Here is a 114,627-nt window from a genome sequence, read left to right as displayed (position 1 = left end):
GCTTTTGCCAAACGGCGCTCGCAACGAAGTTCGGCCGACCAAAAATCTCGTCACACAGAACCTTGAGGTAATGCGCCTCATTGTCGTCGATAGTGATCCACAATGAGCCATCTTCCGAGAGCAACCGGCGGATGATTTCGAGCCGGTCGCGCATCAGGCCAAGCCAGATCGAATGCTCCAGCCCGTCATCATAGTGGGTGAAGGCGCTGCCGGTGTTGTAGGGCGGGTCGATTAAGACGCACTTCACCTTGCCAGCGTAATCCGCCTCCAGCGCTTTCAGCGCGAGCAGATTGTCGCCGTGGATCAGCACATTGTCGAAAATGTCCCCGTCCGAAACCCGTACGGCAGCGTGATAGCTCTTCGCCGGGTCTTCAATCAGGATGCGCGGCTCCAACCGAGGCCGGTTGTCCTTTCCCACCCATGTCAGTTCAAGTTTCTGTTTTCTGGTCATGTTACGTTCGCAATCTGGGGGGCTTTGGAGGCAAGATATTTGAAGAGATCAACTTGATAAGGCTGGCCAACGATGAATTTGGCGCGGAGCGCCTTGATGGCCGGGTCGCCTTTGAGGCCGTATTGCCGTGTCATCAAACGCCGCGTCAGATCAAGCGTTCGATCCTGATTTTTCGCGATTGCCAGAGGACCGGGCCATGAGATCGACTGAATGATATCCCATAGGTGTTGGCGCAGCGTGTCATAGGGCGCGCTTCCGGCCGCCCTCATTTTGGCAACGTCGATTAGGTCGCTGCCGCAAATCGCGGTGCGGAACTGCTTGGCGAAAGCGGATGCCATCGCAAATTCGCTGTGCTTGTACGCCTTGCGCTCTTCATACCAGCAGCCGCGAACCGACGCTGCGACCTGTTCGCGGATATAGCGGTAAACGCGAACCGCGTTGACCAGCCTGATGGAACTGAGCGACTGACTGAAAATCTGCTTGTAGGGCTCGCCATCGGTCTTCTGAAAATCAAGCAGCGACCGTTTCATCCAGACGGGATAGCGAGGATCGAGTTCTAGCATCGCCAATGCCTGGATCGCTTCCGCGACGAGTATGCGGTTCGGGTTCCAGCCGGACACGGGCTCTCCCACGCGATAAACGTATTCGATGTCAAGGTGCTGCAATTCGCGCCTGATGCGCTCTTGCTCTTCGTCCAAGGCAGCGAAGGCGATTTCCTTCACATCATTCTGATGGTTACGCGCGCGGGTCACGTCCTTGCCGAAATCGCCATCCGCATCTGCTTTGATCAACGTGATCATGACCCTTGCTTCGGAAATGTCCGCATCTGGATTATCCGCGACAAAGTTTGCAGTCGAGGCGACAGTTTGAGCGCCGTTGATGACCGAAAAGGCCGTCAGCTCGAAGTCGCGGTATTCCGTACCCTTTCCGCCCTTCGGCGCAATTTCCTCGCACAAGGCGGTGACGCCGTTATTCAGATACTGGAACCGCGCCGGATTCACGGCCAGCGTCTCCATGATCGCCTCGTTTACCGGCGTCTTGTGACCAAGCCAGGTTCGGATATTCTTCTGGTAGAGGGCCTTTCCATGCTTCTTGTGCAGGTCGGCGAGGTCAGAAAGGGCGACAGTTCCGTAGTAGGCGATCTTCGGCGCTGATGCTTCGCCGTAGTTGTCAAGCCGGAGCCGGCAATCGACCTGCTCGACAGCGTTGACGCTGTGCAGGCCGCCGACTGTTTTCGTCGAATCGAAGTTAAGCACGGCATCTTTCAGCCGTGCTTCGCCCCCGGCCTTGTCTGCCAGCAGGTCACTCATGGCTTTCGCGGCATGAACGTGAATGCCTTCGCCAGTGTGAGCGACGACGACTTCGATATGATCGCAGTGATCGAGGTGGTGCCGTATCGACAACTCTTTGCTTAGGACGTTGGCGTTGAATCCATCGAAATCCCCATTCACCAGTTTGCGGATACCTTGCGAAAACGCCAGTGCCTCCTTCTGCGTGAAGGCGGAGGTTTCCTTCAACTTGGCCTGAACGAGATACAGCGTCTTCGTTCTGGCGTGGTAATAGATGGCGTCCAACCCGAAATCGTCGAAATCATCAACGACCGCCCGAGCCGCCTTTTTCGGATCGATCTGGCAGATATGATCGAGCGCGAACGCCGCGAAAGAACGATCGATGTTCTTTGCTAGGTCATCTGCCTCCGACTTGGGTTGCAACAGCTTCGGAAGAAACGGGACGTAAACATGCTGAAGATGTCGCTTGAGGATTGCAAACTGTTCGGGTCTTATCGCCATTGCTTTAACTCGGCCGTTTCAGTGGGTGCAGGCGTCGCGTATCGCCGCTGTTGCGCCAATAGCTGCCGGAATTGGCGTTGCTCGGCCAGCCGTGATCGGGGCACACCAGGGTATCGACCAACACCAGGACTTCCTTGGCGAAACCGATGGCGTCGGTGTCCAGCAGCTCGAACGAGATGGCCTTAAAATGTGCGCCGAACGCATTGCGCACCTGCGCGATCCGCGTCAGCTCATCCAGGGTAGGCTTGAGCGTCACAGTGCTGGATGCGGGAGCGCCAGCGTCAGTTATGCCGTCGCGCAATTCGACTTTCAGGGCATCGCGCAGCTTGCTGCCGATGGCCGGAAGGAGATCACCCAGTGTATAGGCCGCGCCCTGGCGGCGCGGCACCGGGCATTCGTATTTTTGGGTGAGGTAGTCGAGCGCCGCCTCAAGGATCACGCCCGCCTTACTGCACACCGATTGGATGTCCACGGGCGATTCAGCTAGCCGTGACCTCAGCAACTCGACTTCTGGCAAAGAGCTTATGATGCGCATCCCGTCGTCGATCGCCCAGCCGGTCAGTTCGACGAATTGGCAGGGCTGGCCCGGTTTCAGCCAACCCCAACGGTATTTCTCGCGCCAAGGGCGGTAATGCGTGGTGACGATGGTGTGGCGGAAGCTACCGCTCACCTCGTAAATCATGCCGATGACCCGCTCGACATGCGGCTCATCCACGCTGCCCAGCACGTCATCAAGGATCAGGACGGTTTCCGCTGCGCGGTCGCGCGCCGCGAGCGCGAGGAACACACATAGGCCAAGTGTGTCCAAATGCGATTGGCTGAAATAGGCCTGTGGCGGCGCGTCCTGACCCTCGAAAGTGGCGCCGAGATTCAGCGATGCCCGGCGAGCGGGGTCAAGTTCCAGTGCGATCTTGTCCAGCCCCTCGTTGGGATGGACCTTCTCGTAGAGCTTGCCGACCTCCTTGGCGATGTCGCTGATGATGCCATCGGTGAATTTCTGGCGCTCCTCGACGCACTGAGTCAGCGCGGCCTCCAAGCTGGGAATCAAACTCGAAAGTTCGGTCACGCGCGCGGCGTTCGTATCGTAGCGTTCGGCGGCGGATTTCAGTTGCGTGCGGAATTTGCTCTCGCCGCGCCAACCCGCCTCGGCATTGGCCCAGGTTTCGGCAACTGGCTCATTTGTAACGAGCCACGCCGCAAGGATAGCAGGATCGTCCGGCGCGGTAGTCGCCGGAAGCTGCACCTGCGGCTTCCACTGGTGAGCGGCCTGAGCATCGGCGAGCGCTGCAACCGCTTTGGCATAGTCGGTCTTGACCTGCTGCAATCCGCTCTTGGCTGTATTAAGAGCCGACTGCGCCTTTCGCTTCTTCGCATTGGCGTCAGTCAGCGCGCCAAGTTGGGCGAGCGTGTTCTCAACCGCTGTGGCCAAACCAGCGATGTTCTCCTTGCTGTTGCAGAGCGGGCAGGAGTCCGTCTCCGCGTGGGCGTGCAAATAGGCCTTACCGGCTGTCAGCACGCCCTCGCGCTTGGCGGCATCCGCATCCACCGTCGCAAGCGCGTTCATTTGCGCCTGATCGGCATCGGAGGCTGCCGTCTCTGCATCCGCCAAAGCCGCTCGTTTGACGTCGAAGGTGCCGGGAAAGAGTTTCAGGGCGTCAAAAGCGGTGCGCAACTTGCCGATAGCGGAAATATCAGCATCCAGCCCCGTGGTCGGCTCTGCCAATTTTTGCTTGGCCCACTCGACGGGATTGAGACCGGCGGGGCTGCCAGCAGCTTCATAGGAGCTTTGCAGTTCTTCAAGGCTCTGCGCCTCGGATTGCTGCGCCGATGCGAGTTCTCCGCCAAGAGTTTTACCCTGCTGCCGCAAGGCTTCTTCGGATCGCTCGAATGCTTCGATGTCGATGAAGCGTTTGATCGCTTCGTAACGCTTCGCGGGTTGCGTCTCGATTAGCTCCAAGATCTGTCGCTGCCGGAGCAATTCTACGCGCGGAGCCGAGCCGGTGAGAACGGTCACCATGTTTCCGGCCAATTTACCGGTGCATTGACCGTCGCTGGAAGCAAGCTCCACGGCAACGTCGGTCGTTGGCTTTCCAACGGTCCGCCAGAACTTTCTGACGCCCGCGCCAAGACCGCGGCCGTCCAATGAGCCGATATTGTCTTTGGCAAGGAACTCGAAGGCATCACAAATGGTCGTCTTGCCAGTGCCGTTCTCGCCGTAGATCAGCGTGAATTTCTTGCCCTTCTCGAAGTTGAGCGCAAACGTGCCTGCTGAACCGCGAAAGGCGGTGAGAGTGAGCGATTTCAGCGTCGGTGGCGTAGTCACTGGCTGGCCCCCTTCGAAGTTGCGAGGTCGACTTCCAGTTTCCAATCGGCGCCGGACATCGTGCCAGCGGCAATTTTGACGATCAGCGCATCGCGCTTGTCAGCGCGCATCAACCCGGAGGCGATCAGCCGGTCCACTGCCGCTGCGGCCAGCTTGGCCGATGGGGATACTTCGTCGCTCACTGCACCCTCCATCGGATCGTAAAAAGTGGCCTGGTCTCGGCGCTCTGTTCCAATTTGCCTTCGATCTGGGCGATCAGCGCCGCCCGCTGCTCGTCGATCTTGTCCTGCGCGTCGAACAGCGAGCGGCGCTTGTTCGAGCGTTCGGTTTCGAGCGCCTTGACTGCTTTCTGACCCGCCAACTTGTCCTCAAGCGTCTGTGCGAGGGTCGCGGCACGACGAGCTTCCTTGATCTGGCGGTCGAGCTCTTTCAGCTCGCGCTCCAGGCCGACTTTCAAATCGTCCGCCCATCCGTCGAGCTTGTTCGCCTCAATCTCGAAGAATCGGGCATTGCGCTCGGATATGTCGCGCCGGATGTGCGCCTGCTGTTCGGCCAGCGATTGCCCAAGTGCGGCTGCAACTGCATCGGGCTGGGTTGCCGATCCGGTGACGCCGCCGGCGATTGTCATCATCCGGGAAGTCGCCTCGGCGCTAAGTGTTGCGCCGTCGTCGGTCTTTCCGGCGAGCAACAGATGATCCTCGCTCTGTCCCAACGCCTCGACCGACAGCATCGACGCCGCGAGCCAGCCCGATTGACCTTTCAGAAGTTCGATTTGGGAAATGCGACCTTCATGCCCTGAATAATCGAAAGCGATCTCAGCGACGGGCAGGTCGCGCGCTTGCGCGCGAGCAACGATGGCCTGACCGAGCGGATGATTGACGCGGAACAGATGCGCGTCGCCGGTGCGGCGCGGTAATTCATATAGGCCGATGGGAACGCCCTCGCCCGAAAGCCAATGCGGAACGGCATTGAGCCGGAACGATGATGAGTCGATGAAGTCAGCATCACCGTCCAGCTCGTGCTCCGCCAATTTCATCAACTGCCGCTCAAACTGGCTGAGGTGTAAATTCGTGTCGGCATTGCGGATCTTGAGCTTCTCGCGCACCTCGTCATCGAAATTTTCCAGCAGCTTTCGCCGCGCGTGGGTCATCGCCTCATTGATCTCAAGGGTGAGTTCGAGCTGGAGTTCGTCGAAAGCAGACTTGATCTCGTTGGTCTGGCGGCACTGCTGGTAGATACCGGCAATCCGCTTCTCGAAATCGACGCCCGATTCGATAGCCCCTAGCACTTCATCGCTCGCGCCGAACACGCCCTCGAACAGCTCGAATTTCTCGGAAAGCAATTGATAGACGCGCTGGTCGGCTTCATTTTTTCGATTGAGGAAATTGACGACGACGACATCGTGCTTCTGGCCGTATCGATGGCAGCGCCCGATGCGCTGCTCGATACGCTGCGGATTCCAAGGTAGGTCATAGTTCACGACCATCGAACAGAACTGGAGATTGATGCCTTCGGCACCGGCCTCGGTGGCGATCATGATCCGGCCCTGCTCGCGGAAATAATCAACCAGGGCGGAGCGCATATCGGCGGTTCTCGACCCCGTGACGCGGTCCGAACCCTCGTGGCGGGACAGCCATTCACGGTAAATCGCCTTGGACTCGTCATCCGTGTTGGTGCCGTTGAACAGAACTATGCGGTCGGCAAATGCGCTGTCGGCTAGCACCCGCAACAAATAGGATTGGGTCCGGCGCGATTCGGTGAAAATGATCGCCTTTTCATCGGCGCCCAATTCGCACGCCTTGGCAAAACCAACCTCAAGCGCCTTCAAGAGCGCCTTTCCCTTCGCGTTTTGCTCGATCGAAGCCGCAAGAGCAGCAAAATCGCGCAGCTCGGCAATTTCGATTTCGAGGGCGCGCTGATCCGCCTGGGTCAACGGCTTGACATCGTCGTCGGCCCATTCCTCGGCCGTCTCGGCGAGGGTTTCATAGTCCTCGTCGAGTTCATCGGCGAGTGACTGTGACGGACGGGCCTGATCGAGCCGCTTCTGTAGCCGGTTGGAAATCGACTCCAACGCTCCAGCAATCGCGAAAGTGGATGAAGCAAGCAGCTTGCGGAGAACGAGCGTCATCAAGGATCGTTGGCTAGCAGGCAGCGCCTGGAGATTCTCGCGCTGCAAATACTCCGTCACGAGATTGTAGAGTCGATCTTCCGCCTCGTCCGGGCTAAACTCTTCCAAAATCGCATGGCGCTTGGTGTAGGGAACATAGGCCGTAACCTGCCGACGAAGGGTTCGGTGGCAAACCGGTTTCAGGCGTTCGCGCAGAATCTCAAAGGTGCGTTCCTGCGACAGATTAGCGAATTGCTCACGAAAGCTCTTCAAGTCGCCAAACGTATGCTCATCAATGAAGCTGACCAATCCGAACAACTCAAGAAGCGAGTTCTGCAGAGGCGTTGCCGTCAGCAACAGCTTATGGCGCTCGGCAAGAGCAATTTTCAATGTGTTGGCGATCACGTTCGACGGCTTATAGACATTCCGCAGCCGATGGGCTTCGTCGATTACGACCAGATCCCAAGGCGTGGAATGCACGTCGGCGGCTTTGTTGCGGGCAAATTGGTATGAGCAGATCACCACGCTGCCGCTAACGTCAAAGGGTCTGAAATCCCCCGCCTTTGTGGCTGCATTGTAGGATTTTGATTCAAGTATTGTGCAGGGAATGAAGAACTTTTCGTTCAATTCCTGATACCATTGCTTACGCAGATTGGAGGGGGCGATTATCAAAACCCGTCGATTGCCCTCGGCCCAACGCTGAGAGATGACCAAGCCCGCCTCGATAGTCTTTCCTAGGCCGACTTCATCGGCGAGCAATGCTCCTTTTGACAACGGTGAGGCGAAAGCAAAAAGCGCCGCATCAATTTGATGGGGGTTCATGTCGACCTGCGCGCCAGCGACGGCAACGGCAAGCTTGTCGCTGCTATCTGACGACCTACGCCTGACTAGATCGCTAGCGAGATACTTAGAATGATAGTCAGTCAACATGCGGAATCTGCCCTTAGAGTATAGAGCAGCAAAGCAGCAGAGTGAAAAATGACATTCTCAGCATGTTAACAAATACACCCCTGCTTTTGTTGGCCAGGGTGCTTGAAGGCAAGCACGCTCGGCCTGATCGCTCTTCCTACACACTTGGCGACTGCAAAGCAGGGCAAAATTGCCGCTAAAGGCTATTTTCGTTGTTTGCGGCGATGGCCAAATCCCGTCCGGGATACCTACAGCCACCATGACAGACGGTTTTCTGTCATTTCGCGGAAGCGAGCCGTAGCCCGTTTGGTCCACTATGGCTCGCTTTGGCATGATCCACCCCACCGTGCGGCGAGGTATTGGATCATACTAAAGAAGATGGTGCGGGCGGTGGGAATCGAACCCACACTCCTTGCGGAACGGGATTTTGAATCCCGCGCGTCTACCAATTCCACCACGCCCGCGTTGCGAGACGCCTATAGCGCCGCCGCCGGAACACGCAACGGCAAACATCAGCAAGTTGGCTTATGTTGTTGGCATCGCGACCTTCTTTCCGGCGGCGATTTTCGGTGGTTTAGCCTTGCGAACATTGACGGCGGAAGCATCGATGTTGTTCTTCAAATGCCGCCCGTAAAATTTCTCGATCATCTCGACACTGGTGCGGCAGTTCTTGGCGACCTGATAAATGTCCGCCCCTTCGAGCAATCGCAGGCAGATATAGGTATGCCGCAAGCTGTAGCAGGTGCGGATGTGGCCATCGCGGTCGAACTTCAGATTCAGCTCGTCGAGGACCGTGTTCATCAACTCGCGCGGCGACTTCCCGAATATCCGATCGGTCGGTTTGAGCTGCTTGCGTTTGCGCACGCGCTCGAAGGGCAGGATCGCGCCGGGCATCGACTTGCAAAAACCGACTCCGCGCTTGCCGCGCACCTCGATCTCCAGGATGCGTTCGCCCGTCGATTCGTCTTTCACAATCTTGACGTCCCGCAGCTCAAGCCGCGCGGACTCGTCGGGCCGAAGCCCGGTGTTGCCCATGAACAGAACATAATCGTGGAAGGTCTCGCAGACTTCACGCCAGCGCGGCTTGGGCGGGTTCTTCGCCCGCTCGCGTGTGGCCTCATAAAGCATCTTATATTCCGCGGGCGAAAACCACGCGCGATGCTCCACCTTGCCGGACGTCTTGTAGGGCGCGGACATATCCGGGATTGCCGCAATCCAGCCTTTGCGATTGGCGGTCTTCAACACCTGACGAAGCGTGACGATCTCACCGTGCAAGGTCGCGCGGGCAGGCTTCTTCGGCTTGCCAGTTTTGGGATCGACCCGCGATGTCTGACGGTGCGCCCGATACTCCTGCACTTTGCCCGCCGTTATGTCCTCAAGCGCGGTGTCGCCAAAGAAGGGTAACAGGTGAACGCGAATGTGATCTGACTTAGATGCCACATATGCCGCGTTGCGTTCGCCCAGCGTGATTATCTCGAACTCGCTGGTGAAAGCATCTGCGGCGTCCTTGAAACTGGGGCCAGTTGGCGTTCGCCGACGCCGACCATCGGTCGGCGCGCCGGTTCTGGCGATCGGTGGCTGGACGGTGCCGTCCAGCAAGGCGCCACCACCGCGTCGGCGGTGCCGATCCTCGACGCAACGCTCCATATACCAGTCACGCGCGAAATCCTTGGCGGCAGCAAGGCTGACCTCCTTAGTCGTCTGCCGGTGGTTCCGGCTGCCAAGATAGGTCGAGCATTGCCAGTAGCGGCTGTTCTCACGCCGATAGACGTGCAGCGCCCCATCCATCAGCAGATGGCTTTCTTTTGGCATTGCGAGAACTCCAAAATGTGTAAGACATGTGTAAGTCTTTTTGGAGGCCTCGTCCTTGCTCAAACTATTGTTTTTCCGCGGTTTTTGGCTTACTTTTTTAGGCTAAACGCAATTTTGAGTCGAGCGCGTCTACCAATTTCACCACAGGGGCCCGTGGACGGTCGAAGGCTGAATATGATTCCCGCCGACGCCGATGCGGGGAGCCGTTGCCACATAAAGGTGGTTTTAGTCTAGTGGATAAGCGGCTTCGTGCATAAGACGGGCATATGACCGAAAAGACCAAGGCTTCCGCCCCCGCTCCCGCCGCCGCCCGATCGCGTGCGAAGGCCGAACCTGCGCCTGCCTTCGGGCCCGGCCGGATCGCCGGAGCGGCGGTGATCGTTATTGCGATTGTTGCGGTGGCGTGGCTCACGGTCACGCTGACCCGCTTTTTCATGCTGGTCTTTGCCGCCATCGTGCTCGGCGCGGTGTTCGATGCGATCGCGAGCTGGCTGTGCCGCCGGACGCGGATCGAACGCGGCATCGCGCTCGCCCTGTCGGTCGCGGGGATCATCGCGATCTTCGCGGGCGCCTTCATGCTGTTCGGTTCGCAGCTCGCGAACGAGATCGACACCATCCAGCGCCGGATTCCGCAGGCGCTGGCAGGCCTCGAAGCCTTTCTCGACCGCTACGGACTCGGCCAGCGGGTGCGCGAACTCGCCGCAGTCGGCAGCGACGATATTTCGCGCCTATTGTCGGAGGCAGGCGGCTATGCGCTCGCTGCGGGCAGCGGCATCGCCGATTTCGTCCTTGTTCTCGTCGCCGCGATCTTCCTCGCCAGCGACCCTGCGACATATCGGCGCGGGCTGTTGCTGATGATGCCGGCAAAGGCCGAGGAAACCGCCGCGCTCGCACTCGACGATGCCGGCCGCGGTCTCAAGGGCTGGATGGTCGGTCAGGCGGTCTCCTCGCTCGTGGTCGCGGCGCTCACCTGGGCGGGGCTGGCCGCGCTCGGCGTCCCCGCGGCGGGCGGGCTCGGCCTGATCGCCGGGCTGCTCGACGTGATTCCGATGATCGGCCCGATCATTGCCGGCATCCCCGCCGTGCTGCTCGCCTTCACCGTCTCGCCCGCGACCGCGCTGTGGACGCTGATCCTGTTCCTCGCGATCCAGCAATTGCAGGGCAATTTCCTGCAACCGATGATCCAGAAACAGGCGGTCGACGTGCCGCCCGCGGTGCTACTGTTCGCGGTCGTCGCCGCGGGCATATTGTTCGGCTTCCTCGGCGTATTGCTCGCCGCGCCGCTGACCGTCGTCGTCTATGTCCTCGTCCAGCGTGTCTATGTGAAGACGCTACTCGGTAAGGACATCAAGATCGCCGGGAAGGACTGAGCTACTTCTTCAGTTCTTTCGCCAGCGTCTTCGCCGTCGCCTTGCCATAAGGCGGCTTGAAGCCCGCAAGCCCGGCGACGTCGAGTTTCGGCTGGCGATAGACGGCGCGCGCGTGGCTGAAGGTGCGGAAACCGTCGACCCCGTGATAATTGCCCATGCCCGACGGCCCGACGCCGCCGAAGGGCAGATCCTCCATCGCATTGTGGAACAGCACGTCGTTGACCGTCACCCCGCCCGAGATCGTCCGCGTCAGCACGCGGTCCTCTTCGCTCTTGTCCTGCCCGAAATAATAAAGGCCGAGCGGGCGGTCGTTGGCGTTCACATAGTCGATCGCATCGTCGATCGTCTTGTACGTCTTCACCGGCAGGATCGGACCGAAGATTTCCTCCTGCATCACCTTCATGTCGTCGGTCGGATTGCGCACGATATGGAGCGGCATCTTGTGGCCGTTCGAGCTCGCGAAATCCTCCCCGCCGGGATTGACCTCGATCACCTCGGCGCCCTTGTCGCGCGCGTCGGTCAGATAGGATTGCAGGCGGTCGTAATTGCGCGTGTTGACGACCGACGTGTAATCGTCGTTGGCGAGCAGGGTCGGATAGAGCGCCGCGGCGCCTTTCGTCACGCTGTCGATCACCGCGCCTTCCTGATCCTCGGCGACAAGCAGATAGTCGGGCGCGAGGCAGATCTGGCCGGCGTTCATCATCTTGCCGAGTGCGACGCGCTGGCCGACGAGGTCCTTGTTCGCGCTGCGCCCGATGAAGGTCGGCGACTTGCCGCCCAGCTCGAGCGTCACGGGAACGAGGTTATCGGCCGCGGCGCGCATGATATGGCGCCCGACGCTGGTCGCGCCGGTGAAGATCATATGGTCGAAGGCGAGCTTCGAGAAAGCGATGCCGACGTCGGCATCGCCGGTGAACACCGCCATTTCGCTCTCGTCGAAATAATCGGGGACCAGCCGCGCCATCAGCGCCGAGACATTTTCGGTGAACTCGCTCGGCTTGACCATCGCGCGGTTACCGGCGGCAAGGATGCCCGCCATCGGCACGAAGACCATGCCGACGGGGAAATTCCACGGCGCCACGACGCCAACGACGCCCTTGGGCTGATAGACGACCTCGGCCTTCGCGCCGAGCAGGCCGAGCGGAAAGGTCGGCCTCCGCTTCTCGCCTTTCGACCAGGCCGCCATATGCTTTTTGGCATGCTTGAGCGCGCTGACCGACGGCATGATATCGGTCATCAGCGTCTGTTCGCGGCTGCGATGGCCGAAATCCTCGCTCACCGCCTTGGCGAAATCCTCGGCATTGTCGACGAGCAGCGCGATCGCGCGGTCGATACGGTCGCGCCTGACCGCGAGGCTTTCGGGCATCGCCGCGGTGAAGCTGGCTTTCTGCGCCGCGAGCACTTCGTGCATTCGCGCGGTCTCGCCGGCGATATCCTGCTTGATTGCGGTGGCCATGACCCGTCTCCCCATATCTGTTCGCTGCGTTTGATCACGCTGCGCGGCGGGTTGCAAGATGAAACCGGCTCCCCATCTCCTTCCCGCCCCTTTCGCACGTGCAGCATTTCCGCTAAGCGACGCGCCGACGTATCTTTCCCTTACGGAGTCTTGTCCCATGACCGCCACCGATCCCGTCGTCTTCCTCTCCTATGCCCGCACTCCGATGGGCAGCATGCAGGGCAGCCTGTCGGACGCGAGCGCGACCGATCTCGGTGCGACCGCGGTCAAGGCGGCGGTCGAGCGCGCGGGCGTGTCGGGCGACGACATCGAGCGCATCTATATGGGCTGCGTGCTTCCTGCCGGTCTTGGCCAGGCACCGGCGCGGCAGGCCGCGATCAAGGCCGGCCTGCCCAAGTCGGTGCAGGCGACGACCGTGAACAAGGTCTGCGGTTCGGGCATGCAGACCGTCATCATGGGCGCCGAAGCGCTCGCCGCAGGCAGCGTCGACGTCGTCGTCGCGGGCGGCATGGAATCGATGACCAATGCGCCCTACCTGCTCAAGAAGCACCGTTCGGGCGCCCGCATCGGCCACGACACCGCCTATGACCATATGTTCCTCGACGGGCTCGAGGATGCCTATGAAGCCGGGCGCGCGATGGGCACTTTCGCGCAGGACACCGCCGACGCCTATCAGCTCAGCCGTCAGGCGCAGGACGATTATTCGATCGAGTCGCTCAATCGCGCCAAGGCCGCGATTGCCGATGGCGCCTTCGCCAATGAAATCGCACCCGTCACTATTTCGGGCCGCAAGGGCGATGTCGTCGTCGACACCGACGAAGCGCCCGGCAAGGGCATGCCCGACAAGATCCCGACGCTGAAGCCCGCCTTTGCCAAGGACGGTACGATTACCGCGGCGACCAGCTCGTCGATCTCCGACGGCGCCGCCGCCGTGGTGCTGGCGCGCCAGTCGGTTGCCGAAGCCAAGGGCGCGAAGCCGGTGGCGCGGCTCGTCGCGCACGCCGCGCACGCGCAGGAACCCAAGGATTTCACCATCGCGCCCGTCGGCGCGATCAACAAGGTGCTCGCCAAGGCCGGCTGGACGATCGGCGACGTCGAACTCTTCGAGGTCAACGAAGCCTTTGCCTGCGTCGCGATGTTCGCGATGCACGACCTCGGCATCCCGCACGACAAGATCAACGTCCATGGCGGCGCGACCGCGCTCGGCCACCCGATCGGCGCCAGCGGCACGCGCATCATCACCACGCTGATCGCGGCGCTGCAGCGTCACGGCAAGAAGCGCGGCATCGCCAGCCTCTGCATCGGCGGCGGCGAAGCGACCGCGGTGGCGATCGAAATCGTCTGATCGTCGGCATGCCCCGGCCTGTCGTACGGCCGGCCGGGGTTCGCGACATTTTGCGACACTAATGACCTGAAAATAAACGCGGCATTCCGGTTCGGTTCAAACGGGCGCGCCTATTCCATCCTTGTCATCGGGCAGATCCCTCCCCCCTGACCGACTGAAAGGAATGGCACCATGAAGAGCAAATTTCTCACCGCCGGCCTGATCGCCGCGATGATGGTCCCGGCGATGGCGCAGGCCCAGACCCGTGAAATCCGCAACGACCGCAAGGAATTGCGCGAAGAAAAGCGCGATCTCCGCCACGCTCAGCGTTACGGCGACCGCGGCGACGTTCGCGATGCCCGCCACGATGTGCGCGACGCACGCAAGGATTTGCGCGAGAGCCAGCGCGACTGGCGCCGCGACGCGCGATACCAGAATTATCGCGCTCCGTTCCGCTACCAGTCGTTCCGCGTCGGGTCGACGTTGCGGTCGAGCTATTATGCGCCGGCCTATCGTCCCGCCTGGGACAGCCGCTGGGGCGTGCCGCGCGCGAACCGCAACCTGACCTATGTGCGTCATTACAACGACCTGCTGCTAGTCAATGTTCGCAGCGGCAAGGTGATCCGGGTCTATCGCAACCATTTCCGCTGGCGCTGAGCGATACTATCGCTGGAATCCCGACGAGGGTCGATGGGCAACCATCGGCCCTTTTCGTTATGGCGATTGTCGTTGCCGCTCCCTCACGAAAGGCATAGCCTTCGTGCTCCACAGAGGGGGAGAGAAGGACATGAAAAAGCTGATTCTGCTTGCCGCATGCGCGGCGCTGTCGGCCTGTTCGCAAAAGGCTGAAGAGACAAAGGAAGTTGCCGCCGAGCCGGCCGCCGAGGCCGCGCCTGCACCTGCCGCCGACTCGGGAACGCCGCCGGGGACGTACGACGTGAAAATGGCCGATGGCACGATGGCGACCACGACGATCAACGCCGACGGCACCTATGTCGACACAGACGCCAAGGGCAAGCAGGCGAAGGGCCAATATGCGACCCGCGACGGCAAGGACTGCTTCGATCCCGAAGGCGACGAAATGGGCATGTGCTGGGCGGTCTCGAAGCCCGGGGCCGACGGCAGCTTCATCGCGACCGCCGACGACGGGACTGTCGTAACAGTCACCCCCAAGGCGAAATAGTCATCTGCCCATATCCGGGGCGTCAGTCGCCCCAGATATGGTCGGTCTGGATCCAGCCGCGCCGGCCCCTGACGTCGAACAGGCACCAGCCGTTCGCGCAATCGGTGATCTTGCCGACGACGCCGGGTTCGGCGCGATAGGCGATCGCCGACGACAGGCTTGCCGCCTCGCGCAGCGGACGGATTTCTTCGATGACGATCGCGGTGCGCGTCCGGCTGAGCAGCCGCGCCGCCATCCAGCCCTGCGTGCCGTCGGGGTCTTCGATCTTCCGCCAGTTTTCGAAGCGCGCGACGACCTTTACCGGCAAATCCTTGCGCCGATATTCCCAGATGACCGGCACGTCGGGCGACGGCCCCTTGCGCATCCGCGCCTCGTCGACGCTGATCGATGCCCAATAGGGAAGCTGCGGGTCGGATTGCGCGCTCGCCGGTCCCACGACGGCAAGCGACAGCAGAATTACGGCTAAGCGGCGGCTGGTCATGCGTCAGCCTTGTCAAAATCGGCGGGTCTTTTCAACCGGTCGCTGCACTGCAACGAACGATCTCCACAACATCGGCCCGTTTCCTGCCCCTTGACCCCCGCGCGTCGGCGCGCTCTATCGGCGCCCATGACCGATTCATCCCGCCCGAAACGCCCGCGCGTCATCGTCACCCGCCAGTTGATGCCCCATGTCGAAGGGCGCATGGCCGAATTGTTCGACGTCGCGCTGTCCGCGCATGACGAGGCCTTTTCGATCGAGCAACTGAAGGCCGCTGTCGCCAATTGCGATGTCTTCGTGCCGACGGTGACCGACAAGATCGATGCGGAGATTATCGCGGCGGCGGGCGACCGGCTGAAGCTCATCGCCAATTTCGGCGCCGGAGTCGACCATATCGACCTCGCCGCGGCGCGCGCCAAGGGCATCATGGTGTCGAACACCCCCGGCGTGTTCACCGAAGATACCGCCGACATGACGATGGCGCTGATCCTGTCGGTCCCGCGCCGCCTTGCCGAGGGCGAAAAGCTGATGCGCTCGGGCAAATGGGAGGGCTGGGCGCCGAGCACGATGCTAGGCCACCGCGTCGGCGGCAAGCTGCTCGGCATCGTCGGCATGGGGCGCATCGGCCTGGCGGTGGCGCGCCGCGCCCGCGCTTTCGGTCTGTCGATCCATTATCACAACCGCAAACGCCTGCCCGAGGCGATCGAGGAAGAACTGGGCGCGAGCTATCACGCGAGCATCGACACGCTGCTGCGGATCAGCGACATCCTGACCATCCACTGCCCGCACACCAGCGAAACCCACGAACTGGTGAGCGCGAAGCGGATCGCGGCGATGAAGCCGACCGCTTACCTCATCAACACCGCGCGCGGCGAGATCGTCGACGAAAAGGCGCTGGTCGCGGCGCTCCAGGCCGGCCGCATCGCCGGCGCCGGGCTCGACGTCTATACGCACGAACCGGCGGTCGACCCCGCGCTGCTCGCGCTCGACAATGTCGTGCTGCTCCCGCACCTCGGCTCGGCGACGATCGAGGGTCGCGAGGCATCGGGCGAAAAGGTCATCGCCAACATCCGCGCCTGGTGCGACGGCCACCGCCCACCCGATCAGGTGCTGGAGGGGTGGGTTTAGAGCCTCACGGCGCGGCGCAAGGTCACTCTGGATTGCTTCGTCGCTACGCTCCTCGCAATGACGAAGCCTGATAATTCTTCGTCATTGCGAGCGAAGCGAAGCAATCCAGAGTGTTACTCGCTTCCGTTGAGAATATCGGGCCACAAATCCCGCCACAGCGGATTCTCCGCCTCGATCAGCGCAAGCTTCTTCGCTCGGCTGCCCGCTTTGATCTGCTTTTCGCGCGCAATCGCCGTTTCCATGGTTCCATGAATCTCGAACCACACCAGCGTGTTACAATCATGGCGCTTCGAGAAACCGCCCAGCCCCTCGCGATGCTGCCATACGCGCTGCACCAGATTGGAGGTAACACCGGTGTAGATCGTACCGTTGCGCTTGTTTGCGACCATATAGACTGCTGGCAGACGTTCGCGCATGGCCGCTCTGGATTGCTTCGCTACGCTCGCAATGACGGAGTGCTTTAATCCCCCGTCAAAATCCGGTCGACGAGCTGCTTCACCGTCGGGGTGAAGTTGTTCGAATAAAAGGGATCGGTCTTGAAATTGAACGCGGCGTGGCCCGCGAACATCAGATTCTGTTCGGTGTCGCCGCCGTGCGCGATGTCCTGCAGCGTTTTCTGGATGCAGAAGCTGCGCGGATCGGCGAGGTAGCCGGTCGAATAATCGTCATGGTCCTTCCATGCCGAAAAGCCGCAATGCGACAGGCATCCCATGCAGTCGGCCTGATCCTTGCGGATGACGCCCTTGTCGTTCTCCGTCACGAACACCACGGTGTTGTCCGGGGTCTTCAGCGCCTCGGTATAGCCTTCGGCGAACCAGTCGCGCGCCCTTGCCCGGTCATGCGGGGTTACCCAGAAATTCTTGCCCTTCACCCCGACGTCGAGCTGGACGATATGATCGCCCGCTTGCTGCTTCGAATAGGGGATCTGGCGCTCCGAACGCGCTTCGAGATCGCGAAGGAACGGATTGCGCACCGCGCTCGAATAGAAACCCGTCGGTGAGAAACGATGGAGCAGCACATCGCCGTCGTCGAGCGTCCGCAGGCGGTCCTTCCACTGCTGCGGGATCGGGCTTTCCTCGGTCAGCAGCGGGCGGGTGCCGTATTGGAACGCGATCTGGCCGAGTTCGGGATTGCCAATCCAATGCTCCCAGTCGCGCAGATACCAGACGCCGCCCGCCATCACGATCGGCACATCGTCCGCAATGCCCTCGGCACGCATTACGTCGCGCAGCGCCTTGACGCGCGGATAGGGATCCTCCGGAACCAGCGGGTCCTCGGCGTTCGAGAGGCCGTTGTGGCCGCCGGCCAGCCAAGGGTCTTCATAGACCACCGCGCCCATCAGCTCGGACACCTTATGATAGGCGCGCTTCCAAAGCGCGCGGAAGGCGCGGCCCGACGAGATGATCGGCAGGTAATTGACGTTGTGCCGCGCCGCGATCTCGCTGAGCTTGTACGGCATGCCCGCGCCGCAGGTGACGCCGGTGACCAAGCCCTTCGTCTTTTCGAGCACGCCTTCGAGCACCTGCTGCGCGCCGCCCATTTCCCACAGGACGTTGATGTTGATCGCGCCCTTGCCGCTCGCGATGTCATAGGCGCGCTTGACCTGCTCGACCGCGCCGTCGATCGCATATTGGATCAATTCCTCGTGGCGCTCGCGGCGGGTCAGCGCGCGATAGATTTGCGGAATGATCTTGCCCTCGGCGTCATAACTGTCGGCGTTGACCGCCGAGACGGTACCGATACCGCCCGCCGCCGCCCACGCGCCGCTCGACATATGGTTGGTTGCCGACACGCCCTTGCCGCCCTCGACCAACGGCCAGACTTCGCGGCCGCCGTACATGATGGGCTTCAAACCTTTGAACACGTTAAACCTCTTTCTCTCCGCCCGCTTGCTGGTACCGGCGGGGCCCCGATGCGGCTTCCGTAAGCGGAAACCGGCGATGAAAGTCAATGGCGCGCCGCTTCACTTCCCGGTGAACAGGCGGCGTCCTGCAAGTGCCTGACCATAGAGATTTTCATAGGCGGCGACCATGGTTGATTCGTCGAAGCATTCGGTCGCCACGCGCCGGTTCGCGGTACCGACCCGCGCCCGCAGCGTCGCGTCGCGCACCAGTTCCGCCAAGCCCTCTCGAAAACCATCTTCGTCGCCAGCAACGAAGCGCCGGTTTTCTTCGCTCACCATCGCTGCGACATCGCCGACGTCGGGGCTGACGACGGGCAGGCCCGCCGCTATCGCCTCGATCACCGCGATCGGCGCCTGTTCGCTGCGCGACGACAAAGCGAGCAGGTCGAAATGGCCGATCCAGCGCGCCGGCTCGCGCATGAAACCCGGCATCACGAGACGATCCGCGATGCCGGACGCCGCCGCTTCGGCGGCAATCGCATCGCGCTCGGGCCCCTCGCCGACGATCACCAGCCGCACATTCTGCGGCAAGGTCGCCACCGCCCGCACGAGGCGCGGCAGATCCTTGACCTTGCGCAGTCCGGCGACGGTGCCGATCACCACTTCGCCGTCGCGGCGATCCAAGCCAGCGATCGGGAGATCGGGACCGCGAGCGTAGGCGGCAACGTCGATCCCGTTGCGGATCAGCCGGGTACGGCGTCCTGCCCCCCATTCATCTGCGGCGATGCGTTCGAGCACCGTCGACGGCACGACCAGCGCCTCGGCGGTCGGCAGTGCGAGCCGCCGGAACGCATTGCGTTTCCAGTTACGCCGGACGCTCTCGTCCTCGTTGAACCCGTCCTCGTGATGGATCAGCGGCGGCAGCGCGCGAAAGGGCGCGAAAATCCGATGCGCCATCACCCCGTCCATCGACCCCCAATTATAGCTGAGGACGAGATCGAACTGCTGCATGTACCGCGCAAGATCGCGGTAGCGTGCCGGTCCCGGCTTGCCGTGCAGCGGCGGCGCATCGGCGGGAAAGCGGGCGTCGATGCCCGGATCGATCGCGCCCTGCGCGCCGAGCGCGTCGGGAACCGCCGACAGGATGACGTGGCTGGCGCGCGGCCCCATCAGGTTCATCAGCCGCACGGCGCGCGCCTCCTTGCCGCCCAGCGAGAAGCTCGAATGGAGATGCAGTAGCCGCGCCGGGGGAACGGGGGACGTCACGCGCCCGGCAATTCCGCGACCCACGCATCGATCGCCCCACGCGCCTCGGGCTCGTCCATCGTCGGGGCATGGCCAACGCCAGGCACCTCGACAACGCGAGCGCGGGGCAACCTGGCCGCCATCTTTTCGGCCGCGGGCTTGGCCAGAATATCCGAATGCTCGCCGCGCAGGACCAGCACCGGCACATCGCCCAGCGCCTGATACGCCGGCCACAGATCAACCCCGCCGTCGCTGTTCGGGACGCGCAGCGGCGCCGCGATCTGCTTGTCATAATCGGTAACGATGCGGCCTTCGGGGGTCAGGCGGTGGGTGCGCTTGGTCAGGCGCAACCAGTCGTGAATTTCATAACCGGGATAGACCGCGCCATTGAGTTCGGCGACGGCGCGCGCGGCATGCATCCATGTCGGCTGGCTGCCGCCCACGCCGATATAGTCGCGAATGCGTTCCAGCCCGGCCGTTTCGAGCTCTGGCCCGACATCGTTGAGCACCGCCCCTACAAGGCGCCCGGGCAGACTTGCCGCCATCAACATCGAGACGAGCCCGCCGAGCGAGGTGCCGATCGTCGCAACACGTTCGATTTCCAGCTCGTCGAGCAGCGCGACAACATCCTGAACATAGGTCAGCGGTACATAGGTCATCGGATCCTTGGCATAGGCACTCTCGCCGCGGCCGCGAAACTCGACGACGATCACCCTGCGCTGCTGGGCCACATGCGGCGCAACCGCCTCGAAATCGCGGGCATTGCGCGCGAGCCCCGGCAGGCACAGGACCGGCGGCGCATTTTCGCGTCCCGGCGGCGCGGCATAGATTCGCGCATGCAGCCGCACCCCGTCGCCCGACCACCAATAATGGTCCGACCAGTCGCGGCGGCTGTCCTGTTTGACCGAAATGACGCGTCCCCTTTTTTGCCTGCCTGCGTTCGCTGCTCCGCCCGCGTCTATCGCCAACCCCGCGCCCGCGTGCAAGCCATCCGTCGGTTGCCGCCGCCGCCTTTCGCCGATAAGGCATCCGGCATGAGCGAAGAGTTGCTTTCGTACGAGCCCGCCTCCGGCGAAGAATTGTGGCGCGCGCCCGTCAGCAATGTCGATCAAGAGGTTGCCATCGCCAGGGCAGCATGGCCCGAATGGGCCGCAAAGCCCCTGACCTTCCGGAGCGAAACGCTCCGCCGTTTCGCCGATCGGGTGAAAGCCGAAGGCGAAAAGCTGGCCGACCTGATCGCGCGCGAAACCGGCAAGCCGTTGTGGGAGGCGCGCACCGAGGTCGAATCCGTCGCGAACAAGGTCGATATTTCGGTCACCGCCTATGCCGAACGGACGCCGAACCGCCGCATCGAGGGGGCGATGGGGTTACGCAACGCCGTGCGCCACAAGCCGCACGGCGCGCTGGCGGTGCTCGGCCCCTATAACTTCCCCGCGCATCTGCCGAACGGCCACATCGTCCCCGCGTTGCTCGCCGGCAATTCGGTGATCTTCAAACCGTCGGAAAAAACCCCGGCGGTCGGCGCGATGCTGGTCGATCTGTTCCACAGCGCCGGTGTCCCCAAGGAGGTGCTCCGCCTTGTCGTCGGCGGCCCCGATACGGGCAAGGCGCTGGCGGGCCATCCCGACATCGACGGCCTGCTCTTCACCGGTTCGGCGCGCACCGGCCTCGCGCTCAACCGCCAGTTTGCGAACCGTCCCGACAAGATTCTCGCGCTCGAAATGGGCGGCAACAACCCGATCGTCGTCTGGGATACCGCCGACATCCGGACCGCCGCGATCCTCGTCGTCCAGTCGGCGTTCCTCAGCGCCGGACAGCGCTGTACCAATGCGCGGCGGCTGATCGTCAAGGAAGCGCTCGCCGACGGGCTGATCGAGCAGGTGCGCGACCTTGCGAACCGGCTGATCGTCGACCATCCGCACGCCGATCCGGCGCCCTATATGGGTCCGGTGATCGACAATGACGCCGCCGACGGGCTGACCGAAAGCTTCCTGATCCTGATGTCGAACGGCGGTCAGGTCATCCGCCACATGACGCGCCCGGTGCCCGGCCGGCCGTTCCTGACCCCCGGCATCATCGACGTCACCGCGATGCCCGAGCGGCCCGATATCGAACTGTTCGGCCCGCTGTTGCAGGTCATCCGCGTCGAAAGCTTCGAAGCCGCGATCGCCGAGGCGAACAACACCAGCTTCGGCCTGTCGGCGGCGCTGATCGGCGGCTCGCCCAAGCTTTACGATCAGTTCTGGGCCAATGCGCGCGCCGGGGTGATCAACTGGAACCGGCCGACCAACGGCGCCTCGTCGGCCGCCCCGTTCGGCGGCATCGGCCTGTCGGGCAATCACCGGCCGAGCGCCTTTTACGCTGCCGATTATTGCGCCTATCCGGTCGCCAGCTCGGAAAGCGACGCGATGCGCGCGTCGATCGGCGTCGGCCTTCGCGAAACCGACGATGGAAAGCCGAAATTGATCCGCAAGGGCTTTCTTTAACCGACCTCGTCATCCCGGCGAAGGCCGGGATCTCTCCTTATCGCCATACCGCACCGGCGGGATCCCGGCCTTCGCCGGGATGACGAGAAAGGACAGGCGGGGCAATTTTACCTTCACCGTCCGCAACAAAGCCTGCATTGCGAATCCGGGGGCGCAAGATCATCTATGCTGCATGGAAAAGACTCCGATTTCTGCGGGCAAGCTGTGGCTCGTCGGTGCCGGGCCGGGTGATCCCGACCTGCTGACGCTGCGCGCGGCGCGGTTGCTGGCCAGCGCCGACCTCGTCGTGCACGACGGGCTTGTCGGCGATGGCGTGCTGGCGTTGATCCCGGACCATGTCGAGCGGATCAGCGTCGCCAAGCAGCGCAGCCGCCATACGATGAAACAGGAATTGATCAACGAATTGCTCGTGCGCGAGACGCTGGCGGGCAGGCAGGTCGTGCGCCTGAAAGGCGGCGACCCCTTCATTTTCGGTCGCGGCGGCGAGGAACTCGATGCAGCGCGCAAGTCCGGCGTCGCGGTGGAGGTCGTCCCTGGCATCACCGCGGCGGCGGGCTGTGCCGCGCAGGCGGGGCTTCCCCTCACCCACCGCGAAGACGCCAGCGCGGTGAGCTTTGTTGCGGGTCAGTGCAAGGACCTGACCGATCAGGACTGGTCGGGGCTCGCGGGCCATGGCCGTACGCTCGTCATCTACATGGGTCTTGCGACCGCCAACGCCATCGCCGACAAGCTGATCGCCGACGGCGTTTCGCCCGACCTACCGGTCGCGGTGATCGAACGCGGCACGACCGCCGACGCCCGCGTCTTGCGCACATTGCTCACCGATCTCGGCGACCTCGTAGCGCGCGAAAATATCGGCAGTCCAGCGCTGATCATCGTGGGCAAGGTCGCGGCGCGCGCCGATGCGCTCGACTGCCTCGGCGCGCCGGGCGTCGCCGCAAAAATAAGGGACTTCACATGAAACTGCTCACGGGCAACGACCTGAAAACAGGATTTGTCACCTGGTGGACCGGCGCCGACTGGTCGCTGCACATCGAGGACGCCGCCGACGTCGGCGAACAAGGCGAAGCGGTTTTGGCCGCCGAGGAAGGCGCCCGCCGCGTCAACGCCCCCTATATCATCGACGGCGAGCAAACGCCCGAGGGGCCGCGCCCCGCGCATATCAAGGACCGCATCCGTGCCCTCGGCCCGACGGTGCGCCCCGACCTGACATTGAAACCCGCCGATCCTGCGGCCGGCGACTGGGTGATCTGACATGTATAAATATGACGAATATGACCATGCGATGGTCGCCGCGCGTGTCGCCGAGTTCAGCGACCAAGTGCGCCGCCGCCTCGCCGGCGAAATCACCGAGGATCAGTTCAAGCCGCTGCGCCTGATGAACGGTCTCTATCTCCAGCTCCATGCCTATATGCTGCGCGTCGCGGTGCCTTACGGGACGCTCGACAGCCGCCAGATGCGCATGCTCGCGCATATCGCGCGCAAATACGACCGCGATTACGGCCATTTCACCACGCGTCAGAATATCCAGTATAACTGGATCAAGCTGGAGGACGCGCCCGCGATCCTCGAAGACCTCGCGTCGGTCGAAATGCACGCGATCCAGACCAGCGGCAATTGCATCCGCAACATCAGCTCGGACCAGTGGGCGGGCGCCGCCGCCGACGAGATCACCGATCCGCGTCCGTGGGCCGAACTGCTGCGCCAATGGTCGAGCTTCCACCCCGAATTCAGCTATCTGCCGCGCAAGTTCAAGATCGCGGTGATCGCCGCCGACGAAGATCGCGCCGCGATGCGCCTCCACGACATCGGCATCCAGATCGTCGAGCGTGACGGTGTCCACGGCGCCGCCTTCTATGTCGGCGGCGGCATGGGCCGCACCCCGATGATCGCGCCGCTGATCAATGATTTCGTGCCGCTCGAGGATATGCTGAGCTATGCCGAGGCGTGCCTGCGCGTCTACAATCGCTACGGCCGCCGCGACAATATCTACAAGGCGCGGATCAAGATCCTGATCCACGAGCTTGGCGCCGACGAATATCGCCGCCAGGTCGAGGAAGAGTTCGCGCATGTGAAGTCGCTCGGAATCGACCCGCCGAAAGCCGAGTTCGACCGTATCGCGAAGCAGTTCGCGCCGCCCGCGCTCGACGCTTCGGCGCCAGACGCCATCGACCGCAGCGACCCCGACTTCGCGGTCTGGGTTGACCAGAATGTCGCCGCGCACAAGGTGGCGGGCCATGCGATCGTCAACATCAGCCTGAAGCCCGTCGGCGGTATCCCCGGCGACGCCAGCTCGGCGCAGATCGACCTGATGGCCGACCTTGCCGAAAAATACAGCCATGACGAACTGCGCGTCACCCACGCCCAGAACATCGTGCTGCCGCATGTCCGCAAGGCCGATCTTTACGCCATCTGGCAGAAGCTCGACGCGGCGGGGCTCGCGACGCCGAACCTCGACCTGATCAGCGATATCATCGCCTGCCCCGGGCTCGATTATTGCAGCCTCGCCAATGCGCGCTCGATCCCGGTCGCGCAGAAGATCGCCGAGCGCTTCTCGGACCTTGGCCGCCAGAAGGAACTGGGCGAACTGAAGCTCAAGATTTCGGGCTGCATCAACGCCTGCGGACACCATCACGCCGGCCACATCGGCATCCTGGGGGTCGACCGCAAGGGCACGGAAAACTACCAGCTGCTGCTCGGCGGATCCGGCGCGGAGGATGTCTCGCTGGGCACGATCACCGGCCCGGGTTTCAACGAGGACGGCATCGTCGACGCGATCGAACGCGTCACCGACAAATATCTTGCCGAACGCACCGACGGCGAACGCTTCGTCGACACCTTCCGCCGTGTCGGCATGGCCCCCTTCAAGGAGGCGATCTATGGTTGAGCATCTGCATAGCGACGGCGAAGAGCCCTGCGTCACGCTCGACGCCTTCCTGCAGCAGTCGAACGCGACGGCGGTGCGGCTGGAGCCTGACGAGGATGCGCGCGCGCTGATCCCGCACCTCGACCGGCTGGCGCTGATCGAAGTCGCTTTCCCGAAATTCCGCGACGGCCGCGGCTATTCGTCGGCGCGCATCCTGCGCGAGGCGGGCTATAACGGCGAACTGCGCGCGCAGGGCGACGTCCTCGTCGACCAGATCGCTTATATGAAGCGCTGCGGTTTCGACAGCTTCGCGCCCGAAAAGGCGCTCAATCCTGCCGATGTCGAGGCGGCGCTGACCCGCTGGCCCGAACATTATCAGGGCGCCGCCGACGGCGCGGTGCCGATCTGGAAGCTGAGGCATGGTTGACGTGAAGGCCGAGCCCCGCTCCCGCGACCGGATCGACGTGGCGCCGCGTTTCACGCAGGCCGACGTCATCCGCCTCAACAACCTGTTCCGCGGCCAGGATGCCGCAGAAGCGGTCGCCAGCGTCATCGGGGCCGGCCTGCTCGGCGATACCGGCATCGTATCGAGCTTCGGCGCCGAAAGCGCGGTGCTGCTCCATCTCGTGACGCGCGTCGCACCCGATATGCCGGTGCTGTTCCTCGACACCGGCAAGCATTTCCCCGAAACGCTCGCCTATCGCGACGAACTGGCGGCAAAGCTCGGGCTCAACATCGTCAACCTGACCCCCGATCCGGAAGAACTGGCGAAAAAGGACGCGACCGAACTGCGCTGGTCCTACGATCCCGACGGCTGCTGCGAGATCCGCAAGGTCAAGCCGCTCGAAAAGGCGCTCGCCGACTTCGATACCTCGATCACCGGGCGGAAGGGTTTCCAGTCGGCGACGCGGCAGGGCCTCGCCCGCTTCGAACTCGACGGCAATAGCGGCCGCCTGAAATTCAATCCGCTCGCCAACTGGACGCGCGAGATGCTCGACGCCTATTTCGCCGAGCACGATCTGCCGCGCCATCCGCTGGAAGCCGAAGGCTATCCGTCGATCGGCTGCTCGCCCTGCACGTCAAAGGTCAAGCCGGGCGAAGACCCGCGCTCGGGCCGCTGGCGCGGCTGGGACAAGACCGAATGCGGCATCCACGAAGCCGTGACCCCGATCGACGACGATCCGGCGAACGATCCGGCTTTCTAATATGTCCGTCGCCCCAGCGAAAGCTGGGGCCGCCTTGGCCCTGCCGTACCGCCAGCGATCCCAGCTTTCGCTGGGATGACGAGCAAGAAGGGCTGGGATCGCTGGCGCTTTCGCGATAGGCGTCGAGCATGAAGCGAGGCGGCTGGGTCTACATCATGACCAACAAGCGCGGTGGCGTGCTCTACATCGGAGTCACGGCGGACATTGCGGCGCGCGTCTTTCAGCACAAGACAGGACAGGGTTCAGCCTTCTGCCGGAAATATGGGCTAACGATGCTCGTCCTCGCGGAGGAATATCCAACAATCGACGAGGCAATCTCGCGCGAAAAAGCAATGAAAGCTTGGAAACGGCAATGGAAAATCGAGCTGATCGAAGCAAATAATCCCGATTGGGATGATCTGGCCGCCCATATTCCTTGACCGTCGCCCCAGCGAAAGCTGGGGCCGCTATCGTTCATTTGTCCCGCCAGCGATCCCAGCTTTCGCTGGGATGACGGTAGTTTAGTGGTCCTTACTCATAATCCTCATACGCCATGCTGTCGTCGGCGAGATCGCTGAACTTGGTCGTCTTCGCTTCGAAGTGCATGCGGATCTTGCCGGTCGAGCCGTGGCGTGACTTGGCGACGATGACTTCGGCAAGGCCGAAGACGCGTTCCATCTCGGCCGCCCATTCCTCGTGCGCGGCGTGGACCTTGACGTCGTCGCCCTCGATCGGGCGCTTGGGTTCGCGCGCGGCGACGTAATAATCCTCGCGGAACACGAAGAGCACCATGTCGGCGTCCTGTTCGATCGAGCCCGATTCGCGAAGGTCGGAGAGTTGCGGCCGCTTGTCCTCGCGGCTTTCAACCTGGCGGCTGAGCTGCGACAGCGCCATCACCGGCACATTCAGTTCTTTCGCCAAGGTCTTGAGACCGCGGGAAATCTCCGAAATTTCCTGGACGCGATTGTCGCCGCTCTTCGACGAGCCTTGGAGGAGCTGGAGATAGTCGACGATGATGAAGCCGATACCGTGGCGGCGCTGCAGCCGCCGCGCGCGGGTGCGGAGGCCAGCAATCGTCAGGCCGGGCGTATCGTCGATGAACAGCGGCAGCGTTTGCAGGGCCTGCGCCGCGCGCGAGAGCTGCTGGAATTGGTCCTTGCTGATCTTGCCCATGCGCAGCGCTTCGCCCGACACCCCCGACTGCTCGGCGAGGACGCGCGTCGCGAGCTGGTCGGCGGACATTTCGAGGCTGAAGAAAGCGACCTTCGCGCCCATATTCTTCTCGGGCGGGATGCCGTCCTCCTCGTCGCGGCGGAAACGCTCGGCGGCGTTGTAGGCGATGTTGGTGGCGAGCGAGGTCTTGCCCATGCCGGGACGGCCGGCGAGGATCATCAGGTCGCTATTGTGCATGCCGCCGATCTTGGCATTCATGCTGGCGATCCCGGTGGTGATCCCCGACAGATGGCCGCCCGAATTGAGGGCGCGCTCTGCCGCTTGCAGCGCGACGAGGCTCGCGGCGTTGAAGCTTTTGACCGATCCCATCTCGGCCTCGCCGCCCGCGACGCGATAGAGCGCGGTTTCCGCCTCTTCGATCTGCGATTGCGGATCGACGCTTTCGCTGGTGTCGAGCGCGCTGTCGACGAGCGTGCGTCCGACGCCGACCAGCTCGCGCAGCAGCGCAAGGTCGAATATCTGCCGCGCAAAGTCGCGGGCGCCGATCAGCCCCGCGCCGCTGCCGGTCAGTTGCGCGAGGTAGCCGACGCCGCCGACCGCCTTCATCGCTTCGTCGGCTTCGAAATAGGGTTTGAGCGTCACCGGGGTCGCGATGCTGTTGCGCTCGATCAGCGCCATCGCTTGGCTGAAGATGCGGCCGTGCAGCGGCTCGAAGAAATGATCGGGAGTCAGATGGACGGGAAGGTCCTCGACGACTCGGTTGTCGATCAGGATCGCGCCCAGAAACGCGGCCTCCGCCTCGATATTGCGCGGCAATTGGCGTTCGTCCCCGGCAGCCGCCGGGGCAGGAAAGAGAGCGAGTTCAGCCATGATGCGGCACCATGCTACGGGGCGAAACGCCTTGCAACAGCGATTGCCCCGCCCGCACAGTGCCTGTGGATAGTTCCGGCATAAGTCGCCCCCTTGCCCTTCGTGGCGGGCCAAGTAGAAGCACTTGCAGCATGGCCGACGCAGACCCCTCGAAACAGCGCATCATCTCGGTCGAGCTCGACGAGGGCTCGATCGTCTGGCGCAACCCCGATGTCGAGCAGGAACGCCGCGTCGCGATCTTCGACCTGATCGAGGACAACAAGTTCGTCCCGCAGCGCGGCCATGCCGACGGTTACGCCGGTCCCTACCGCCTGATGCTGCGCGTCGAGGAAGGCCGGCTGATCTTCGAAATCAGCCGCGAGGACGGTTCGCCGCTCGAGGCGATCATTCTCGGGCTCGGCCGCTTTCGCCGTCCGATCCGCGATTATTTCGCGATCTGCGACAGCTATTATCAGGCGATCAAGACCGCGACCGCGCAGCAGATCGAAACCGTCGACATGGCGCGCCGCGGCCTCCACAACGAGGCGGCGGAGATGCTGATGGACCGGCTCGACGGCAAGATCGCGGTCGATTTCGACACCGCGCGACGCCTCTTCACGCTGATTTGCGTGCTGCATATCAAGGGTTAGCGAATGGCGACGGGGGCAGCCAGCAGCAGGAACAGAAAGCCGGCGCGGATCGCGGCGGACTGGCGGGGCGTGCTCGCGCGCTGGTTGCGGCGTATCGGCGGCGTGCTGCTGCTGCTCATCCTTGCCGCGGGGCTCGCGATCTGGTGGGCGGCGCGCTGGACGCCGCCGCGCGAACAATATCCGATCCAGGGGGTGACGATCGGCGCCGCCAACGGTGTGGTCCACTGGGGCTCGATCAAGGCCGCAGGCGCCGATTTCGCTTATGTCATGGCGACCGACGGAACCACCGGCCTCGATCCGATGTTCGCGCGCAACATGACCGCCGCGCGCGAGGCCGGGATCCAGACTGGCGCGATCCACCGCTACAGCCTGTGCCAGCTTGCCACCGATCAGGCCGCGAATTTCATTCGTCACGTCCCCCGCCGCGCCGACGCGCTGCCCGCCGTCGTCTGGCTCGACTATGACGACCGCTGCCCCGACCGGCCGACGCGAGCCTTGCTGCTGTCCGAACTCGCGACCTTCCTCGCACAGATCGAGGCGCATATGGGCAAGCGCAGCCTGATCGCCCCCGGCCCCGCTTTCGAGGCCGATTACAAGGTGACCGAGGGCATCGCGCGCACCACCTGGCTGCGCCGCGACTTCTTCGAACCCGATTATGGCGCGCATCCATGGGCGATGTGGCAGGCCAACAACTATGTGCGGCTGTCGGGCGCCGACGGCACCGTCGGCTGGAACGTGTTGCGCGGCGAGGGAGAGGCGCCATGACCGACAACGCGACCCGCGACGCGCTGATCGCTGCGGCGCGCGAGGCGGCAAACCGCGCTTATGCCCCCTATTCGGGATTTCACGTCGGCGCGGCGTTGCTGCTCAAAAATGGCGACGTCGTCACCGGCGCCAATGTCGAAAATGCCAGCTATGGCCTGACGCTGTGCGCCGAAACCGCAGCGATCGCCAAGATCGCCAACGAAGGCTGGATCGGCGAACTTACGGAGATCGCGATTGTCGGCGGCCGCCCGGAGTGCGATGCGCTGCTCGGCAGCGATCCGGTCCACCCGTGCGGCCGCTGTCGCCAGGTCCTCAACGAAGCCGCCGAGCGTTCGAAGACCGATATCCTCGTCCATTGCGCGTCGGGCGACGGCAAGGCCGTGCAGAGTTACAGGCTCAGCGAACTGTTTCCCGCCGCCTTTGGCCCGAAGGACCTCGGGCTGATCCCCGACTGACCGCTTGCGCAAAGCGCGCCGTCCTTACAAGAGACACGCATGGCCATTCTTTCCGACCGCTGGATTCGCGAAGCCGCCCGGACGCAGGGCATGATCGAACCGTTCGTCGAGGCGCAGCGCCGCGACGGGTGCATCAGCTATGGCCTGTCCTCCTATGGTTATGACGCGCGGGTCGCGCCGGAGTTCAAGATTTTCACCAACGTCGACAGCACGATCGTCGACCCCAAGGATTTCGACCCGAAAAATTTCGTCGACCGCGAAACCGACGTCTGCATCATCCCGCCGAACAGCTTCGCGCTCGCCCGCACCGTCGAATATTTCCGTATTCCGCGCGATGTGTTGGTGATCTGCCTCGGCAAGTCGACCTATGCCCGCTGCGGCATCATCGTCAACGTCACCCCGCTCGAACCCGGCTGGGAAGGCCATGTGACGCTGGAATTCTCGAACACCACCCCCCTGCCCGCCAAAATCTATGCAAACGAGGGCGCGTGCCAGTTCCTGTTCCTCCAGGGCAACGAGCCGTGCGAGACGAGCTACGCCGACCGCGCGGGCAAATATATGGGGCAACAGGGCGTGACACTGCCCAAACTTTGACAGTCACTGTCATTGCGAGGAGCGAAGCGACGCGGCAATCTCCCGCTCTCGGCCCTGCGCAAGGCGGATAGCTGGAGATTGCTTCCCCCGGCTTTCGCCGGGGTCGCAATGACGAAGATCGGTTGCGCCCTCTGCAATAATTGATAACGTTCCCATTGGTCGTAAATCGGGGATGAGGTCATGAAATTTGGTTCGATCGCCGCCGCGCTCGCGACGCTGCTTTTACCGGCCGCCGCGCACGCCGAAGGGATGTTGAAGGTCCGCGGCACGCAGATCGTCGACGCCAGCGGCAAGCCCGTCATCCTCCGCGGCATGGGACTAGGCGGCTGGATGTTGCAGGAAGGCTATATGCTGAAACTCGGCGAAGTCGGGCAGCAGCACCGCATTCGCGCCAAGCTGGTCGAACTGGTCGGCGAGGAGCGGACGGCCGAATTCTACCGCGCCTGGCTCAATAACCACACCACCGAAGCCGATATTGCGCAGATGGCGAAATGGGGCTTCAACTCGGTGCGGCTGCCGATCCATTTCGACCAGCTCACCCTCCCCGTCGACAAGGAACCTGTGGCCGGGCAGGACACATGGCTCAAGGAAGGCTTCGAGCGCATCGACCGCCTGCTGGCGTGGAGCAAGGCGAACCGCCTCTACCTGATCCTCGACCTCCATGCTGCGCCCGGTGGACAGGGCAACGACCTTGCCATCTCCGACCGTGACCCGACGAAACCCTCGCTGTGGCAGAGCGAGGAGAACCAGCGCAAGACGGTCGCCCTGTGGACGACGTTGGCGGAGCGATATGCAAACGAGCCGTGGATCGGCGGCTATGACCTGATCAACGAGCCCAACTGGAGTTTCGCGACCCCCGGCAAGGGCAATGGCTGCGACGAGGCCGAAAGCAAGACGGTATGGGACCTGCAAAAGCGGATCACGGCGGCGATCCGCAAGGTCGACAAGCAGCATATCGTGATCGTCGAGGGCAATTGCTGGGGTAATAATTACAAGGGCCTGCCGCCCGCGTGGGACGCCAATATGGTGCTGAGCTTCCACAAATATTGGAATCGCAACGACGAAGCGAGCATCGCCGAGATCAAGGCGCTGCGCACCAGCTATAACCGTCCTATCTGGCTGGGCGAGTCGGGCGAGAACAGCAACGGCTGGTACCGCGACTCGATCGCGCTGGTCGAGGGCGAAGGCATCGGCTGGAATTTCTGGCCGCTCAAGAAAATCGGCTTCAATCAGCCGCTCGAGATCGATCCGGGTCCGGGATGGGCCGCGATTGTCGCATGGATGACGAGCAAGGGCGCGAAGCCGGAACCCGACGCGGCCTTCGCCGCGATGATGCAACTTGCCGAAAACAGCCGCTTCGACCGGAATATCCCCAAACCCGACGTCATCGACGCGATGTTCCGTCAGCCGCACGACCCGGGCTATCGACCCTTCGTCGCCCGCACGCTGGACCGGACGCCGCTGTCTATCGCTGCCGTCGATTATGATCTCGGGCCGCCGGACGTCGCTTATCACGATATGGTCGACGCCAATTATCATGTCGCGACCGGCGGCGAGCGGACGCCGTGGAACAACGGGACGACCTATCGCAACGACGGCGTCGACATCGCGCGCGAAAGCGATGGCACGCCCTATGTCAGCGACTTCGTGACCGGCGAGTTCATGCGCTACAGCGCCGAAGTTGCGAAAGCCGGGCGCTGGACGGTCTCGGCGCGCGCCCGCTCGGCAAAGGGCGGCCGCATCGGTATCGACGAACGCGGCGTCGCCGTTCCGGCCGACACCGCGTGGCAGGTGATCAAGCTTGCCGACGTCGACCTGCCCGCCGGCCCCGGCGCGGCGACGCTGCGCGCGATCGATTGCAGCGATTGCGAGGTCGCCGACCTGACCTTCACCCCGCGCTGACCGGAACCCATCGCCTCTCCGCGCGTCCTGTCTGCACAAGCGGGCGGGCAATAGTGGAGGATGACCCATGTCCATGATCGCCGTCTTCATCGGCCGCCTGTTCATTGCCGTGATTTTCATCGTGTCTGGGATCAACAAGCTGATCCACGTCGCCGATACCAATGCGATGATTTCCGCCGCCGGCCTGCCATCCGGGCTCGCCATCCCGACCGGGCTGTTCGAACTCGTCGCCGGCGTCTGCCTGGCGCTCGGCATCGCGACGCGGCTGTGGGCGATCCTGCTCGCCGGTTTCGTCCTCCTCACCATCCTGTTCTTCCACCGCGAATTCACCGATCCGATGCAGGCGATGATGGCGATGAAGAATCTGGCGATCGCCGGCGGCCTGCTCTGCCTCTTCGGTTATGGCCACACGCGCTGGAGCTATGACGCGCTGCGCGCGCGGCGCCGCGGCGAGATTGCGCAACACGACGCCGAACTTCGCGCCCGCGAGGCCGAATTGCGCGCCGCGCGCGCCGAGGGCCGCGCCGAAGCGGTCGACACGCCGGTGGTCGTCGAAAAGCGTCCCTTCTGGCGGCGCTAACGCTTCGCGCTTGGCATCCTTCCTTGCGTGCGCTAGCCTCAGCTTGACGTTTACGTAAATGGGAGGGTGCCATGGCCGCTGCGCGTGAATTCGATATCATCGTCTATGGCGCGACCGGGTTCACCGGTCGCCTCGTCGCCGAATATCTCGCCGAACATTATGCGGGCCGCGCCGATGCCCCCAAATGGGCGATGGCGGGGCGCAGCGCCGACAAGCTGGCCGAAGTACGCGACCTGATCGGCGCGCCGAAGGATATTCCGCTTGTTGTCGCCGACGCAAGCGATCCCGTCAGCCTCGATGCGATGGCGGCGCGGACGCAGGTCGTCCTGACCACCGTCGGCCCCTATCAACTCTATGGCGAGCCGCTCGTCGCTGCCTGCGTCAAGGCGGGCACCGCCTATGCCGACCTCTGCGGCGAGCCCGGCTGGATGCGCGAGATGATCGACGCGTATCAGGATGCCGCCAAGGCGTCGGGTGCACGCATCACCTTCAGTTGCGGCTTCGACAGCATTCCGTTCGACCTCGGCGTGCTGTTCCTGCAGGCCGAAGCGGTCAAACGCCACGGCCGCCCGGCGCCGCGCGTCAAGGGCCGCGTCCGCAAGATGGCCGGCGGCGCGTCGGGGGGCACGATCGCCAGCCTGACCGAAACGATGAAGGCGATCGCCAAAAAGCCCTCGCTCGCGCTGCTCCTCAAGTCGAGCTTTGCGCTGACCCCGGGCTTCGAGGGGCCCTCGCAGCCCACTGGCCTGATCCCCGAATATGACGCCGCCACGGGCACATGGACCGCACCTTTCGTGATGGCGCCGATCAACACGAAGAATGTCCACCGCACCAATTTCCTGCTCGGCCAGCCCTGGGGCGCGGACCTCGTCTATGACGAGATGCTGATGACGACGATCGGCGATGCCGGCAAGGCGATGGCGGAAGCGATCGCCAAGGCCAATCCGTTCGGTGAATCGAAACTCCAGCCGGGCGAAGGCCCAAGCAAGGAAGAGCGCGAGAACGGGTTTTACGACGTGCTGTTCATCGGCGAATATCCCAACGGCCGGGCGGTCCGTGCCAGTGTCCAGGGCGACCGCGACCCCGGCTATGGATCGACGTCGAAAATGCTGGCCGAAACCGGTATCGCGCTGCTCGCGAACAGGGGCGAGGGCGGCGTGTGGACACCCGGCGCGCTGCTCGGCGACGCACTGATCGCACGGCTGACCGAGCATGCCGGAATGACCTTCCAGATCGAGGAATAGGACAAGAATGACGACCTCCCCCAGCGCGCTCGACGCGCTGCTTTCGACGCTGCGTACCGAAGAGGGTGTGGCGAAGGCGCATATCGACGAAGGATGGATGCAGGGCCGCACCGCCTATGGCGGGATCAGCTCTGCCGTTGCACTGGCGGGCGCGATGGCGCTCCACCCGACCGAGACGCCGCTACGTTACGCGCAGATCAGCTTCGTGGGGCCCGTCGGCGGCGACTGCACCGTCGCAACGCGCGTGCTGCGCCAGTCGAAATCGAGCCTGTTCATCGACGCCGGCGTGTCGAGCGACGCGGGCTTCGGCACCGCCGCCGTTTTTGCCTTTTCGGGCGACCGCGCCAGCCATCTCGACCACAATAGCCTGACCATGCCCGAGGTGCCCGCGCCCGAAACGCTGGCACCGGTCCCCGAACACAAGGTCCGCCCCAGCTTTACCCGCCATTTCGACATGCGCCCGACGACCGGCCCCCGCTTCGACTGGAAACAGGACGTTGGCGAATATCTGACCTGGGTCCGCTTCGTCGAGGAACCCGCCTGCCATCCCGCGGTCGCGCTGCTCGCGATGGGCGACGCCCTGCCCCCCGCGGCGATGGCGCTGTTTACCGAGTTCGGGCCGATCAGTTCGATGAACTGGACCGTCAACATGCTCACCGGCAATCCGCAGACCGAGGATGGCTGGTGGCTCTTGTCGGCGAAGACCGGCTATGCACGCGGCGGCTTTTCGGTGCAGGACATGATGCTGTGGAACCGCGCCGGCGAACCGGTGCTGAGCGGCAGCCAGGGCATCGCAATCTACGCCTGATCCTCCGGCTGACCGATCGGGATGCTGAGCGTGCTCGGGCGCGTGGCGTCGTGATAGAGGCGCACGGTGACCGTGCGCGCATCGGCCATCGTTTCGTCGGCCACCGGCTTGCCGCTGTTGTAATTCTTCTGCCATTTCAGATCGTGATTGGGCTTTACCACCAACCGCAGGCGGCATCCCTTTTTGATCAACCGCGAAATGAAGAAGAAGCCGTCGAAGTCGTAACGTAGCGGCTCCTGCGTTGCGATCAGCCGCTCGGTACGAAGTCCTTCGCGATGGCGCGCGCGCTTGTGCTGCTCGGTCAGGAACAGGCTCGATCCATCGGGGGCGATTTCATAGATCGAGACCATGAAATCGGTGTCCGGCGTATCGATCGCAATCGACGCGTTGAACTTGAAGAAGCCGGTTACTTCGGTGTCCTGCTCGAACGGTTCGCTGTGATAAATCAGCTTGCCGCCCGCGGTGGCGGCGACCAGCGTCTGGCCGGTCGTGTGCCATTCGGTCAGCGAAGCCTCGAGCCGGAGGCCGCTGAGATCGCGCGGGTCGTAGATATAGTGATCGGGCTGCGCCTTTGTTGCGGGCGTGGGCTTCAGCGTCCCCGAAGCATAGACATTGTCGGGGTTGCCCGACGAATGCAGGTGAAACGTTTCATAGCGCGCCGTGGCGTCCTCGATCCTGTCGGCATAGCGCCACTTGTCCGCGACCATCACATAATAAGCGAATTTCTTCTTGAGAAACTCCGGCCGCGGGCCGTCTTCCATCGCAAAGGCGTACCAGTCGCGATGCAGCTTCTTCATGTCGAGCACGCTCGCCTGCCCGACCTTGATGCCATAGAATTCGGCGGTCGGGTTGCGCACCTCGTCATGCCCCCACGGGCCGATCACCAGATAATGATTGGCGTTCGAACCGGCATATTTGAGATGCTGGCGATGGAATTCGAGCGTGCCGAGTTGATCGCCGTCATAAATGCCGCACAGCGACAGCACCGGCATCGTCAGCTCGGCGAATTGTTCGGGCGACGGGTTGAGCCGGTCGTAATATTCGTCCTGCCGGGGATGATCGACCCACTGCTGGAACGGTTTGGACTCAAACCCGAAAAACTCCGGCATCTTGCGGAACGGCAGGCCCGCTTCGAGGAAGCGCAGATATTCGGTGCCCCAGCCTTCATCGGCAAAGACATTGTTTCGCCGGGTGTTGCCCTTGACGAACGTCATCCACTGCCCGCCCGCAAAGTTGAAGAAGATGTTGTAGCGGATCGGGAAATCGAAACCGGCAAAGGCGGGGGCCGAGGGGATGGTCGTGGCGAGCCCCTTCGGATAGCCGCGCACCGTCGCCCATTGCGTATAGCCGACCCACGACAGGCCGCACATGCCGACCTTGCCGTTGAAGAAGGGCTGCTGGATCAGCCATTCGACGATGTCGTGCCCGTCCTCCGGCTCGGTTCCGAAAGGCGCAAACTCGCCATCCGAATCGCCGCGCCCGCGCGTGTCGACCGCCAGAAACGGATAGCCGTTCCGGGAGAAATCGACGCCCTCGGCATGATAGCCGTCGGCCGTATAGGGCGTGAGCGCAAAAATCGTCGGACGCGGCGTCGTCAGGCCACGCGGCAGATAGAGCGTCGCGCCCAGATGAACGCCGTCGTGCATCAGAATGCGCACTTCATATTTCATCTGTGACGAGAATATGGGCTGGACCGCAGCATCGCCGGCCCCCGCCATCGCCGCTTTCGCTCCGGGAGCGGCCGCCAGCGTCAGGATCGACGTTGCGGATAGAAGATATTCCCTGCGATTCATTGCCGCCCATCGTCACCCCGGACTTGATCCGGGGTCCATGACGACGGCGGCGCTATGGATCCCGGATCAAGTCCGGGATGACGAAGGTGGATAAGCAACGTCCGCTGCCCGCCCGAAGTCGATATTCGCAACCGGTGCTGGAAGGCGCCGCAGAAGCCAGCCGCTAGGCCACCGTCGGCAGCACAATCACCGCATCGAGCCCGCCGCCATCGCGATTGGCGAGCGTCAGCGTTCCGCCCTCGCCCTCCGCGATATCGCGGGCAATCGACAGCCCCAGCCCCGCCCCCCCGGTCGCGCGGTTGCGCGACTGCTCGCCGCGCGCGAATGGCTCGACCAGCGTCCGGATTTGTTCCCCGCTCAACCCGGGGCCATCATCCGATACGATCAGACGCACTTGCCCGTCGATCGCCGCCACCGACAGCCGCGCGCGCGCACCATAGGCGAGCGCATTGTCGATCAGGTTGCGCAGCGCGCGCCTGAGCAGCATCGGACGCGCCATGACCGCGGTCTCCGCGAGTTCGCCAACGCCGACGTCCTTGCCCTGTTCGCCATAGTCGGCGGCGAGTTCCCGGGCGAGGCCAGCCGCGTCGAGGCGCTCCTGCACCTCGGTCCCCGCCCCCGACCGCGCAAGCGCCAATATGTCGGCGAGCATCGCGGTCATTTCCTCGATCGACGCGATCATCTTGTCGCGCAGCCGTTCGTCCTCGACCTGCTCGACGCGCACCCGCAGGCTGGCAAGCGGGGTGCGCAGATCATGGCCGACCGCGCCGAGCATCCGGTCCTTGTCGGACAGCATCGTCGCGATCCGCGCGCGATAGGCGTTGAACGCCCCGATCAGGTCGCGCACGTCCGACGGCCCCTCTTCCTCGAGCGGCGTCGTATCGCGCAGCGCCGGGTTCGAGCGCGCCGCGCGCGTCAGGTCGCGCAGCGGCCGCGCCGCGCGCCACGCGATCAGCATGATCGGGACGAGCAGCAGCAGGTAAAGCGTCAGCGTCTGCCAGACCAGAAATCCTTGCAGGCGATCGCCGCCCGCCTGGATACGGCTGCGCACCGCGAAATAGCGACCACCGACCTTGGCCGAGACGACGACGGTCCGGCCGGGGAAATCGGGCCGCTGCGCGCGCGGCCGCGGCGGCAGCACCCACGCATCGACCGCCTCCGCCTTGACGTCGGCCTCGTCCAGCAGGCCGGTGACATAGTCGGCCAATGCGGGCATGCGACGCGCGCCGATGGGCACGGGCGGCAGCGTGTCCGAAATCACCAGCTTCTGGACGCGTTCACGCCGCTCCCTATCGTCGTTACCGCTGCGACCGGGCGCGAAATCGCCACGCCGGTCGCGCTCGATCGCATCGAGTATCCGTCCGACCGCCATGCCGCCGCCGTGCGCAAGAACCTGTTGCTTCTGCCCGCGCGCAAGCAGGGTGAAGTTGATCGCCTGCGCCACGAAAAGCATCAGCGCGACGGCGACGAACAATTGCCCGATCAAACTGCGCGGCCACAGGCGGAGTTTCATGCCGCCGGCCCCAGCCGCTTGACCTCGCAGGCGAGGGTGTAGCCGCCGCCCCACACGGTCTTGACGAGTTGCGGGTGCGCGGGATTTTCCTCAATCTTCTTGCGCAGGCGGCTGATCAGATTGTCGATTGCGCGGTCGAAGATATCGGCTTCGCGCCCGCGCACGAGGTCGAGCAGCCGGTCGCGGCTCATCACTTGGCGCGGATGGCGAACCAGCGCGTGGAGCAGATGATATTCGCCCGACGACAGCGCGACCTCCTGCCCTTCGCTATCGACCAGCACGCGCTCGACCTCGCGCAGTACCCACGGCCCGAAGGCAAAGCTCGTCCCGCCCGGGTCGAGCGCGCGGCCGCCCTGCTGCGTCCGGCGCAGCACGGTCCGGATGCGCGCGACCAGCTCGCGCGGGTTGAAGGGTTTGACGACATAATCGTCGGCGCCGATTTCGAGCCCGATGATCCGTTCGGTATCCTCGGCGCGCGCGGTCAGCAGGATGACCGGAATGCTGCTCGTCTCGCGAAGGTGGCGGGTCAGCGACAGCCCGTCCTCGCCCGGCATCATGATGTCGCTGACGACAAGGTCGACCGACTGCGCGCGAAGCACCGACCGCGCCTCGGCAGCGCTCGCTGCATCGGTCACCGCAAAGCCCTGCGTTTCCAGATATTCGCCTAGCGGCTCACGGATCGACGGCTCGTCGTCGATCAGCAGAATGCGTGGCATGTCGCTATCGGTCATCTATCGTCCGTCACATGGTAGTTCGCCCACCGGTCGCCAGGGACCGGTGGGCGATAGCTGGCAGGGACCGGCGGCAAAGGCAATGCCGGGAGGGGGGGATGGCCTGTCCGTCGACCGCCCGCCCCTGCCAAATGGCTCAGTCGGTGGTCGGGGCAGCCGCGCCGCGCTTCGCGCGCCATTCGGCAGCCTTGGCCTTCCACGCTTCGCGCCGCGCCTGACGTTCCTCGGCGGTCACCTGACCATCCTTGTTCGCGTCGAGGCGGCCGAAACGCGCGAGCGCTGCGGTCTCGAACTCGGCCTGCGTGATCGCCTTGTCGCCATTCGCATCGGCCTTCATCCAGCCGCCGCGACCGCCACGCATTCCGTGTCCGCCGCGCTTGCCGTGATGGCCGCGCATGCCGTCGCGCTGGCCTTCGCCGGCGTCACCGGCGGCCGCGCGCTTTTCCTTGCGCTCGGCGCGCTTCGCGGCGCGATCGGCGCCATGCTGGTCCCATTCGGCCTTGCTGACGCTGCCGTCCGAATTGGCGTCGAGCGCGGCAAAGCGCTTCGCCTGCATTTCGGCGCGGCGCGCGGCGTGGTCGGTGGCGTCGATCTTGCCGTCCTTGTTGGCATCCATCTTGGCAAACCGCTGCACCGCATTGGCCTGCACCTCGGCGCGGGTCAGCACGCCATTGCCATCGGCGTCGCCCATCTTGCCGTCTGGGGCGGCGAGCGCGGGCACGGCGATCAGCGCGGCGCCCAGGGTCAAAAGAGTGATCTTTTTCACGTAACGAACTCCTTGTCAGGGGACATTCAGGGGAGAATTTGTCCCGATGACGCCGTTCTAGGTGCCATTTGTCCCAAGCCGTTGCCGTGTGGACGAAAAATTGTCGCAAAATGTCGCAAAACAGACGCCTCGTTCATCGGCCTGCAAGCGGGTCGATCGTTTCGGACGCCGAAACGAGTAAGCCCCGTCGCATTTCTGCGGCGGGGCTCCCTAGGTTCCGTCCGAAGACAGGAACCAAATTCTACCTTCTCTTTCGATCCGATAGGTATGCGAAACGCGGGGGACGCCCGTTTGGTTCCGCCGCGTCCCGAATTTATGTAATTTTTTTTGCCGCGGCCGATCCGAGGATCAGGAACAACACGACAAGGGCAAGGCCAACGAAGAACAGAATCTTCGCAATCCCGGCTGCCGCACCCGCGACGCCGCCGAAGCCGAGCACTGCAGCAACCAGTGCGATCACGGCGAAGATCAAAGCCCATTTGAACATTGCATTTTCCTTCCATCGTGCGGGAGCGAGGGACGCAACAGTCCGGCATCCGAAGCGGCGTGATTGCGTCCCTTCGGAAGGAAATGCGGCCGGTGACCGATCCTCGTTTTCCCATATATTGAGTGCGCTAGGGTAACGTCGGGCGGCGTCGAAAGTTCCTGCGCTACGCAGATCGAACACAGCGTGACATCGAACCGGCAAGAGAAAGTTCGGAAGGAGGACCTGGAGCGGGTAGCGGGAAACCCGCCTCTAAAGCTATGAATTGAAACGGAAAAAAATTATCCGATTTCGAGCAAAATGGAGCCCCGATCATAGCCCCAAAGCCTATTTTTGGGCCCGGTTCGGTTCCCAATCCGGTTGCTGAGACGTCTTAAACACCAGTGGCTAATTATGGGCAAGCGCAATTTTGCCGACCGCGTTTGGTTACGATGGCCGATTGGAGACCGGCAGCTTTCGGAGCATAATTTCAAGAAGCGGCCATCCGCCAGCGTGAAACCTGCGCAAATAAGAAACCAGCTAGCAGATTTGTGCGCTGCAGCGTAAAGGCGCGATCATGAGGATCGCGATCATCGACACCAGCACGACGCGCGCCGCCATCATCTCCGACGGCCTGCGCGAGGCCGGCCTCGATGATCTCGTGCTCATTGATCCCGCTGGACCGCTCGTCGCACAGATCGAGGCGGCGACCCCCGAGGTCGTCCTCATCAACCTCGAGAACCCGAGCCGCGATCTGCTCGAAGATTTCTTCGCGATGTCGCGCGCGCTGGCGCGGCCGATAGCGATGTTCGTCGATCAGAGTGATACCGAGGCCACTTTCGCAGCGATCGACGCGGGCGTTTCCGCCTACGTCGTCGACGGTCTTTCGCAGCAGCGCATCAAGCCCATACTCGACCTTGCGGTTCGCCGCTTCCACGCCTTCTCGTCGCTGCAACGCGAGCTCGACGATGCCAAGAACGCCCTCGCCGAGCGTGCGGTGATCGACAGGGCCAAGGCGATCCTGATGAAACGGCGTCGGATCGACGAGCCCGAAGCCTATGCGTTGCTCCGCGGGCAGGCGATGAGCACCAACCGCCGCATTGCCGAGATTGCCGAAGCCATCGTGACGAGCGACGCGCTCTTGGGAGATATCGAATGAGCGCCGAGACCTTCCGTATCGGCTTCCTGCCGCTCGTCGATGCAGCCCTGCCGATCCTCGCGCACGAACTGGGCTTTGCCGCACGCGAAGGCATCAACATCGAACTGGTGCGCGACATGACCTGGGCAACGGTGCGAGACCGGCTGCTCTATGGCCACACCGACGCCGCGCACATGATCGCGCCGCTGGCGATCGCGACCGCGCTCGGCCGCGACCGGCCCGCAGTGCCGATGGCGGTGCCCTTTGTGCTGGGACTCAACGGAAACGCGGTGACCTTTTCGACCCAGCTCGCGCAGGATGTCGGACTTGGAGAAACGCTGGGCGACCCGACGGTTATCGGCGCGGCGCTGCAGCGCGTGGCAGCGGAACGGAAAATCGCCGGGAAGCCGCTGCGCTTCGGCGTCGTACATCGCTATTCCAGCCACAATTACATGCTTCGATACTGGCTCGCGGGTGTCGGAATCCGTCCCGATACCCATGTCGACATCGTCGTCACCAGCCCACCCTTCGCCGCCGATGCGCTCGCTGCAGGTGAGGTCGACGGAATCTGTGTCGGTGAACCATGGAATTCGATCGCGGTCGAACGCGGTGTTGGCCATATCGCGCTCGCAACCGCGCAAATCTGGCGCCGCGGCGTCGAAAAGGTGCTAGCGATGCGCGAAGCGGTCGTCGAGGAGCGGCGCGACGCCGTCGAGGCCCTGCTACGCGCGCTCCACGCCGCTGCCGCCCATTTCGTCGAACCCGGCACTGCGGACGAAAGCGCACGGATACTGGAGCGGCCGGAATATTTGGACGCCCCGCGTGACGCGGTTCTGCGCGCGATCACCGATCACATCCGCCTCGTGCCCGGCGGTGAACCGATCCATTATCCCGATTTCATGTTCCAACACCGCGAAGCAGCGAACTTCCCATGGCGCAGCCAGGCGGCGTGGCTCTATTCGCAGATGCTTCGTTGGGACCACATCCCCTATTCCGCCGCCGACGCCGCTACAGCGGCCGCAATGTTCCGTCCCGACATCTATCGCGGGGCGCTGGCGGGATCAGGCGCGCCGCTCCCCGGCGCGAGTTCAAAGCTCGAGGGCGGGATCGACACGCCGCTTGGCGCGGGGTCAGTACAGGGCCGTCTTCTCCTCGGCAGCGACCGCTTTTTTGACGGGCGCGCCTTCGATCCCGACGATATACAGGGCTATCTCTCTGACCTTCCTTAGATTTTAGGCCCAGATAGAATTTATGCTGCACCTGCGAATTAACCGGTTGCGCGGATGTGGCGAATCAGGCAGTTTAATTGCACTCGGCAGGGCTGCCGGGGCAGGATAAAGCGGCGACGGCTCCAACGAGGGGGCTGGCCCGCGCGGCACACGGGGAGCCTTTCTCCGTAATCCAACAGGCAATGAAGCCGTCAGGATGCGCCCGCGTGGCCGCCGTCCTGGCGGCTTTTTTTATTGCCCGTCACAAAAAGGGGACGGACGATGACAACTGCAACCACGGGCGCCTCGGCACCCAAATCGAGTTTCTGGGCGAGCGGTCACTGGCCGACGCTTGTCGCCGCATTTCTCTATTTCGATCTCGCTTTCATGGTGTGGGTCATCCTCGGGCCGCTGGCGCCCGCAATCTCCGAAGACCTCGGGCTGTCCCCCGCGCAGAAAGGGCTGATGGTTGCCGTTCCGACGCTCGCCGGCGCCCTGCTGCGCGTCGTCAACGGGCTGCTCGTCGACCGCATCGGGCCGAAGCGTTCGGGCGCAATCAGCCAGCTGGTCGTGATCGCCGGACTGTTCACGGCCTGGTTTATGGGGGTTTACAGCTTTGCAGGCACGTTGGCGCTGGGGGTCATCCTCGGCTTCGCCGGCGCCAGCTTCGCGATCGCGCTGCCGCTTGCAAGCCGCTGGTATCCGCCCGAGCATCAGGGCAAGGCAATGGGCCTTGCCGGCATGGGCAATTCGGGAACCGTACTCGCGGCGCTCTTCGCGCCCGGTCTTGCCAAGGCGTTCGGCTGGAACGCGGTGCTCGGGCTGGCCTGTATACCGCTGACGATCGTTTTCTTCGTCTATCTCGCGATGGCGAAAGACGCACCGAACGCGCCCGCGCCGAAGAAGCTGGCTCATTATTTCGAGCCGCTCAAGACGGCCGACGCCTGGTGGCTGATGGCCTTTTACTCGGTGACCTTCGGCGGATTTGTCGGGCTCGCGGCTTCGCTGCCGATATATTTCACCGACCAGTTCCACCTCACCCCGGTGATGGCGGGTTATTGCACCGCGGCCTGCGTCTTCGCCGGATCGCTGGTGCGGCCGATGGGCGGCGCGCTTGCCGACTGGATCGGCGGCGTTCGCGCCCTGATGGCAGTATTCGTGGTTGCCGCGTTGGCGCTCGCGGGCGTGCCGCAGGCCGATACGCTGCCTGCTGCGCTCGGCCTTTTCGTCATCGCGATGCTCGCGCTTGGCACCGGTAATGGCTCGGTCTTCCAGCTCGTTCCGCAGCGCTTCTCGGCCGAGATCGGGGTGATGACCGGGCTCGTCGGAATGGCGGGCGGCGTCGGCGGCTTCTACCTCGCCTCCTCGCTCGGCTTCGCGAAACAGTGGAGCGGCAGCTTTGCTCCCGGCTTTTACATCTTTGCGGGACTTGCCGTGGTTGCGCTTGTCGCGCTTATCTTCGTCAAGGGTCAGTGGCGCGCGACCTGGGGTGCGGCTGAAGGCGTGCGGATCTAAAGCCATGACCCGCACCCTCATCATCCTGCTGGCGCTCGCGCCGGCCGGGGTGGCGCACGCCCAGGACGTCACCCTCAAGCCGCTCGGCGAAGCCCGGCTCCGCTACGAGAGCGTCGACCAGGACGGCCTCACCGCCGAGACCGACGCGCTCACCCTGCGCGTCCGTGCCGGGATCGAGGCGAAAGCCGGGCGCTGGTCGGTGCTCGTCGAAGGCCAGGGCAATCTCGCGATCGCCGATGAGTATTTCGACGGGCTCCACGGCGCCGCAACGCGGCCGCTCGTAGCCGATCCCGAAAATATCGCCCTCGCCCGCGCCCAGCTCCGCTACGCCTCGCCCGCCGTTGCAGTCACCGCGGGGAGGCAACGGATCGCGCTCGACGACGAACGCTTTGTCGGCGTGGTGTCGTTCCGCCAGAACGGGCAGAGCTTCGACGCGGTGCGCGCCGAGATCACGCCGATCAAGGGCATCAAGGCAGATGTCGCCTATGCGTGGAGCGTGCGCACCATCTGGGGCATCGACGGCACCGGGGCGCGGCAACAGGCGGTGTCGGGCGACAATGTCTTCGCCAACCTGAGCGCGCAAACCCCGATCGGCAAGTTTTCGACCTTTGCCTATCTGGTCGATCAGGACGAGGCGGCGATGCAGGGCTTCCGCCTGTCGAGCCAGAGCTATGGCGTCCGGCTCGACGGGAGCCAGCCACTCGGCAAGGCGAGGGTCGCCTGGCAGCTGAGCTACGCGCGCCAGTCCGACTGGCACCGCAACCCCAACGACTATTCGGCGGATTACTATCTCGCCGACGTCGCGGTCGATTTTGGAGGCCCCCGGATCGGCGTCGGGTACGAGATACTCGGCGCCGGCGATGGCAGGGCGCTCGCCAGCTTCCAGACGCCGCTCGCCACGGCATTCAAATTTCAAGGCTGGGCCGACAAATTCCTCACCACACCGCCCGACGGCGTGCGCGACCTCTATGCAAGCGCGGCGTGGAGTTGGAAAGCCGTCGGCGCATTTCAGGCGGTGACGCTGCAAGCGATCTATCACGATTATCGCAGCGATCGCGCCTCGCGCTCTTACGGCGACGAGCTCAATCTTCTCGCGAGCGCGAAGCTCGGCAAATTCACAGGCTCGGCGCGCTTCGCGCGCTACCGCGCCGACACCCTCGCCACCGACACCGATAAATATTGGCTACAACTGGATTGGACGCTTTGATGGAACATTGCCCGCTCAAACCCGAGGGCGACACGCGCGACCATCTCGTCGTGATCGGCAACGGCATGGCCGGTTGCCGCGCGGTCGAGGAGCTGCTGGCGCGCGATCCGGCACGTTACCGTGTGACAATCTTTGGCGCCGAACCGCGGGTCAATTACAACCGCATCATGCTCTCCCCCGTGCTCGCGGGCGAAAAATGCTTCGACGATATCGTGATCAACGACGCGGACTGGTATGCGGCGAACGGCATCGCGCTCGTCGCCGGCGACCCGGTAGTCGCGATAGACCGCGCCGCAAAAACGGTGACGACGCGCGGGGGCGTAACCGAAGGCTATGACCGGCTGCTGATCGCAACCGGCTCCGATCCCTTCATCATTCCGGTCCCCGGCAAGGACCTGCCCGGCGTGATCGCATTTCGCGATATGGACGATGTCGACACGATGCTCGCGGCGGCCGACGCCGGCGGTGACGCGGTGGTGATCGGCGGCGGGCTGCTCGGGCTCGAGGCGGCGCACGGCCTTTCGCTCCGCGGCATGAAGGTCACCGTTATCCACCTGATGCCCACGCTGATGGAGCGCCAGCTCGACGAGGCAGCGGGCTGGCTGCTCAAGCAGGCATTGGAAGGCCGCGGCCAGACGATCCTGACCGGCGCCGACACCGCCGAAATCGTCGGCAACGGCAAGGTCGAGGGTGTGAAGCTCAAGGACGGAACGCTGATCCCCGCCAGCCTCGTCGTGATGGCGGTCGGTATCCGCCCCTCGGTCGCGCTTGCCCGCGACGCCGGGCTCGTGGTCGGGCGCGGCATCCAGGTAGACGACCATATGGTCACCAGCGACCCCGCGGTGCTCGCGGTCGGCGAATGCGTCGAGCATGACGGGCAGGTCTACGGCCTTGTTGCGCCGCTGTGGGACATGTGCCGCAGCCTTGCCGACGGGCTCGTCGAACAGCCGACAGGATATCGCGGCTCGGTCACCTCGACCAAGCTCAAGGTGTCGGGGATCGATGTGTTTTCGGCGGGCGATTTTTCGGGCGGAGACGGGTGCGAGGATATCGTGCTGCGCGACGCGAGCCGCGGCGTCTATAAGCGGGTGATCGTCCGAGACGACCGCATCGTCGGCGCGGTGCTCTATGGCGATACCGCGGATGGCAACTGGTATTTCGATCTGCTCAAGAAGCAGGAAGACGTGTCGCAACTGCGCGACCTGCTGATCTTCGGCCAGGCCTTCGCCGCGGGAGGCGGCGCGGCGGACCCTAAGGCGGCCGTTGCGGCGCTTTCCGACGATGCGGAAATCTGCGGCTGCAACGGCGTCACCAAGGGCCAGGTCGTCTCGTGCATCGTCAAGGGCGCACGCAGCCTCGACGCGGTGCGCGGCACGTGCAAGGCGTCGGCGAGTTGTGGGAGCTGTACCGGCGTCGTCGAAAATCTGCTCGCGCTGACACTTGGCGACGATGTCCAGTCGGGCCCGAAGACGATGTGCAAATGCACGAGCTTCGGCCATGACGACGTCCGCCGCGAAATTGTCGCGCAGGCCATGCGCTCTATTCCCGAAGTAATGCAGAAGCTGCACTGGACGACCCCCGACGGCTGCTCGTCGTGTCGCCCGGCGCTCAATTATTATCTGCTCTGCGCGCTGCCCGGCGACTATGTCGACGACCAGCAGAGCCGCTTCGTCAACGAGCGGATGCACGCCAATATCCAGAAGGACGGCACTTACTCTGTCGTCCCCCGCATGTGGGGCGGGCTCACCAACCCGACCGAGCTGCGCGCGATCGCCGATGTCGTCGAGAAGTTCAATGCGCCGATGGTCAAGGTCACCGGCGGCCAGCGGCTCGACATCTTCGGTATCAAGAAGGAGGATTTGCCTGCGGTCTGGGCCGACCTCAATGCCGCCGGGATGGTGTCGGGGCACGCCTATGGCAAGTCGCTGCGCACGGTGAAGACCTGCGTCGGGTCCGAATGGTGCCGCTTCGGCACGCAGGATTCAACGGGTCTGGGCGTCAAGGTCGAGCGGATGAGCTGGGGCAGCTGGATGCCGCACAAGTTCAAGATCGCCGTGTCGGGCTGCCCGCGCAACTGCGCCGAGGCGACGATCAAGGATTTCGGCATCGTCTGCGTCGACAGCGGGTACGAACTCCACGTCGGCGGTAACGGCGGCATCCATGTGCGCGCCACCGACCTGCTCTGCAAGGTCGCGACCGAGCAGGAGGCGATGGATACTTGCGCCGCCTTCATCCAGCTCTACCGCGAGGAGGCGCGCTATCTGGAACGCACCGCGCCGTGGATCGAGCGCGTCGGGGTCGAATATGTGAAGAGGCGGATCGTCGACGACGCAGCGGGCCGCGAGGCGCTCCGCGCACGCTTCCTCTATTCGCAAAGCTTCAGCCAGGACGATCCCTGGGCGCAGCGCGCCGATGGCGCCGAGGCCGAACATCACGCACCGATGGCGCGCTTCATCCCGCAGGAACGTGCATTTTTGGAGGAGATGGGGGCATGACGACCGCTGAATGGCTCGACATTGGCTGGGTTGATCAGATCCCGGTGCGCGGCAGCCGTACCGTGCAGGTCGAAGGCGGCGACGATATCGCGGTGTTCCGCACCGCCGAGGGCAAGGTCTTTGCCCTCCTGGACCGCTGTCCACACAAGCATGGGCGCCTGAGCCAAGGCATCGTTCATGGCGGCGCGGTCGCCTGCCCGCTCCACAACTGGCGGATCAGCCTGTCGACCGGCGAAGCGCTCGGCGAGGACAAGGGCTGCACCCCCACCGTCCCGGTCAAGATCGACGGCGGCCGTGTCCTCATCTGCCGCGCGAGCACGCTGAAGGCGGCCGCCTGATGGCGGACTCGGTCCGCACCACTTGCGCCTATTGCGGCGTCGGCTGCGGCATCCTCGCGACAGTGACAGGTTATCGGGCGGTAGAGATCGCGGGCGATCCCGATCATCCCGCGAACCGCGGAAGGCTGTGCTCGAAGGGCACGCATCTGGGCGAAACCGTCGGTCTCGAAGGCCGCCTGCTGCACCCGATGATCGGCAACAGGCGCGCGAGCTGGGACAAGGCACTAGACCTCGTGGCCAAGCGCTTCAAGGAGACGATCGCGCGTCACGGCCCGAACAGCGTCGCCTTCTATGTTTCGGGCCAGCTACTCACCGAGGATTATTACGTCGCGAACAAGCTGATGAAGGGCTTCATTGGCACCGCGAACATCGACACCAACTCGCGGCTCTGCATGTCGAGCGCCGTCGCGGGGCACACCCGCGCGTTCGGCGAGGATGTCGTTCCCGCGACCTATGACGATCTCGAAGCCGCTGACCTGTTCGTCCTCGTCGGATCGAACACCGCTTGGTGTCATCCGATCGTCTATCAGCACATCCGCGCGCGCTGCGAGGCGGGCGCGAAGCTGGTCGTCATCGACCCGCGGCGGACCGAGACCGCCGAGGAAGCCGATATCCACCTCGCGATCCGCCCCGGCAGCGACGTCGCGCTCATGAACGGCCTGCTTGAGCACTGCCGCGACGCCGGCGTGGTCGACGAGGCCTATCTCGCCGCGCATGTCGCGGTTCCGCAGAATTTCTGGAACGAGCTTGGAGAGGGGAACGACCTGTGGTCGGTGGCACGGACATGTGAAGTGCCGGCTGCCGACCTCAGGCGTTTCTATGAGCTGTTCGCTGCCACGCTGCGCACCGTCACGCTGTTCAGTCAGGGCGTCAATCAGGCGACCGCCGGCACCGATCAGGTCAATGCGATCCTAAACGTCCATCTCGCGACGGGGCGCATCGGCAAGACCGGCGCCGCGCCCTTCTCAATCACCGGCCAGCCCAATGCCATGGGCGGCCGCGAGGTCGGCGGACTCGCCTCGACCCTCGCCGCGCATATGGATTTCGCGCCCGACAACCGCGATCGCGTCCAGCGTTTCTGGGCGTCGCCGACGATGGCGGAGAAACCAGGCCTCAAGGCCGTCGACCTGTTCCGTGGCGTCGGCGAAGGCCGGATCAAGGCCTTGTGGGTGATGGCGACCAACCCCGCCGTATCTATGCCCGACGGCAATGCGGTGCGCGAGGCGCTGAAGTCCTGCCCCTTCGTCGTCGTCAGCGACGTGATCGAAAAGACTGACACCGGCGCCTTCGCGCATGTCCGGCTGCCCGCCGCAGCCTGGGGCGAGAAGGATGGTACCGTGACCAATAGCGATCGCACGATCAGCCGCCAGCGCGCACTCTTCCCTCTCCCCGGCGAGGCGATGCCCGACTGGTGGATCGTCAAGGAGATCGGGCGGCGGATGGGGTGGAAAACCGCCTTCGCCTACGACCGCCCCGCTGACATCTGGCGCGAGCATTGCCGGCTTTCGAATTACGATAACGACGGTGCCCGACTGTTCGCGCTGCCGGGCGCAGCGCTGGGCGGCAACGGCGCCTATGACGCGATGGAGCCGTTTCGCTGGGGCGGCGACCATCCTTTCGCCGACGGGCGTTTTTCGACCGAGGACCACCGCGCGCGCCTCGTCTCCGTCGTGCAAAAGGTCCTTCCCGAACCGCTCGCCAAATGGCCGCTGACGCTCAACACGGGGCGCTACCGCGACCAATGGCACACGATGACGCGCACCGGCTTGGCCCCCAAGCTCGCGCGCCACCGCGAGGAGCCGCTCGTCGAGATCCACCCTGATGATGGCGCGCGTCTGGGACTCGCCGACGGCGACCTCGCACGCGTCGAAACCCCGCAGGGCGACAGCCTCTACCGCGTCGCCTTCCACGCCGGCCAGCGCCCCGGCGAGCTATTCGTACCGATACACTGGTCCGACCGCACGTCGAGCGGCGGGCGAACCGGGCGGCTTCCGCGCCCGCTCGTCGACCCCGTGTCGGGCCAGCCGGGCTTCAAGCGCACCCCGGCGTCGATCGCCGCCGTCACCCCCAAATGGCGCGGCTTCCTGCTCCTGGCCAGCGAGCTTGCCGACACGCCGCGCTGTCTATGGGCGACGCGCGTCGCGGTGCCGTCCGGGGTCCTTTGGGAGCTCGCGGGCAATGGCGACCTCAAAGCCATCGAAGCCCTGCTCCCCAAGGGCGAGCGCATCGAGGCGCAGGATGCGGCCCGGGGCACGCGCCGCGTCGCCATCGTCGCGAACGATCGCCTCACGGGCGCACTCTTCGTCACCGAAAGCGGCGAACTGCCACCGCGCGACTGGCTGATCGCGCAACTGGCTGCACCGACGGTCGCGCCGACGCTGCTCGCAGGCCGAGCGCCCGGCATACAGGCCGACCGCGGCCCGGTCATCTGCGTCTGCTTCGACGTCGGCCTGAAATCGATCACCGCCGCGATCCGCGACCAGAAGCTAGCCGACGTCGCGGCTATCGGCGCGGCGCTGGGCGCAGGTACCAACTGCGGCTCATGCCGCCCTGCGCTCGGGCGGATTCTCAGCGAGGAGACCAGCAATGCAGCCTGACGATTTTGCCCCCGGCACGGTGTGGCTGGTCGGCGCCGGCCCCGGCGATCCCGAACTGCTGGCGATGAAAGCTGTAAGATTGATCGAGCGGGCCGACATCGTCCTTTATGATGCACTGGTCGGCGATGGCGTGCTCGCGCTGATCCCGCCCGGCGTGCAGCGCCAGAGCGTCGGCAAACGCTCGGGCCGCCACTCCAAGGATCAGACGACCATCAACGCGCTGCTCGTCGCCGCCGCGCGCGCGGGCAAGCGCGTCGTGCGCCTCAAGGGCGGCGACCCGGTCCTCTTCGGCCGGGCGACCGAGGAAATCAAGGCCCTGCACGATGCAGGCTTTTCCGTCCGCATCTGCCCAGGCATCACTGCCGCGAGCGCTGCCGCCGCGTCGGCCGGCATGTCGCTCTCACTTCGCGGCGTCGCGCGCGACGTCCGATTTGTGACGGCGCACAGCAAGCGCGGCGCAGCGCTCGACGTCGACTGGACATCGCTCGCGCAGGACGGCTCGACGCTCGCCTTCTACATGGGGCGCGAGGCAGCGGGCGAGATTATGCGCGGCCTTATGCGGGCCGGAATGTCCGGCGACATGCCGGTGATGATCGCGTGCCACGTCAGCGCCCCCGAGGAACGACGACTGGCGACGCGGCTCGATCTGCTCGACCTTGCCGTCAAATCCTTCGCCGCCGATGCGCCGACGCTGATCCTCATTGGCGCGGCCGTTGGCTTGGCGGAGCTCACGCCTGCAGGTGTCGAGAATATGGCGCGGACGGAGCATGACTAAACTCGGCACCCTGACCGATGCCACCGAATGCGCCGCCTCGATCAGCTACGACACGGCGTTGGCGATTCTGGCGGCCCTTGCCACGCCGCTCGATGCGATCAGCCTTTCGCTAACCGATGCGGGCGGATGCTATCTTGCCAAGCCCGTCCATGCCCGTCTCGATTCCCCCCGCTTCGATTGCGCGGCAATGGACGGCTACGCGGTTCGCGCCAGCGATCTCGAAAATGGATCCTCGACGCTGACTCAAGTCGGTACCAGCTACGCCGGCAGCAGCGACGCCGGCGAGATCGGCCCCGGTCAAACGATGCGCGTGATGACCGGCGCTCCGCTCCCCCACGGTGCCGACCGCGTCGTCATGATCGAATATTGCCGCCAGATGGGTTCCGAGGTGACGATCGCCGCCCCGCCACGCGGAAAACCGCACATAAGGCGACGGGGCTCGGACTTTGCGCGGGGACAACAGCTCCTGCCGCCCTGCACGAAAATCACGCCCGCAACGGTGTTAGTTGCGGCCGCAGGCGATCATGGCCAGCTCAGCGTCACGCGGCGCCCACGCATTCAGCTTCTCGCGACGGGAGACGAGATTTTCGTCCCCGGCTCAGCGGCCGCGGCGGCATTTCCTATCCCGGACAGCCCGACCGCCGCGATTGATCTCATGTGTCGATCGGCGGGCGCAGAGGTCGTTTCGAAGGCCAGACTTTCCGACGATCCTAAAGCTATCGCGAGCGCCAAACAGGCCGCGGAAGCCGATATCATTGTCGTCGTCGGCGGCGCGTCGCGCGGCGATCGCGATTTCGGCCGGGGCGCCTTCGCTCCGCTCGGGCTCAAAATCGCATTTGCCGACGTCGATATGAAACCCGGAAAACCGGTGTGGTATGGAACGGCCGGAGCTGCCCATATTCTCGGGCTGCCAGGAAATCCGGCAGCGGCGCTGACGATTGCGCGCCTCTTCCTCGTGCCGCTCATCACGCGGCTCATGGGCGGCGACCTCGCCGACGCACTGCCTTGGCAGCTTATCCCCGCCACTGCACCGATCGAGGCGAACGGCGCTCGCGAGGCTTTCCTATGCGCGGCGACCTCCTTTCACGGCGTCGCCGTCGGTGACCGGCAGGACGCATCGGGCCAAGCGCGGCTGGCGCATAGCAACGCACTGGTGCGGCGCCGCGCCCACGCCGCGCCCGTCCTTCCCGGCATGCTCGTACCAACGTTGCCGCTATGCTGCTAGCTTTGCTCGCGCGCAGATTTGCGCACCCCCTTACTCGGATCTCGGCGCAAGTAACCGCCGACCCTGACAGTCCCCGCACCTCAGAGACGGTCCTACGCGACATCGCACAGAGGATTTCTGCGGGCGGCGCGGACAAGATGAGTAATACGGACATCCTGATATGGAACACGGCAGTCGTGGTAGGTTTCATGACCGGAGATCGCAGGATCGCGGTGCCCACCGACGCGAGGGTCCTGAACTGGGGTGCCGCTCGGGCCGGGTTTCGCGAGATGGGGCTACCGGATCTTGCAGAGTTTGTCCGGTTGTTCGTCGGCGCCGCGCCCACGCCGCGCCCGTCCTTCCCGGCATGCTCGTACCAACGTTGCCGCTATGCTGCTAGCTTTGCTCGCGCGCAGATTTGCGCACCCCCTTACTCGGATCTCGGCGCAAGTAACCGCCGACCCTGACAGTCCCCGCACCTCAGAGACGGTCCTACGCGACATCGCACAGAGGATTTCTGCGGGCGGCGCGGACAAGATGAGTAATACGGACATCCTGATATGGAACACGGCAGTCGTGGTAGGTTTCATGACCGGAGATCGCAGGATCGCGGTGCCCACCGACGCGAGGGTCCTGAACTGGGGTGCCGCTCGGGCCGGGTTTCGCGAGATGGGGCTACCGGATCTTGCAGAGTTTGTCCGGTTGTTCGTCCTCGAACTTGCCTATCGCGCGGACCTCGACGGGCGAGACGGGGAAGCAAACTCAGCTTCGCTCCTCAGGATCGCAGAACTCAAGAAGAGATTTCAGGCAGTCGAGGCTGAAGTCGACTTCCCCCTTGAGCTAAGCAGGATGATCGAGCGTCGGCGCGGTACTTAGGAAGCCATCGCTCGCATGATCCGAGTTTGGCCGTTGCACGAACCGCTCCGCGGATTGGCGCTAGCCTCGATGTAAAGCGGTCCCGCGAGCGCCGCGCCTGATTGAACGCCGGCGGCCACAGGCAGACCCTTTCGACTCCTTTACCTGAGGAGTCGAACGATGAACGAGCTTATCCAGATTGGCCCGATCAGCCCGCTACGCCAGCGGCTGATCGACGATATGACCATGCGCCGCTTCTCGAAGGAGACGCAGCGTAACTATCTGCGCGACGTCGGGCGGTTCGCGACCTGGCTCGGACGCTCGCCCCACACTGCGAGCGCCGAGGATATCCGGCAGTTCCAGATCGAGCAGCAGCAGGCAGGCGTCCCCGCGCCAACGATGAACAGCATCGTGGGCGCATTGCGGTTCTTCTTCACCCACACGCTCGATCGCCCCGATCTCGCGCGCAAGCTGGTCCGCACCAGGCAGGTGCGCAAGATCCCGGTGGTGCTGACGATGGCCGAGGTGAAGCGGCTGCTCGATGCCACGCGCTCGCTCAAGCACCAGGCCGCGCTGTCGGTCGCCTATGGCGCGGGCTTGCGCGTTGCCGAGGTGTCGGCGCTGAAGGTGACCGATATCGACAGCAAGCGGATGCTGCTGCGGATCGAGCGCGGCAAGGGCGGCCGATACCGCAATGCCATGCTGCCCGAAGGCCTGCTCCTGCTCCTGCGCGACTGGTGGCGCGCTGGACGACAACAGGGCATCCTCGTTCCCGATGGCTGGCTTTTCCCCGGACAGAGCGCCGCGGCGCCGATCAGCACGCGCCAGCTCTACCGTGTCGTCGTCGAAGCCGCGGAGGCCGCCGATATCGACAAGCGCGTCGGACCGCATACGCTGCGCCACAGCTTCGCCACCCATCTGCTCGAGGACGGCGTCGATATCCGCGTCATCCAGGCGCTGCTCGGCCATGCCAAGCTAAACACCACCGCCTTCTATACGCAGGTCGCAACGAAGACCGTTCGGTCGATCGTCAGCCCGCTCGACAGGCTCGCGCTCGCATCGCCGAGCGGGGAGGTTCCTGACGGCTAAGGTCCGTGCGCGCCTCACTCGAGGTTGCCGACATCTTCCGTGCCGCAGGGCCTGCCTATCGCACCGGCCATGCCGGCCACCTCAGCCTGCATCAGCTCAAGATCATGTCAGCGATCGAGCATTGCCGCACCGCCGCGCTCGGCGGACATGTCGAAGCCTGTACCGACTGCGGCCACTGGCGGATCGCGTACAACAGCTGCCGCAACCGGCACTGCCCGAGGTGCCAGGGCGCCGCCGCCCGCACATGGCTCGAAGCGCGCGAGGCCGATCTCCTCCCGGTCGGCTATTTCCACGTCGTGTTCACCCTGCCTGCCGAGGTCGCCGCTATCGCCTATTACAACAAGGCGCTGGTCTATGACCTGCTGTTCAAGGCCGCGGCCGATACGATGCTGACCATCGCCGCTGATCCCAAGCACCTCGGCGCCCGGATCGGCATCACCGCTGTACTTCACACATGGGGCTCGGCGCTCACCCATCATCCGCACATCCACATGATCGTGCCGGGCGGCGGCATCTCGCGCGATGGAACGCGCTGGATATCCGCACGCCCCGCCTTCCTGCTGCCGGTCCGCGTCCTTGGGGCCCTGTTCCGACGCCTGTTCCTCACCCGGCTGCGCGCGCTGCACGACGCCGGCAAGCTCGCCTTCTTTGGCAGCCTCACGCATCTCGCCGAACGACGCGCTTTCCTGCGGCACCTCTCGCCCGTCGGGAAGAAGCGCTGGGTCGTTTATGCCAAGCCGCCGTTCGCCGGGCCCGAGGCCGTGCTCGCTTACCTCGCGCGCTACACCCACCGGGTCGCCATATCGAGCAGCCGGCTCCTTCGGTTCGACGAGGCCGGGGTCACCTTCCGCTACAAGGATTACCGCAAGGCCGGCGCCGGACGGCAGCAGGTCATGACGCTCGGCGCCGACGAGTTCATCCGCCGCTTTCTTCTCCACGCCCTGCCGCGCGGGTTCCACCGCATCCGCCACTATGGCCTCCTCGCCAGCGCACACCGCAAGGATCATCTCGAACGCGCCCGCCGCCTGCTCGATGTCGCACCTCCACCGACCGACGAGCCCGCCGACGATGCAGAGCCCCGACCGACCTGCCCGTGCTGCGGTGGTACCATGATCATCATCGAGGTCTTCGAGCGCCGCTACCAGTCCCGCGCGCCGCCACCGCCATCCCTCGCACCCGGGACACCTGCGCCGTGACCCGGCACGGCCCGTCGCCTTCCTCGTCCTGGGCAGACCCGCGCCCGGAAGCGGACCAGCTCGCCACGGCGCTGCCCAAAAGCAGACGTCGCACCACCAAAATCGGTCCGTCCGCTTTTTGGCGTCCGCTTTTGCGATCTAAATCCAGACGGTCCGCTATCGCGCACGTCCGCTTTTCGGCAGCTCCTAGCTACCCCACGATCTCCGCAAAACAGCTTTCCCCATAGCTCACTCCATGACCACCGCGGTTCGGGCATCGAAGACTTTCCGACGCCTCGCGGCGTCCGAAACTCTCAACGGTTGGAGACTGTCCGCTTTCGGGAGCCAAACAGAGAGAGCGGACGTTCTGAGGCGATCCAGAGCGCTCGCTCTCTAGGATATCTGAGGATCAGCGTGCAATAGGCACCCCCTTCGTGGGGTGATCGGCGTGCAAAAAGGACCCCTTCATCCCGGGGATTTAGTCGGCCGACTGGTTTTGATCAGTTGGCGAGAACGGGATGTTGATCGTGGAGACAGTGGTTCGGATTCGGCGTGAGCATGCAGCGGGTAAGGCGATCAAGGCGATCGCTCGTGACCTTCGTTTGTCGCGGAAGGTCGTCCGCAAAGCGATCCGGTCGCCGGAGGCGGCGTTCAACTATCAGCGCAAAGTCCAGCCGCTGCCGCGGATCGGTCCTTATCAGGATCGTCTCGATGCGCTGCTTGAGGAGAACGAAGGTCGCGGCCGCCGCGATCGGCTACGGATGACGCGTATCCATGACCTGCTGGTGCGCGAGGGGTTCGATGGATCCTATGATGCGGTGCGCCGCTATGCGGCGCGCTGGCGTGCTGCGCGGCGGAAGGATGCTGGCGAAGGCGCACCGGCGTTCATCCCGATGACCTTCCAGCCGGGTGAGGCCTACCAGTTCGACTGGAGCCACGAGGATGTGGAGATCGCCGGCAAGCCGATGCGGGTGAAGGTGGCGCATATGCGTCTCTGCGACTCGCGCGCACCCTATGTCCGGGCCTATCCGCGCGAGGGCCAGGAGATGCTGTTCGATGCCCATGCCCGGGCGTTCGCGTTCTTCGGCGGTGTGCCGCGACGCGGTATCTACGATAATATGAAGACGGCGGTGACGGCCGTGTTCACCGGCAAGGAGCGTGTGTTCAACCGCCGCTTCCTGATCATGACCGATCATTACATGGTCGAGCCGACCGCCTGCTCGCCGGCGGCGGGATGGGAGAAGGGCCAGGTCGAGCAGCAGGTCCAGACGATCCGAGGCCGCTTCTTCCAGCCGCGACTCCGGTTCGCCAGCCTGGCCGAGCTCAACGGGTGGCTGGAGGCCGAGTGCCGGCGCTGGGCCGAGCATCATGCCCATCCCGAACGCGGGGATATTACCGTCGCCGAGGCGCTGGATATGGAGCGACCGGCCCTGCAGCCGATCCTGGCACCGTTCGACGGCTTCCATGAGAGCGAGCATGCCGTCACCGGCACCTGCCTCATCAGCTTCGATCGCAACCGCTACTCGGTCATGTCGACGGCCGCACGCCGGACCGTTCAGGTGCGCTCCTATGCCGATCGCATCGTCATACGCTGCGGCGATGCGATCGTCGGGGAGCATGAGCGCCACTTCGGTCGGAACCGCACGATATACGATCCCTGGCATTATCTGCCGGTCCTCGCGCACAAGCCCGGCGCGCTGCGTAACGGCGCACCGTTCCAGGACTGGGATCTGCCGCCCGCCCTGCACCGATTACGGCGAAGGCTCGGCACCGGGGACGAGGCCGATCGCAGGTTCGTGCGGGTCCTCTCGGCGGTGCTCACCGATGGCCTGGAGCCGGTAGAGGCTGCCGTGCGCGAAGCGTTGGCGAACGGAACGGCCAGCGACGAGCTGATCCTCAACATCCTCTCCCGGCGCCGCGAGCCGGCGACACCCCACAGCATCGTCACTTCGGAAGACCGGATGCTGCAGCATCCTCCGCTCGCCGACTGTGCCCGCTATGATCTGCTGCGAGGCTATGATGCAGCGGCATGATATGATCGACACGATGCGCGGCCTCGGACTCAAGGGCATGGCGGCGGCGTTCGACGAGGCGGTCACCACCGGCCTCCAGCGCAAGCGCACCACCATGGAGATACTGACCGACCTGCTCCGTGCTGAGGCGACCCACCGGGATGCAGCCTCCATCCGCTATCGGATGACGGCTGCGAGGCTGCCCGTGGTGAAGGACCTGGAGCGGTTCAGCTTCGAGGGCACACCGATCAATGAGGAGATGATCCGCTCCCTTCACGATGGCTCCTTCCTCCCGCCTCGCCGCAATATCGTGCTGGTCGGCGGCACGGGGACAGGCAAGACCCACCTCGCCATCGCGATCACCGCCAATGTCGTGCGAAGGGGCGCTCGCGCCCGCTACTTCAACACCGTCGATCTGGTGACACGCCTCGAAGAGGAGACCCGGATCGGCAAAGGCGGGACCCTGGCGGCGCAGCTGTCGCGGCTCGACCTGATCGTGCTCGACGAGCTCGGTTATCTGCCGTTCGCCCGCTCGGGAGGGCAGTTGCTGTTCCACCTCATCAGCAAGCTTTATGAGCGGACCAGCGTCATCATCACCACGAACCTCGCCTTCGGCGAATGGCCGACCGTGTTCGGCGATCCCAAGATGACCACGGCGCTGCTCGACCGCGTCACCCACCACTGCGATATCGTCGAGACGGGCAACGACAGCTGGCGCTTCAAAAACCGCAGCTGACAGCCACCTTCGGCGCCTTCAAAAATCTATCTTGCGCTGCGCGCGCCTCCGGTCGGGCTACGCCCGCCCTCCGCCGCACGCAGCGCAAGGCCATCTTCAACAAACCAGCATCATATTATCCGAAAAGGGGGTCCCTCTTCGACGCCGATCGGGGGTCCCTTTTGAACGCCGTTTGACATCCAAGGCTTGGTGATTTCGCGAATTTGCTCAAGGAGCGCCACCGATTGGCGGGATAGTGGCACGTGATGCGGCTTCCGCATCTTCATCTTCTCGGCGGGAATGGTCCAGACTCGCGCATCAAGGTCAAATTCTTCCCACTGAGCCGTGCGAAGTTCCCCCGGGCGGACGAAGACGTGCGGTGCCAACTTCAAAGCCCAGTCGGTCATTCCCTGGCTCTTGTAAACATCGATGGCACGCAGGAGCGGCCCGACCTGGCTTGCATCGGTAATCGCGCCATAATGAGTGACGGTCGGATTGATGAGCGCGCCGCGCAAGTCACGCGTCGGATCGGATCGCAAGCGCGCCGTCGCGACGGCGTAGCGGAAGACCGAACCCGCCAATTGCATTGTGCGGCGCGCACTTTCGAGTTTGCCCTGCGCCTCGATCTTCCTGACAGCGGCCAAGACATCGATCGGCTCAATCTCCTGGATGGGCATCTTCCCAATGCTGTTGTCTAGAAGGCTGAGCAGATACTCGCATCGCTTCGCAGTCGATGGGGCCCAGGCCTTGTCGCCATCGCGGCGGCGCTTGTCGCAATATTCGCGCGATATGCCCGAGAAGGTATTTTCAACGTTAACGTGGGCACGCAGCTTGTTGCGCTTCTTCTCGTAGGATGGATCGGTGCCCTTGATAATCATGTTGCGCGCCTCGTCGCGCTGAACGCGGGCATCGCGAAGGGAGACGCGAGGATATGGTCCGAAGCTCAGCTTCTTCTCAAGCCCATCGAATCGGTACTTCATTTTCCAACGCTTGCTGCCGTTCGGCATGATGTGGATATAAAGACCTTCGCTGTCGGCCATCTTGTAAGGCTTGTCCCGCGGCTGAGCATGGCGAACGGCAGAATCGGTTAGCGGCATCACGATCTCTCCATTTGGCCGGCTCCAAACTGGAGCGAGCGATCGGCAAAAATCGCCCCGATAGGGGCCCCATTTTCGAGGCGCTGCCATGAGATACCATGACACGCAACGAGCCGATAAATGGCAGATTACCGCCATTTCCTTGCATTTGTAAATGATGTGATACGCCCTGAAACAGGCTTCTGGAGCGGGTAGCGGGAATCGAACCCGCCTAGCTAGCTTGGAAGGCTAGAGCATTACCACTATGCTATACCCGCATTTCCAAGGTCGGCGGCGATTGCCATTTTGCCCGCCCCCCGTCAAGCGCGCGCATCGCATATCGTTTGAGAACATTTTGGCAACATGTTAGGATCCGTCGGTGGAAGACGGCGAAGACCAGCCTGCCGGCGACGGCGCGGACGTTCCGGTTCGCAAGATCATCCATGTCGATATGGATGCTTTCTATGCATCGGTCGAGCAGCGCGACGATCCTGCGCTGCGCGGCAAACCTGTCGCGGTCGGGGGCTCGTCGCGGCGCGGCGTCGTCGCGGCGGCGAGCTATGAGGCGCGAAAATTCGGTGTCCGGTCGGCGATGCCCAGTATCACCGCGAAGCGCCAGTGCCCCGAGCTGATTTTCGTGCCGCCGCGCTTCGAGGTCTATCGCGACATCTCGCACCAGATCCGCGCCATATTTCGCGACTATGCCGACGAGGTCGAACCGCTCTCGCTCGACGAAGCCTATCTCGACGTCAGCCGCGACAAGGCGGAACTCGGCAGCGCAACCGCCACCGCGCGGCTGATCCGCCGGCGGATTCGCGAAGAGACCGGGCTCAGCGCATCGGCGGGTGTTTCGTACAACAAGTTCATCGCCAAACTCGCGTCGGACCAGAACAAGCCCGACGGTCTCACCGTCATCCCGCCGGGACGCGGCGCTGATTTCGTCCAGACGCTGTCGATCCGCCGCTTCCACGGCATCGGCCCGGTAACCGCGGCAAAGATGGAAGGGCTCGGCATCTTCTCCGGCGCCGACCTTGCCGCGAAGGATATGGAATGGCTCGCGGCGCATTTCGGCAACAGCGCCGACTGGCTCCACCGCCTTGCGCGCGGGATCGACCATCGCCGCGTCAAGTCGAACCGGCCTTTGAAGTCGCTCGGCGGCGAGCGCACCTTCTTCAACGACCTGATCACCGACACCGAAATTCACGAAGCTCTCGCGCATGTCTGCACCGTCGTCTGGGACCGCGCGGCGAAGAAGGGCGCGCGCGGACGGACGGTGACGCTGAAGCTGCGCTACGCCGATTTCCGGACGATCACGCGGGCAAGATCGGTCCCCTCGCCGATCCTCGACGGTGCGGGCCTGCTGGCCGCGGGCGAAGCGATCCTCGCGCCGATGCTGCCCACCGAACAGGGCATCCGCCTGCTCGGCGTCACGCTCAGCAAGTTCGAGGGTGAAACCGACGACGAAGAGGACGCCGCCGCGGCGCCCGCCGATCTGCTCAGTCTTATTTAACGACGGCGGGCGCGAAACGCTGCATCGCAGCCTTCATCTTCGGCGACAGCGAAGCCAAGCTGCAGCGGATCAGCGTCTCGTCGGTCTCCTGGATTTCGTCGCGGAACGGCGCGCCGACGCGATAGAGCGCCCGGTCGGTTCCGGCCGGCTTGATCCGGAAATAGCCCGCGCCGTCATAGCCCCCGAACTGCATCTGGGTGAACCCGTCGGCCACTGGGCGCGCCTGCGTGATCGGCTCCAGTTCGGCCGCGGGCCCCATGGTGCCGCCCGGCCCGTAATAATAGAGCGCGCCCCAGCGCGAACCATCGAAGACATAGCCGTGATGGACGCTCGCGCATTTTTCGGTGTCGTTGGTCCAGAAGCCCGGGACGATCGGCAACTCGATCGTCGCTGCCGCCGCCACACCCGGCATAGTGCCTGCCATCGCGGCAAGCGCCAAAATCCATCCGCGCATCGATATCCCCACCCTTGCCGAAACCGGCGTCATGGTGGCGAAATCAGGCGCGGCAATCAACCCGCGTCGGCGAAAACGCGTTCCTTGGTCGCGGTGAAGCGGATCGCCGGGTGGCGCTGCGTCACATAGCCGACCTCCCACGCATCCTTCGCCATGAACACCGGCGCGCCATCGCGGTCGGTGGCGCTGGCGCCGCGATGGTCGGCCTGAAACGCCTTCAACGCCGCGGCATCGTCGCTGGCGATCCAGCGCGCGGTGTCCCACGGCGACTGCTCGAGCTTCGCCTCGACCTTATATTCGGCGTCGAGGCGGCTGATCAGCACTTCGAGCTGAAGCTGGCCGACGACGCCGACGATCATGTTCGAGCCGATCTCGGGATAGAAAACCTGGATGATCCCCTCCTCCGCCATGTCGTCGAGCGCCTTGCGGAGCTGTTTGGTCTTCGTCGGATCGACGAGCGCAACGCGGCGCAGGATTTCGGGGGCGAAGTTCGGCAAGCCGGTGATCGTGATGTCGGTGCGCTCGGACAGCGTGTCGCCGACGCGCAGCGTGCCGTGGTTCGGGATACCGATGATGTCGCCGGGATAAGCCTCTTCGGCCATTTCGCGGTCCTGTGCGAGGAACAGCATCGGGCGGCTGATCGCGATCGCCTTGCCCGTGCCGCCCTGCATCAACCGCATGCCGCGCTCGAACTTGCCCGAGCAGAGGCGCATGAAGGCGATGCGGTCGCGGTGCGCCGGATTCATGTTCGCCTGGACCTTGAAGATAAAGCCGGTCACCGCGTCGTCGTCCGGACGCACCGGTGCGGGTTCGGCGGGCTGCGGCTGCGGCCCCGGCGCGTGGTTGGCGAGCGCCGAAAGCAGATCGACGACGCCGAATTCCTTGAGCGCCGATCCAAAATAGACCGGCGTCAGGTCGCCGTTGCGGTAGGCGGCGGCATCGAAGGGCGCGTAACAGGCCGACGCCAGCTCGGTTTCTTCCTTGAGATGCGCGAGCCCGCCCGCGCTGAGTTCGGCCGCCAGCGCCGGGTCGTCGAGCCCGGCAACCTTCGCGCGATGCCCTTCGTACATCCTCGACGCATCGCCGCCCGGCTTCATGATCGCGGGATCGACAAGGTCGTAAATTCCTTCGAACTGTCCGCCCATGCCCGCGGGCCAGTTCATCGGGCAGACGTCGAGCGCCAGCCGGTCGGCGACCTCGTCGAGCAGTTCGAACGGCGGCAGGCCTTCCCGGTCGACCTTGTTGACGAAGGTGATGATCGGCACCGAGCGGAGGCGGCAGACCTCGAACAGCTTCAGCGTCTGCGGCTCGATGCCCTTCGCGGCGTCGATCACCATCACCGCGCTGTCGACGGCGGTCAGCGTGCGATAGGTATCCTCGCTGAAGTCCTCGTGCCCCGGCGTATCGAGCAGGTTGAAGACGAGCCCCTGATGCTCGAAGGTCATCACCGACGAGGTGACCGAAATGCCGCGCTGCTGTTCGATCTTCATCCAGTCGGAGCGCGCGCGGCGGGCCGCACCGCGGGCCTTGACCTCGCCCGCGATATGGATCGCGCCGCCCGCGACGAGCAGTTTCTCGGTCAGCGTCGTCTTGCCCGCGTCGGGGTGCGAGATGATGGCGAAGGTGCGGCGGTCGGGGTGTTTGGACATGGCGCGGGCGCCTAGCAGGTGGCGTGAGATGTGGAAAGGGCTGGCATCCCTGCGCCAACGACCGCATGATCGCCACCATGCGCACCCTGCTCCTCGCCGCCGCCCTGATCGCCGCGCCCGCCGCGGCGCAGGATTCGCCGTTCGTCGGCGAATACAGCCCCGCCGAAGGCCCCGACGTCGGCGGCGGACTACTCATCCGGAACGATGGCCGCTTCCAATATATCCTCGCCGCAGGCGCGCTCGACGAGCGGGCCGAGGGGCGGTGGGAAGCGCGCGGCGACGCCATCTGCCTGTTCACCGAGCCGAAGCCGGTGCCGCCCGCTTTCGAAAAGGCCGAACCGGTCGAAGTCGACGGTACGATCCCGACGCTGTTCGTCAGTTGGCCGAACGGCAGGGGCATCGCGGGTGTCGATTTCACCATCGGCTTCGATAGCGGCGATCCGGTCGAGGACTATACGCAGGATTATGGCTGGACGCTGCCCGAAGACGAAAAGCGCATCCCGCGTTGGATCGAGGTTCGCGAGCCGATCTATGACGTTACTGCCCCGCGCTACGAGCTGACCGATGCTGACGGCGGCAAGCTGCACGTCAACCTGATCCCCAATGATATGGGCGTCGTTGCCTTTGACGGCGCGTGCCTGAAAGCTGGCGAAGATGGCCGCACGGTCCTCCACCGGACCGACGGCAAACTGCGCTTTCGGAAGCTGGGGGCCGAATAGCGCGCTTAAAGCCTCAAAAGCCCCGCACGCATGCATCGAAACTGTGCCCTTTGTGGCTTTAAGGCGACAATGGATACGCATAGGCGTGTCGAAACTGTCTCCTTTGTCGCTTCAAGCTCGGTTCACGGACAGCCGACGATATCAAAGAATCGCCCCGAGGCTGGCACGGCATGGCATTATAGGACAGCGATTTTCACGGGTAGCCGAGGGCCGCTTTGAGGTGAAAGTGGACGTTAGGCTTTTGCAGGTAAGCGCCTTTGTCATCCAAGAAGGACACCAACTACGCCGGTTTTGGAATAGAGATGATTATTGACGAGATTCGAGAAAAACTCGCCTCTGCCACACGCCCTCAGCTTATGGAGAGCGTCGCGGCCGCCATTCAAGCTTTCACTGTGATGGCTCGTGATACTGATCAGGATGAACATCGAACAAAGATAAACAACTGCATCCACTATCTTGCCGGGCGGATGATCGGATTGTCAATCCCAGCAAACTAGCCACCGATCATGACCTCGAGGACATTGCGACCCAATTCTCATTTTTATATCCGACGCTGCGTCAAAGCGTGATTGCACACCTCTCCCGGTAGCGCCCGCAATCGGTCGCAACCGCCCTCTCCGGCCACCACCCTCACGCCATGCGCGCGGCCGGTTACGACCTCTCAAGGCGCTTTTCCAGCTCGCTTAGGGCATCCGCATAGCGATCCTCTGCTCCGAGAAAATGAGAACACGGCGGTAGCGTAAGAATAATCTCCTCGGACTCTCTCTCGCCTAGGCGCGCGGCAATTCTGCGTTCCTGCGCACCGTAGCGCCGTTTCAGCACCCGCACGGCATCGTGCCGAGCGATATCCTTGCAAATAAGTTCCTGAATGGCCGCCTGCTGAAACCCCATGCTCCAAAGCTGCTCATTTGAAAGCGAAGCGATCGGGGCATGGCGAGGTCGCACCTGTTCGGCGACCCGACAACCCGTTACCGACAGCGCAGCCACCAAGATCGACAGCAGCTTCAATTCTTTCCACCTGCAAACTCGCTTCCGGTGCGCTAGGCCAGATTGATTAAAGGACCCTTGGCGAAGGCTGTGAAGCAGCGCCTCTTTTGCGATGCGGTCGGTCGACGTCGGCCAATACCCTCCCCATCCCTCTTGCGCTTGTCCGGCAAATCGGTCACAACTTTACGTGAACGTAAAGGTAAAGATCAAAGCAGAGCCGAGAGGATTTCTTCCCAATGACCACCCCGACCTTCGAAACGATCAAGCTCGACGTCGCAGACCATGTCGCGACGCTCACGCTCAACCGCCCCGAGCGCCTCAATTCGATGCCCCCCGCAATGGCCGACGAAATCCGCGAGGCGCTCGACCATCTGCCGGTGCTGGGCGCGCGTGCATTGTTGATCACCGGCGAAGGCCGCGGCTTCTGCTCGGGCGCCGACCTTGGCGGCGACCGCACGGCGTCGGCGGTCGGCGGCGGCGCGAACAGCCGCAAGGCGCTGCGCAACCATTACAACCCGATGCTGCTTGCGCTCGCCAATCTCGACATTCCCGTCGTCACCGCGGTGAACGGTCCGGCGGCCGGCGTCGGCTGCAGCTTTGCGCTCTCGGGCGATTTCACCCTCGTCGGCAAGAGCGGCTATTTCCTCCAGGCCTTCGTCAACATCGGCCTCGTCCCCGACGGCGGCTCGTCGTGGCTGCTGCCGCGCCTCGTCGGCGTGCCGCGCGCGCTGCAGATGATGATGCTCGGCGAAAAGATTTCGGGCGACCAGGCCGCCGACTGGGGCATGGTCTACAAATGCGTCGATGACGCCGACCTGCTCACCGAAGCGAAGGCGCTTGCTGCGCGCCTCGCATCCGGCCCGACGGTCTCGCTCGGCACGATGCGCAAAGTCCTCCGTGCGGGGCTGTCGCAGAGCTTCTCCGAAACGCTCGACGCCGAGGCGATGGGCCAGTTTGTCGCCGGCAACAGCGAAGACGCCGTCGAAGGCGTGCTGGCCTTCCAGGAAAAGCGCAAGACCGCGTTCAAGGGGAAGTAGCCCTTCCCATTCCCGTTCGTGTCGAGCGAAGTCGAGACACCCCGAAGGCTTACGCCAAGCCGAGGGGCATCTCGACTTCGCTCGATGCGAACGGGTTTGTTGAGCCTATTCTACTCGGCCGCTTCCTCGACCATCACCTTCTTGTAGATGCTCGCCTTGGGGTAGGAACAGAGCCGCTTCACCATCGGTTCGAAAAATTCCAGCGGCTCGCTGTCGTAATCGGGATCGAACGCCGGCGCGTCATATTTTTCGCAGAATTCGGCGCACGCGCCATAATAGGGATGATCGCGGAACTGATCGCGCATGTCGCGGTCGAGCCCCAGATAGTGGAAGAAATAATGGCCCTGGAAAATCCCGTGGTGCTGGACGATCCACAGATTTTCCTCTGACAGGAAAGGTTTGAGGATCGCTGCCGCGACGTCGGGGTGGTTAAACGCGCCGAGCGTGTCGCCGATGTCGTGGAGCAGCGCCATCACAACATATTCCTCGTCGCGGCCATCCCTATGGGCACGCGTCGCAGTCTGCAGGCAATGCTCGAGCCGGTCGACCGGAAAGCCGCCATAATCGCCGCCGAGCAGTTTCAGATGCTCAAGGATGCGCGCGCCGTTGTTCGGCGCGAATTCCTTTTGCTCGCGCGCGATGATGTCCCAGTCCTGCTGCGTTCCGTCGATCATCGAGCGGAATTTGGCGTGGTCGTGCGTCATCTCGTTCATGGCAGCCTCTCCTGTTATGGCCGCCAGCCTACGTCATTCGTTTCTGAATGCAACCTTGTCCGCATTCCCGCTCATTCGGGTGCGTAGGTGACGCCATATTTCAGGGCTTCGTCGAGCGTCAGGCAGCGGCGGGTCGATTTGTCTTCGGCGGTCGCGACCGCTTGCTGCTGATACATGACGTCGGTCAGCAATTTTCGCGAGACGCCCATCTTGATCAGGAAATCATTGTCCTCGCTCGCCAGCAGGGCCGAATCCTGTTCGATGCCGCCGATCAGTTCGCGCGTCGCGTCGGTTCCCATCGCGACGCTCATGTCGATCGTCGACCGGTCGCCGGTGCGGGTGAACATATGCACCATGAAAACGCCGCCCGGATCGATGACCCTCGGCAGACCGCCCATGAACACGAAATTGCACGCGCTGAAACAGGTCCAGCCGGTCGGCACCCGGGTCAATATGCCCGGATTGCTGCGGATGATGCGGCCGGCCGTATTTCCGGCGCGCGCATCGCCGCCCGGCGAACGCAGCCAGATTTCCTCGACGTCGGGATTCGCCTTCAACGCGGCGGAGAGCCGGTCGGGGAGCCCGGAATCGATCCGCCCTTCGGCGAGCATCACCTTCATGCGGCCGCGCTTTTCCACCTTCAGCGTCATGGTCGGATTCGCCGACCAGTTCGGATTGAGCGGACAGGTCGGATTCGCGGGATCGACATCGCTCGCGGCGGTCAATCCGACCAGCGCGAAGGCGGACAGCGCCAGCCGGAAGAGTTTAGGCCGCAAGGACATAGCGTGTATCACCCGGCCCCTTGCACATGCGTTTCGAGACCTGCGTCTCCTCGCCATCGACGATGATGAAGTCGTTGACGTTCATGCATTTGCGCCCGCCGCTTTCGGTGTTGATCGACGCGACGGTGGACGAACCGCTGACTTCGGGGCGGGTTTCGCTGGTCCAACTCGCGGTGGCGCCGACCTTTTCGCCGCGCGTCACTTCCTCGGTCGCCGCGGCGGCCTGCACCTGCTCGCCGGGATCGAGCCGGCAGGCGATCGCATCGGTGAGCGTCCCGCTGACTTCGGCAATCGGCACATAGCTGTAGACGCCGGCCTTGCTCGCGACATCGCCGACGGCATCGTTCAGGACATTGCCGAGGATATTCCGGCCGATGCCGCTGCCCTTCTTGCCCTTGGGGCAACCGCCATTATCGTCTTCGCTCGGCTTCGGCGCCGGCGTCGTCACCTTGCGGAGCAATCCGCCGAACTGTGCCTGCGCGGGTGCGACCGCGAGCATGCATGCTGCCAGAACTGCCGGAACTGCCAATATTTTGCGTGTCATCCGCTTCACCCCAAATCGCTGCCCTGATCGGGCGACAGGCGGCCCTCTTATTCCGCCCTGATGCCACCCGCTGTGATTTTCATCAACTCTTGCCGAAATCTCATCCAGACAGGTTGAATTAAAGCTGAATATGTCACAGTACCACGGTCATGCTGTCGCAGAAGACCCGCTATACGATCCGTGCCTTTCAGCATCTTGCCGACCATTGGGGCAAGGGGCAGGTCCAGCTTGCGGATATTGCGGAGGCGCAGAATATCCCGCCGAAATTCCTGACGGTGATCCTGTCCGAAATGGCGCGCGAAGGGCTGCTGATTTCGCAGCGCGGCCGCGACGGCGGCTATCAGCTCGCCTTGCCGCCGATCGATATCAGCTATGGCGACCTCGTGCGGCTCACCCGCGGATCGCTCGCGCTTGTTCCGTGCGCCGCGCGCAACGCGCACGAACATTGCAAGAACTGCCTCCCCGAGGCGGAATGCCGCCTGCGCAGCTTGATGCTGAGGGTGCGCGACGACACAGCGTCGATCCTCGACCGGATCTCGCTGGCGGACCCTATCAAGCTCGAGCCGCTTTTCGAAACCGAAGAGGCGGCGCAGTAACCACGCCGCCGCTGCGGATCGCTACCTGATCTTCGCTGTCAGGGGCTGACGGGATCGTTCTTCTTGTTGTCGTCGACAACGAAGCCGATCACGATGATACCGGCGATCAGACCGGCCAGGCCGATCAGCCAGCTCGACTTGCCGCCGAATTCGTTCTGGCCGTCCACGGCCGACGTGGCGCGCGCGTTGTCGAATGCGGTGGTAGCCGACGCGGCCACCGGTGCCGCCATCATCGAAATTGCCGCGACAGAAATCGCGGCCTTGCCGAGCAGGTTCATATATCCTCCATGGGAAATGGTCCGTGAAGAACAGCAACGAACGCCATCGCCAATCGATCCCGCCCGGCCGCCCGATGGGCAACGATTCAGCGTCCAATTCGAACGGCTTGGGCGAATATGACGGCAGTACGCCGCGATCGACCGCCCTTTCCGGCGCACGATGCAATGAAGGGCCGCCCTTCCGGACGACCCTTCCATTGTTTTGCCTGACGCGGTCAGCTTAGCTCAGCCGGGCCCCCGCAAGGAAGGCCATGCTCGTATTTCCTGCCGCACCGGGCATCGGACAATGAGACATTCGACCACCTCCTTTCGCTTGTTGACGATAGAAGTAACGTGGGCAGTGCGCGCGCGTTGCGCAAGAGGGAAATGTGGGTCGGCGGGCCAGTGAGGCAACGGCCGGATTATTATGGGAGAAACGGCGCTCCGGCGCCGATATCCAAAATGGTGGAGCCTAGCGGGATCGAACCGCTGACCTCTACAATGCCATTGTAGCGCTCTCCCAGCTGAGCTAAGGCCCCGTGCCATTTTGCGGGTCGCCCTGGGTGGTGCGACCGGGACGCCGCCTTTACCAGCGCACGTCCGTTATGCAAGGGGCCAAATGCATCCTGTGATGCTTTTTTGGCCCCTCACCAAAAAATCAGCTTTCGTCGTCCTCGTCGTCGCCAGTGGCGACGCCCAGATCGTCGTCGCCGCCAAGGTCGACGTCATTGTCCGGCGAATCGCTGTCCTCGTCGACATCGACATCCAGATCCAGATCCTCGTCGACGCCTTCTTCCTTGGCGACCTTGCCGGGCTTTTCGACTTCTTCGAACGGCATCGGCTGCTTCGACTTCAAGACCGATTCCGGGATCCAAGCATAGCCGCAGTTGATGCAGCTTACCGGATCATCCTTGGTCAAATCATAGAATCGCGTGGCGCATTTCGGGCAGCTACGCTTCGTGCCCCATTCAGCCTTCACCATAAACGCCTCATAACCTTCTGGAAACTGGATATAAATATCGGAAAAGCGACGTCAGCTGAATAGCTATCCGTCAAATCGGCGTGCGCCTTGCCAGATTGCAAGGCCGCTGTCAAAAGCCGCTCGTCATGACCGATCACCCCGCCTCGCCGCGCAGCTTTTCCGCCTCCCGTCCGCTCAAAGGTAGGATCGCGATTCCCGGCGACAAGAGCATTTCGCACCGCGCGCTGATGTTGTCGGCGCTGGCCGTCGGCGAAAGCCGCGTCACCGGACTGCTGGAGGGGCATGATGTCCTCGCCACCGCCGCCGCGATGCGCGCGATGGGGGCGGGCATCGAGCGCCGCGACGATGGCGAATGGCGTATACACGGCGTCGGCGTCGGCGGGTTGCTCCAGCCGCGCGAGGCGCTCGACATGGGCAACAGCGGCACCTCGACGCGGCTGCTGATGGGGCTCGTCGCGAGCCATCCCATCACCGTAACCTTTGTCGGCGATGCCAGCCTGTCGGGCCGCCCGATGGGCCGCGTCATCGAGCCGCTCTCGCAGATGGGCGCCGACATCGGCGCCTCGCCGGGCGCTAATGGAACCAAGACTCTGCCGCTGATGGTGCGCGGCCTCGCGCCTGCCATTCCCCTCGCCTACCGCCTGCCGATGGCGTCGGCGCAGGTGAAGAGCGCGGTGCTGCTCGCCGGGCTCAACACCCCCGGCATCACCGAGGTGATCGAGCCGGTGCCGACGCGCGACCATAGCGAGCGCATGCTGCGCGGCTTCGGCGCCGACCTTCAAGTCGAAACCGATGCCGATGGCACGCGCCATATCCGCATCCGTGGCGAGGCCGAACTGAAGCCGCAGACGATCGTCGTCCCCGGCGATCCCTCGTCCGCAGCGTTCTTCATCGTCGCAGCGCTGATCGTGCCCGGTTCGGATATCATCGTCGCCAATGTCGGCCTCAACCCCACGCGCGCCGGGCTGATCGAGATTCTGAAGCAGATGGGCGGCGACATCGAACTGCTCGACGCCCGCGACGTCGGCGGCGAACCCGTCGCCGACCTTCGCGTCCGGCACAGCGCGCTCAAGGGCATCGACGTCGATCCCGCGGTCGCGCCGAGCATGATCGACGAATTCCCGATCCTGTTCGTCGCCGCCGCCCTCGCCGAAGGGCGCACCGTCACGACCGGCCTCGACGAATTGCGCGTCAAGGAAAGCGACCGGCTGTCGGTGATGGCGACGGGTCTCAAGGCGATCGGCGCGCGCGTCGAGGAAAGCGAGGACGGGCTGATCATCGACGGCACCGGCGGCGACCCGCTGCCCGGCGGCGCAACCATCGCCGGTCATCTCGATCACCGTATTTGCATGAGCTTTGCTATCGCAGGCCTGGTCAGCACCGCACCGGTAATGGTCGACGACATGGCCCCTGTCGCAACCAGCTTTCCCGATTTCGAGGTACTGCTCGCAGGATTGCAAGGGGCCGCAGGCGCACCATGAGCGCCGGCTCCGCACAAAATCTCGCGTGTGATCAATGTCATCGACACTGTCACCATGACGAGGCAAGCTGCGGCCGGATACAACGACCAAGGAACCCGATGCGATGAAGATCATGCCCGCCGCCCTCACCCTCGCGCTGTTCGCCAGTGCTTTTGCGAGTTCCGCGCATGCCAGCGAACGCATCGCCGATCCGTTCGATCGCGCCGACGCGAGCTTCTCGCGCTATCCGCTCAGCCTGCCGAGCACGCCGCAGGCGATCGGCCGCCTCACCAACGGCGATTCCTGCGACGATGACGGCCTCGCCTGCGAGTGGGAAGACCCCGACGGCGTCGTCCATATCTTCGCCGGCGACATCCTTGCGATCAAGATTGTCGATGCGAAGACGCTGGGCGCCCGCGACATTCCGGCGCTCGGGATCGGCCCCGCCCGCACCCGCAGCGCGGTGCTGGCGAAGGTGCGCGCCTTTCTGCCCGAGATTCCGGTCGACTGCCTCGAACCCGGCAAGGCGGGGCAAGGCAACGGCATCGCCTCGTGCGAAGGCTCGTTCGCCAATGGCGGCTGGTTCAAATTGCTGTTCGGCCCGGACAGCAGACTGATGAGCGCGCGCATCGACGCGTTCCAGATCGACTGATGATCATTGCCGTCGACGGCCCGACCGCATCGGGAAAAGGCACGATCGCCAAGGCGCTCGCCGAGCATTTCGGCGTGCCCGTGCTCGACACCGGATTGCTCTATCGGGCCGTCGGCTATCAGACGCAGCTCGATCATGGCGACGCCGACGATGCCGCCGACGCGCTCGCCGCCTGCGATTTTCCCGACAGCCTGCTGGGCGATCCGGCGCTGCGTTATGAAACGACCGGCGGGCTCGCCAGCCGGGTGTCGGTGCACCCGGCGGTGCGCGCCGCGCTGTTCCAGCGCCAGGTCGATTTCGCGAACCAGCCCGGCGGCGCCGTGCTCGACGGACGCGATATCGGCACCGTCATCGCGCCGCACGCCGACGCCAAGCTGTTCGTTACCGCGAGCCCCGAAGTTCGCGCGCAGCGCCGCTTCGCCGAGATGCAGAAGCGCGGCGTCAATGTGACCTATGACGCCGTGCTCGCCGACATCCATGCGCGCGACGCCCGCGACACCGGGCGCGCCGATGCGCCGCTGCTGCGTGCTGCCGATGCGGACTTGCTCGATACGGGTGATTTGACTATAGGCGACGCCGTCCAACGGGCGATAACGCTGGTTGAGGCACGGACAGGCCGCCGCTCCACCTGAGCGTCGGGCGTGACGGGGTTCACCCGTCGCGCCCTTTTTGCTTTGCCCATGCCCTTCCCTGTCGTCGCTTTGCGGATGTCCTGCATCGCATCCGGCGGGCAGGACGGATCGGCCACAAGACCAGCGGACCCAACCGCTTGGCCGGAACAATGAAGTAAGGAAGAACAACCATGGCCACTACGGCTTTCCCGACGCGCGACGATTTCGCCGCGATGCTCGATGAATCGCTTGGTGGTGCCGACGGCGGCTTTGAAGGCCGCGTCGTCAAGGGCACCGTGACCGCGATCGAAAACGACCTGGCAGTGATCGACATCGGCCTGAAGAGCGAAGGCCGCGTGCCGCTTCGCGAATTCGCGATGCCGGGCCAGAAGGCCGACCTCAACGTCGGTGACGAAGTCGAAGTCTATGTCGACCGCGTCGAAAACGCCAATGGCGAAACCATGCTGTCGCGCGACCGTGCTCGCCGCGAAGCCGCCTGGGACCGCCTGGAAGAAGAATTCAACAAGGAAGCCCGCGTCGAAGGCGTCATCTTCGGCCGCGTCAAGGGCGGCTTCACCGTCGACCTCGGCGGCGCCGTGGCGTTCCTGCCCGGTTCGCAGGTCGATATCCGCCCCGTGCGCGACGTCGGCCCGCTGATGGACCTGCCGCAGCCCTTCCAGATCCTCAAGATGGATCGCCGCCGCGGCAACATCGTCGTGTCGCGCCGCGCCATCCTCGAGGAAACGCGCGCCGAACAGCGTTCGGGCCTGATCCAGAACCTGGAAGAAGGCCAGATCATCGAAGGCGCGGTCAAGAACATCACCGATTACGGTGCGTTCGTCGACCTCGGCGGCATCGACGGCCTGCTCCATGTCACCGACATGAGCTACAAGCGCGTCAACCACCCGAGCGAAGTCATCAACATCGGTGACACCGTCCGCGTCCAGATCATCCGCATCAACCGCGACACGCAGCGCATCAGCCTCGGCATGAAGCAGCTCGAAAGCGATCCGTGGGAAGGCGTCGCCGCCAAATACCCCGTCGGTGCGAAGCTGTCCGGCACCGTTACGAACATCACCGACTACGGTGCGTTCGTCGAACTCGAACCCGGCATCGAAGGCCTGGTCCACGTCAGCGAAATGTCGTGGGTCAAGAAGAACGTCCACCCCGGCAAGATCGTTTCGACCAGCCAGGAAGTCGACGTCATCGTCCTCGAAGTCGACAGCGACAAGCGCCGCATCTCGCTCGGCCTCAAGCAGGCCCAGTCGAACCCCTGGGGCGCGTTCGCCGAAGAACATCCGGTGGGCTCGGTCGTCGAAGGCGAAGTCAAGAACGCGACCGAATTCGGCCTGTTCATCGGCCTGCCCGGCGACGTCGACGGCATGGTCCACATGTCGGACATCGCGTGGGGCATCTCGGGCGAAGAAGCGCTGCACCTCCACCGCAAGGGCGAGAATGTGCAGGTCGTCATTCTCGACGTCGACGTCGAGAAGGAACGCATCAGCCTCGGCATCAAGCAGCTTGAAAAGGGCGCCCCGGCCGTTGGCGGCGGCGTTGCCGCAGCCGGTTCACTGAAGAAGAACGACATCGTCACCGTCTCGGTCCTCGAAGTCCGCGACAACGGCCTCGAAGTTCAGGCCGGCGAAGATGGCGCCACGGGCTTCATCAAGCGCGCCGACCTTGGCCGCGACCGCGACGAACAGCGCGCCGAGCGTTATCAGGTCGGCCAGAAGTTCGATGCGATGGTCATCGGCTTCGACCGCTCGAAAAAGCCGAACTTCTCGGTCAAGGCGATGCAGATCGCCGAAGAGAAGGAAGCCGTTGCACAGTACGGTTCGTCGGACTCGGGTGCGTCGCTTGGCGACATCCTCGGCGAGGCGCTGAAGGCCGGCAAGAAGGACTGATCCTCCTGCTGCCGTCAGGCGAAACAAAAGGCCCGCAGAGTGTCCCTCTGCGGGCCTTTTTGCTGCCGCGATATATTTTGACCGGATAATGATTCATGATACTCTCCGCACCGCGTTGGGAGGGGTCTCACGCAAGCAAGCCGGCAACGACCGGATAGCCTGCATCCGCGGGGTGCGTGATAATTAGGGGAAGCTCATGATCCGGTCGGAACTGGTTCAAAAGATCGCAAGCGAAAACAGCGACCTGCGCCTTGAGGAGGTCGAGCGCATCGTCGATGCCTTTTTCGACTCGATCGTCGATCAACTCGCCTCCGGGGGCCGCGTCGAACTGCGCGGATTCGGGGCATTTTCGACCCGCAGCCGCGAATCACGCACCGGCCGCAACCCGCGCACGGGCGCACCCGTCGCGGTGAAGGCCAAGGCGGTGCCCTATTTCAAGCCCGGCAAGGAAATGCGCGAGCGGCTGAACGACTGAGGTCGTCTTTTTATCGTCACCCCGGCGAAGGCCGGGGTCTCGTGCTCTCATCTGGACGCACCGGCGAGATCTCGGCCTCCGCCGGGATGACGGCTCATTAATTCTTCAAGCGGTATCCCGTCCGGAACATCCAGAAGATTACCGCGAGGCACAGCGCGAGGAACAGCGAAACCGCGCCCATGCTGACGCCGATCCCGACATCGCCCTGCCCGAAGAAGGTCCAGCGAAACCCGCTGATCAGATAGACCACGGGATTGAACAGCGTGATCGTCCGCCACGCCGCCGGCAGCATGTCGAGCGAATAGAAAGCGCCGCCCAAAAAGGTCAGCGGGTAGATGACCAGCATCGGGATCACCTGAAGCTGCTCGAAGCTCTGCGCCCAGATGCCGATGATGAAGCCGAACAGGCAGAAGGTGACCGCCATCAGGACCATGAACGCCGCCATCAGCAGCGGGTGCGCGATCTGGACATCGACGAAGAGATGCGCGGTCGCGAAGATGATCGCGCCGATGATCACCGATTTCGTCGCCGCGGCGCCGACATAGGCGACCAGCAGTTCGAGCGGCGACATCGGGGCCGACAGCATCTCATAGATCGTCCCGGTCCATTTCGGCATGTAAATGCCGAAGCTGGCGTTGCTGATGCTTTCGGTGAACATCGTGAGCATCATGAGGCCCGGCACGATGAACGCGCCATAGGGCACATTGCTGACCTCGGTCATCCGGCTGCCGATCGCCGATCCGAAAACGACGAAATAGAGCGCGGTGGTGATCACCGGCAGCATCAGGCTGGTCCAGAAGGTACGGCCGAAACGCGCCATTTCGAACTGGTAGATCGCGCGGATGCCGCGAAAATTGGAAATCATGCCGCTTGCTCCGCTTTGGTCTCGTGCACCAGCCCGACGAAAATATCCTCGAGCGAGCTTTGCTTCGTATTGAGATCCTTGAACTGGATACCAAGGTCGCTCATCCGCCGCAGCAGCGAGGGAACCCCCGTCGCCTCGGCCTGGCTGTCGAATTCATAGACGAGCTCATGCCCCTCCCCCGCGAGCGCGAGGTTCCACTGTGCGAGGTCGGCGGGAACCGCATCCAGCGGCTCGGCGAGGTTGAGCGTCAGCGTCTTGCGGCCGAGCTTCTTGATCAGCGCATTCTTCTCCTCGACGAGGATCAGCCGCCCCTTGCTGATCACCCCGACGCGGTCGGCCATTTCCTCGGCCTCCTCGATATAATGGGTGGTCAGGATGATCGTGACACCGCGCTCGCGCAGCCCGCGCACCATATTCCACATGTCACGGCGCAGTTCGACGTCGACGCCCGCGGTCGGCTCGTCGAGGAACAGGATTTCGGGTTCGTGGCTGAGCGCCTTGGCGATCATCACGCGGCGCTTCATCCCGCCCGACAGCTCCATGATCTTCGACCCGCGCTTGTCCCACAGCGACAGGTCGCGCAGCAACTGCTCGATGAAAGCGGGGTCGCGCGGCTTGCCGAACAGCCCGCGCGAGAAAGTCACCGTCGCCATCACCGTCTCGAACGCGTCGGTGTGCAATTCCTGCGGCACCAGCCCGATCATCGTCCGCGCGGCGCGATAGTCGCGGGCGTGGTCGTGCCCGGCGACGGTCACCGTTCCGGCGCTGGGCGTGACGATCCCGCAAACGATGCTGATCAGCGTCGTCTTGCCCGCCCCGTTCGGGCCGAGCAGCGCGAAAATCTCTCCCTTCGCGATATCGAGATCGACGCCCGCGAGCGCCTGATGACCGCTCTTATAGGTCTTTCCGAGGCCGGAAATGCTGAGAACTGTTTCCATGGCGCCGGTGTCTAACCGACAGAAGCGACGCGGTGAAGCCCGCAATCAATGGACCTGTATCCAGGCCCGTTTCACGCCTTGCTCAGGACCTCGACCGGACGGCCTTCCGGTGCAGCGCGCTCCTCGATCCGCTTCGGAAGAAGCCCGAACGGCTGGAACATTTCGAACAGGAAGCCGCCGCTGTGCCCCTCCACTCCCGTCGGGTCGCGAAACGGCACCGGCGAAGACCGCCAAGTCCCGTGCAGCCGGTCCCAAAGAGTGAAGACGGTGGCGAAATTCTTTCCCGCCATCGCCTCGTCGCGCGCATGATGCCAGCGGTGCGCGGAGGGCGAGATGAAGAGCTTGCCCGCCGGACCGAGCGTCCAGCGCACATCGGCGTGAATGAAATAGCCCCAACTCGTACGCACCAGTCCGTTCAGCGCGACGGCCCAGAGCGGGAAACCGGCGAGTCCAAGCAGAGTAAGATCGATCGTGACCGTTGTCAGCCGGTTTACGGGATGCATCCTGTTCAACGAGAACCAATTCATTTCGCGATCCGAATGATGCGTTGCGTGAAAGCGCCACAAGAGCGGGTGATGCTCGAGCCGGTGACGCCAATAGCCGATATAGTCCCCGACAACGATCGCCGCGATGCCGGTCAGCAGCCATGGGGCCTGTGCCCAGAAGCCGGTCAGTACTGCCGGGGCTCCCAGTTGCGCGCCGATCCAGACGCTCGGCAACGCGACAAATGGCAGGACGATGAGGGTGTCGAACAGGAAGATCAGCAGGTTGGTGCGCCATTCCCCGGCCGCGCGCCGCGCATCGGCGACCACGCCCGCGCTTCGCTTCGTAAGAAGCGCCAGCGCACAAAAGAACAGCGCGAATGGAATTACCGCTTCCCAGGCGTTCACGCTGTTATGGAGCCATTGCATCATCGGATCTTCGCAAAAAGGGACACGCCCGGCGGCGGGCGATCCACCAAAACCACAAACTGGTGAAAATCTGATTGCCGACTTGGCAAGAACTATCGCCAACGGGGGCGGCAGCCGCAAACACCGCTTGACCTCTCTCCGGCCATCCGCTTGACGGACGATGGTATGCGGACGTGGCGAAATCGGTAGACGCAGCAGACTTAAAATCTGCCGGCCTAGTGTCATGCGGGTTCAAGTCCCGCCGTCCGCACCATCGCCTCACGACAAGGAACCGCCCGCACCCGGGATAGAAAGCTGTTAAATCCCGGTGCCATATTGCTTCATGGCCTTTCCCCGGAACAGTCCGCCTCGATAGGCTTTCTAAAGCTGAGGCCGGAAATTTCTGCCGCTTGTCTAAGCCCTATATTCAAATGATACAGACTGATCGCGATCTTCAGGAGCTCCGATGCTCGCTGGCGCGGCCAATTGCACCAAAGCGGCAGGAGAGTAGGCATGAATCGGAGAGAGGCGCTCTTTTCTTCTCTGGGCATTGCAACGGCAATGTCGGCTTCGACCGCCTTCGCCAATCAGCCATCCCGCCGGTCCGCCACTTTGCAAGATGCGAGGCGGCTCCAGGATTCGACGCTGCTGGTCGATCAACTCGACGGATCGGCGATGACCGACGAATATCTGGACATGCTCGAATCGGCAGGGGTCGATATCTGGCAAGGTCACGGCATGTCCAGCTTCAGCAACGCGACCACGATGCTGAACTTCTTCGACAAACATGCAAAGCGGCTTGTCCTGGTAAAGAGCGTGCGCGACATCCGGCAGGCGCATCAGGACAGCAAGATCGGCTATCTCGTCGGGTGGCAATCGGCCACCTACCTGACCAACGAAACCGATGAGTGGGGCCTCCCCCCGATCGAGAATTTGCGGACCTTTTGGGAGCTCGGTCTTCGGATCTGCGGGCTGATCTACAACAACACCACCGTCTTCGGCGGCGGATCGCTCGATCCCACGCTCGGGCTCAGCCGTGCCGGCCGGCGGCTGGTGGAACAGATTCACAAGCAGCGGATCGTCCTCGACGTCGGCGGACACACCGGAGACCAGACATCCTATGATGCGATTGCCATGTCGAAAGGGGTGCCGGTCATCTGTTCGCACACCAACTTGCGGGCGATCGCCGACAACCCGCGCAACATGCCCGACAAGATGATCGAACAAATCGCCGCCAGCGGGGGCGTCATCGGCGTGACCGCCGTCAACGATTTCCACGCGCGGAGCCGGAAGGACGAGAAAATCCGGCTCACGCCGCAGGTCGGCCTGGACAAGCATCTCGATCAATATGATTATCTGAAGCGCCTGGTCGGCGTCGATCACATCGGGCTGGGATGTGACTTTATGTACGGGCGGGCGGATCTGACCCGGACCAACCCGCTGCTCTGGCCGCCCGACGCGTACAGCGCCGTGCCGCCGGCCGAAATGTTCATGGTCAAGGGCTATGAGAAGATCACCGAGCTGCCGAACGTGACACAGGGGCTGATGCAACGCGGCTGGACCGACGACGAAATCCGCAAGGTGCTGGGCGGCAACTGGCTGCGGGTTTACGAGCAGGTGTGGGGCGCCTGACAGGCCCCCGCCCCTTCTAGCCGGTCTATCCGTCGACGTAGCGGACCGGCATCCGGTCGGAGAGCGCCATCATCACTTCGAGCGGCGAAACGCCGGTCCATTTGGCCCAGTCGTCGAGCGTAACACTGGCGTCACCCGCCGTACCGATGATCAGCGCGGCATCGAACGGTTCGGCCGACGCGGCATCGCTGGCGTCGACCATCAGATATTCCAGCGTGAAGCCCCGGACCGGAACACGGCGTCCGCCGATGATCACCTCGGCTTCACCATGCTTAGCCTTCGCGATGCCGTCAGCGAGCCCGATGCCGAGCGTTGCGGCCAGGCCGTTGCCGCCTGCCCCATAGCCGCCGCCTTCGACCCCCGAACCGCCGACCTGCAGGATTGGCGCCGACAGCGACCGGATCAGCGGCCGGAGTTCGGAATGCACGCCTACCCCTGCCTCCAGCGGGCTGAGCCCGAAGAGCGCATGGCCGACGCAGACGGCGCTCGATGCATCAGGAAGGCCCGCGAGGACGCCCGAACTGCCCCAAAGCTGCGTCGTCGGAATCGCGACGCCGCGCGCGCCGAGCTCGTCGATCACGGCATTGAACCGCGCGCTCCGTTCGCGCGCCCAGTTCGCACCGTCGGCCGAACCGAAGGGGAGATGCGAATAGACGCCGCGCAGGTCGATGCCGTCCCGGAGCGCGACCTGCTCGACGAAGTCCGCGGCCCCGCCGAGCGCGACGCCGAAGCGACCGAGCCCTGCGTCGACCTTGACCCAGACCGGTACCCGGCGCCCGGCCGCCATCCCTGCCTCCGCCAGCATGTCCAGCCCCACCTCGTCGAAGATCGTCGGCTGGAAGTCATGGCGCAGCACGTCGGCGACCTGTTGCGGCTCGATGCCGCCGAAAAGCAGGATTTCCGCGTCGATCCCGGCGTCGCGCAGCGCAATCGCTTCGTCGACATTGCCGGTCCACAGCTTGCGCACCCCGGCATCGACCAGCGCGCGGCTCACGCCCACGGCGCCGAAGCCATAGGCATTGGCCTTGATCGAGGCGATCACTTCGCGGTCCCCGGAAAGTTCGCGCACCACGGCGAGGTTGTGACGAAGCGCCGAAAGGTCGACGTCCATCGCCACCGAGCGGACGGATTCCGTCATAGTCCTGCCTTTCCAGAATGTTGCGGACAAAGGCATTGCCTTCGGCCTTGGCCGTACCAGCTTTGTCGCTAGGATGCAGAATCACATCTTCTTCGCCTTACCCTCCGCATCTCTCAGGCAAGGAACGCAATGCCGATTTTCCAAAGTTCCGGACGTCCGCGCCGCACCATTGCGGGCGAATGGCTTTGCGGCTTGCTGCTCGCCGCTTCCGCGATCGCAACCCCGGCTGTGGCAGGCGAAGCCGAATGCGGCGCGGGCGTGTATCGGCTGGCGGACGGCGGCATTATCGACATCGCGGCGGCGAACGAAGGCGCGCTGCGCTGGCGCAACATCGACGGCAGCAGCGGCGAATTGAAGCGCGACGGCGACCGCTGGACGAGCACCACCGGCTGGACCGGCCGGCCCGACGGGTTACAGGTTCGCTTCGATTGCGCGGCCAACCGCATGGCGTTCGGTGAACAGGATGCGCAGCGCATTACGCTCGAAACGCGCGAAACCAGCTTCACCAGCCACGACACGCGCCTTGTCGGGCGGCTTATCCTGCCGCCCGGCGACGGTCCGGTGCCGATCGTCGTCCTGCTTCACGGCGCCGAATTCACCTCCGCGCGCGACACGAATCCGCTGCAGCGGATGCTGCCCGCCGCCGGAGTCGGCGCCTTCGTTTACGACAAGCGCGGCACCGGGGCGTCGGGCGACAAATATACGCAGGTCTTTTCGACGCTCGCCGACGATGCAGTGGCGGCGCTCGCCGAGGCGCGGCGCATGGCGCGCACCCGCGGCGCGCGCTTCGGTTTTCAGGGGCCGAGCCAGGGCGGCTGGATCGCGCCGCTCGCGGCGACGCGCACCGATGTCGATTTCCTGATCGTCAGCTTCGGGCTGGCGGTATCGGTCGCCGACGAGGACCGCGAGGCGATCGCCTTCCAGATGGGGCTGAAGGGTTATGGCCCCGACGTGATCGCGAAAGCGCAGGAAATCGGCGCCGCGACGACGCGCATTTTCGCCAGCGGCATGCGCGACGGGATCGAGGAACTCGACGCCGTCCGGGCCCGCTACCGGAACGAGCCGTGGTACAAGGATGTCTACGGCAATTTCACCCATATCATCCTTGGCATGACCGCCGAGGAGATCCGGACCAAGGGGCAAGCCTATCGCTTCGGAACGCCGCTCCATTACGACCCGATGCCGACGCTTCGCAAGGTCACCGTGCCGCAGCTCTGGGCGATCGGCGGCATGGACATCGACGCCCCGGCCGGCGAAACCGCGCAGCGGATCAAGGCGCTGATCGCCGACGGCCGGCCGATCACCCTCGCCGTCTTTCCGAAGGCCGAACATGGCATGACCGAATTCGAGAGCGCGCCCGACGGATCGCGCGTGTCGACCCGCTATACCCCGGGCTATTTTCGCCTGCTGATCGATTATGCCAAGGGGGAGAGGCTCGCCGCGACCTATGGCGATGCCGACATCACGCGTCCGGCCGCCCCGCAATAGCGCGGATTAAAGATGCCGGATTTCGGCGGGCGGGTTCCACCAATTGTCGTCAAGCCCGTCGCAATAGGTCACCGGCGCCGCGAGTAATTCCTCGACCGGCAGGTCGTCGAGCGCCGCGATGCGCACCCCGACATAATCGCCGCCCATCGCGTCGATGCGGCCATGGCCGTGCGTCGCGGTGCCGCAATGGCGGCAAAAGCGATGATGCGTTTCGAACCCCTCGCCGCTCCGCGCATAGTCGCCCAGATCTTCCTCGCCCTTCAGCAGGCGAAACTGGTCAGGCTTCATCGTCGCGACGTTCCAGTTGCGCTGTTTCCAGCAATAGGTGCAATTGCACTTGCTGCTGCCTTCGAAATCCATGTCGGCCTCGAAGGCGACGCGGCCGCAGTGGCAGCTTCCGTGATAGGTCTTCATCGGCGATCCTTTGCTGGCGAAAAGCGAATGGCGGTTCGATCGTTAGACGTCGCGGTGGACGATATTCCTTGAGCGGCCGCGATGTCCCTTCCGGTTTTGCCGCTTATCATTATGATGGCGCCGATGCCGCCGGAAAGAGACAGTCACCCCATCGCAGCAACGATCGCACGACGTCGCGGCCGCCTGACCGCTGCCGCGACCCTGTTCGCTCTCACGCTGACCAGTTGCGGCCTGTTCGGCGATCGCGGCCCGGTGAAAATCGCCGCGATCGGACCGCTGAGCGCTGCCGCCAATCCGGTGAACGGCGAATTGTCCGCCGGCAATGCCGCGCTGCTCGATGCGACATCGCAGGGCCTCGTCAGCTATGACGGCGAAGGGCAGATCGATACCGGTCTTGCCGATCGCTGGACGGTCACCGGCGACGGGCGCAGCTATATCTTCCGCCTCCGCGAAGCCAAATGGGCCGACGGCCGCAAGGTTGCCGCCGAAGAGGTTGCGGCCATCCTGCGTTCCTATCTCGCGGCGCGCAGCCGCCACATGCTCAAGGACGATTTCCCGGAGATCGAGACGATCCGGGCGATGACCGACACGGTCATCGAAATCCGGCTGAAGGTACCCCAGCCGGCGATGCTCGAACTGCTGGCCCAGCCGTCGATGGCGATCGTCAGCAAGGGCAAGGGCTGGGGTCCGATGCGGCCGCACCGGATCGGCCGGGCGGTCCTGCTTTCGCCAGTTCCCGACCCGCTCGCCGAAGATCCGGAGGAAGCGGAAGCTGCCGCCAACGATCCCGCCGCGTCGATCGAACTCGTCGGCACCTCGCCCGAGGGCGCGCTCGCGCGGTTCAAGAACGGCTATGCCGACGGCGTCGTCGGCGGCCGCTTTTCGACCCTTCCCTATTTCGTCGCCTCGAACATCGGGCGCTCGCGTCTCGTCGTCGACCCCGTGCCCGGGCTTTTCGGCCTGACCTTCCTCCACGCCGACGGCTTCCTGACCACCGACGTCAACCGCGAAGCGCTGTCGCGCGCGATCCGCCGCGACCGTCTGGTGGAAGCGTTCGGCCTCGCCGAATGGCAACCGCAGGTGACGCTGCGCCCCGCGCTCTACGCGCGCGATGGCGGGCCGGCGCCGATTGTTCCCGGCTGGAACGACTATGACGATGCCTCGCGCCTCATCCAGGCGAAGCGAGTCGTCGATGCGTGGCGCGGGACGGGACGCGAAATTGCGCCGCTGCGCATCGCGCTGCCCGATTCGCCCGGCGGACGCATCCTCTTTGCCTATATCGCCGCCGATTTTGCGCGGCTGGGGATCGAAAGCCGCCGCGTCGGTCTCGATGCGACCGCCGATCTCAAGCTGATCGACGAAGTGATGCCCAACGACGATGCGCTGTGGGGCCTCCGCCGCCTGTCGTGCCGCCGCGACACGCTATGCAACCGCGAAGCGCAGGACCTGATCGATCAGGCGACGGCGAACATCGATTTCGGCCAGCGCGCGCAGCAGGTGGCCGAGGCCGAGGCCGTGCTTGCCCGCTATACGCCGTTCATTCCGCTTGCGACGCCGCTACGCTGGTCGGTCGCGTCGCAGCGGCTGACCGGCCTGCGCGCCAACGGCCGCGCACAGCACCCATTGAATCATCTGATCGCAAAACCCAATTAATTGCATGGCGCATAGTTTCGTGCGCTTCCTGAAAGGACCCCTATGGCCCCTTCGACCCCCAATCCCGACGCGATCTTCGATGCCCTGATCCAGAACCGCAACGATCCCGCGGCGCTCCGCAAGCGCGTCGAGACGCTGGAATTGCTGCTCGAACGCAGCTTCGTCATCCCCGGCATCAACCGCCCGGTCGGGCTCGACGCGATCGTCGGCCTCGTCCCCGTCGTCGGCGATGTGATCACGGCGATGATGGGCGCCTATCTGATCTGGGAAGCGCGCAACCTCGGCATGTCGAAATGGCAGATCTGGCGCATGGCGGGCAATCTCGGCATCGACACGGCGCTGGGCGCGATCCCGCTCGTCGGCGATGCCTTCGACTTCCTGTTCCGTTCGAACACGCGCAACCTCAAGATCATCAAGCGCCACCTCGACAAGCACCATCCGGGTACGATCGTCATCGACCAGTAAGTCCCGGATCGCGCAACCCTTCCCTTCCCCTGCATCGCGGTGCTAGCACGCGGAGACAGGTCGGCGGATGCCGGTAACAGGGAGATGACGATGATCCGCGCCGCGCTTGCCGGGCTGGCCCTTTGCTGTTCGTTTTCGGCAATCGCCGCCGCGCAGGACGACGAGGAAGAGGCACCGAAGGTCGCCGCGCCCGAGCCCGCCGATTCCTATCGCTGGCTCGAGGATATCGAGGGTAGGAAATCGCTCGACTGGGTGCGCAAACAGAATGAGGCGACCGACACGCTGATCCGGTCGCGCCCTGGCTTCGAGGCCGATCGTCAGCGCGCCCGCGCCATTCTCGACGACGACCGGCAGATCGCAATGCCCGGCGAGGTGATGGGCGACACGATCACCAATTTCTGGCGCGATGCCGCCAATCCGCGCGGGCTGTGGCGGCAAAGCCCGCTCGACGCCTATCTCGCCGGCAAGCCGGTATGGACGACGCTGATCGATGTCGATGCGCTCGGCAAGGCCGAGAAGCAGAGCTGGGTCTGGCACGGCGCCGACTGTCTCGCCCCTGCCTATACACGCTGCCTCGTCTCGCTGAGCCCCGGCGGCACCGACGCCGATATCGTTCGCGAATGGGATCGCACGACGGGCAAATTCGTCAAGGACGGCTTCAGCCTGCCGCTCGCCAAGAGCAGCGTGACGTGGGAAGACGCCGACAATCTGCTCGTCGCGACCGATTTCGGCGACGGCAGCATGACCACTTCGGGCTATCCGCGGATCGTCAAGCGCTGGCAGCGCGGTACGCCGCTTTCCGCGGCGCAAACGGTGGTCGAAGGAGACGTCGCCGATGTCGGGATGACCGTGGGCGCGGAGATGGACGGCGACAAGCGCTGGCCGATCATCAGCCGGGCGAAAAGCTTTTACACGACTGAATTTTATATCCCCAAGCCCTATGAGGGCGGCGAATATATCGACACGATCATCCCCGAAACCGCGGAGCTGCGCGCGGTGATCGACGGACAGGCGATCATCTTCCTCAACGACAAGGAATTCGACTATCCGGCGGGCTCACTCCTCGCGCTGCCGCTCGACGAGATGTCGCGCGGCGACCAGGTGCCTTTCATCCCCGTCATGCAACCGACCGCGTCGCAGGCAATCGAGGATGTCGCGGCGGGCGATGATGTGCTGTGGGTGAAAGCGCTCGACGACGTCGAGGGCAAGCTTTTCGCGCTGCGCCGCGACCAGCCCTATGGCCGCTGGAGCCAGAAGGAAGTGCCGCTCGCTGACAAGGCGACGGTGCAGATCACGGGCACCGTCGGCAAACGCAACCTCGCCCTCGCCACCGCCGAGACGATGCTCCAGCCGCCGACACTCTATGCCGTCGGCGAAACCGGCGCGCCGCAAACCATCCAGAGCCTGCCCGCCCAGTTCGACGCCGCCGGAATGGCAGTCGAAAAGCGCTTCGCGACGTCGAAGGACGGCACCAAAATCCCCTATTTCCTCGTCCGCAAAAAGGGCAGCGAAGGCGCCCCCGTCCCGGCGCTGATCCACGCCTATGGCGGCTTCAAGGCCGCGCAGACCCCCGGTTATCTGACCGGCCAGCCCTATCGCGCCGGCCCGCTCGGGCTGTTCTGGGTCGAGGACGGCAACGCCTATGTCCTCGCCAACATCCGTGGCGGCGGCGAATATGGTCCGCTGTGGCATCAGGCGGCGCTCTACGAGAAGCGCCAGAACAGCTTCGACGACCTGCACGCAGTCGCCGAGGATCTCGTCGCAACCGGGGTGAGCACGAAGGGCAAGATCGCGATATCGGGCCGCTCGAACGGCGGCGTCCTCGTCGGCGCGGCGATGGAGCAGCGTCCCGACCTGTATGGCGCGGTGATTTCGGGATCGCCGCTGAAAGACATGCGCCGCTTCAACAAGCTGCTCGCCGGGGCGTCATGGATGGACGAATATGGCGATCCCGACGATGCCGCCGACTGGGCGTTCATCTCCAAATATTCGCCGTACCAGAATATCCGCAAGGGCATGAAATATCCGCCGATCTTCCTCTATCTCTCAACCAAGGACGACCGCGTCCACCCCGGCCATGCGCGCAAATTTGCCGCGCAACTCATGGAATATGGCAACCCGGTCTATTACCACGAATATACCGAGGGCGGCCATTCGGTCGGCGCCGATCACGCCGAGGACGCTGTGCGCGCGGCGATGCTGCACGGATTTTTGTTGAAGGAACTGGTGGAGAAGGAATAGGGGCCGGTTTCGGCAGGAAGCGGATATTTCTTTATCGTCACCCCGGGCTTGACCCGGGGCCTGCCTTGTCTTTCCAGCGCGCCAAGGAAGGCGGGTCCCGGGTCAAGCCCGGGATGACGACAGTGACGGGGGCAACGTCCGCTCCTACCCCGAAGCGCTCAGAAACTCAGCACCACCTTCGTCCCCGGTGCGGCGTCGCCGATCTCCATCGTGCCCTTGTGCAGCGCGACGATCGCCGCGACGAGCGCGAGGCCCAGCCCGGTTCCCGGTTGCGCCGCCGTGTCGGGCACATGGAAAAAGCGTTCTTTCACCCGCTCGCGATATTCGGGCGCGATGCCGGGCCCGGTGTCGCCGATTTCGATCCGCACCATGCCGTCGCGCTTCTCGGCTCGCACCCTGATCGTCCCGCCGGTGCCGCCATATTTGCTCGCATTGTCGAGCAGGTTCGACACCGCCTGGAACAGGAGGTTGCGGTCGGCCGCCATCGCCAGCCCCGGCGCGATACTGCTTTCGATTCGCTGGCCGCGCTCTTCTGCATCGGGCAAGTGAAATTCGACCGCGTCGGTCAGCAACGTCGTCAGGTCGACCGGCTTCACCCCCGCAAGATGCCGCCCGCTCTCGATCCGCGCGATGCGCAGCAGGGCGTCGAAGATCGCCTGCAGCCGCCCGGCTTCGGTCAGCGCCTGTCCTGCCAGCCGCTGCCTTTCCTCATCGCTGCCCGCCGTACGCAGTTCGTCGAGATCGGCGTGGAGCCGCGCCAAGGGCGTCCGCAATTCATGCGCAACATTGTCCGACACGCGGCGCACCGACTCCACCGATTCCTCGATCCGCCCGAGCATCAGGTTGAGCGTTTCGGACAATTCGTCGAAATCGTCGCCGGTGCCGCGCAGCGGGATGCGTTCGGTCAGGCTGCCCGCCATCACGCGCCGCGCGGTACGCGTCACCATATCGATGCGCCGCCCGACCGCGGCGCTCATCGCGAGGCTGCCGGCGATCGCGAGGAAAGCGGCGATGACGATCAGCCACGCCGATCCGATCGTGAACAGCTCGTCGCGGTCGTCGATATCCTCGACGTCGCGCCCGACGATCAGCCGTGCACCGTCGTCGAGCCGCTGTTCGACCACCAACGCTTCATAATCCCGCTCCTGCCCGCCCCGATAGGCATCGGCTTCGAGCAGCGCCCAGCCCTCGACCGGTTCGTCGGGCCAGCTCGGCAAATTGGCCATCAATATCTTGCCGTCGGGCGCGATCAGCGCGTCGAACGCCCGCCGCGGTCCCGACGCACGCCGGGCATGGAGCGCGCGCAGCAGCGCATCGCGCCCGCCCGCCCGGTCAACGGCGGCAAGACTGCCCGCCTCGGCGCGCACCGAGCCCGTTTCCTGAAGCAGCGGCTGATACACGCCGATCCAGTAGGCCGCCGCAAACATCAGCGCGGTGGAAGTCAGGAACAAGGCGACGTAGATCAGCCCCAGCCGCAAAGTCAGGCTGCGCCAGACGCGGCTGGGCCGCCGCGGGGTCATGGTGCGGCCCGCATGATGTAGCCGGTGCCGCGCACCGTATGGATCAGCGGGCGCTCGAATCCACGATCGACCTTTTGCCGCAACCGGCTGACGTGCTGGTCGATGATGTTGGTCTGTGGGTCGAAATGATAATCCCAAACATGTTCGAGCAGCATCGAGCGGGTGACGACGCGCCCCTCGTTGCGCGCCAGATAGGCGAGGATGCGAAATTCGCGCGACGTCAGGTCGACCGGTTTGCCGCCGCGCCGTACCGCCTGCCCGAGCAGGTCGATCTCGAGGTCGCCGATGACCAGTTTCGTCTCGGCGACGATTGCGGGGCCACGACGGCTCAGCACGTCGATGCGCGCGAGCAGTTCGGACATGGCGAAGGGCTTGGTCAGATAATCGTCGCCGCCGGCACGCAGGCCAGCGACGCGCTCGTCGACCTCGGCGAGCGCGCTCAGGATCAGCACCGGTGTCGTATCGCCGGTGGCGCGGATCGTCTGGACGATCGTCAGCCCGTCGACATGCGGCAGCATGCGGTCGACGACGATCAGGTCATAGGTTTCGGCCGCCGCGCGCAGCAGCCCCGCCCGCCCGTCGCCCTCGCTGTCGACGAGATGGCCGGCCGCCTTTAGACCCTTGCCGATATGTTCGGCGACGCGCGCGTCATCCTCGATCACCAATATATGCATCGCCCGACCGATACCGCCTGAACGCGTGCACCGCCATCTCTTCGAGCGCGGCCATCCCAACATGTCGAAAATCAAATCTTTCGGCCATCGGCGGGGAAGGTGCCGCTGCCACTGTCGCCGCCGCAGAAAAGGAGCGGGTCGTGGCACAGCTACAAAGAAAGCGCGTCGTCGCGCAGGCGGCGCTGCCGCAACGCGCGCTGCTGTCGGTGTTCGACCTCGACCGGACGCTGTCGATCCTGCCGACCTATACGCCGTTCCTGTTCTTCGCCGCCCGCATGCGCGCACCCTGGCGCCTGCTACTCGTGCCGCTGCTGCTCCCCGTCGCGCTTCTCTATGCGCTGAAGCTCGTCCCGCGCCGGACGATGAAGCAGTCGATGCACTGGATCGCGCTCGGCGGCGCCCTGCCCGAACGCGACGCGGCGCGGATCGCCGACCGCTTTGCCCGCCATCTGGTCGAGCGCGGCCTTTATGCCGAAGGCTTGGCGCTGATCGAGGCCGAGCGTCGGGCCGGACGCCGCGTCGTCCTCGCGACCGCTGCGCCGCATTTCTACACCGCCGCGCTCGCGCGCCGGCTCGGCATCGCCGACGTCATCGCGAGCACGTCGAGCTGGCAGGACGGCTGCCTCGTCCCCGCGATCGACGGTGCCAATTGTTACGGCGCCGACAAGCGGCAGCGGCTCGAGGCATTCATGGAGAGCGCCGGGATCGCGCGCGACGCGGCACATATCCGTTTCTGGTCCGATCATGTCTCCGACCTGCCGCTCTTCGAACTGTGCGACGAGCCGTGCGCGGTCAATCCGTCGCCGAAGCTGCGCGCCGTTGCCGCCGAACGCGGCTGGCCGATCCTCGACTGGGGGAAAGGCTGATCCGGTGCGCATCGGTTTCCTTTTCAACCATCATGGTGGCCATCAGGTCGCGCACGCGCTGCCCGTCGCCTTCGAGCTGCAACGACAGAACTCGGAGGCCGAGGTCAGCATCCTCGTATCCGCGGGCTGCGAGGCCGAAGTCCGGCGCCTTGCCGCGGTGCAGGCGGTCAGAAATGCCATTCCCGAAATCATCCGCCTTCGCCCGCCGTCGGCGCTCGCCAGCGCCGCCAACAAGGCGACCGGGCGCGCGATTCCCGCCGACATCGTCTCGGTGCTCCACCGCAATCTCGACCGCTTCCGCGCGCTCGACGCGCTCGTCGTTCCCGAAAAGACGTCGCTGCTGCTGAAATCGCTGTTCGGGCTCAAGTCGCTGCGCCTCGTCCACACGCGCCACGGCGCAGGCGACCGCGCGATCGGCTTCGACAAGGCGAGCGGCAAGTTCGACCTGGTCCTGCTGTCGGGCGAGAAGATCCGCGACCGGCTCGCACAGGCCGAACTGCTCAAGGAGGACGGCCACGCGATCGTCGGCTATCCGAAATTCGACCTGCCGCCGCGCTCCGCCGGCCCGCGCCTGTTCCCCAAGGACCGCCCGACGGTGGTCTATAACCCGCACCCCTCGCCGGCGCTTTCCTCCTGGTATGCCATGGGCCCGCAAATCCTCGACTGGTTTGTCAAGGATGACCGCTACAATCTTATTTTCGCGCCGCATATCATGCTGTTCAAGAAACGGCTGACCGCCTCGCTGTCACCCTTTGCGCTCGGCTGGAACTATGGCCCGCGTCCGGACCATTACGAGCATGACCATGTGCTGATCGACACCGGCAGCGCCGCCAGCCTCGACATGACCTATACCGACGCCGCCGACATCTATATCGGCGATGCGAGCAGCCAGGTTTACGAGTTCATTCGCCGGCCGCGACCCTGCATCTTCCTCAATCCGCGCCGCATTGCTTGGCAGGGAAATCCCGACTTCGCGCACTGGCGCGCGGGCACGGTGGTCGAAACGATGGACGAACTCGCCGCCGCGCTCGCCGAGGTGCCGCGGCTGTCGGCAGCGATGCACGACCGGCAGGAGGATATGTTCCGCTACAGCTTCGACCTCCAGGAACGCCCGTCCTCCGAACGCGCCGCCGAGGCGATCCTTGCCTATATGGCGCGCCAGTGACCGCCATGCCGTACAGCCAGTCGGCCCCCTCGCGCATCGGCGCCTTTTTCGACTATGGCGTGAAAAAGACGCTCCACAAATGGCTCGCGCGTGGCCTTTCGGCGCTGCCGCTGCCACGCCCCGACGACGTCGTGACGTCACGCTATGGCGTCCGCATGCGCGCCAACTGGCAGGATCGCACCTTTCAATATTGCCGTTATGCGACCTATGGCCATGTCCTTTCGGACTATCTCGCCGCGCAGGACGCACCTTTTGCCTTCGTCGACATCGGCGCCAATCAGGGTCTCTACAGCCTGCTGGCCGCGCAGAACCCGCATTGCGCGGCCGCGCTCGCGTTCGAGCCGGTCGCTGCAACCTGCGCGCTGCTTCAAGACAATATCGCCCTCAACGACGCGAAAGCGCGAATCAGGCCCGTCCACGCGGCGGTCTCGCTCCACTCGGGAATAGCGACGATCGCCACCAACAGCACGCACAGCGGCATCGCCAGCCTGCGCGATGCAGGTGCTTGCACCGGCCCCGGGACCGAAGATATTCGTATCCTCGGCATTACCGGGGTCGACACGCTGCTTCCCACCGATTTGCCGCTAATCGTCAAGATTGACGTCGAAGGGCATGAGGAAACGGTGGTCGAGGCGCTGGCAGCGTCGGCACATCGCGACCGCCTGAGCGCCATCTTCTATGAAATCGACGAGCGCTGGACCGATGCGGCGGCCATCGAGGCGCGGCTGCGAGCCATCGGCTTCACCCGCTTCGACCGCTTTGGCATCGGCCGCCATTACGACGTCCTCGGCCGGCGCTGAGAACGGAACCCTCCCCTCCTTCGGGGCGTATTGGCAGCGTGGGGGCCTATGCGAGGAGACAGGGCCTTGTCCCGTGGTAAAGCGGCCGTTGCGATAGCAATCGCCCTGCTGTTCAGCGGCTGCGACGACTTCCCCCGCGACCCCGCGAACAGTCTCGACCATATCCGCGCCAGCGGCACCATCCGCGTCGGCACCGAACAGGATTTGCCGCCCGAAGCACGGACGCTTTTGGAACAGGTCGAAACGGCGACGGGGGCAAAGGCCGAACTGCGGCGCGGCGCGCTCGAGCCGTTACTGGACAAGCTCGAAACCGGCGAAATCGACCTCGTCGTCGCGCCGTTCACGAAGAAGACGCCGTGGGCGGGCTTGAGTGCGCTTTCACCGCCCGTGCGCACCGAGGGACAAGGTGAGCAAACCGTCGAATGGCGCGCCGCGATGCGCAGCGGCGAGAACCGCTGGATCATGCTTGTCGAGACCAGCGCGCGAAAGGTTGCGCGCGCCAAGGCGACCCCATGAGCATCCATCCCGGCACCCACGCCGACGACCTCCCGCTTCATCTGCGCGAAACGTTGAAACGCGCCGAGCGGCTGGAATATTGGAACATCTTCTGGACGATCACCATCGTCATCGTCATGGGGCTCGTCCTCGGCCAGAGCCAGACGATGAAGACCGCGTGGATCGAGGACACGCTCGGCCTCGTGCCGCCGATCGCTTTCCTCGTCGCGGCGCGGATGGAGCGCAAGGGCAAGCGGTCGCGCAAATTTCCCTTCGGCTTCGAGCGGGTCAACGGCCTCGGCTTTTTCCTTGCCGCGGTCGCGCTCGCGGCAACCGGCGCGCTGCTCCTGTGGGATTCGACGATGACGCTGATCAAGGCCGAGCATGCCTCGGTCGGATCGATCGAGCTGTTCGGCCGCGATATCTGGCTCGGCTGGCTGATGATCGGCGCGCAGGTCTATGCGATGATCCCGCCGATGATCATCGGGCGCAAGGAATTGCCGCTCGCCGAGGAACTCGCCGACAAATTGCTCCATACCGACGCGCTGATGAACAAGGCGAACTGGATGACGGGTGCCGCCGGCGTCGCGGGGATCGTCGGGCTGGGTCTCGGCTGGTGGTGGGCGGACTCGGTCGCGGCGGCGATCATCTCGTTCGACATCCTCCACGACGGCATGAAGGCGATCCGCTCGTCGACGGCCGAACTGGTCGACGGCACCCCGCGCGCGCTGGCGAGCGCCGAGATATCGAAGGAAGCCGAGGCGCTCGAAGCGGCGCTCAAACAGCGCTACCCCGGCGCGACGATCCGGCTGCGCGAGACGGGGCGGCTGATCCGCGCCGAAGTGCACGGCTGCCTGCCCGACGAGCCTTTCGACGTGAACGGCCACTGGCCGGGGAAGACCGAACGCAACTGGCGCCTTGCGCAGATCAGCTTCGTTCCGGCATCGGCAACCGATGCCGGCGACGTTTAACCCTTGTCCGCTACCGCGAGATCGGCCCAGCGGTCGAGCAGCGCGACGCCGAAGCCCGTCGCCCCGGGGCCGCACCGCGAACTACGCCGCGACGCCCAGCCGGTGCCGGCAATGTCGAGATGCGCCCAGCGGCGGCCTTCGGCGAACTTCTCGATGAATTTGGCGCCCGCGACCGGCGAGCCGCCGCCGACGCCGAACCAGCCCGGCGCGCCGAGGTTCGAGACGTCGGCCACCGGCGATTCGACCAGATAGGCCATCGAGGCGACCAGCGGCAGCCGCCAGAGCAATTCGCGCGTCGCGGCACCCGCCCCGGTCAGGCTGGCAGCCAACGCATCGTCGCTGGTGAACAGCCCAGCAAAATCTTCGTGCAGCACACCCATGATCGCGCCGGTCAGCGTCGCGACATCGACGATCACCCCGGGGTCATATTCGCGGATGGCATAGGTCACCCCGTCGGCGAGCACGATGCGCCCCTCGGCATCGGTGTCCTGGACGTCGATCGTCAGGCCCGCCAGCGAGGTGATGACATCGCCGGGGCGATAGGATTTGCCGTCGATATTATTCTCGCACATCGGGACCACGGCGACGATATTGACCGGCGCCTTGCGCAAGGCCAGCCGCTAGATCGCGCCGAGCACCGCCGCGCCGCCCGCCATGTCGAACTTCATCTTGGCGATGCCGGGCCGGGCCTTGAGGTTGAGACCGCCGGCGTCGAAGGTCAGCCCCTTGCCGACGAAAGCCGCATCCCAGCCCTCGCGGTCGGGCGCCCCGCGCCATTCGGCGATCGTCAGGCGCGGCTCGTTGGAGCTCCCCGCCGCGACCGCAAGAATGCCACCGGCCCCGAGCGCTTCGAGCTCGGCAAGACCGAGCTGACGGACCCGGACACCGAGCGGCGCAAGCACGGCTTCGGCCTCGTCGGCAAACACCGCAGGCGTCAGCCTGTTCGCGGGCTGCTCGACCCATGCCCGGACGCGGTTGACCGGATCGGCACGCAACCGCGCCTGCTCGGCGAGCGGGGCATCGTCCTGCGCAATCGACAGCGTCGATGCGAATTGCCCGGGCACCGGATTGCTGCGTCCCTGATCGAGGCGGAAACCGTGCAGCAGCACGCCCTCGATGAGATCGGCAAACGCTTCCCCGATCCCGAGGTCCGCCGCCGACGGTAGCCGCGCCGCGACGAGCGCCAAGGCGCGGATCACCTCGACGGCATGGCCGCCGGCATTGCGCCAGCGATCTTCGCTGTCGTCCGCGCCCGCCGCGATGACGACGATCCGGCTGCCCGCGTCACCCTCGCCGACGATATCGAGCCAGCGGCCGGGCTTGGCATCGAAGCCGGTCGCTTTGACGACGGCGCGGATGCGATCGTGCACGGCGGCGGGCGCATATAGTGCTTCTCCTGCCGCGAAGGCCAGCATCGGCGCATCGCCGCCGCCGGGTTTGATTTCGATGCTGGTCCAGCTTGTCATGGCAAAATCCTGATCCGGGTTGAGGGTTGGAGAAATGCGTTCAGCAGCCGGGCTTCGACCGGAATTGCGAGAGATGGTCGACATCGGCGGCGGTGATATCGGCGATCCGCGTCCGCCCCATCAATCCCATGTCGCGTTCGATCTCGCTGCGGAATATCGACAATATACGCGCGACCCCGGCCTCGCCGCCCGCCGCGAGCCCGTAAAGATAGGGCCGCCCGATTGAGCAGCCGTTGGCGCCGAGCGCGATCGCCTTCAGCACATCGGTGCCGCGGCGCACCCCGCCATCGACGATCAGTTCGGCCCTGTCGCCGATCCGGTCGCGGATCGCTGGCAGATAGTCGAGGGGCGCGCCCGCGGTGTCGAGCTGACGGCCGCCGTGGTTCGACACCATGACCGCATCGACGCCGCAGTCGACGGCTTCCAGACAATCGCCGGGCATGATCGCGCCCTTAATCACCAGCTTGCCGGACCATAGGCCGCGCAGCCATTCGACATCTTTCCATGTCGCGGTCCGGTCGAACTGCGCGTTGACATAATCGATGACGCTGGTGCCCGCGCTGCCGATATCGCCGACATGGTCGACGACATTGGCGAGCTGGAACGACCGGTTCTTGAGCGCGCCGAGCGACCAGCGCGGATGCCCGGCGAAGCTCAGCAAACTGCCGAGCGTGAAGCGCGGCGGCATGATCATCCCGCTCTTGAGGTCGCGCTCGCGGTTCCCCGCCATCGCCGTGTCGACGGTCAGGCACAGCGCGCCATAGCCATGCGCCGCGGCGCGTTCGAGGAGCGCGCGGGTAAGCTCGCGATCGCGGAACAGATAGAGCTGGAAATAGCGGTTCGCGCCCGTCGCCGCGATCGTCTCGATCGACGTCGTCGCCATCGTCGACAGGCCATAGGGCACGCCCGCCGCTGCCGCCGCGCGCGCGACCGCCGTTTCGCCCGACGCGTGGAAGAGCTGCGACATGCCGGTTGGCGACAGCATCAACGGCATCGCAGCCCGGAAGCCGAGCATGTCGGTACCCGGATCGATGACGCTGACATCAACAAGCGTCCGCTGCGCCAGCACCCAATCGCCGAACGCCGCGCGATTGCGCGCCAGCGTCCATTCGTCGTCGGCGCCGCCCTCCAGATAGTCGCGGATTGGCCGCGGCAGGGCGCGGCCGGCCAGCGCCCGGACATCGGCGACGTTAAAGGCTTTCGAAAGACCCGCCATGCCGATCAGCGCTCCCCGCCCGAATGGCAACGACGCGCCGGTTCACCGGCTATTTGGCGGCCGCGGCCATATCGTTGCCCTGCGGATCGACAACCCGCATCGACCGGCGGTCCGCCGTACCGGCGGCGAGCGGTTCCATTCGCGGGCAAAGGATAGCGAGCAAGCGGCACGGACTGCTGCCGACCCGAACATGCGCATGCTTCATCTCGGCGTCGAAATAGATGCTCGACCCTGCGGTGAGGCGAACCGGCGCGTAGATTTCCGTGTGGAACTCCATCTCGCCTTCGAGGACATAGTTGAACTCCTCGCCGCTGTGCTGGGTGAAGGGGCCATAGTCGGCGACATCCTCGATCAGCAATTCGGCGACCACCGGCTGGAAACGCTTCTGCAGCATGTCCGAGGCGTGGAACCATTCGAGATAGGTCCCGGCGTCGACCATCGTCCCGTCCTCGGGCCGCGTGATGCTGCGCCGCATGCCATAGGCCGGCGACTGCGACATAAAAATCGCCCTCGGCGCCGCGGTCCCGAGAAATTCGGCGAAATCCGCCTGCAACGCGCGACTGATGCTGTCGAGCCGTTCGAAGCTGGTCGAAATCTTGCCATTCTCGATCTTCGACATGGTCGAAAGCGCGACACCGATCCGCTCGGCGAGTTCGGCCAGCGACAGGCCCGCCGCCTGCCGTCGTTCGCGGATCGCCGCCCCGACCCGCAACCGGCTGCTCGCCAACTCCGCCTTGCGGCCCGTCTTCTCGCGCATAGTCCCTCGAAAATCCTTTCCGTGCGCGCATCGTCCCGCGATGCGGCGACCCGACATGGCCAAGGACGGCCTCTTTGTGCAAGCAGAAAGGGCGGTCTGCCACCTCGCTGACGATACCCAAAGACACGGACGCGCGCCTTCGATCAATATTTGAACATGACGGCGACACCCATTGTCCGCGGGCGCTGGACGATGATCTCGTTGATCCCGTTCGCGCCGCTGCCGCTGAGCTGAGCGCGCTTGTCGGTCAGGTTGCGGACGAACAGGCTGATGTCGACCCGATCGCTTTCGACGCCGGCACGGATGTCGAACAGCGCATAACCGGGCATCAGGTAAAAGGGATTGATGAGGCTCGACCGCAGGGAAGTATAGCGTTTGCCGACGAATTTCGCGGTGCCGCCGACCACCGCCTGCCAGTCGCCACCGATCGGCGTGCGATAATCAAGCGTCAGCGAGCCGCTCCATTTCGCGCTGTTCGGCAACGGATCGCCCACCCCCAGCGAAGCCGCCGCAAGCGGATCGACGCTGGTGATCTTGCCGTCGTTGTAAGCAATCGTTGCCGCCAGCGTCAGCCCATCGACGGGACGGAGCGAAAGCAATCCTTCAACCCCGTAGACGCGCGCATTACCGCCATTGGCATAGGCGTTGAGGCCGCCGCTGCTGACCTGGATGAGAATATCCTTCCAGCGCATGTAGAAGGCCGACAGGTCGATCGTGCCCTTGCCGTCCCAGAATTTGGTTTTCAGACCGCCTTCGAAATTCTCGGTCGAGTCCGACTTGAAGCTCGGCGGCAGGCCGGGGACCGCGAAGTTCGGGCCGCCCGGGCGGAAACCCGTCGCATAGCGGGCATAGACCATTCCGTCGGGCGAGAAATGATAACGCGCGGTGAGCAGGTAGGTCTTGACCGTTTCCGACCCGCGCGTCGTTCCGGTATCGGCGGGAACGGGATCGAGGCCCAGGAAGCCGAGGAAGTTGTTGAACGCGGCCGCGTCGCTGCCGTAAAATGTCTGGTTATAGGCTTGGCTGATCCGGCCGATCCGAAGGCCACCGGTCAGGTCGAAGGCCTCGCCAAACTTGTAGGTCAGGTTACCGAAGCCGGCGATTTCCTTATAGGTGTCGTTGACGCCAAAGCCGATCGCCGGCGCCAGCGTCGGCACCTCCTGGAAGTCCGGATCGAAGCCGACGACGTTGGTCGAGGTCCGCGCCTTTTCATAGGTATAGAAGGCGCCGAGAACATATTGCAGCGGACCGTCATCGGACGAGGCGAGACGCAGTTCCTGCGAGAATTTCTTGACCGGCCCTTTGGCGTCGGCGCCCGCGGCCGTACCGGCGGGAACCGGAACACCTCCGAACGCGGTGAAAACGGGTAGCTGCGCGTTGAAGGTCAGCGCGTTGAGGACGATGTAGGTATCGATCTTCTGATAGCTGCTGACCGATGTCAGGTTGGCGAACCCCAGATCATAATCGACCGTGCCGATGAGAACGTCGGAGTTTTTGCGATATTTGCTATAAAGTTGCTGGTCATAGTGAAGGTCGGTGACCGGCTTCCGGTCGGCACCATAGACGACATAATCCTGTCCGAGCTGGTTCACCTGCTGGTGAAAGCCGACGATGTTGATGCTGAGTTCGGGGGTCGGTTCGAAACGCAGCGACCCGTTGATTCCCCAGTTGCGCTGGCGGTTGAAGTTGTTGATCCCCGCCACGCTGTTGTCGATGAAGCCCGACGGGCGGTCGATATAGCCCGATACCCGCAGGCCCAGCATATCCTGAACGATCGGCGCGCTCGCCGCGGCGCGGAACGAATGGCTGGTGCCGCCATGCTGGGTGCCGCTGAGTTCGCCGCGGGCGATTGCGGTAACCCGGTCGAGATTCGGCCGGGCGAAGGTGTAGGACACAAGCCCGCCCAGGGTGTTCGCGCCGTAAAGCGTGCCCTGCGGGCCCTTCAGCACTTCGACGCGCTCAAGGTCGATCGGATCGAGGTCGGTCGAATTGGCGCCGCCGAGATTGAAGGATGAACTGGGACCGACCGGGGCACCGTCGACGACGATCCCGACGATCGCGCCCAGATTGGTGCCCGTGGTCAAGCCGCGGATGACCGGCGCGCCGCCGCCACCCGTCTGGCTGACCTGCACGCCGGGGGTCAGCGCCAGATAATCCTTGAGACTGGTGTAGCCGCTGTCGAGCAGGTCGCTGCCACGGAAAGCGGTGATCGCGCTCGGCACGTCGAGCTGACGTTCGGGCCGCTTGTTCGCGGTAACGATAATGTCGCCGCTTTGATCGCTCGCGCTGTCGGCGGGAGCCGCTTCCTGCGCCCAGACGCTCGCCGGCATCGCCGCCGCCACAAGCAACATTGCCATCATCCGGTTGTTCATAATCCGTCCCCATCTCGGCGCCGCCGCTCGAAGATTTCCCAATTTCCTAAATGGAAACTCATTTTCTCAAATCTGTCAATCCATCTTTTTCAGAGCGCACTTCAAAACGACGAAGGACAATCTACATCCCAGCCTCGGGCAGCTTCACTCCCTTAAATCATGGGACCTATTGGCTGCCTTCGACAAATTGCTTGACCGAGGCGACTTTCCATACTTTCCTAATATGAAATATCACAAACAGTCGGCGAAGGGTTTTCGAGTCGCAATCGCGGCGGGGGACAGGCCGGAGCAAACCTGGAGAGACAGGATGGCAGCATATCGTTTCGGCACGGCAAGCGTCGCCGAAGCAGGCTTTTCGGCAAGCGTGCTCGCCGAACTCGATGCCTATTTCGATACGATGGTCGCAAACGGCGAATTACCGGGACAGGTGATGCTGCTCGCGCGCGGCGACACGATCGTCCACGCCCATGTCGCCGGGTTCGCCGATTGCCGCGACCGTCGCCCGCTGCACACCGATTCGATCTTCACGCTCTTTTCGATGAGCAAGCCGCTGGCGGCCGTCGCGATGCTGCTTCTTTACGAGGAGGGCAAGTGGCAGTTCGACGACAGCGTCGCCGATTATCTTCCCGAATTTGCCGGCATCGCGGCGCTTCCCGGTAGCAACGCCACGCGCCCGCCGACGATCCGCGAACTGTTTACGCACAGCGCCGGTTTCAGCCTCGGCAAGACCGTCGAGGAGATGCAGGAAAAGCTGGCGAAGCTGAGATGGCACGACGCCCGCTCGCTTACCGAGCAAATCGGCCGCTATGCGTCATTGCCGCTCGGATACGAGCCCGGCACCGCATGGGAATATAGCGTCGCCACCGACCTTCAGGCCGAGATCGTCGAACGGCTGAGCGGCGAGCGGTACGACCTGTTCCTGAAGAAGCGCGTCTTTGACCCGCTCGGCATGGAGGATACCGGCTTCACGCTCGATTACGACCAGACGCGCCGGCTGGTGTGTGGGCATGTCTTCGACCCCGAAACCGGCCGGCTGCGTACCGCCACCTCCGAAGAGCGGATGGAATCGATCTTTCCGATGGGCGGCACGTCGTTCAAATCGACCGCCGGCGACTATGCCCGCTTCGCCCGCATGCTGCTCCAGCGCGGCAGTCTGGGCGAGGTGAAAATCCTGAAACCCGAGAGCATCGAGCTGATGCTGTCGAACCACCTGCCGGAAGACCTGCTCCAAAATCGCTATCCGATCCTTCATTATGTGATCGGTCAGGGCAATGGCCACGGCCTTAACGGCATGGTCTGCGTCGATCCGGCCCGCGCCGGCCGGCCGGTCGGCAAGGGCACCTATGAGTGGGGCGGCGCGTTCGGTACCTGGTTCTGGATCGATCCTGCCAACGACATCCTGTGCATCGGTATGACGCATCGCCAGCGGATCGCGACCGACATGCGCCCGCCCGAAGTGGTCGCGCAGGAATTCGTCTATCGCGCGCTGCGCGAAGCCTGACCGACTTTCGTCCCGAAACCATCAACCCCAGCAAAAAGGCAATCAGCGATGAGCTTCTCCATTCAGGCCCCGATCGACCAATTCGACCTGCCGCACCCCGGCGGCACCGGCACCTTCAAGATCAGCGTGTCGCGAGTCGCCAATCCGCCGGCTGACGGCAAGGTGCCGGTGCTGTTCGTCCTCGACGCCGACATCGGCTTCGCGCTCGCGGCCGAGATTGCCCGGCTTCGCGGGACCGTCGGCACGCTGCCGACCGCGATGATCGTCGGCGTCGGCTATGGTGCCGAATATACCGAATTCGCCAAGCTGCGCACCGCCGACCTGACGCCGCCACTGAGCGAGGCGGGCCGCGCCGCGCTGGGCGGCATGACGGGCATGATCGGCGACAAGGACGGCGGCGCCGAGGCGTTCCTGACCTTCCTCGTCGACACGCTCGCACCCGAAATCGAGCGTCGCTATCCCGAAGCGTCGGCGACCGACCGCATCCTCTACGGCCATTCGCTCGGCGGCCTGTTCGCCGCTTATGCCCTGCTCACCCGCCCCGACGCATTCGCAACCTTCCTTGCCGGCAGTCCGTCGCTGTGGTGGGACGGCTTTGCGGTGCTGGGCCACCTTCCCGACTTCGCCGGGCGGCTGGCCGGGGTCGAGCGCCAGCCGCGCGTTCTGGTCAGCGTCGGCGGGCAGGAGCAGGAAGCACCGGCGAAGGTCCCCGCCGGGCTGGAAATGACGATCGAACAGATGCAGGCGATGGTGGCGGCCTGCCGGATGGTCGATGCGGTCCCCGAATTCGTCGCGGCGCTGCGCAAGGCCGGCCTTGCCGAAGCCGACAGCCATATTTTCGACGGCGAGGACCATGGCAGCGTGATCCCCGCCGCGATGATGCGCGGCCTGCGCTTCGCGGTTCCCGATCCCGCCTGAGCAACGACAAAGCCAGCGTGGGTCAGGCCGGAACGTAAGCCAGCCTGATCACGTCGCCGCCGATCCGCTCCTGCGTCACGAGGCGGAGCGGCGGCCGGGGCCCCGCGAAATAGGGGCGGCCCTGCCCCAGCACGACCGGGTGCAGATAGATCCGGTATTCGTCGATGAGACTGAGTTCGGTAAGGCTCTGTGCGATCCCCGGACCGGCGACTTCGATTTCCCCGTCGCGATCGGCTTTGAGCGCCCGGATCGCCCCCTCCAGATCGTCGCCGATCAGCGTTGCGTTAGGACCGACCTCGGTCAGCGTGCGCGAGGCGACCCATTTGTGCTGCTTGCGCCATGCCGCGGCGAAAGCGTGCTCGTCCGGGCCCCATTCGGGATGCTCATCGTCCCAATAGCGCATGATCTCATACATGGTGCGGCCATAGATGCTGCCTGTCTGCCCGTCGGCTTCCGCGATGAAATGACGGAAGAGCGTCTGATCCGGCGCGAACTCCATATGGTCGACATAACCGTCGAGCGACTGGTTCATTCCGAACACGATCCTGGCCATATCCGCATCCTTTCGACAGGCCGGCCATGTTCGCGAAACCGGCGGCGAGGCGCAATCGGCTTTCGGCATGGTGACGATTTGAAGGGAATGGCGCACCCGGAACGATTCGAACGTCCGACCCTCAGATTCGTAGTCTGATGCTCTATCCAGCTGAGCTACGGGTGCGTGGAGAGGCGCCTTTAAGACCCGATGCGCGGGGGCGCAACCCCCTATTTCTTATTTGTGACCGTGGCGCACGACGACTCGCGCCGCGCCGCGTCGAGCCCGCCGATTTCCTCGGGATCCTTGAGCAGCAGGCGGATCAGCGCGATGCCGCGGTCGTGGTCGGTGCGCACGACCTCCGCCCCCGCGGGCACCGCCTGCCCCGCACGCGCAACGATGATTCGATAGGGCTTGCCTCCCGCCTCGACATCGTTGCGGACGAAGATCACGTCGGTCGCCGCGTCGAAGACGCTGAGCGAACTATACCGTCCCGCCACCGGCGCCACGTCAATCGCCACCGCCCCGCCGACAGGTCATAGGGACAGCTCGAATAGGCAAGGTCGGGGCTGGGTCGCACCACCGGCTGGCGCTCGGGGGTCGCGAGATTGCCATAGGACATCTTGTTGACGCCGCCCTGCCCCAGCCGCTCCATCGCGACGTTCATCAGTCCATAGGGGACATAGAGCACCGCCGCCCATGCGGTCGCGGCGGCGACGATCAGGCCGAACAGGATCGGACCGAGCCAGCCGCGCATCTCAGCAGCCCTCCTTCACGAGCCGCGGCAGCACCGCCTTTTCGGGATCGGCCCGGAACGCCTTGCCGGGGTTGTACATGCGCAAGGTTAGCTGAAAAGGCCGCCCCTTGATCCCCGGCAACCACGCCGCGCTGGCGGGCTTCTCAGGGGAAATCGTAACGCGCCACTCGCCCTTCGCGTCGAGCGCGACATTCGCGCCGTTGACCGACCAGGTGCGCGCCGGATTATCCACCAGATAGCCTTTGTCGTCATAGACGGTAACGCTCCACCAGCGCGCGTCGAGCGGCGTTCCCGACAGGCTGTAGCGGCAATTGCCGTCGAGCGGCGCGCCCGCCGCATCGACCTTTGCCATCCAGTAGACGGTTTCCTTCGCGGGCAGCGCCAGCAGGCCCGAACGCGCGACCATTGCGCGCGTCAACGGGTCCGTCGCCTTGGTTCCGTAACCGAGCGAGGTCGTCCACGGGCCGTTGCGGATTCCGCCGTCGCCGAGCCCGCCGTTGGTCAGCGCCCACGCCGCGCCGAGCCCGACCGCCAATCCGCCCACCAGAGTGATCGCATAGCGGTGCCAGCTCTTCATGCGCGCCCTCTCCGGCTATTTGCCCTTTTTCAGCGCCGCCTGTGCTGCCGCCAGACGCGCGATGGGCACACGATAAGGCGAGGCGCTGACATAGTCGAGGCCGGTCTTTTCGCAGAAATGGATGCTCGGCGCGTCGCCACCATGCTCGCCGCAGATGCCGAGCTTGACGTCCGGCCGCGTCGCGCGGCCGCGGTCGGCAGCAATCTCGATGAGCTGGCCGACGCCCTCGACGTCGAGGCTGACGAACGGGTCGGTCAGGAAGATGCCCTTGTCGACATATTGCGTCAGGAAACGGCCCGCGTCGTCGCGGCTGATGCCGATCGTCGTCTGGGTGAGATCGTTCGTGCCGAAGCTGAAGAACTCCGCCGTCTCGGCGATCTCGCCCGCCATCAGCGCGGCGCGCGGCAGTTCGATCATCGTGCCGACGAGATAGGCGATCTCGCGGCCTTTTTCGGCGAACACCGCCTTGGCCTGCGCGTCGACGACCGCCTTCATCAGGTCGAACTCGCGGCGCGTCGCGACGAGCGGGATCATCACCTCGGGGATCGGCGCGGCGCCGGTTTCGGCGGCGACGTCGCACGCCGCCTCGAAAATCGCGCGTGCCTGCATTTCGTAGATCTCGGGGTAAGTGACGCCGAGACGGCAGCCGCGATGACCAAGCATCGGGTTGAACTCGTGCAGCTCGTTCGCGCGGGCCTTGAGCGCCTCGATCCCGACGCCCGCAGCCTCTGCCACGACGGCGAAATCCTCCTCGCGCGTCGGCAGGAACTCGTGGAGCGGCGGGTCGAGCAGGCGGATGGTAACCGGCAGGCCCGCCATCACGCCGAAGATCGCCGCAAAGTCGCCGCGCTGTTCGGGGAGCAGCTTGGCGAGCGCGGCGCGGCGGCCGTCCTCGCTTTCGGCGAGGATCATCTCGCGCACCGCGGTGATCCGCGCCGCGTCGAAGAACATATGTTCGGTACGGCAGAGGCCGATGCCCTCGGCACCGAAATCGCGTGCGACCTGTGCATCGGCCGGGGTTTCGGCGTTGGTGCGCACCTTCATCCGGCGCACCTTGTCGGCCCATTCCATCAGCGTGCCGAAATCACCGACGAGCTCGGGGAGCAAGGTCGGAACCTCGCCCGCCATCACTTCGCCGGTCGAACCGTCGAGCGTCAGGATATCGCCCTCGCGCAGTTCGCGCCCGCCGACGCGCAGCACGCGGGCATTGCCGTCGATGCTGAGCCCGCCGGCGCCCGAAACGCAGGGTCGGCCCATGCCGCGCGCAACGACCGCCGCGTGGCTGGTCATCCCGCCGCGCGCAGTCAGGATGCCCTTGGCGGCGTGCATGCCGTGAATATCCTCGGGCGACGTCTCGACGCGGACAAGGATCACCGCCTCGCCCATGCCCGCCGCCTTTTCGGCGCTGTCGGCGTCGAACATGATCTTGCCCGACGCGGCGCCGGGGCTCGCGGGAAGCCCCTTGGTCAGCACATCGCGCGGCGCCTTGGGATCGAGCGTCGGGTGGAGCAGCTGGTCGAGCGCGCCCGGATCGACGCGGCCGACGGCCTCTTCCTCGGTGATCAGCCCCTCGGCCGCCATGTCGACCGCGATCTTGAGCGCAGCCTTCGCAGTACGCTTGCCCGAGCGCGTCTGGAGCATCCACAAAGTGCCGCGTTCGACGGTGAACTCGATGTCCTGCATGTCGCGGTAGTGCGTTTCGAGCGTGTCGAAGACGCGGCCGAGCTCCGTGAAGGTCTCGGGCATCGCCTCTTCCATCGACAGCGGCTTGGCGCCCGCCTTTTCGCGTGCGATCTTGGTCAGATATTGCGGCGTGCGGATGCCCGCGACGACGTCCTCGCCCTGCGCATTGATCAGCCATTCGCCGTACCAGGCGCGCTCGCCGGTCGCGGGGTCGCGGGTGAAGGCGACGCCCGTCGCCGACGTGTCGCCCATATTGCCGAACACCATCGCCTGCACATTGACCGCGGTGCCCCATTCGCCGGGAATCGAGTTCAGGCGGCGATAGACCTTCGCGCGGTCGCTTTCCCAGCTCGCAAAGACGGCGCCGACGGCGCCCCAAAGCTGGTCGTTGGGTTCCTGCGGGAAAGGCGCGCCGGTCTCGCGCTCGACGATCGCCTGATATTCCTTGACCAACGCCTGCCAGTCTTCAGCCGACATCTCCGTGTCGAGGTAGAAGCCCTTGTCTTCCTTGGCCACTTCCAGTGCTTCTTCGAATTCGGCATGGTCGAGCCCCATGACGACGTCGGCGTACATCTGGACGAAGCGGCGATAGCTGTCCCACGCGAAACGCGGGTCGCCCGACGCTTCGGACAGGCCGACGACGGTGCGGTCGTTGAGCCCGAGGTTGAGGACGGTATCCATCATGCCGGGCATCGACACGCGGGCGCCCGAACGGACCGAGACGAGCAAAGGATCGGCCGCGTCGCCGAACTTCTTGCCGGTGATGCCCTCGATATGCGCGATACCCGCGGCGACATCCTCGACCAGTCCGGCCGGGAATTGTTCGCCATTGGCATAATAAGCGGTGCAGACGTCGGTGGTGATCGTAAAGCCCGGCGGGACCGGGAGGCCGATCGAGGCCATTTCGGCAAGGTTCGACCCTTTACCGCCGAGCAATTCCTTCGAGCGTTCGGCCGTTGTGGCCGAACCGCCGAACAAATGCACCATCTTCGTCATGTCATGCTCCTGCTGCCCCGGGGAGGAGGTTGCGGCTGGGTAGGTATGCAAAGCCAATTGGTCGATTCAGAATTACTTCGTTCGTTATAAGCTGCGGCACATAACGACCGCGTCAGCCCTCGATCTTCGAGAAATCCGCGACGCCATGCACCGCGCCGGTAAATCGCGCGAGCAGGCCGAGGCGATACGCACGCACCGCCTCGTCGGGATCATTGACCATCACGCCCTCGAAAAAGGCGTCGATCGGCGCGCGCAGGCTGGCGAGCGCGGCCATGGCGTCGGTGAAGCGTTCGTCGGCGACTGCGGCGGTAGCGGCGGGTTCGGCGGTGTCGAGCGCGGCGAGCAACGCGGCGTCATGCTCTGTCATGTTCCCCGGCGAAGGCCGGGGTCCAGTGCTGCCATCCACAGACGTCGGCGCTTCTCCGCTCTGGGCCCCGGCCTTCGCCGGGGAACTGCTTTGCCCCGCCTGCTTCAGGATATTCGCCGCGCGCTTGTAGCCCGCGAGCAGGTTACTGCCGTCCTCGGTCGCCATGAATGCCTGCAACGCTTTCACGCGGGCGAGCAAGCGAACGAGATCATCCTCACCGCCGAGCGCAAACACCGCGTCGATCAGGTCGTGGCGGACACCGGCTTCACGCTGCTGGACCTTGAGGCGGTCGGCGAAGAAGTCGAGGATGCCCGCTTGAAACGCACTGTATTCTGAATGCTTGCTATAGAGCCAAATAGCTCTTTCTTCAGCGCTTTCACTTGCCATTCCGTTGGTGGCGAAGTTGTCAAAATACTCGAAAGCGCCGCCGCCTTCAGCAAGAACTGATCGCGCCCAGTCTGCTTCTACACGGCTGAAGTCATAGATGCTGGCTGAAAGCCACGACTGATCCAACCCATTCGCGACGCCGGTTCGGATCTGATTTCTTTGAAGAAGTGCTAACACGCCAAGAGCTGCACGCCTGAGTGCAAAGGGATCTTTCGATCCCGTCGGCTTTTCGTGGATAGCGAAAAAACTGGCGATCGTATCCAGCTTGTCCGCCAAAGCCACGGCCACCGTGACCGGCGCCGTCGGCACATCATCACCCTGCCCGACCGGCTTGTAATGGTCGCGGATCGCGTCGGCGACTGCATCGGGCAGGCCTTGGGCGCGGGCGTAATAGCCGCCCATCAGGCCCTGCAATTCGGGGAATTCGCCGACCATCTCGGTGACGAGATCGGCCTTCGCGAGGCGCGCTGCGAGTTCGGCTTGGTCGGCCAACTCTTCCTTGTACCCCGGCGAAAGCCGGGGTCCAGTTGCACCGTCGCCATGGGCCCCGGCTTTCGCCGGGGAGCACGACGTGACAATCCCCTCTTCCACCAGCCAACGCGCCAGCTTTGCGACGCGCTCGACCTTGTCGGCGACGGTACCCAGCTTTTCGTGGAAGGTGATGTTCGCCAGCTTTTCGGCATGCTGCGCGAGCGTCTTTTTCTGGTCCTGTTCCCAGAAGAAACGTGCGTCCGACAGGCGCGCCGCGAGCACCTTGCGGTTGCCCGCGACGATTTCGGCGCCGCCGTCGATCGCGTCGATGTTCGCGGTGCAGACAAAGCCGTTGGCGAGCTTGCCGTCGGCGCCGTTCACGACGAAATATTTCTGGTTCACGCGCGCGGTGAGTTGGATGACCTCGGGCGGGACTTCGAGGAAGGCTTCGTCGAAGCGGCCGAGCAAGGGCACCGGCCATTCGGTGAGGCCGGCATTCTCGATCACCAGCCCCTCGTCCTCGACCAGCGTCAGCCCGGCGTCGGCCGCGGCCTTGGCGGCGCCGTCGCGGACGATGTTCTGGCGTTCCTCATGGTCGACGATGACGTGGCAAGCGCGCAGCTTTTCGGCATAGTCCGCTGCAGAACCGATCGTGATCTCGCCCGGGCAATGGAAGCGGTGGCCGCGCGTCGCGAAACCCGCCGAAATCCCGCTAACTTCACATGGCACCAGATCTTCGCCGAAGATCGCGACGATGCCCGACAACGGGCGCACCCAGCGCAGGCTTTCGCTGCTCGCGCTTTGCTTGCCCCAGCGCATCGACTTCGGCCAGGAAAAGCTGCGGACGATCGCCGGGATCGCCTCGGCGAGCACCTCGGCCGTCGCGCGGCCGGGCTTGTCGATCACCGCGAAATAGACGCCGTCGCGGTCTTCGAGCTGGTCCTGCGTCAGGCCGGTCTTGCGCAGGAAGCCTTCGAGTGCCTGCGGCGGCGCGCTGCTGCGCGGGCCCTTGAGTTCCTCGCTGACCGCGGCGGTCGCTTGCGGAAGATCGCGCGCGATCAGCGCCAGACGGCGCGGCGTCGACCAGATGGTGAGCGCGCCCGCTTCGAGCCCCGCAGCGCTCAATTGCGCCCGGAACAGCTTCTCAAGTTCGGCGCGCGCGCCGGCCTGCATGCGCGCCGGAATTTCCTCGCTACGCAGTTCGAGAAGAAAGTCGGTCACAACAAATCCTCCGAACCCCAAACCCCGTTCGCATCGAGCGAAGCCGAGATGCCCCGAAGGACAGCGCCATTCCGATGGGTGTCTCGACTTCGCTCGACACGAACGGAAAGAAAGGTTGTCGCAGAGTGGACCATTACAGCGTCCACCCCGGATAGTTTTGGGTCCAGCGTTCGGACTGGCTGTCGATCCACGCCTTGCAGCTTCCCTTTGCGAGATCGCGGACGCGCGCCATATAATTGGCGCGTTCCTGCACGCTGATCACGCCGCGCGCCTGCAGCAGGTTGAACAGGTGGCTCGCCTCGATCGCCTGATCATAGGCGGCGAGCGGGACGTTTGCCGCGATCGCGCGCTTGCACTCTTCCTCGGCGGCCTTGAACCCGGCGAACAAGGTGTCGGTATCGGCGACCTCGAAATTCCATTTCGAGAACTGGCGCTCGTTCTCGAGGAACACGTCGCCATAGCTGACCGCCGCGACATCGCCGACCGCGTCGGAGAAGCGCAGGTCGTACACATTGTCGACATTCTGGATATACATGGCGAGGCGTTCGAGCCCGTAGGTGAGCTCGCCCGCGACGGGCTTGCAGTCGAAGCCGCCCATCTGCTGGAAGTAAGTGAACTGGGTGACTTCCATGCCGTCGCACCAGACTTCCCAGCCCAAGCCCCACGCGCCGAGCGTCGGCGATTCCCAGTCGTCCTCGACGAAGCGGATGTCGTGGAGCAGCGGGTCGATGCCGATCGCGGCGAGCGACCCCAGATATTGTTCCTGCAGGTCGGCGGGCGAAGGCTTCAGGATCACCTGATACTGGTAATAATGCTGCAGACGGTTGGGGTTTTCGCCATAGCGGCCGTCGGTCGGGCGGCGGCTCGGCTGGACATAAGCGACGTTCCACGGCTCGGGGCCGAGGCTGCGCAAGGTCGTCGCGGGGTGAAATGTCCCCGCCCCGACGCGCATGTCATATGGCTGCAATATCGCGCAGCCACGCGCGGCCCAATAGGCGTGCAGCGTCAGGATCATGTCCTGGAAGCTCAGGGATTTCTTTTCCGCCTGGTCGGCCACGAATCCGCTCTTTCGCAGGTGCAACAATTGCCGCCGCCCTTGGCGCAGCGGGGCCGCAGGGTCAAGGCGCGTGACGTTGCCGTTCACCTCGAAAATGCCGCCCGATGTCACGGATACACGGCTTTTTGTCAGGTGTTGTTGACATAGTCAGCGAGTCACGACATATAGTCATGTAAACCTGACACAAAGACAGGTGAACACGACCAACGTTACAGAAAAGGAAATGACCTCATGATTACCCGCGCCGCGATCCTCGCACTTTCGCTCGCCTTGGGCGCTCCCGCAATCGCCGCTCCTGTCAGCTACAGCGCGAGCGAATATGTCCATATCGGCGATCTGGACCTCGCTCTGGCAAGCGACCGGCAAACGCTCGCAGCGCGGATCGCTAGCGCCGCGCGCCGCCTCTGCCGCAGCGATCTGCGCGGCACGGCCGAACTGGCGCTACGCACCGAATGCATCGCGGCCGCGACTAACGGCGCCAGAGCGCAGGCCGAACGGGCGGTTGCCGAGGCCGACCGCGGCATCCGGCTCGCCGCGCGCTGATCGCCGGCGTGGCAGGTTTCGCCCTTTCGCTCCGGCCGGTACTCCCCGGTAACGGCCGGCGACCTGAGCTGGAGCGCCGCTTGCAATGGCGGCGCTCCAGTCTCTTGGCGAAACTTTCCGTTGCACTCCGCCCGATTTTGCCCATGCCGGAACAAACCCGACGCGAAGGCTGGCGAGGCGCCGAATGAACAACAAACTGAAAGTGCTGCGCGCGATGCGGAACTGGAGCCAGGCCGAACTCGCCGACCGGCTCGACGTCTCGCGGCAGGCAGTAAACGCAATCGAAACAGGGAAATACGACCCGTCGTTACCACTTGCTTTCAAGCTGGCACGACTGTTCGCGATGCCGATCGAGGAGATTTTCGACGATGGTTTCGAAGGAAGCAGCCATGACATCTGATCCCGCCGGAAAGCGCAAACGCCCCCGCCTGATCTGGCCGGTCGTCATCGTGTTCGTCACGATATTCCTGATGGGCCTCGCCGCCGGATATCTCGACGCGATGCGCGAGGCCGGCGAGAACGCGCCGCCGGCCGCCGTCGGCGCCGGGCTGGCCTTGCTCGCCGGGATGGCCGCGATGGCCCTTTACCTGCGGCGGGTCGGCAAATTCTGGGAAGGCTGGTCGAAGCGCAAGCGGCTCTACTGGACCTGCCTCGCCATCGCCGCGACGATCGGCGTGTTGTCGGGCATCCTCGATCGCAGCGGGACGAGCAATCCCGGCGATCCGCTGTTCGGTAACGGCGCCTTGTCGCCGGCCGTCGCCATCGGGCTGGCGCTCTTGTGGGCGGGCGGCCTGGCGGTCCTGATCCCGCTCTACGAACGCTCGATCGACGATCATGAGCGGCAAGCCTATTGGCGCGCGGGGCTCGCCGGCTATTACGCCTTCATCATTCCGGCGCCCGCATGGTGGGTGCTGCACCGTGCCGGGCTGGTGCCGCCGGTCGATGCGATGCTGCTGTTCCTCGCGGCGCTGCTGGTCAATGCCGCGGTCTATTTCTGGCTCAAGTTCCGCTGAATATTACACCTTCCCTGCCCGCACGGCCCCGGCCATAACGGCCGAAAATGAAAGGCAATTCCCCATGAAGAAATGGCTGAAGACGCTCGCGATCTCCTGCGCCGTCATCCCCTTCGCGCAATGCGCGCTGGCGCCCGGACACAATGTGGCGCGCGCGGCCGAATCCTCGGCGGCGGTGACCGACGTCGATCCCGCGCTGTGGGTCGTGAAGGACGAAGACACGACCATCTATCTCTTCGGCACCGTCCATGTGCTGAAGCCGGGCCTCGGCTGGTTCGACGATGCAGTGAAGCGCGCCTTCGACAAGTCGGACCAGTTGATGCTCGAAATCGTGCTGCCCGAAGATCCGGGGGAGATGGCACAAAAGATGATTCCGCTCGCCCTCGACCAGAGCGGCAAGACGATTTCGTCGCGCCTCAGCGCCGACGAACTCAAAGCCTATCAGGCGGCGATGACCGGCCTCGGCATTCCGGTGGCGCAGTTCGACAGGTTCGAGCCGTGGTTCGCTGCGATGACGCTGTCGATCGCGCCGCTCGCCCAGCTGGGCTACGATCCCGAACAGGGTGCCGAAAAACAGCTCACCGCCGCTGCGAAGGCTGCAGCCAAGCCGGTGTCGGCGCTCGAGACGGTCGATCAGCAGCTCGGCTTTTTCGACGGCCTGCCCGAAAAGCAGCAGCTCGCTTTCCTCAATTCGGTGGTCAAGGACATCGACAAGCTCGGCCCGACGCTCGACAAGACGGTGGTGCTGTGGGGCAAGGGCGACACCGAAGCGCTGGCAGTGGCGATGAACGAAAGCATGGCCGCGACCCCCGAACTCGCCAAGGTGTTGCTGTTCGACCGTAATCAGCGCTGGGCCGACCAGATCAAGGCGCGAATGGACCAACCCGGCACCGTCTTCGTCGCCGTCGGCGCGGGCCATCTCGCAGGCGAGCATAGCGTGCAGGATTTTCTGAAGGAACGCGGACTGACCGCCGAGCGGATCGAATATTGAGGCCCGACACGCTTACTTTCCGGCCTTGGGGGCGCCGCCTCGCGGCGGCCCTCTTGCCGTGGCTGCTCGCCGGTTGCGGTACCGCTGTACCCGAAACGCCCGCCCGGCCCGCGATGTGGCTGGTCGAGGATGACGATACGCGCATCTATATGCTCGGCACGATGCACGCCCTGCCCGCCGGGACCAAGTGGGACGCCGGCAAGGTCGCCGACGTCGCCGATGCGGCCGACGAGCTGGTGCTCGAACTGTCGCCGCAGGAACTGGCGGCGGCCGGGGAAGTGTTCTGGACGCTGGCGCCGCGATCAGCGCCGCTGCCGATGGACAAGCGGCTGTCGCCGGAAGCGCTGGCGCAGTATCGCGCACTCGAAGCAACGGGCGGCGATTTCGGCGGCGATACGCTCGACGACTGGGCGGTCATGGTCCTGATGGGCCAGCGCGTGACGCAGAATGCCGAATTCGATCCATCGCGCGGAGTAGAATCGCGCCTCACCGCGCAATTCGCAGCGGCGGGCAAGCCGATCGGCGGCCTCGAAACGGCGCACGGGCAATTGAACCTGTTCGAAACGCTCGACCCGCAAACGCAGCGGACGCTGCTCACGCGCGCCGTCAAGGGAACGGACAAGGCCGTCGAGGACGTCCGCGCGCTGACCGCGTCATGGGCGCGCGGCGATCTCGTCGCGCTCGAAAAAGTAATCAACGAGGATGTCGATGCGGTCCCGGCGGCGCGCCAGGCGATCCTGACCGACCGCAACCGGCGCTGGAGCGCGTGGGTGAGAAAGCGGCTGGACCGCCCCGGTACCGTATTGCTGGCGGTCGGCGCCGGCCATCTGGTCGGCACCGACGGCGTTCCCGCGATGCTCGGCGCCGAGGGGCTGGAAGTGAAACGCGTGCAATAGGACCGCGTGCCGCTTGCATTTCCGCCCCTTCCCCGCTAAGCGCCCCGGCTTCCGTCATGGTCATCCCTGGAGGCGTGGCGGAACTGTGTAACTGTTTCTCGGAGAAATATCATGAGCGATCAGCTGACGCTGACGGCCGAGACGCGCGAACGCGGAGGCAAGGGAGCCTCGCGTGACCTGCGTCGTAATGGCCGCGTCCCCGCCGTTGTCTATGGCGGCAAGGAAGAACCCCTGATGATCCACGTCGAAGAAAAGCTGCTGATGAAGCAGCTGATGACGGGTCACTTCATGAACTCGGTCGTGATGATCGACGTGGGCGGCAAGACCATCCGTACCCTGCCCAAGGACGTCGCTTTCCACCCGGTCAAGGATCGCCCGATCCACGCCGACTTCCTGCGCATCGCGAAGGACGCCACGGTCCAGGTTGCGGTGCCCGTCTCGTTCCAGAACGAAGAAGCCTCGCCGGGCCTGAAGCGCGGCGGCGTGCTGAACATCGTTCGCCACGAGCTGGAACTCGTCTGCGACGCGGACAAGATCCCCGACGAGATCGCGATCGACGTGACCGGTTTCGATGTCGGCGACTCGATCCACATCAGCAACGTCACCCTGCCCAAGGGCGTGGCAAGCGCGATCACCGACCGCGACTTCACCATCGCCACCATCGTCGCTCCGTCGGCGCTCAAGTCGAGCGACGGCGACACGACGAAGGATGACGGCGAAGCCGAAGCGGCCGAAGGCGGCGAAGAAGCCTAAGCTTTTCAGGATCGCCCCTCCCCGCGCGGGAGGGGCGTTTCCACCAGACCCGGGAAAGGCACCACCATGCAGCTCTGGGTCGGCCTCGGCAATCCCGGGCCCCAATATGCGATGCACCGTCACAATGTCGGCTTCATGGCCGCCGATGTCATCGCCGATTTCTACGACTTCCCGGCGCCCGCGAAGAAATTCCAGGGTTGGGTCCAGGAAGGTCGTATCGGCTCGCAGCGCATCCTGCTGCTCAAACCGGCTACCTTCATGAACGAAAGCGGCCGCAGCGTGCGCGCCGCGCTCGATTTCTACAAATTGACGCCGCAGGACGTCACGGTCTTTTACGACGAACTCGACCTCGCGCCGATGAAGGTCAAGGTGAAGCGAGGCGGCGGAGCCGCGGGTCATAACGGCATCCGCTCGATGATCCAGCATATCGGCGACGATTTCCGCCGCGTCCGCATCGGCATCGGTCATCCCGGCCACAAGGACCGCGTCACCGGCCATGTGCTTGGCAATTATCACAAGAGCGAGACGGAACCGCTGATCGACCTGCTCGGCGCGATTGCGGCCGAAGCGAAATGGCTTGCCGACGGCGATGACGTGCGCTTTGCCAGCGACCTCGCGCTGCGGCTGCAGGGATGATCGGCGTCCGCGCCGCAACGCCGGGCGATTGCGACGCGGTGGTGGCGGTCTGGGAAGCTTGCGGGCTCACCCGCCCTTGGAATGACCCTGTCGCCGATTTCCGGCGTGCGCTAGGTCATGACGCGGCGACGGTGATCGTCGCCGAAGAGGACCGCCGGATCGTCGGCACGGCGATGACCGGTTTCGACGGGCATCGCGGCTGGATCTATTATCTCGGCGTCGCGCCCGACCGGCAGGGCCGCGGTATGGCGCGGCAATTGCTGGACACGGCGTGCGACTGGCTGCGCCAGCGCGGTTGCCCGAAGGTCGAGCTAATGCTGCGCGAAGGCA

The 114,627-nt window shown here is 64.3% G+C and carries 106 protein-coding genes, 5 tRNA genes and 2 pseudogenes (2 of these 113 cut by a window edge); 65 read left to right on the top strand and 48 right to left on the bottom strand.

Annotated features, from left to right (window positions below; all coding sequences use genetic code 11):
* The 7 genes from AN936_RS06910 to AN936_RS06885 all read right to left on the bottom strand — a co-directional run.
* Positions 1-451: the 5' portion of a site-specific DNA-methyltransferase gene (locus tag AN936_RS06910; RefSeq protein ID WP_054587492.1), read on the bottom strand. The gene continues 1,196 nt to the left of window position 1, outside the view; the window shows 451 of its 1,647 coding nt (coding positions 1-451); it begins with the start codon at positions 449-451; its stop codon lies off the left edge, out of view.
* Entirely contained in the window at positions 448-2,241 is a 1,794-nt protein-coding gene (locus AN936_RS06905; RefSeq protein WP_054587491.1) for an AIPR family protein, read from the bottom strand. Before AN936_RS06905 ends, AN936_RS06910 begins: the two co-directional genes overlap by 4 nt.
* 4 nt (positions 2,242-2,245) lie before the next feature.
* The gene (locus tag AN936_RS06900) at positions 2,246-4,564 is read right to left on the bottom strand and encodes an ATP-binding protein (RefSeq protein WP_054587490.1); all 2,319 of its coding nucleotides are present in this window, start codon (positions 4,562-4,564) and stop codon (positions 2,246-2,248) included.
* Positions 4,561-4,746: a hypothetical protein gene (locus tag AN936_RS24635; RefSeq protein ID WP_149037613.1), complete on the bottom strand. Its 186-nt coding sequence runs from the start codon at positions 4,744-4,746 to the stop codon at positions 4,561-4,563. Before AN936_RS24635 ends, AN936_RS06900 begins: the two co-directional genes overlap by 4 nt.
* The gene (locus tag AN936_RS06895; protein ID WP_054587489.1) at positions 4,743-7,601 is read right to left on the bottom strand and encodes an SNF2-related protein; all 2,859 of its coding nucleotides are present in this window, start codon (positions 7,599-7,601) and stop codon (positions 4,743-4,745) included. Before AN936_RS06895 ends, AN936_RS24635 begins: the two co-directional genes overlap by 4 nt.
* 358 nt (positions 7,602-7,959) lie before the next feature.
* Positions 7,960-8,044: transfer RNA gene (locus AN936_RS06890), tRNA-Leu, on the bottom strand.
* A 61-nt stretch (positions 8,045-8,105) separates the two neighbouring features.
* Positions 8,106-9,392, bottom strand: a complete 1,287-nt coding sequence (locus AN936_RS06885; RefSeq protein ID WP_054587488.1) for a site-specific integrase — start codon at positions 9,390-9,392, stop codon at positions 8,106-8,108.
* 266 nt (positions 9,393-9,658) lie between these two features.
* Here AN936_RS06885 and AN936_RS06880 point away from each other — a divergent pair, with 266 nt between their 5' ends.
* Complete coding sequence (locus AN936_RS06880; protein ID WP_054587487.1) at positions 9,659-10,762, top strand: AI-2E family transporter; 1,104 nt, start codon at positions 9,659-9,661, stop codon at positions 10,760-10,762.
* A 1-nt stretch (position 10,763) separates the two neighbouring features.
* Here AN936_RS06880 and AN936_RS06875 read toward each other — a convergent pair whose 3' ends face one another.
* Complete coding sequence (locus AN936_RS06875; RefSeq protein WP_054587486.1) at positions 10,764-12,218, bottom strand: coniferyl aldehyde dehydrogenase; 1,455 nt, start codon at positions 12,216-12,218, stop codon at positions 10,764-10,766.
* A 157-nt stretch (positions 12,219-12,375) separates the two neighbouring features.
* On the opposite strand from AN936_RS06875, the gene AN936_RS06870 reads away from it, so the two are divergent.
* From AN936_RS06870 to AN936_RS06860, 3 genes are all read left to right on the top strand, one after another.
* The gene (locus AN936_RS06870; protein WP_054587485.1) at positions 12,376-13,563 is read left to right on the top strand and encodes a thiolase family protein; all 1,188 of its coding nucleotides are present in this window, start codon (positions 12,376-12,378) and stop codon (positions 13,561-13,563) included.
* 171 nt (positions 13,564-13,734) lie between these two features.
* On the top strand, positions 13,735-14,199 hold the full coding sequence (locus tag AN936_RS06865) for a hypothetical protein (RefSeq protein ID WP_054587484.1): 465 nt from the start codon (positions 13,735-13,737) through the stop codon (positions 14,197-14,199).
* Positions 14,200-14,329: 130 nt separating this feature from the next.
* On the top strand, positions 14,330-14,725 hold the full coding sequence (locus tag AN936_RS06860) for a hypothetical protein (RefSeq protein ID WP_054587483.1): 396 nt from the start codon (positions 14,330-14,332) through the stop codon (positions 14,723-14,725).
* A gap of 22 nt (positions 14,726-14,747) precedes the next feature.
* On the opposite strand, the gene AN936_RS06855 is transcribed toward AN936_RS06860, so the two are convergent.
* Entirely contained in the window at positions 14,748-15,206 is a 459-nt protein-coding gene (locus tag AN936_RS06855) for an SH3 domain-containing protein (protein ID WP_054587482.1), read from the bottom strand.
* A gap of 126 nt (positions 15,207-15,332) precedes the next feature.
* Between AN936_RS06855 and AN936_RS06850 the strand changes: the two genes are divergently transcribed.
* A complete protein-coding gene (locus AN936_RS06850) occupies positions 15,333-16,331 on the top strand; it encodes a 2-hydroxyacid dehydrogenase (protein ID WP_054587481.1) in 999 nt (332 codons plus the stop codon).
* 113 nt (positions 16,332-16,444) lie between these two features.
* On the opposite strand, the gene AN936_RS06845 is transcribed toward AN936_RS06850, so the two are convergent.
* The 4 genes from AN936_RS06845 to AN936_RS06830 all read right to left on the bottom strand — a co-directional run bounded on the left by AN936_RS06845 (position 16,445) and on the right by AN936_RS06830 (position 20,330).
* Positions 16,445-16,747 (bottom strand): GIY-YIG nuclease family protein, encoded by a 303-nt coding sequence (locus AN936_RS06845; protein WP_054587480.1) that lies wholly within the window; start codon positions 16,745-16,747, stop codon positions 16,445-16,447.
* A 44-nt stretch (positions 16,748-16,791) separates the two neighbouring features.
* Positions 16,792-18,195 (bottom strand): NAD(P)H-dependent flavin oxidoreductase, encoded by a 1,404-nt coding sequence (locus tag AN936_RS06840; protein ID WP_054587479.1) that lies wholly within the window; start codon positions 18,193-18,195, stop codon positions 16,792-16,794.
* A gap of 99 nt (positions 18,196-18,294) precedes the next feature.
* Positions 18,295-19,440, bottom strand: a complete 1,146-nt coding sequence (locus tag AN936_RS06835; RefSeq protein ID WP_234715764.1) for a glycosyltransferase — start codon at positions 19,438-19,440, stop codon at positions 18,295-18,297.
* Complete coding sequence (locus tag AN936_RS06830; protein WP_054590146.1) at positions 19,437-20,330, bottom strand: alpha/beta fold hydrolase; 894 nt, start codon at positions 20,328-20,330, stop codon at positions 19,437-19,439. Before AN936_RS06830 ends, AN936_RS06835 begins: the two co-directional genes overlap by 4 nt.
* Before the next feature lie 123 nt (positions 20,331-20,453).
* Between AN936_RS06830 and astD the strand changes: the two genes are divergently transcribed.
* From astD to AN936_RS06795, 7 genes are all read left to right on the top strand, one after another.
* Complete coding sequence (gene astD, locus AN936_RS06825) at positions 20,454-21,905, top strand: succinylglutamate-semialdehyde dehydrogenase (protein WP_054587478.1); 1,452 nt, start codon at positions 20,454-20,456, stop codon at positions 21,903-21,905.
* Between the two features lie 172 nt (positions 21,906-22,077).
* Positions 22,078-22,866: a uroporphyrinogen-III C-methyltransferase gene (gene cobA / locus AN936_RS06820; RefSeq protein ID WP_054587477.1), complete on the top strand. Its 789-nt coding sequence runs from the start codon at positions 22,078-22,080 to the stop codon at positions 22,864-22,866.
* Positions 22,863-23,159, top strand: a complete 297-nt coding sequence (locus tag AN936_RS06815; RefSeq protein WP_054587476.1) for a DUF2849 domain-containing protein — start codon at positions 22,863-22,865, stop codon at positions 23,157-23,159. Before cobA (AN936_RS06820) ends, AN936_RS06815 begins: the two co-directional genes overlap by 4 nt.
* Position 23,160: 1 nt before the next feature.
* The gene (locus AN936_RS06810) at positions 23,161-24,792 is read left to right on the top strand and encodes a nitrite/sulfite reductase (RefSeq protein WP_054587475.1); all 1,632 of its coding nucleotides are present in this window, start codon (positions 23,161-23,163) and stop codon (positions 24,790-24,792) included.
* Positions 24,785-25,198, top strand: a complete 414-nt coding sequence (locus AN936_RS06805) for a DUF934 domain-containing protein (RefSeq protein WP_054587474.1) — start codon at positions 24,785-24,787, stop codon at positions 25,196-25,198. The genes AN936_RS06810 and AN936_RS06805 overlap by 8 nt, the downstream gene beginning before the upstream one ends.
* Positions 25,191-25,976: a phosphoadenylyl-sulfate reductase gene (locus tag AN936_RS06800; protein WP_054587473.1), complete on the top strand. Its 786-nt coding sequence runs from the start codon at positions 25,191-25,193 to the stop codon at positions 25,974-25,976. Before AN936_RS06805 ends, AN936_RS06800 begins: the two co-directional genes overlap by 8 nt.
* A gap of 128 nt (positions 25,977-26,104) precedes the next feature.
* Positions 26,105-26,395, top strand: a complete 291-nt coding sequence (locus tag AN936_RS06795) for a GIY-YIG nuclease family protein (protein WP_054587472.1) — start codon at positions 26,105-26,107, stop codon at positions 26,393-26,395.
* A gap of 91 nt (positions 26,396-26,486) precedes the next feature.
* Here AN936_RS06795 and AN936_RS06790 read toward each other — a convergent pair whose 3' ends face one another.
* Positions 26,487-27,998, bottom strand: coding sequence for a replicative DNA helicase (locus tag AN936_RS06790; RefSeq protein ID WP_054587471.1), 1,512 nt, complete (start codon positions 27,996-27,998; stop codon positions 26,487-26,489).
* A gap of 131 nt (positions 27,999-28,129) precedes the next feature.
* On the opposite strand from AN936_RS06790, the gene AN936_RS06785 reads away from it, so the two are divergent.
* From AN936_RS06785 to AN936_RS06750, 8 genes are all read left to right on the top strand, one after another.
* Complete coding sequence (locus AN936_RS06785) at positions 28,130-28,627, top strand: UPF0262 family protein (protein WP_054587470.1); 498 nt, start codon at positions 28,130-28,132, stop codon at positions 28,625-28,627.
* Positions 28,628-28,630: 3 nt separating this feature from the next.
* Positions 28,631-29,392, top strand: coding sequence for a glycoside hydrolase family 25 protein (locus AN936_RS06780; RefSeq protein ID WP_054587469.1), 762 nt, complete (start codon positions 28,631-28,633; stop codon positions 29,390-29,392).
* A complete protein-coding gene (locus AN936_RS06775; RefSeq protein ID WP_054587468.1) occupies positions 29,389-29,847 on the top strand; it encodes a cytidine deaminase in 459 nt (152 codons plus the stop codon). Before AN936_RS06780 ends, AN936_RS06775 begins: the two co-directional genes overlap by 4 nt.
* A gap of 39 nt (positions 29,848-29,886) precedes the next feature.
* Positions 29,887-30,441 carry a dCTP deaminase gene (gene dcd / locus AN936_RS06770; protein ID WP_054587467.1) on the top strand — a complete coding sequence of 185 codons (555 nt, stop codon included), beginning with the start codon at positions 29,887-29,889 and terminating at the stop codon, positions 30,439-30,441.
* A gap of 180 nt (positions 30,442-30,621) precedes the next feature.
* Complete coding sequence (locus AN936_RS06765) at positions 30,622-32,343, top strand: cellulase family glycosylhydrolase (RefSeq protein ID WP_054587466.1); 1,722 nt, start codon at positions 30,622-30,624, stop codon at positions 32,341-32,343.
* A gap of 67 nt (positions 32,344-32,410) precedes the next feature.
* Entirely contained in the window at positions 32,411-32,923 is a 513-nt protein-coding gene (locus tag AN936_RS06760) for a DoxX family protein (RefSeq protein WP_054587465.1), read from the top strand.
* Between the two features lie 71 nt (positions 32,924-32,994).
* The gene (locus tag AN936_RS06755; RefSeq protein WP_054587464.1) at positions 32,995-34,167 is read left to right on the top strand and encodes a saccharopine dehydrogenase family protein; all 1,173 of its coding nucleotides are present in this window, start codon (positions 32,995-32,997) and stop codon (positions 34,165-34,167) included.
* 7 nt (positions 34,168-34,174) lie between these two features.
* Positions 34,175-34,975, top strand: a complete 801-nt coding sequence (locus AN936_RS06750) for an acyl-CoA thioesterase (protein ID WP_054587463.1) — start codon at positions 34,175-34,177, stop codon at positions 34,973-34,975.
* Here the strand turns inward: AN936_RS06750 and AN936_RS06745 are convergent.
* The 5 genes from AN936_RS06745 to AN936_RS24050 form a co-directional block, all read right to left on the bottom strand.
* The gene (locus AN936_RS06745) at positions 34,966-36,768 is read right to left on the bottom strand and encodes a CocE/NonD family hydrolase (RefSeq protein WP_054587462.1); all 1,803 of its coding nucleotides are present in this window, start codon (positions 36,766-36,768) and stop codon (positions 34,966-34,968) included. The genes AN936_RS06750 and AN936_RS06745 overlap by 10 nt on opposite strands.
* 163 nt (positions 36,769-36,931) lie before the next feature.
* The gene (locus tag AN936_RS06740; protein WP_054587461.1) at positions 36,932-38,281 is read right to left on the bottom strand and encodes a sensor histidine kinase; all 1,350 of its coding nucleotides are present in this window, start codon (positions 38,279-38,281) and stop codon (positions 36,932-36,934) included.
* Positions 38,278-39,012, bottom strand: coding sequence for a response regulator (locus tag AN936_RS06735; protein WP_054587460.1), 735 nt, complete (start codon positions 39,010-39,012; stop codon positions 38,278-38,280). The genes AN936_RS06740 and AN936_RS06735 overlap by 4 nt, the downstream gene beginning before the upstream one ends.
* 136 nt (positions 39,013-39,148) lie before the next feature.
* Positions 39,149-39,778, bottom strand: a complete 630-nt coding sequence (locus AN936_RS06730) for an EF-hand domain-containing protein (protein ID WP_054587459.1) — start codon at positions 39,776-39,778, stop codon at positions 39,149-39,151.
* 313 nt (positions 39,779-40,091) lie between these two features.
* The gene (locus tag AN936_RS24050; RefSeq protein WP_082395475.1) at positions 40,092-40,265 is read right to left on the bottom strand and encodes a DUF1328 domain-containing protein; all 174 of its coding nucleotides are present in this window, start codon (positions 40,263-40,265) and stop codon (positions 40,092-40,094) included.
* A gap of 553 nt (positions 40,266-40,818) precedes the next feature.
* Here AN936_RS24050 and AN936_RS06725 point away from each other — a divergent pair.
* The 14 genes from AN936_RS06725 to istB all read left to right on the top strand — a co-directional run bounded on the left by AN936_RS06725 (position 40,819) and on the right by istB (position 58,585).
* Positions 40,819-41,400 carry an ANTAR domain-containing response regulator gene (locus tag AN936_RS06725; protein ID WP_054587458.1) on the top strand — a complete coding sequence of 194 codons (582 nt, stop codon included), beginning with the start codon at positions 40,819-40,821 and terminating at the stop codon, positions 41,398-41,400.
* A complete protein-coding gene (locus AN936_RS06720) occupies positions 41,397-42,608 on the top strand; it encodes a CmpA/NrtA family ABC transporter substrate-binding protein (protein ID WP_054587457.1) in 1,212 nt (403 codons plus the stop codon). The genes AN936_RS06725 and AN936_RS06720 overlap by 4 nt, the downstream gene beginning before the upstream one ends.
* A gap of 261 nt (positions 42,609-42,869) precedes the next feature.
* Positions 42,870-44,102 carry a nitrate/nitrite transporter gene (locus tag AN936_RS06715; RefSeq protein WP_054587456.1) on the top strand — a complete coding sequence of 411 codons (1,233 nt, stop codon included), beginning with the start codon at positions 42,870-42,872 and terminating at the stop codon, positions 44,100-44,102.
* A 4-nt stretch (positions 44,103-44,106) separates the two neighbouring features.
* Positions 44,107-45,309 (top strand): hypothetical protein, encoded by a 1,203-nt coding sequence (locus tag AN936_RS06710; RefSeq protein WP_054587455.1) that lies wholly within the window; start codon positions 44,107-44,109, stop codon positions 45,307-45,309.
* A complete protein-coding gene (nirB, locus tag AN936_RS06705) occupies positions 45,309-47,804 on the top strand; it encodes a nitrite reductase large subunit NirB (RefSeq protein ID WP_054587454.1) in 2,496 nt (831 codons plus the stop codon). The genes AN936_RS06710 and nirB overlap by 1 nt, the downstream gene beginning before the upstream one ends.
* Entirely contained in the window at positions 47,801-48,142 is a 342-nt protein-coding gene (nirD, locus tag AN936_RS06700) for a nitrite reductase small subunit NirD (RefSeq protein WP_054587453.1), read from the top strand. Before nirB ends, nirD begins: the two co-directional genes overlap by 4 nt.
* A complete protein-coding gene (locus AN936_RS06695; RefSeq protein ID WP_054587452.1) occupies positions 48,142-50,739 on the top strand; it encodes a nitrate reductase in 2,598 nt (865 codons plus the stop codon). The genes nirD and AN936_RS06695 overlap by 1 nt, the downstream gene beginning before the upstream one ends.
* Positions 50,729-51,514, top strand: coding sequence for a uroporphyrinogen-III C-methyltransferase (gene cobA / locus AN936_RS06690; RefSeq protein ID WP_054587451.1), 786 nt, complete (start codon positions 50,729-50,731; stop codon positions 51,512-51,514). The genes AN936_RS06695 and cobA (AN936_RS06690) overlap by 11 nt, the downstream gene beginning before the upstream one ends.
* On the top strand, positions 51,480-52,739 hold the full coding sequence (locus AN936_RS06685; RefSeq protein WP_149037612.1) for a molybdopterin molybdotransferase MoeA: 1,260 nt from the start codon (positions 51,480-51,482) through the stop codon (positions 52,737-52,739). Before cobA (AN936_RS06690) ends, AN936_RS06685 begins: the two co-directional genes overlap by 35 nt.
* A 516-nt stretch (positions 52,740-53,255) precedes the next feature.
* Complete coding sequence (locus AN936_RS06680) at positions 53,256-53,594, top strand: hypothetical protein (RefSeq protein WP_149037611.1); 339 nt, start codon at positions 53,256-53,258, stop codon at positions 53,592-53,594.
* 159 nt (positions 53,595-53,753) lie between these two features.
* A complete protein-coding gene (locus AN936_RS06675; protein WP_054586746.1) occupies positions 53,754-54,662 on the top strand; it encodes a tyrosine-type recombinase/integrase in 909 nt (302 codons plus the stop codon).
* A 5-nt stretch (positions 54,663-54,667) separates the two neighbouring features.
* Positions 54,668-55,858: an IS91 family transposase gene (locus tag AN936_RS06670; protein WP_054586745.1), complete on the top strand. Its 1,191-nt coding sequence runs from the start codon at positions 54,668-54,670 to the stop codon at positions 55,856-55,858.
* A 497-nt stretch (positions 55,859-56,355) separates the two neighbouring features.
* The gene (istA, locus tag AN936_RS06665; protein ID WP_021238707.1) at positions 56,356-57,870 is read left to right on the top strand and encodes an IS21 family transposase; all 1,515 of its coding nucleotides are present in this window, start codon (positions 56,356-56,358) and stop codon (positions 57,868-57,870) included.
* Positions 57,857-58,585: an IS21-like element helper ATPase IstB gene (gene istB, locus AN936_RS06660; protein ID WP_031304487.1), complete on the top strand. Its 729-nt coding sequence runs from the start codon at positions 57,857-57,859 to the stop codon at positions 58,583-58,585. The genes istA and istB overlap by 14 nt, the downstream gene beginning before the upstream one ends.
* A 110-nt stretch (positions 58,586-58,695) precedes the next feature.
* Here istB and AN936_RS06655 read toward each other — a convergent pair whose 3' ends face one another.
* Together AN936_RS06655 and AN936_RS06650 are read right to left on the bottom strand one after the other, a co-directional pair.
* Complete coding sequence (locus tag AN936_RS06655; protein ID WP_054587448.1) at positions 58,696-59,661, bottom strand: tyrosine-type recombinase/integrase; 966 nt, start codon at positions 59,659-59,661, stop codon at positions 58,696-58,698.
* 183 nt (positions 59,662-59,844) lie between these two features.
* A tRNA-Gly gene (locus AN936_RS06650) sits at positions 59,845-59,918 on the bottom strand.
* Between the two features lie 101 nt (positions 59,919-60,019).
* Here AN936_RS06650 and dinB point away from each other — a divergent pair.
* Complete coding sequence (dinB, locus tag AN936_RS06645) at positions 60,020-61,150, top strand: DNA polymerase IV (protein ID WP_054587447.1); 1,131 nt, start codon at positions 60,020-60,022, stop codon at positions 61,148-61,150.
* On the opposite strand, the gene AN936_RS06640 is transcribed toward dinB, so the two are convergent.
* Positions 61,143-61,604 (bottom strand): hypothetical protein, encoded by a 462-nt coding sequence (locus tag AN936_RS06640; RefSeq protein ID WP_054587446.1) that lies wholly within the window; start codon positions 61,602-61,604, stop codon positions 61,143-61,145. The genes dinB and AN936_RS06640 overlap by 8 nt on opposite strands.
* 56 nt (positions 61,605-61,660) lie before the next feature.
* The gene (locus AN936_RS06635; RefSeq protein ID WP_054587445.1) at positions 61,661-63,253 is read right to left on the bottom strand and encodes a peptide chain release factor 3; all 1,593 of its coding nucleotides are present in this window, start codon (positions 63,251-63,253) and stop codon (positions 61,661-61,663) included.
* A gap of 65 nt (positions 63,254-63,318) precedes the next feature.
* Here AN936_RS06635 and AN936_RS06630 point away from each other — a divergent pair, with 65 nt between their 5' ends.
* Positions 63,319-63,972: a hypothetical protein gene (locus AN936_RS06630; RefSeq protein ID WP_054587444.1), complete on the top strand. Its 654-nt coding sequence runs from the start codon at positions 63,319-63,321 to the stop codon at positions 63,970-63,972.
* 257 nt (positions 63,973-64,229) lie between these two features.
* Entirely contained in the window at positions 64,230-64,469 is a 240-nt protein-coding gene (locus AN936_RS24630; protein ID WP_149037610.1) for a hypothetical protein, read from the top strand.
* A 154-nt stretch (positions 64,470-64,623) separates the two neighbouring features.
* Here the strand turns inward: AN936_RS24630 and AN936_RS06625 are convergent, their stop codons facing one another.
* A complete protein-coding gene (locus tag AN936_RS06625) occupies positions 64,624-64,980 on the bottom strand; it encodes a hypothetical protein (protein ID WP_054587443.1) in 357 nt (118 codons plus the stop codon).
* 215 nt (positions 64,981-65,195) lie between these two features.
* On the opposite strand from AN936_RS06625, the gene AN936_RS06620 reads away from it, so the two are divergent.
* Positions 65,196-65,996, top strand: a complete 801-nt coding sequence (locus AN936_RS06620) for an enoyl-CoA hydratase-related protein (RefSeq protein WP_054587442.1) — start codon at positions 65,196-65,198, stop codon at positions 65,994-65,996.
* Positions 65,997-66,106: 110 nt separating this feature from the next.
* Here the strand turns inward: AN936_RS06620 and AN936_RS06615 are convergent, their stop codons facing one another.
* The 3 genes from AN936_RS06615 to AN936_RS06605 all read right to left on the bottom strand — a co-directional run bounded on the left by AN936_RS06615 (position 66,107) and on the right by AN936_RS06605 (position 67,990).
* On the bottom strand, positions 66,107-66,709 hold the full coding sequence (locus AN936_RS06615; protein WP_054587441.1) for an HD domain-containing protein: 603 nt from the start codon (positions 66,707-66,709) through the stop codon (positions 66,107-66,109).
* Between the two features lie 71 nt (positions 66,710-66,780).
* Positions 66,781-67,491, bottom strand: a complete 711-nt coding sequence (locus AN936_RS06610) for a hypothetical protein (protein WP_054587440.1) — start codon at positions 67,489-67,491, stop codon at positions 66,781-66,783.
* A complete protein-coding gene (locus tag AN936_RS06605) occupies positions 67,475-67,990 on the bottom strand; it encodes a hypothetical protein (RefSeq protein WP_234715762.1) in 516 nt (171 codons plus the stop codon). The genes AN936_RS06610 and AN936_RS06605 overlap by 17 nt, the downstream gene beginning before the upstream one ends.
* 194 nt (positions 67,991-68,184) lie before the next feature.
* Here AN936_RS06605 and AN936_RS06600 point away from each other — a divergent pair, with 194 nt between their 5' ends.
* On the top strand, positions 68,185-68,631 hold the full coding sequence (locus AN936_RS06600) for an RrF2 family transcriptional regulator (RefSeq protein WP_054587438.1): 447 nt from the start codon (positions 68,185-68,187) through the stop codon (positions 68,629-68,631).
* Between the two features lie 38 nt (positions 68,632-68,669).
* Here the strand turns inward: AN936_RS06600 and AN936_RS06595 are convergent, their stop codons facing one another.
* The 3 genes from AN936_RS06595 to AN936_RS06585 all read right to left on the bottom strand — a co-directional run bounded on the left by AN936_RS06595 (position 68,670) and on the right by AN936_RS06585 (position 69,870).
* Complete coding sequence (locus AN936_RS06595) at positions 68,670-68,909, bottom strand: hypothetical protein (protein WP_054587437.1); 240 nt, start codon at positions 68,907-68,909, stop codon at positions 68,670-68,672.
* Between the two features lie 442 nt (positions 68,910-69,351).
* Positions 69,352-69,427, bottom strand: a tRNA-Ala gene (locus AN936_RS06590).
* Between the two features lie 119 nt (positions 69,428-69,546).
* Complete coding sequence (locus AN936_RS06585; RefSeq protein ID WP_054587436.1) at positions 69,547-69,870, bottom strand: TIGR02300 family protein; 324 nt, start codon at positions 69,868-69,870, stop codon at positions 69,547-69,549.
* A gap of 125 nt (positions 69,871-69,995) precedes the next feature.
* On the opposite strand from AN936_RS06585, the gene aroA reads away from it, so the two are divergent.
* The 5 genes from aroA (at position 69,996) to AN936_RS06560 (ending at position 74,972) form a co-directional block, all read left to right on the top strand.
* Positions 69,996-71,351, top strand: a complete 1,356-nt coding sequence (gene aroA, locus AN936_RS06580; RefSeq protein WP_054587435.1) for a 3-phosphoshikimate 1-carboxyvinyltransferase — start codon at positions 69,996-69,998, stop codon at positions 71,349-71,351.
* Between the two features lie 103 nt (positions 71,352-71,454).
* The gene (locus AN936_RS06575) at positions 71,455-71,982 is read left to right on the top strand and encodes a hypothetical protein (protein WP_054587434.1); all 528 of its coding nucleotides are present in this window, start codon (positions 71,455-71,457) and stop codon (positions 71,980-71,982) included.
* Positions 71,982-72,614: a (d)CMP kinase gene (locus tag AN936_RS06570; RefSeq protein ID WP_054587433.1), complete on the top strand. Its 633-nt coding sequence runs from the start codon at positions 71,982-71,984 to the stop codon at positions 72,612-72,614. Before AN936_RS06575 ends, AN936_RS06570 begins: the two co-directional genes overlap by 1 nt.
* A 170-nt stretch (positions 72,615-72,784) precedes the next feature.
* Positions 72,785-74,497 carry a 30S ribosomal protein S1 gene (gene rpsA, locus AN936_RS06565; protein WP_054587432.1) on the top strand — a complete coding sequence of 571 codons (1,713 nt, stop codon included), beginning with the start codon at positions 72,785-72,787 and terminating at the stop codon, positions 74,495-74,497.
* A gap of 196 nt (positions 74,498-74,693) precedes the next feature.
* Positions 74,694-74,972: an integration host factor subunit beta gene (locus tag AN936_RS06560; protein ID WP_054587431.1), complete on the top strand. Its 279-nt coding sequence runs from the start codon at positions 74,694-74,696 to the stop codon at positions 74,970-74,972.
* 97 nt (positions 74,973-75,069) lie between these two features.
* On the opposite strand, the gene AN936_RS06555 is transcribed toward AN936_RS06560, so the two are convergent.
* From AN936_RS06555 to AN936_RS06545, 3 genes are all read right to left on the bottom strand, one after another.
* Entirely contained in the window at positions 75,070-75,837 is a 768-nt protein-coding gene (locus tag AN936_RS06555) for an ABC transporter permease (RefSeq protein ID WP_054587430.1), read from the bottom strand.
* Positions 75,834-76,775: an ABC transporter ATP-binding protein gene (locus tag AN936_RS06550; RefSeq protein WP_054587429.1), complete on the bottom strand. Its 942-nt coding sequence runs from the start codon at positions 76,773-76,775 to the stop codon at positions 75,834-75,836. The genes AN936_RS06555 and AN936_RS06550 overlap by 4 nt, the downstream gene beginning before the upstream one ends.
* Positions 76,776-76,846: 71 nt before the next feature.
* Positions 76,847-77,686 (bottom strand): sterol desaturase family protein, encoded by an 840-nt coding sequence (locus tag AN936_RS06545; protein ID WP_158500057.1) that lies wholly within the window; start codon positions 77,684-77,686, stop codon positions 76,847-76,849.
* Between the two features lie 167 nt (positions 77,687-77,853).
* On the opposite strand from AN936_RS06545, the gene AN936_RS06540 reads away from it, so the two are divergent.
* Positions 77,854-77,939, top strand: a tRNA-Leu gene (locus tag AN936_RS06540).
* A 212-nt stretch (positions 77,940-78,151) separates the two neighbouring features.
* On the top strand, positions 78,152-79,297 hold the full coding sequence (locus tag AN936_RS06535; RefSeq protein ID WP_149037609.1) for a dipeptidase: 1,146 nt from the start codon (positions 78,152-78,154) through the stop codon (positions 79,295-79,297).
* A 25-nt stretch (positions 79,298-79,322) separates the two neighbouring features.
* Here AN936_RS06535 and alr read toward each other — a convergent pair whose 3' ends face one another.
* The gene (gene alr, locus AN936_RS06530) at positions 79,323-80,435 is read right to left on the bottom strand and encodes an alanine racemase (protein WP_054587426.1); all 1,113 of its coding nucleotides are present in this window, start codon (positions 80,433-80,435) and stop codon (positions 79,323-79,325) included.
* Between the two features lie 129 nt (positions 80,436-80,564).
* On the opposite strand from alr, the gene AN936_RS06525 reads away from it, so the two are divergent.
* Positions 80,565-81,923, top strand: coding sequence for an alpha/beta hydrolase family protein (locus tag AN936_RS06525; RefSeq protein WP_084758221.1), 1,359 nt, complete (start codon positions 80,565-80,567; stop codon positions 81,921-81,923).
* A gap of 6 nt (positions 81,924-81,929) precedes the next feature.
* Here AN936_RS06525 and AN936_RS06520 read toward each other — a convergent pair whose 3' ends face one another.
* Complete coding sequence (locus tag AN936_RS06520) at positions 81,930-82,337, bottom strand: GFA family protein (RefSeq protein WP_054587425.1); 408 nt, start codon at positions 82,335-82,337, stop codon at positions 81,930-81,932.
* A gap of 96 nt (positions 82,338-82,433) precedes the next feature.
* Between AN936_RS06520 and AN936_RS06515 the strand changes: the two genes are divergently transcribed.
* The 3 genes from AN936_RS06515 to AN936_RS06505 all read left to right on the top strand — a co-directional run bounded on the left by AN936_RS06515 (position 82,434) and on the right by AN936_RS06505 (position 86,696).
* On the top strand, positions 82,434-83,990 hold the full coding sequence (locus AN936_RS06515; protein WP_234715761.1) for an ABC transporter substrate-binding protein: 1,557 nt from the start codon (positions 82,434-82,436) through the stop codon (positions 83,988-83,990).
* Positions 83,991-84,032: 42 nt separating this feature from the next.
* Positions 84,033-84,455 (top strand): DUF4112 domain-containing protein, encoded by a 423-nt coding sequence (locus AN936_RS06510; RefSeq protein ID WP_054587424.1) that lies wholly within the window; start codon positions 84,033-84,035, stop codon positions 84,453-84,455.
* A 90-nt stretch (positions 84,456-84,545) separates the two neighbouring features.
* Positions 84,546-86,696, top strand: coding sequence for a prolyl oligopeptidase family serine peptidase (locus AN936_RS06505; protein ID WP_084758220.1), 2,151 nt, complete (start codon positions 84,546-84,548; stop codon positions 86,694-86,696).
* 158 nt (positions 86,697-86,854) lie between these two features.
* On the opposite strand, the gene AN936_RS06500 is transcribed toward AN936_RS06505, so the two are convergent.
* The gene (locus AN936_RS06500; RefSeq protein WP_054587422.1) at positions 86,855-88,216 is read right to left on the bottom strand and encodes a HAMP domain-containing sensor histidine kinase; all 1,362 of its coding nucleotides are present in this window, start codon (positions 88,214-88,216) and stop codon (positions 86,855-86,857) included.
* Positions 88,213-88,890 (bottom strand): response regulator transcription factor, encoded by a 678-nt coding sequence (locus tag AN936_RS06495; RefSeq protein ID WP_054590143.1) that lies wholly within the window; start codon positions 88,888-88,890, stop codon positions 88,213-88,215. Before AN936_RS06495 ends, AN936_RS06500 begins: the two co-directional genes overlap by 4 nt.
* Positions 88,891-89,030: 140 nt before the next feature.
* Here AN936_RS06495 and AN936_RS06490 point away from each other — a divergent pair, with 140 nt between their 5' ends.
* The 5 genes from AN936_RS06490 (at position 89,031) to AN936_RS06470 (ending at position 93,187) form a co-directional block, all read left to right on the top strand.
* Positions 89,031-89,756 carry an HAD family hydrolase gene (locus AN936_RS06490; protein WP_054587421.1) on the top strand — a complete coding sequence of 242 codons (726 nt, stop codon included), beginning with the start codon at positions 89,031-89,033 and terminating at the stop codon, positions 89,754-89,756.
* A gap of 4 nt (positions 89,757-89,760) precedes the next feature.
* Positions 89,761-90,921, top strand: coding sequence for a CDP-glycerol glycerophosphotransferase family protein (locus AN936_RS06485; protein WP_054587420.1), 1,161 nt, complete (start codon positions 89,761-89,763; stop codon positions 90,919-90,921).
* A gap of 5 nt (positions 90,922-90,926) precedes the next feature.
* Positions 90,927-91,721, top strand: a complete 795-nt coding sequence (locus AN936_RS06480; RefSeq protein WP_054587419.1) for an FkbM family methyltransferase — start codon at positions 90,927-90,929, stop codon at positions 91,719-91,721.
* 66 nt (positions 91,722-91,787) lie between these two features.
* Positions 91,788-92,237 (top strand): hypothetical protein, encoded by a 450-nt coding sequence (locus AN936_RS06475; protein WP_054587418.1) that lies wholly within the window; start codon positions 91,788-91,790, stop codon positions 92,235-92,237.
* Entirely contained in the window at positions 92,234-93,187 is a 954-nt protein-coding gene (locus AN936_RS06470) for a cation transporter (RefSeq protein ID WP_054587417.1), read from the top strand. The genes AN936_RS06475 and AN936_RS06470 overlap by 4 nt, the downstream gene beginning before the upstream one ends.
* Here AN936_RS06470 and AN936_RS25445 read toward each other — a convergent pair.
* From AN936_RS25445 to AN936_RS06445, 4 genes and pseudogenes are all read right to left on the bottom strand, one after another.
* A pseudogene (locus AN936_RS25445) lies at positions 93,184-94,602 on the bottom strand (leucyl aminopeptidase family protein). The gene AN936_RS06470 and the pseudogene AN936_RS25445 overlap by 4 nt on opposite strands.
* A gap of 91 nt (positions 94,603-94,693) precedes the next feature.
* Positions 94,694-95,869 (bottom strand): alpha-hydroxy acid oxidase, encoded by a 1,176-nt coding sequence (locus AN936_RS06455; RefSeq protein ID WP_054587414.1) that lies wholly within the window; start codon positions 95,867-95,869, stop codon positions 94,694-94,696.
* 49 nt (positions 95,870-95,918) lie between these two features.
* Positions 95,919-96,626, bottom strand: coding sequence for a helix-turn-helix domain-containing protein (locus AN936_RS06450; protein ID WP_054587413.1), 708 nt, complete (start codon positions 96,624-96,626; stop codon positions 95,919-95,921).
* Positions 96,627-96,769: 143 nt separating this feature from the next.
* A complete protein-coding gene (locus AN936_RS06445) occupies positions 96,770-98,983 on the bottom strand; it encodes a TonB-dependent receptor (protein ID WP_158500056.1) in 2,214 nt (737 codons plus the stop codon).
* Between the two features lie 322 nt (positions 98,984-99,305).
* Between AN936_RS06445 and AN936_RS06440 the strand changes: the two genes are divergently transcribed.
* The gene (locus tag AN936_RS06440; RefSeq protein WP_054587411.1) at positions 99,306-100,499 is read left to right on the top strand and encodes a serine hydrolase domain-containing protein; all 1,194 of its coding nucleotides are present in this window, start codon (positions 99,306-99,308) and stop codon (positions 100,497-100,499) included.
* A gap of 48 nt (positions 100,500-100,547) precedes the next feature.
* Positions 100,548-101,417 carry an alpha/beta hydrolase gene (locus tag AN936_RS06435; RefSeq protein ID WP_054587410.1) on the top strand — a complete coding sequence of 290 codons (870 nt, stop codon included), beginning with the start codon at positions 100,548-100,550 and terminating at the stop codon, positions 101,415-101,417.
* A 22-nt stretch (positions 101,418-101,439) separates the two neighbouring features.
* Here AN936_RS06435 and AN936_RS06430 read toward each other — a convergent pair whose 3' ends face one another.
* The 7 genes and pseudogenes from AN936_RS06430 to AN936_RS06395 all read right to left on the bottom strand — a co-directional run bounded on the left by AN936_RS06430 (position 101,440) and on the right by AN936_RS06395 (position 109,423).
* Positions 101,440-101,970 (bottom strand): dihydrofolate reductase family protein, encoded by a 531-nt coding sequence (locus AN936_RS06430; protein ID WP_054587409.1) that lies wholly within the window; start codon positions 101,968-101,970, stop codon positions 101,440-101,442.
* Positions 101,971-102,058: 88 nt separating this feature from the next.
* Positions 102,059-102,135: transfer RNA gene (locus AN936_RS06425), tRNA-Arg, on the bottom strand.
* A 44-nt stretch (positions 102,136-102,179) separates the two neighbouring features.
* Positions 102,180-102,571 (bottom strand): annotated as a pseudogene (locus AN936_RS06420) (DUF1254 domain-containing protein).
* A gap of 136 nt (positions 102,572-102,707) precedes the next feature.
* Positions 102,708-103,283, bottom strand: coding sequence for a DUF1214 domain-containing protein (locus AN936_RS06410; RefSeq protein WP_054587406.1), 576 nt, complete (start codon positions 103,281-103,283; stop codon positions 102,708-102,710).
* Between the two features lie 15 nt (positions 103,284-103,298).
* Entirely contained in the window at positions 103,299-105,962 is a 2,664-nt protein-coding gene (ppdK, locus tag AN936_RS06405; RefSeq protein ID WP_054587405.1) for a pyruvate, phosphate dikinase, read from the bottom strand.
* 112 nt (positions 105,963-106,074) lie between these two features.
* Positions 106,075-108,408, bottom strand: coding sequence for a glycine--tRNA ligase subunit beta (glyS, locus tag AN936_RS06400; RefSeq protein WP_054587404.1), 2,334 nt, complete (start codon positions 108,406-108,408; stop codon positions 106,075-106,077).
* 133 nt (positions 108,409-108,541) lie between these two features.
* Positions 108,542-109,423, bottom strand: a complete 882-nt coding sequence (locus AN936_RS06395) for a glycine--tRNA ligase subunit alpha (RefSeq protein ID WP_054590142.1) — start codon at positions 109,421-109,423, stop codon at positions 108,542-108,544.
* A 273-nt stretch (positions 109,424-109,696) separates the two neighbouring features.
* Between AN936_RS06395 and AN936_RS06390 the strand changes: the two genes are divergently transcribed.
* The 8 genes from AN936_RS06390 to AN936_RS06355 form a co-directional block, all read left to right on the top strand.
* Positions 109,697-110,008, top strand: coding sequence for a UrcA family protein (locus tag AN936_RS06390; protein WP_054587403.1), 312 nt, complete (start codon positions 109,697-109,699; stop codon positions 110,006-110,008).
* 184 nt (positions 110,009-110,192) lie between these two features.
* Positions 110,193-110,408, top strand: coding sequence for a helix-turn-helix transcriptional regulator (locus tag AN936_RS06385; RefSeq protein ID WP_054587402.1), 216 nt, complete (start codon positions 110,193-110,195; stop codon positions 110,406-110,408).
* A complete protein-coding gene (locus AN936_RS06380) occupies positions 110,398-111,021 on the top strand; it encodes a hypothetical protein (RefSeq protein ID WP_234715760.1) in 624 nt (207 codons plus the stop codon). The genes AN936_RS06385 and AN936_RS06380 overlap by 11 nt, the downstream gene beginning before the upstream one ends.
* A gap of 64 nt (positions 111,022-111,085) precedes the next feature.
* Entirely contained in the window at positions 111,086-112,012 is a 927-nt protein-coding gene (locus tag AN936_RS06375; RefSeq protein WP_054587401.1) for a TraB/GumN family protein, read from the top strand.
* Positions 112,009-112,908, top strand: a complete 900-nt coding sequence (locus AN936_RS06370; protein ID WP_054587400.1) for a TraB/GumN family protein — start codon at positions 112,009-112,011, stop codon at positions 112,906-112,908. The genes AN936_RS06375 and AN936_RS06370 overlap by 4 nt, the downstream gene beginning before the upstream one ends.
* Before the next feature lie 111 nt (positions 112,909-113,019).
* Positions 113,020-113,661, top strand: coding sequence for a 50S ribosomal protein L25/general stress protein Ctc (locus AN936_RS06365; RefSeq protein WP_054587399.1), 642 nt, complete (start codon positions 113,020-113,022; stop codon positions 113,659-113,661).
* Between the two features lie 66 nt (positions 113,662-113,727).
* Entirely contained in the window at positions 113,728-114,297 is a 570-nt protein-coding gene (pth, locus tag AN936_RS06360) for an aminoacyl-tRNA hydrolase (RefSeq protein ID WP_054587398.1), read from the top strand.
* Positions 114,294-114,627, top strand: the 5' portion of a protein-coding gene (locus AN936_RS06355; protein ID WP_054587397.1) for a GNAT family acetyltransferase. It continues 77 nt past the right edge of the window; the window shows 334 of its 411 coding nt (coding positions 1-334); the start codon lies at positions 114,294-114,296; its stop codon lies beyond the right edge, outside the window. Before pth ends, AN936_RS06355 begins: the two co-directional genes overlap by 4 nt.

The sequence above is a fragment of the Sphingopyxis macrogoltabida genome, assembly GCF_001307295.1.
Lineage (GTDB): Bacteria > Pseudomonadota > Alphaproteobacteria > Sphingomonadales > Sphingomonadaceae > Sphingopyxis > Sphingopyxis macrogoltabida_B.
This window is presented reverse-complemented; position numbering and strand designations above follow the sequence as displayed.

Excerpts from the sequence above, each read along its gene's own strand:
- AN936_RS06905 (WP_054587491.1), bottom strand. The coding sequence starts at position 2,241 with ATGGCGATAAGACCCGAACAGTTTGCAATCCTCAAGCGACATCTTCAG.
- AN936_RS06895 (WP_054587489.1), bottom strand. The coding sequence starts at position 7,601 with ATGTTGACTGACTATCATTCTAAGTATCTCGCTAGCGATCTAGTCAGG.
- AN936_RS06885 (WP_054587488.1), bottom strand. The coding sequence starts at position 9,392 with ATGCCAAAAGAAAGCCATCTGCTGATGGATGGGGCGCTGCACGTCTAT.
- AN936_RS06880 (WP_054587487.1), top strand. The coding sequence starts at position 9,659 with ATGACCGAAAAGACCAAGGCTTCCGCCCCCGCTCCCGCCGCCGCCCGA.
- AN936_RS06875 (WP_054587486.1), bottom strand. The coding sequence starts at position 12,218 with ATGGCCACCGCAATCAAGCAGGATATCGCCGGCGAGACCGCGCGAATG.
- AN936_RS06870 (WP_054587485.1), top strand. The coding sequence starts at position 12,376 with ATGACCGCCACCGATCCCGTCGTCTTCCTCTCCTATGCCCGCACTCCG.
- AN936_RS06865 (WP_054587484.1), top strand. The coding sequence starts at position 13,735 with ATGAAGAGCAAATTTCTCACCGCCGGCCTGATCGCCGCGATGATGGTC.
- AN936_RS06860 (WP_054587483.1), top strand. The coding sequence starts at position 14,330 with ATGAAAAAGCTGATTCTGCTTGCCGCATGCGCGGCGCTGTCGGCCTGT.
- AN936_RS06855 (WP_054587482.1), bottom strand. The coding sequence starts at position 15,206 with ATGACCAGCCGCCGCTTAGCCGTAATTCTGCTGTCGCTTGCCGTCGTG.
- AN936_RS06850 (WP_054587481.1), top strand. The coding sequence starts at position 15,333 with ATGACCGATTCATCCCGCCCGAAACGCCCGCGCGTCATCGTCACCCGC.
- AN936_RS06845 (WP_054587480.1), bottom strand. The coding sequence starts at position 16,747 with ATGCGCGAACGTCTGCCAGCAGTCTATATGGTCGCAAACAAGCGCAAC.
- astD (WP_054587478.1), top strand. The coding sequence starts at position 20,454 with ATGAGCGAAGAGTTGCTTTCGTACGAGCCCGCCTCCGGCGAAGAATTG.
- cobA (WP_054587477.1), top strand. The coding sequence starts at position 22,078 with ATGGAAAAGACTCCGATTTCTGCGGGCAAGCTGTGGCTCGTCGGTGCC.
- AN936_RS06815 (WP_054587476.1), top strand. The coding sequence starts at position 22,863 with ATGAAACTGCTCACGGGCAACGACCTGAAAACAGGATTTGTCACCTGG.
- AN936_RS06810 (WP_054587475.1), top strand. The coding sequence starts at position 23,161 with ATGTATAAATATGACGAATATGACCATGCGATGGTCGCCGCGCGTGTC.
- AN936_RS06805 (WP_054587474.1), top strand. The coding sequence starts at position 24,785 with ATGGTTGAGCATCTGCATAGCGACGGCGAAGAGCCCTGCGTCACGCTC.
- AN936_RS06800 (WP_054587473.1), top strand. The coding sequence starts at position 25,191 with ATGGTTGACGTGAAGGCCGAGCCCCGCTCCCGCGACCGGATCGACGTG.
- AN936_RS06795 (WP_054587472.1), top strand. The coding sequence starts at position 26,105 with ATGAAGCGAGGCGGCTGGGTCTACATCATGACCAACAAGCGCGGTGGC.
- AN936_RS06790 (WP_054587471.1), bottom strand. The coding sequence starts at position 27,998 with ATGGCTGAACTCGCTCTCTTTCCTGCCCCGGCGGCTGCCGGGGACGAA.
- AN936_RS06785 (WP_054587470.1), top strand. The coding sequence starts at position 28,130 with ATGGCCGACGCAGACCCCTCGAAACAGCGCATCATCTCGGTCGAGCTC.
- AN936_RS06780 (WP_054587469.1), top strand. The coding sequence starts at position 28,631 with ATGGCGACGGGGGCAGCCAGCAGCAGGAACAGAAAGCCGGCGCGGATC.
- AN936_RS06775 (WP_054587468.1), top strand. The coding sequence starts at position 29,389 with ATGACCGACAACGCGACCCGCGACGCGCTGATCGCTGCGGCGCGCGAG.
- dcd (WP_054587467.1), top strand. The coding sequence starts at position 29,887 with ATGGCCATTCTTTCCGACCGCTGGATTCGCGAAGCCGCCCGGACGCAG.
- AN936_RS06765 (WP_054587466.1), top strand. The coding sequence starts at position 30,622 with ATGAAATTTGGTTCGATCGCCGCCGCGCTCGCGACGCTGCTTTTACCG.
- AN936_RS06760 (WP_054587465.1), top strand. The coding sequence starts at position 32,411 with ATGTCCATGATCGCCGTCTTCATCGGCCGCCTGTTCATTGCCGTGATT.
- AN936_RS06755 (WP_054587464.1), top strand. The coding sequence starts at position 32,995 with ATGGCCGCTGCGCGTGAATTCGATATCATCGTCTATGGCGCGACCGGG.
- AN936_RS06750 (WP_054587463.1), top strand. The coding sequence starts at position 34,175 with ATGACGACCTCCCCCAGCGCGCTCGACGCGCTGCTTTCGACGCTGCGT.
- AN936_RS06745 (WP_054587462.1), bottom strand. The coding sequence starts at position 36,768 with ATGAATCGCAGGGAATATCTTCTATCCGCAACGTCGATCCTGACGCTG.
- AN936_RS06740 (WP_054587461.1), bottom strand. The coding sequence starts at position 38,281 with ATGAAACTCCGCCTGTGGCCGCGCAGTTTGATCGGGCAATTGTTCGTC.
- AN936_RS06735 (WP_054587460.1), bottom strand. The coding sequence starts at position 39,012 with ATGACCGATAGCGACATGCCACGCATTCTGCTGATCGACGACGAGCCG.
- AN936_RS24050 (WP_082395475.1), bottom strand. The coding sequence starts at position 40,265 with ATGTTCAAATGGGCTTTGATCTTCGCCGTGATCGCACTGGTTGCTGCA.
- AN936_RS06725 (WP_054587458.1), top strand. The coding sequence starts at position 40,819 with ATGAGGATCGCGATCATCGACACCAGCACGACGCGCGCCGCCATCATC.
- AN936_RS06720 (WP_054587457.1), top strand. The coding sequence starts at position 41,397 with ATGAGCGCCGAGACCTTCCGTATCGGCTTCCTGCCGCTCGTCGATGCA.
- AN936_RS06715 (WP_054587456.1), top strand. The coding sequence starts at position 42,870 with ATGACAACTGCAACCACGGGCGCCTCGGCACCCAAATCGAGTTTCTGG.
- AN936_RS06710 (WP_054587455.1), top strand. The coding sequence starts at position 44,107 with ATGACCCGCACCCTCATCATCCTGCTGGCGCTCGCGCCGGCCGGGGTG.
- nirB (WP_054587454.1), top strand. The coding sequence starts at position 45,309 with ATGGAACATTGCCCGCTCAAACCCGAGGGCGACACGCGCGACCATCTC.
- nirD (WP_054587453.1), top strand. The coding sequence starts at position 47,801 with ATGACGACCGCTGAATGGCTCGACATTGGCTGGGTTGATCAGATCCCG.
- AN936_RS06695 (WP_054587452.1), top strand. The coding sequence starts at position 48,142 with ATGGCGGACTCGGTCCGCACCACTTGCGCCTATTGCGGCGTCGGCTGC.
- cobA (WP_054587451.1), top strand. The coding sequence starts at position 50,729 with ATGCAGCCTGACGATTTTGCCCCCGGCACGGTGTGGCTGGTCGGCGCC.
- AN936_RS06680 (WP_149037611.1), top strand. The coding sequence starts at position 53,256 with ATGAGTAATACGGACATCCTGATATGGAACACGGCAGTCGTGGTAGGT.
- AN936_RS06675 (WP_054586746.1), top strand. The coding sequence starts at position 53,754 with ATGAACGAGCTTATCCAGATTGGCCCGATCAGCCCGCTACGCCAGCGG.
- istA (WP_021238707.1), top strand. The coding sequence starts at position 56,356 with ATGTTGATCGTGGAGACAGTGGTTCGGATTCGGCGTGAGCATGCAGCG.
- istB (WP_031304487.1), top strand. The coding sequence starts at position 57,857 with ATGCAGCGGCATGATATGATCGACACGATGCGCGGCCTCGGACTCAAG.
- AN936_RS06655 (WP_054587448.1), bottom strand. The coding sequence starts at position 59,661 with ATGCCGCTAACCGATTCTGCCGTTCGCCATGCTCAGCCGCGGGACAAG.
- AN936_RS06640 (WP_054587446.1), bottom strand. The coding sequence starts at position 61,604 with ATGCGCGGATGGATTTTGGCGCTTGCCGCGATGGCAGGCACTATGCCG.
- AN936_RS06635 (WP_054587445.1), bottom strand. The coding sequence starts at position 63,253 with ATGTCCAAACACCCCGACCGCCGCACCTTCGCCATCATCTCGCACCCC.
- AN936_RS06630 (WP_054587444.1), top strand. The coding sequence starts at position 63,319 with ATGATCGCCACCATGCGCACCCTGCTCCTCGCCGCCGCCCTGATCGCC.
- AN936_RS06620 (WP_054587442.1), top strand. The coding sequence starts at position 65,196 with ATGACCACCCCGACCTTCGAAACGATCAAGCTCGACGTCGCAGACCAT.
- AN936_RS06615 (WP_054587441.1), bottom strand. The coding sequence starts at position 66,709 with ATGAACGAGATGACGCACGACCACGCCAAATTCCGCTCGATGATCGAC.
- AN936_RS06610 (WP_054587440.1), bottom strand. The coding sequence starts at position 67,491 with ATGTCCTTGCGGCCTAAACTCTTCCGGCTGGCGCTGTCCGCCTTCGCG.
- AN936_RS06605 (WP_234715762.1), bottom strand. The coding sequence starts at position 67,990 with ATGCTCGCGGTCGCACCCGCGCAGGCACAGTTCGGCGGATTGCTCCGC.
- AN936_RS06600 (WP_054587438.1), top strand. The coding sequence starts at position 68,185 with ATGCTGTCGCAGAAGACCCGCTATACGATCCGTGCCTTTCAGCATCTT.
- AN936_RS06595 (WP_054587437.1), bottom strand. The coding sequence starts at position 68,909 with ATGAACCTGCTCGGCAAGGCCGCGATTTCTGTCGCGGCAATTTCGATG.
- AN936_RS06585 (WP_054587436.1), bottom strand. The coding sequence starts at position 69,870 with ATGGTGAAGGCTGAATGGGGCACGAAGCGTAGCTGCCCGAAATGCGCC.
- aroA (WP_054587435.1), top strand. The coding sequence starts at position 69,996 with ATGACCGATCACCCCGCCTCGCCGCGCAGCTTTTCCGCCTCCCGTCCG.
- AN936_RS06575 (WP_054587434.1), top strand. The coding sequence starts at position 71,455 with ATGAAGATCATGCCCGCCGCCCTCACCCTCGCGCTGTTCGCCAGTGCT.
- AN936_RS06570 (WP_054587433.1), top strand. The coding sequence starts at position 71,982 with ATGATCATTGCCGTCGACGGCCCGACCGCATCGGGAAAAGGCACGATC.
- rpsA (WP_054587432.1), top strand. The coding sequence starts at position 72,785 with ATGGCCACTACGGCTTTCCCGACGCGCGACGATTTCGCCGCGATGCTC.
- AN936_RS06560 (WP_054587431.1), top strand. The coding sequence starts at position 74,694 with ATGATCCGGTCGGAACTGGTTCAAAAGATCGCAAGCGAAAACAGCGAC.
- AN936_RS06555 (WP_054587430.1), bottom strand. The coding sequence starts at position 75,837 with ATGATTTCCAATTTTCGCGGCATCCGCGCGATCTACCAGTTCGAAATG.
- AN936_RS06550 (WP_054587429.1), bottom strand. The coding sequence starts at position 76,775 with ATGGAAACAGTTCTCAGCATTTCCGGCCTCGGAAAGACCTATAAGAGC.
- AN936_RS06545 (WP_158500057.1), bottom strand. The coding sequence starts at position 77,686 with ATGCAATGGCTCCATAACAGCGTGAACGCCTGGGAAGCGGTAATTCCA.
- alr (WP_054587426.1), bottom strand. The coding sequence starts at position 80,435 with ATGACGGAATCCGTCCGCTCGGTGGCGATGGACGTCGACCTTTCGGCG.
- AN936_RS06525 (WP_084758221.1), top strand. The coding sequence starts at position 80,565 with ATGCCGATTTTCCAAAGTTCCGGACGTCCGCGCCGCACCATTGCGGGC.
- AN936_RS06520 (WP_054587425.1), bottom strand. The coding sequence starts at position 82,337 with ATGAAGACCTATCACGGAAGCTGCCACTGCGGCCGCGTCGCCTTCGAG.
- AN936_RS06510 (WP_054587424.1), top strand. The coding sequence starts at position 84,033 with ATGGCCCCTTCGACCCCCAATCCCGACGCGATCTTCGATGCCCTGATC.
- AN936_RS06505 (WP_084758220.1), top strand. The coding sequence starts at position 84,546 with ATGATCCGCGCCGCGCTTGCCGGGCTGGCCCTTTGCTGTTCGTTTTCG.
- AN936_RS06500 (WP_054587422.1), bottom strand. The coding sequence starts at position 88,216 with ATGACCCCGCGGCGGCCCAGCCGCGTCTGGCGCAGCCTGACTTTGCGG.
- AN936_RS06495 (WP_054590143.1), bottom strand. The coding sequence starts at position 88,890 with ATGCATATATTGGTGATCGAGGATGACGCGCGCGTCGCCGAACATATC.
- AN936_RS06480 (WP_054587419.1), top strand. The coding sequence starts at position 90,927 with ATGCCGTACAGCCAGTCGGCCCCCTCGCGCATCGGCGCCTTTTTCGAC.
- AN936_RS06470 (WP_054587417.1), top strand. The coding sequence starts at position 92,234 with ATGAGCATCCATCCCGGCACCCACGCCGACGACCTCCCGCTTCATCTG.
- AN936_RS06455 (WP_054587414.1), bottom strand. The coding sequence starts at position 95,869 with ATGGCGGGTCTTTCGAAAGCCTTTAACGTCGCCGATGTCCGGGCGCTG.
- AN936_RS06450 (WP_054587413.1), bottom strand. The coding sequence starts at position 96,626 with ATGCGCGAGAAGACGGGCCGCAAGGCGGAGTTGGCGAGCAGCCGGTTG.
- AN936_RS06445 (WP_158500056.1), bottom strand. The coding sequence starts at position 98,983 with ATGGCAATGTTGCTTGTGGCGGCGGCGATGCCGGCGAGCGTCTGGGCG.
- AN936_RS06440 (WP_054587411.1), top strand. The coding sequence starts at position 99,306 with ATGGCAGCATATCGTTTCGGCACGGCAAGCGTCGCCGAAGCAGGCTTT.
- AN936_RS06435 (WP_054587410.1), top strand. The coding sequence starts at position 100,548 with ATGAGCTTCTCCATTCAGGCCCCGATCGACCAATTCGACCTGCCGCAC.
- AN936_RS06430 (WP_054587409.1), bottom strand. The coding sequence starts at position 101,970 with ATGGCCAGGATCGTGTTCGGAATGAACCAGTCGCTCGACGGTTATGTC.
- AN936_RS06410 (WP_054587406.1), bottom strand. The coding sequence starts at position 103,283 with ATGAAGAGCTGGCACCGCTATGCGATCACTCTGGTGGGCGGATTGGCG.
- ppdK (WP_054587405.1), bottom strand. The coding sequence starts at position 105,962 with ATGACGAAGATGGTGCATTTGTTCGGCGGTTCGGCCACAACGGCCGAA.
- AN936_RS06395 (WP_054590142.1), bottom strand. The coding sequence starts at position 109,423 with ATGATCCTGACGCTGCACGCCTATTGGGCCGCGCGTGGCTGCGCGATA.
- AN936_RS06390 (WP_054587403.1), top strand. The coding sequence starts at position 109,697 with ATGATTACCCGCGCCGCGATCCTCGCACTTTCGCTCGCCTTGGGCGCT.
- AN936_RS06385 (WP_054587402.1), top strand. The coding sequence starts at position 110,193 with ATGAACAACAAACTGAAAGTGCTGCGCGCGATGCGGAACTGGAGCCAG.
- AN936_RS06380 (WP_234715760.1), top strand. The coding sequence starts at position 110,398 with ATGACATCTGATCCCGCCGGAAAGCGCAAACGCCCCCGCCTGATCTGG.
- AN936_RS06375 (WP_054587401.1), top strand. The coding sequence starts at position 111,086 with ATGAAGAAATGGCTGAAGACGCTCGCGATCTCCTGCGCCGTCATCCCC.
- AN936_RS06365 (WP_054587399.1), top strand. The coding sequence starts at position 113,020 with ATGAGCGATCAGCTGACGCTGACGGCCGAGACGCGCGAACGCGGAGGC.
- pth (WP_054587398.1), top strand. The coding sequence starts at position 113,728 with ATGCAGCTCTGGGTCGGCCTCGGCAATCCCGGGCCCCAATATGCGATG.